The 115,343-nt window shown below is 63.3% G+C and carries 100 protein-coding genes and 1 pseudogene (1 of these 101 only partly in view); 63 read left to right on the top strand and 38 right to left on the bottom strand.

The window, feature by feature from the left end:
• The first annotated feature begins 15 nt into the window (after positions 1-15).
• From V1293_RS34745 to V1293_RS34780, 8 genes are all read left to right on the top strand, one after another.
• Positions 16-1,221: a CaiB/BaiF CoA transferase family protein gene (locus V1293_RS34745; RefSeq protein WP_334516165.1), complete on the top strand. Its 1,206-nt coding sequence runs from the start codon at positions 16-18 to the stop codon at positions 1,219-1,221.
• Between the two features lie 148 nt (positions 1,222-1,369).
• Positions 1,370-2,911: an ABC transporter substrate-binding protein gene (locus tag V1293_RS34750; protein ID WP_334516167.1), complete on the top strand. Its 1,542-nt coding sequence runs from the start codon at positions 1,370-1,372 to the stop codon at positions 2,909-2,911.
• Positions 2,912-2,917: 6 nt separating this feature from the next.
• Positions 2,918-3,868, top strand: coding sequence for an ABC transporter permease (locus tag V1293_RS34755; protein WP_334516169.1), 951 nt, complete (start codon positions 2,918-2,920; stop codon positions 3,866-3,868).
• Positions 3,855-4,727 (top strand): ABC transporter permease, encoded by an 873-nt coding sequence (locus V1293_RS34760; protein ID WP_334516171.1) that lies wholly within the window; start codon positions 3,855-3,857, stop codon positions 4,725-4,727. The genes V1293_RS34755 and V1293_RS34760 overlap by 14 nt, the downstream gene beginning before the upstream one ends.
• Complete coding sequence (locus V1293_RS34765; RefSeq protein WP_334516172.1) at positions 4,724-5,719, top strand: ABC transporter ATP-binding protein; 996 nt, start codon at positions 4,724-4,726, stop codon at positions 5,717-5,719. The genes V1293_RS34760 and V1293_RS34765 overlap by 4 nt, the downstream gene beginning before the upstream one ends.
• Positions 5,716-6,696 carry an ABC transporter ATP-binding protein gene (locus V1293_RS34770; RefSeq protein ID WP_334516173.1) on the top strand — a complete coding sequence of 327 codons (981 nt, stop codon included), beginning with the start codon at positions 5,716-5,718 and terminating at the stop codon, positions 6,694-6,696. The genes V1293_RS34765 and V1293_RS34770 overlap by 4 nt, the downstream gene beginning before the upstream one ends.
• Before the next feature lie 133 nt (positions 6,697-6,829).
• Positions 6,830-7,900: an alcohol dehydrogenase gene (locus V1293_RS34775; RefSeq protein ID WP_334516175.1), complete on the top strand. Its 1,071-nt coding sequence runs from the start codon at positions 6,830-6,832 to the stop codon at positions 7,898-7,900.
• A gap of 129 nt (positions 7,901-8,029) precedes the next feature.
• Positions 8,030-9,112, top strand: a complete 1,083-nt coding sequence (locus tag V1293_RS34780) for an isocitrate/isopropylmalate dehydrogenase family protein (RefSeq protein WP_334516177.1) — start codon at positions 8,030-8,032, stop codon at positions 9,110-9,112.
• A 386-nt stretch (positions 9,113-9,498) separates the two neighbouring features.
• Here V1293_RS34780 and V1293_RS34785 read toward each other — a convergent pair whose 3' ends face one another.
• The 4 genes from V1293_RS34785 to galE all read right to left on the bottom strand — a co-directional run bounded on the left by V1293_RS34785 (position 9,499) and on the right by galE (position 14,313).
• Positions 9,499-9,813 carry an EthD family reductase gene (locus V1293_RS34785; protein WP_108513257.1) on the bottom strand — a complete coding sequence of 105 codons (315 nt, stop codon included), beginning with the start codon at positions 9,811-9,813 and terminating at the stop codon, positions 9,499-9,501.
• Positions 9,814-10,629: 816 nt separating this feature from the next.
• Positions 10,630-11,331: a fumarylacetoacetate hydrolase family protein gene (locus V1293_RS34790; RefSeq protein ID WP_334516179.1), complete on the bottom strand. Its 702-nt coding sequence runs from the start codon at positions 11,329-11,331 to the stop codon at positions 10,630-10,632.
• 44 nt (positions 11,332-11,375) lie between these two features.
• Positions 11,376-13,196, bottom strand: coding sequence for an ABC transporter ATP-binding protein (locus tag V1293_RS34795; protein WP_334516180.1), 1,821 nt, complete (start codon positions 13,194-13,196; stop codon positions 11,376-11,378).
• A 103-nt stretch (positions 13,197-13,299) separates the two neighbouring features.
• A complete protein-coding gene (gene galE, locus V1293_RS34800; protein ID WP_334516182.1) occupies positions 13,300-14,313 on the bottom strand; it encodes a UDP-glucose 4-epimerase GalE in 1,014 nt (337 codons plus the stop codon).
• A gap of 172 nt (positions 14,314-14,485) precedes the next feature.
• On the opposite strand from galE, the gene V1293_RS34805 reads away from it, so the two are divergent.
• Entirely contained in the window at positions 14,486-15,544 is a 1,059-nt protein-coding gene (locus tag V1293_RS34805; RefSeq protein ID WP_334516183.1) for a glycosyltransferase family 4 protein, read from the top strand.
• Here V1293_RS34805 and waaF read toward each other — a convergent pair.
• Positions 15,526-16,593, bottom strand: a complete 1,068-nt coding sequence (gene waaF / locus V1293_RS34810) for a lipopolysaccharide heptosyltransferase II (RefSeq protein WP_334516185.1) — start codon at positions 16,591-16,593, stop codon at positions 15,526-15,528. The genes V1293_RS34805 and waaF overlap by 19 nt on opposite strands.
• A 162-nt stretch (positions 16,594-16,755) precedes the next feature.
• Here waaF and rfaD point away from each other — a divergent pair, with 162 nt between their 5' ends.
• The 6 genes from rfaD (at position 16,756) to V1293_RS34840 (ending at position 25,084) form a co-directional block, all read left to right on the top strand.
• Positions 16,756-17,736, top strand: coding sequence for an ADP-glyceromanno-heptose 6-epimerase (gene rfaD / locus V1293_RS34815; protein ID WP_334516187.1), 981 nt, complete (start codon positions 16,756-16,758; stop codon positions 17,734-17,736).
• A gap of 18 nt (positions 17,737-17,754) precedes the next feature.
• Complete coding sequence (gene rfaE1 / locus V1293_RS34820) at positions 17,755-19,227, top strand: D-glycero-beta-D-manno-heptose-7-phosphate kinase (protein ID WP_334516188.1); 1,473 nt, start codon at positions 17,755-17,757, stop codon at positions 19,225-19,227.
• 23 nt (positions 19,228-19,250) lie between these two features.
• Complete coding sequence (locus V1293_RS34825) at positions 19,251-20,516, top strand: O-antigen ligase family protein (RefSeq protein ID WP_334517045.1); 1,266 nt, start codon at positions 19,251-19,253, stop codon at positions 20,514-20,516.
• Positions 20,517-20,560: 44 nt separating this feature from the next.
• Complete coding sequence (locus V1293_RS34830; RefSeq protein ID WP_334517048.1) at positions 20,561-21,829, top strand: O-antigen ligase family protein; 1,269 nt, start codon at positions 20,561-20,563, stop codon at positions 21,827-21,829.
• Positions 21,830-21,917: 88 nt separating this feature from the next.
• Positions 21,918-23,834, top strand: coding sequence for an SDR family NAD(P)-dependent oxidoreductase (locus tag V1293_RS34835; RefSeq protein ID WP_334516190.1), 1,917 nt, complete (start codon positions 21,918-21,920; stop codon positions 23,832-23,834).
• 23 nt (positions 23,835-23,857) lie between these two features.
• Complete coding sequence (locus tag V1293_RS34840; RefSeq protein WP_334516191.1) at positions 23,858-25,084, top strand: glycosyltransferase family 4 protein; 1,227 nt, start codon at positions 23,858-23,860, stop codon at positions 25,082-25,084.
• Here the strand turns inward: V1293_RS34840 and V1293_RS34845 are convergent.
• The 8 genes from V1293_RS34845 to V1293_RS34880 form a co-directional block, all read right to left on the bottom strand.
• On the bottom strand, positions 25,081-26,103 hold the full coding sequence (locus V1293_RS34845; protein WP_334516193.1) for a glycosyl transferase: 1,023 nt from the start codon (positions 26,101-26,103) through the stop codon (positions 25,081-25,083). The two genes, V1293_RS34840 and V1293_RS34845, sit on opposite strands and share 4 nt — an antisense overlap.
• Before the next feature lie 29 nt (positions 26,104-26,132).
• Positions 26,133-27,092, bottom strand: coding sequence for a lysylphosphatidylglycerol synthase transmembrane domain-containing protein (locus V1293_RS34850; RefSeq protein WP_334516194.1), 960 nt, complete (start codon positions 27,090-27,092; stop codon positions 26,133-26,135).
• A 212-nt stretch (positions 27,093-27,304) separates the two neighbouring features.
• Positions 27,305-27,703 carry a hypothetical protein gene (locus V1293_RS34855; RefSeq protein WP_334516198.1) on the bottom strand — a complete coding sequence of 133 codons (399 nt, stop codon included), beginning with the start codon at positions 27,701-27,703 and terminating at the stop codon, positions 27,305-27,307.
• Positions 27,704-27,707: 4 nt separating this feature from the next.
• Positions 27,708-28,772, bottom strand: coding sequence for a hypothetical protein (locus V1293_RS34860; RefSeq protein WP_334516200.1), 1,065 nt, complete (start codon positions 28,770-28,772; stop codon positions 27,708-27,710).
• 62 nt (positions 28,773-28,834) lie between these two features.
• Positions 28,835-29,653, bottom strand: coding sequence for a class I SAM-dependent methyltransferase (locus V1293_RS34865; protein ID WP_334516202.1), 819 nt, complete (start codon positions 29,651-29,653; stop codon positions 28,835-28,837).
• Positions 29,654-29,678: 25 nt separating this feature from the next.
• On the bottom strand, positions 29,679-31,622 hold the full coding sequence (asnB, locus tag V1293_RS34870) for an asparagine synthase (glutamine-hydrolyzing) (RefSeq protein ID WP_334516203.1): 1,944 nt from the start codon (positions 31,620-31,622) through the stop codon (positions 29,679-29,681).
• A 9-nt stretch (positions 31,623-31,631) separates the two neighbouring features.
• Complete coding sequence (locus V1293_RS34875) at positions 31,632-32,576, bottom strand: glycosyltransferase family 2 protein (protein WP_334516205.1); 945 nt, start codon at positions 32,574-32,576, stop codon at positions 31,632-31,634.
• Positions 32,573-33,307, bottom strand: coding sequence for a class I SAM-dependent methyltransferase (locus tag V1293_RS34880; protein WP_334516206.1), 735 nt, complete (start codon positions 33,305-33,307; stop codon positions 32,573-32,575). The genes V1293_RS34875 and V1293_RS34880 overlap by 4 nt, the downstream gene beginning before the upstream one ends.
• A 321-nt stretch (positions 33,308-33,628) precedes the next feature.
• Here V1293_RS34880 and V1293_RS34885 point away from each other — a divergent pair, with 321 nt between their 5' ends.
• From V1293_RS34885 to V1293_RS34925, 9 genes are all read left to right on the top strand, one after another.
• Positions 33,629-35,407 carry an acyltransferase family protein gene (locus V1293_RS34885; RefSeq protein ID WP_334516208.1) on the top strand — a complete coding sequence of 593 codons (1,779 nt, stop codon included), beginning with the start codon at positions 33,629-33,631 and terminating at the stop codon, positions 35,405-35,407.
• Between the two features lie 141 nt (positions 35,408-35,548).
• The gene (locus V1293_RS34890) at positions 35,549-36,538 is read left to right on the top strand and encodes an SDR family NAD(P)-dependent oxidoreductase (RefSeq protein WP_334516210.1); all 990 of its coding nucleotides are present in this window, start codon (positions 35,549-35,551) and stop codon (positions 36,536-36,538) included.
• Between the two features lie 7 nt (positions 36,539-36,545).
• Positions 36,546-37,958 (top strand): mannose-1-phosphate guanylyltransferase/mannose-6-phosphate isomerase, encoded by a 1,413-nt coding sequence (locus tag V1293_RS34895; protein WP_334516212.1) that lies wholly within the window; start codon positions 36,546-36,548, stop codon positions 37,956-37,958.
• A 153-nt stretch (positions 37,959-38,111) separates the two neighbouring features.
• Positions 38,112-39,128 carry a Gfo/Idh/MocA family oxidoreductase gene (locus tag V1293_RS34900; RefSeq protein ID WP_334516213.1) on the top strand — a complete coding sequence of 339 codons (1,017 nt, stop codon included), beginning with the start codon at positions 38,112-38,114 and terminating at the stop codon, positions 39,126-39,128.
• A 30-nt stretch (positions 39,129-39,158) separates the two neighbouring features.
• Entirely contained in the window at positions 39,159-40,310 is a 1,152-nt protein-coding gene (locus V1293_RS34905) for a DegT/DnrJ/EryC1/StrS family aminotransferase (RefSeq protein ID WP_334516215.1), read from the top strand.
• Positions 40,311-40,346: 36 nt separating this feature from the next.
• Positions 40,347-41,891 carry a murein biosynthesis integral membrane protein MurJ gene (gene murJ, locus V1293_RS34910; protein WP_334516217.1) on the top strand — a complete coding sequence of 515 codons (1,545 nt, stop codon included), beginning with the start codon at positions 40,347-40,349 and terminating at the stop codon, positions 41,889-41,891.
• A gap of 170 nt (positions 41,892-42,061) precedes the next feature.
• Complete coding sequence (locus V1293_RS34915) at positions 42,062-42,934, top strand: outer membrane protein (RefSeq protein ID WP_334516218.1); 873 nt, start codon at positions 42,062-42,064, stop codon at positions 42,932-42,934.
• Between the two features lie 287 nt (positions 42,935-43,221).
• A complete protein-coding gene (locus tag V1293_RS34920; RefSeq protein WP_334516220.1) occupies positions 43,222-45,531 on the top strand; it encodes a xanthine dehydrogenase family protein molybdopterin-binding subunit in 2,310 nt (769 codons plus the stop codon).
• 106 nt (positions 45,532-45,637) lie between these two features.
• Positions 45,638-46,084 carry a c-type cytochrome gene (locus tag V1293_RS34925; RefSeq protein ID WP_334516222.1) on the top strand — a complete coding sequence of 149 codons (447 nt, stop codon included), beginning with the start codon at positions 45,638-45,640 and terminating at the stop codon, positions 46,082-46,084.
• A gap of 212 nt (positions 46,085-46,296) precedes the next feature.
• Here V1293_RS34925 and V1293_RS34930 read toward each other — a convergent pair whose 3' ends face one another.
• Positions 46,297-46,719 carry a CHRD domain-containing protein gene (locus tag V1293_RS34930; RefSeq protein ID WP_334516224.1) on the bottom strand — a complete coding sequence of 141 codons (423 nt, stop codon included), beginning with the start codon at positions 46,717-46,719 and terminating at the stop codon, positions 46,297-46,299.
• A gap of 166 nt (positions 46,720-46,885) precedes the next feature.
• Here V1293_RS34930 and V1293_RS34935 point away from each other — a divergent pair, with 166 nt between their 5' ends.
• Entirely contained in the window at positions 46,886-47,821 is a 936-nt protein-coding gene (locus V1293_RS34935; protein WP_334516226.1) for a c-type cytochrome, read from the top strand.
• A 20-nt stretch (positions 47,822-47,841) separates the two neighbouring features.
• Here the strand turns inward: V1293_RS34935 and V1293_RS34940 are convergent, their stop codons facing one another.
• Positions 47,842-48,666 (bottom strand): J domain-containing protein, encoded by an 825-nt coding sequence (locus tag V1293_RS34940; RefSeq protein WP_334516228.1) that lies wholly within the window; start codon positions 48,664-48,666, stop codon positions 47,842-47,844.
• 505 nt (positions 48,667-49,171) lie between these two features.
• On the opposite strand from V1293_RS34940, the gene V1293_RS34945 reads away from it, so the two are divergent.
• Both V1293_RS34945 and V1293_RS34950 read left to right on the top strand, forming a co-directional pair.
• On the top strand, positions 49,172-50,365 hold the full coding sequence (locus tag V1293_RS34945) for a lanthionine synthetase C family protein (protein ID WP_334516229.1): 1,194 nt from the start codon (positions 49,172-49,174) through the stop codon (positions 50,363-50,365).
• Positions 50,366-50,475: 110 nt separating this feature from the next.
• A complete protein-coding gene (locus tag V1293_RS34950) occupies positions 50,476-50,844 on the top strand; it encodes a DUF6665 family protein (RefSeq protein WP_334516231.1) in 369 nt (122 codons plus the stop codon).
• 105 nt (positions 50,845-50,949) lie between these two features.
• Here V1293_RS34950 and V1293_RS34955 read toward each other — a convergent pair whose 3' ends face one another.
• Complete coding sequence (locus V1293_RS34955) at positions 50,950-52,026, bottom strand: Ldh family oxidoreductase (RefSeq protein WP_334516233.1); 1,077 nt, start codon at positions 52,024-52,026, stop codon at positions 50,950-50,952.
• 67 nt (positions 52,027-52,093) lie between these two features.
• Positions 52,094-52,339, bottom strand: coding sequence for an Lrp/AsnC ligand binding domain-containing protein (locus V1293_RS34960; RefSeq protein WP_029583462.1), 246 nt, complete (start codon positions 52,337-52,339; stop codon positions 52,094-52,096).
• 160 nt (positions 52,340-52,499) lie between these two features.
• On the opposite strand from V1293_RS34960, the gene thiD reads away from it, so the two are divergent.
• The 5 genes from thiD to V1293_RS34985 all read left to right on the top strand — a co-directional run bounded on the left by thiD (position 52,500) and on the right by V1293_RS34985 (position 57,012).
• Positions 52,500-53,300 (top strand): bifunctional hydroxymethylpyrimidine kinase/phosphomethylpyrimidine kinase, encoded by an 801-nt coding sequence (gene thiD, locus V1293_RS34965; RefSeq protein ID WP_334516235.1) that lies wholly within the window; start codon positions 52,500-52,502, stop codon positions 53,298-53,300.
• Positions 53,301-53,559: 259 nt separating this feature from the next.
• Complete coding sequence (locus tag V1293_RS34970; protein WP_334516237.1) at positions 53,560-54,372, top strand: UDP-2,3-diacylglucosamine diphosphatase; 813 nt, start codon at positions 53,560-53,562, stop codon at positions 54,370-54,372.
• A gap of 66 nt (positions 54,373-54,438) precedes the next feature.
• Positions 54,439-54,564, top strand: coding sequence for a hypothetical protein (locus V1293_RS34975; RefSeq protein ID WP_334516239.1), 126 nt, complete (start codon positions 54,439-54,441; stop codon positions 54,562-54,564).
• A 53-nt stretch (positions 54,565-54,617) separates the two neighbouring features.
• Positions 54,618-55,607, top strand: a complete 990-nt coding sequence (locus V1293_RS34980) for a threonine ammonia-lyase (protein ID WP_334516240.1) — start codon at positions 54,618-54,620, stop codon at positions 55,605-55,607.
• Positions 55,608-55,785: 178 nt separating this feature from the next.
• On the top strand, positions 55,786-57,012 hold the full coding sequence (locus V1293_RS34985; protein ID WP_334516242.1) for a Vgb family protein: 1,227 nt from the start codon (positions 55,786-55,788) through the stop codon (positions 57,010-57,012).
• A gap of 65 nt (positions 57,013-57,077) precedes the next feature.
• Here V1293_RS34985 and V1293_RS34990 read toward each other — a convergent pair whose 3' ends face one another.
• Positions 57,078-58,679 (bottom strand): caspase family protein, encoded by a 1,602-nt coding sequence (locus V1293_RS34990; RefSeq protein WP_334516244.1) that lies wholly within the window; start codon positions 58,677-58,679, stop codon positions 57,078-57,080.
• Between the two features lie 101 nt (positions 58,680-58,780).
• Between V1293_RS34990 and V1293_RS34995 the strand changes: the two genes are divergently transcribed.
• The 3 genes from V1293_RS34995 to V1293_RS35005 all read left to right on the top strand — a co-directional run bounded on the left by V1293_RS34995 (position 58,781) and on the right by V1293_RS35005 (position 62,048).
• Positions 58,781-59,026 (top strand): hypothetical protein, encoded by a 246-nt coding sequence (locus V1293_RS34995; protein WP_334516246.1) that lies wholly within the window; start codon positions 58,781-58,783, stop codon positions 59,024-59,026.
• 295 nt (positions 59,027-59,321) lie between these two features.
• Positions 59,322-60,320 carry a glutaminase A gene (gene glsA / locus V1293_RS35000; protein WP_334516248.1) on the top strand — a complete coding sequence of 333 codons (999 nt, stop codon included), beginning with the start codon at positions 59,322-59,324 and terminating at the stop codon, positions 60,318-60,320.
• A gap of 75 nt (positions 60,321-60,395) precedes the next feature.
• Positions 60,396-62,048, top strand: a complete 1,653-nt coding sequence (locus V1293_RS35005; protein WP_334516250.1) for an MFS transporter — start codon at positions 60,396-60,398, stop codon at positions 62,046-62,048.
• A 235-nt stretch (positions 62,049-62,283) separates the two neighbouring features.
• Here V1293_RS35005 and V1293_RS35010 read toward each other — a convergent pair whose 3' ends face one another.
• Together V1293_RS35010 and V1293_RS35015 are read right to left on the bottom strand one after the other, a co-directional pair.
• Positions 62,284-63,219 carry a diacylglycerol/lipid kinase family protein gene (locus V1293_RS35010; RefSeq protein WP_334516252.1) on the bottom strand — a complete coding sequence of 312 codons (936 nt, stop codon included), beginning with the start codon at positions 63,217-63,219 and terminating at the stop codon, positions 62,284-62,286.
• Between the two features lie 146 nt (positions 63,220-63,365).
• Positions 63,366-64,637: a hypothetical protein gene (locus V1293_RS35015; protein WP_334516254.1), complete on the bottom strand. Its 1,272-nt coding sequence runs from the start codon at positions 64,635-64,637 to the stop codon at positions 63,366-63,368.
• Positions 64,638-64,713: 76 nt separating this feature from the next.
• Here V1293_RS35015 and V1293_RS35020 point away from each other — a divergent pair, with 76 nt between their 5' ends.
• The gene (locus V1293_RS35020) at positions 64,714-65,913 is read left to right on the top strand and encodes an MFS transporter (protein WP_334516256.1); all 1,200 of its coding nucleotides are present in this window, start codon (positions 64,714-64,716) and stop codon (positions 65,911-65,913) included.
• Here the strand turns inward: V1293_RS35020 and dgcA are convergent.
• Positions 65,883-66,878, bottom strand: coding sequence for an N-acetyl-D-Glu racemase DgcA (gene dgcA, locus V1293_RS35025; RefSeq protein ID WP_334516258.1), 996 nt, complete (start codon positions 66,876-66,878; stop codon positions 65,883-65,885). The genes V1293_RS35020 and dgcA overlap by 31 nt on opposite strands.
• A gap of 232 nt (positions 66,879-67,110) precedes the next feature.
• Between dgcA and V1293_RS35030 the strand changes: the two are divergent.
• From V1293_RS35030 to V1293_RS35040, 3 genes and pseudogenes are all read left to right on the top strand, one after another.
• Positions 67,111-68,245, top strand: a pseudogene (locus V1293_RS35030) (ABC transporter permease).
• Positions 68,246-68,247: 2 nt separating this feature from the next.
• On the top strand, positions 68,248-69,018 hold the full coding sequence (locus tag V1293_RS35035) for an ABC transporter ATP-binding protein (RefSeq protein ID WP_334516260.1): 771 nt from the start codon (positions 68,248-68,250) through the stop codon (positions 69,016-69,018).
• Positions 69,019-69,134: 116 nt separating this feature from the next.
• Positions 69,135-70,037, top strand: a complete 903-nt coding sequence (locus V1293_RS35040) for an MlaD family protein (RefSeq protein WP_334516262.1) — start codon at positions 69,135-69,137, stop codon at positions 70,035-70,037.
• 179 nt (positions 70,038-70,216) lie between these two features.
• Here the strand turns inward: V1293_RS35040 and V1293_RS35045 are convergent, their stop codons facing one another.
• The gene (locus tag V1293_RS35045) at positions 70,217-70,510 is read right to left on the bottom strand and encodes a hypothetical protein (RefSeq protein WP_334516263.1); all 294 of its coding nucleotides are present in this window, start codon (positions 70,508-70,510) and stop codon (positions 70,217-70,219) included.
• Between the two features lie 74 nt (positions 70,511-70,584).
• A complete protein-coding gene (locus V1293_RS35050) occupies positions 70,585-75,915 on the bottom strand; it encodes a negative regulator of septation ring formation (protein ID WP_334516265.1) in 5,331 nt (1,776 codons plus the stop codon).
• A 392-nt stretch (positions 75,916-76,307) separates the two neighbouring features.
• On the opposite strand from V1293_RS35050, the gene V1293_RS35055 reads away from it, so the two are divergent.
• Positions 76,308-76,685 carry an Hpt domain-containing protein gene (locus V1293_RS35055; protein WP_334516267.1) on the top strand — a complete coding sequence of 126 codons (378 nt, stop codon included), beginning with the start codon at positions 76,308-76,310 and terminating at the stop codon, positions 76,683-76,685.
• 139 nt (positions 76,686-76,824) lie between these two features.
• Entirely contained in the window at positions 76,825-77,145 is a 321-nt protein-coding gene (locus V1293_RS35060) for a 2Fe-2S iron-sulfur cluster-binding protein (RefSeq protein ID WP_247516240.1), read from the top strand.
• Positions 77,146-77,251: 106 nt separating this feature from the next.
• On the opposite strand, the gene V1293_RS35065 is transcribed toward V1293_RS35060, so the two are convergent.
• Positions 77,252-77,707 carry an acyl-CoA thioesterase gene (locus V1293_RS35065; protein ID WP_334516269.1) on the bottom strand — a complete coding sequence of 152 codons (456 nt, stop codon included), beginning with the start codon at positions 77,705-77,707 and terminating at the stop codon, positions 77,252-77,254.
• Positions 77,708-77,866: 159 nt separating this feature from the next.
• Between V1293_RS35065 and V1293_RS35070 the strand changes: the two genes are divergently transcribed.
• Entirely contained in the window at positions 77,867-78,895 is a 1,029-nt protein-coding gene (locus tag V1293_RS35070; RefSeq protein ID WP_334516271.1) for an NAD(P)/FAD-dependent oxidoreductase, read from the top strand.
• Between the two features lie 121 nt (positions 78,896-79,016).
• Entirely contained in the window at positions 79,017-79,625 is a 609-nt protein-coding gene (locus V1293_RS35075) for a DUF2147 domain-containing protein (RefSeq protein WP_334516273.1), read from the top strand.
• Between the two features lie 143 nt (positions 79,626-79,768).
• Here V1293_RS35075 and V1293_RS35080 read toward each other — a convergent pair whose 3' ends face one another.
• A complete protein-coding gene (locus V1293_RS35080; RefSeq protein ID WP_334516275.1) occupies positions 79,769-81,751 on the bottom strand; it encodes a hypothetical protein in 1,983 nt (660 codons plus the stop codon).
• Positions 81,752-81,848: 97 nt separating this feature from the next.
• Positions 81,849-82,904 (bottom strand): lysylphosphatidylglycerol synthase transmembrane domain-containing protein, encoded by a 1,056-nt coding sequence (locus V1293_RS35085; RefSeq protein ID WP_334516277.1) that lies wholly within the window; start codon positions 82,902-82,904, stop codon positions 81,849-81,851.
• Between the two features lie 379 nt (positions 82,905-83,283).
• Here V1293_RS35085 and V1293_RS35090 point away from each other — a divergent pair, with 379 nt between their 5' ends.
• The 4 genes from V1293_RS35090 to V1293_RS35105 all read left to right on the top strand — a co-directional run bounded on the left by V1293_RS35090 (position 83,284) and on the right by V1293_RS35105 (position 90,006).
• Positions 83,284-83,790: a YciE/YciF ferroxidase family protein gene (locus V1293_RS35090; protein ID WP_334516279.1), complete on the top strand. Its 507-nt coding sequence runs from the start codon at positions 83,284-83,286 to the stop codon at positions 83,788-83,790.
• Positions 83,791-83,953: 163 nt separating this feature from the next.
• Positions 83,954-85,393, top strand: coding sequence for an MFS transporter (locus tag V1293_RS35095; protein WP_334516281.1), 1,440 nt, complete (start codon positions 83,954-83,956; stop codon positions 85,391-85,393).
• A gap of 87 nt (positions 85,394-85,480) precedes the next feature.
• Positions 85,481-87,493, top strand: coding sequence for a S9 family peptidase (locus V1293_RS35100; protein WP_334516283.1), 2,013 nt, complete (start codon positions 85,481-85,483; stop codon positions 87,491-87,493).
• 110 nt (positions 87,494-87,603) lie between these two features.
• Positions 87,604-90,006 carry an EAL domain-containing protein gene (locus V1293_RS35105; protein ID WP_334516285.1) on the top strand — a complete coding sequence of 801 codons (2,403 nt, stop codon included), beginning with the start codon at positions 87,604-87,606 and terminating at the stop codon, positions 90,004-90,006.
• Positions 90,007-90,054: 48 nt separating this feature from the next.
• On the opposite strand, the gene V1293_RS35110 is transcribed toward V1293_RS35105, so the two are convergent.
• The gene (locus V1293_RS35110; protein ID WP_334516287.1) at positions 90,055-90,489 is read right to left on the bottom strand and encodes a hypothetical protein; all 435 of its coding nucleotides are present in this window, start codon (positions 90,487-90,489) and stop codon (positions 90,055-90,057) included.
• A gap of 70 nt (positions 90,490-90,559) precedes the next feature.
• On the opposite strand from V1293_RS35110, the gene V1293_RS35115 reads away from it, so the two are divergent.
• On the top strand, positions 90,560-91,165 hold the full coding sequence (locus V1293_RS35115; RefSeq protein ID WP_334516289.1) for a hypothetical protein: 606 nt from the start codon (positions 90,560-90,562) through the stop codon (positions 91,163-91,165).
• A gap of 109 nt (positions 91,166-91,274) precedes the next feature.
• Positions 91,275-91,868, top strand: a complete 594-nt coding sequence (locus tag V1293_RS35120) for a YdcF family protein (RefSeq protein WP_334517049.1) — start codon at positions 91,275-91,277, stop codon at positions 91,866-91,868.
• Positions 91,869-91,870: 2 nt separating this feature from the next.
• Here the strand turns inward: V1293_RS35120 and V1293_RS35125 are convergent, their stop codons facing one another.
• Positions 91,871-93,211 (bottom strand): aminotransferase-like domain-containing protein, encoded by a 1,341-nt coding sequence (locus V1293_RS35125; protein ID WP_334516291.1) that lies wholly within the window; start codon positions 93,209-93,211, stop codon positions 91,871-91,873.
• Between the two features lie 179 nt (positions 93,212-93,390).
• Between V1293_RS35125 and V1293_RS35130 the strand changes: the two genes are divergently transcribed.
• Positions 93,391-93,627, top strand: a complete 237-nt coding sequence (locus V1293_RS35130; RefSeq protein ID WP_334516293.1) for a DUF1127 domain-containing protein — start codon at positions 93,391-93,393, stop codon at positions 93,625-93,627.
• A 36-nt stretch (positions 93,628-93,663) separates the two neighbouring features.
• Here V1293_RS35130 and V1293_RS35135 read toward each other — a convergent pair whose 3' ends face one another.
• Together V1293_RS35135 and V1293_RS35140 are read right to left on the bottom strand one after the other, a co-directional pair.
• Positions 93,664-94,089: a universal stress protein gene (locus V1293_RS35135; protein ID WP_334516294.1), complete on the bottom strand. Its 426-nt coding sequence runs from the start codon at positions 94,087-94,089 to the stop codon at positions 93,664-93,666.
• Positions 94,090-94,249: 160 nt separating this feature from the next.
• Positions 94,250-94,804, bottom strand: coding sequence for a SixA phosphatase family protein (locus V1293_RS35140; RefSeq protein ID WP_334516296.1), 555 nt, complete (start codon positions 94,802-94,804; stop codon positions 94,250-94,252).
• Between the two features lie 94 nt (positions 94,805-94,898).
• Here V1293_RS35140 and V1293_RS35145 point away from each other — a divergent pair, with 94 nt between their 5' ends.
• The 5 genes from V1293_RS35145 (at position 94,899) to V1293_RS35165 (ending at position 102,760) form a co-directional block, all read left to right on the top strand.
• Positions 94,899-96,386 (top strand): NAD(P)/FAD-dependent oxidoreductase, encoded by a 1,488-nt coding sequence (locus tag V1293_RS35145; protein ID WP_334516298.1) that lies wholly within the window; start codon positions 94,899-94,901, stop codon positions 96,384-96,386.
• Positions 96,387-96,449: 63 nt separating this feature from the next.
• Positions 96,450-96,950: a peptide-methionine (R)-S-oxide reductase MsrB gene (gene msrB, locus V1293_RS35150; RefSeq protein WP_334516300.1), complete on the top strand. Its 501-nt coding sequence runs from the start codon at positions 96,450-96,452 to the stop codon at positions 96,948-96,950.
• Positions 96,951-97,138: 188 nt separating this feature from the next.
• Positions 97,139-98,947 (top strand): flagellar hook-basal body complex protein, encoded by a 1,809-nt coding sequence (locus tag V1293_RS35155; RefSeq protein WP_334516302.1) that lies wholly within the window; start codon positions 97,139-97,141, stop codon positions 98,945-98,947.
• A gap of 47 nt (positions 98,948-98,994) precedes the next feature.
• On the top strand, positions 98,995-100,875 hold the full coding sequence (gene flgK, locus V1293_RS35160; protein ID WP_334516304.1) for a flagellar hook-associated protein FlgK: 1,881 nt from the start codon (positions 98,995-98,997) through the stop codon (positions 100,873-100,875).
• Between the two features lie 7 nt (positions 100,876-100,882).
• Positions 100,883-102,760, top strand: coding sequence for a flagellar protein (locus tag V1293_RS35165; protein ID WP_334516305.1), 1,878 nt, complete (start codon positions 100,883-100,885; stop codon positions 102,758-102,760).
• Positions 102,761-102,833: 73 nt separating this feature from the next.
• On the opposite strand, the gene flbT is transcribed toward V1293_RS35165, so the two are convergent.
• Complete coding sequence (gene flbT / locus V1293_RS35170) at positions 102,834-103,262, bottom strand: flagellar biosynthesis repressor FlbT (protein WP_334516306.1); 429 nt, start codon at positions 103,260-103,262, stop codon at positions 102,834-102,836.
• A gap of 311 nt (positions 103,263-103,573) precedes the next feature.
• Here flbT and V1293_RS35175 point away from each other — a divergent pair, with 311 nt between their 5' ends.
• From V1293_RS35175 to V1293_RS35185, 3 genes are all read left to right on the top strand, one after another.
• Entirely contained in the window at positions 103,574-105,823 is a 2,250-nt protein-coding gene (locus V1293_RS35175) for a DUF1522 domain-containing protein (protein WP_334516308.1), read from the top strand.
• A gap of 316 nt (positions 105,824-106,139) precedes the next feature.
• Positions 106,140-106,505, top strand: coding sequence for a flagellar biosynthesis regulator FlaF (flaF, locus tag V1293_RS35180; protein ID WP_334516309.1), 366 nt, complete (start codon positions 106,140-106,142; stop codon positions 106,503-106,505).
• 23 nt (positions 106,506-106,528) lie between these two features.
• Positions 106,529-106,894, top strand: a complete 366-nt coding sequence (locus V1293_RS35185) for a hypothetical protein (RefSeq protein WP_334516311.1) — start codon at positions 106,529-106,531, stop codon at positions 106,892-106,894.
• A 13-nt stretch (positions 106,895-106,907) separates the two neighbouring features.
• Here V1293_RS35185 and V1293_RS35190 read toward each other — a convergent pair whose 3' ends face one another.
• The 4 genes from V1293_RS35190 to V1293_RS35205 form a co-directional block, all read right to left on the bottom strand.
• Positions 106,908-107,288 carry a hypothetical protein gene (locus tag V1293_RS35190; RefSeq protein ID WP_334516313.1) on the bottom strand — a complete coding sequence of 127 codons (381 nt, stop codon included), beginning with the start codon at positions 107,286-107,288 and terminating at the stop codon, positions 106,908-106,910.
• Positions 107,289-107,446: 158 nt separating this feature from the next.
• Positions 107,447-107,950 (bottom strand): hypothetical protein, encoded by a 504-nt coding sequence (locus tag V1293_RS35195; RefSeq protein ID WP_334516315.1) that lies wholly within the window; start codon positions 107,948-107,950, stop codon positions 107,447-107,449.
• A gap of 19 nt (positions 107,951-107,969) precedes the next feature.
• Entirely contained in the window at positions 107,970-108,326 is a 357-nt protein-coding gene (gene flgJ / locus V1293_RS35200) for a flagellar assembly peptidoglycan hydrolase FlgJ (protein WP_334516317.1), read from the bottom strand.
• Positions 108,326-109,450 (bottom strand): flagellar basal body P-ring protein FlgI, encoded by a 1,125-nt coding sequence (locus tag V1293_RS35205; RefSeq protein WP_334516319.1) that lies wholly within the window; start codon positions 109,448-109,450, stop codon positions 108,326-108,328. Before V1293_RS35205 ends, flgJ begins: the two co-directional genes overlap by 1 nt.
• Before the next feature lie 265 nt (positions 109,451-109,715).
• Here V1293_RS35205 and V1293_RS35210 point away from each other — a divergent pair, with 265 nt between their 5' ends.
• Entirely contained in the window at positions 109,716-110,129 is a 414-nt protein-coding gene (locus V1293_RS35210; RefSeq protein ID WP_334516320.1) for a flagellar assembly protein FliX, read from the top strand.
• Between the two features lie 124 nt (positions 110,130-110,253).
• Here V1293_RS35210 and V1293_RS35215 read toward each other — a convergent pair whose 3' ends face one another.
• The gene (locus V1293_RS35215) at positions 110,254-110,643 is read right to left on the bottom strand and encodes a winged helix-turn-helix transcriptional regulator (RefSeq protein ID WP_334516322.1); all 390 of its coding nucleotides are present in this window, start codon (positions 110,641-110,643) and stop codon (positions 110,254-110,256) included.
• A gap of 114 nt (positions 110,644-110,757) precedes the next feature.
• On the opposite strand from V1293_RS35215, the gene V1293_RS35220 reads away from it, so the two are divergent.
• The 4 genes from V1293_RS35220 to V1293_RS35235 all read left to right on the top strand — a co-directional run bounded on the left by V1293_RS35220 (position 110,758) and on the right by V1293_RS35235 (position 113,753).
• Positions 110,758-111,369 (top strand): NAD(P)-dependent oxidoreductase, encoded by a 612-nt coding sequence (locus V1293_RS35220; protein ID WP_334516324.1) that lies wholly within the window; start codon positions 110,758-110,760, stop codon positions 111,367-111,369.
• Between the two features lie 199 nt (positions 111,370-111,568).
• Positions 111,569-111,934, top strand: a complete 366-nt coding sequence (gene dksA, locus V1293_RS35225) for an RNA polymerase-binding protein DksA (protein ID WP_092509290.1) — start codon at positions 111,569-111,571, stop codon at positions 111,932-111,934.
• Positions 111,935-112,006: 72 nt separating this feature from the next.
• Complete coding sequence (locus tag V1293_RS35230) at positions 112,007-112,792, top strand: 2-keto-4-pentenoate hydratase (protein ID WP_334516326.1); 786 nt, start codon at positions 112,007-112,009, stop codon at positions 112,790-112,792.
• A gap of 148 nt (positions 112,793-112,940) precedes the next feature.
• Positions 112,941-113,753, top strand: coding sequence for a hypothetical protein (locus tag V1293_RS35235; RefSeq protein ID WP_334516328.1), 813 nt, complete (start codon positions 112,941-112,943; stop codon positions 113,751-113,753).
• A gap of 4 nt (positions 113,754-113,757) precedes the next feature.
• On the opposite strand, the gene V1293_RS35240 is transcribed toward V1293_RS35235, so the two are convergent.
• A complete protein-coding gene (locus V1293_RS35240) occupies positions 113,758-114,183 on the bottom strand; it encodes a ClpXP protease specificity-enhancing factor SspB (protein WP_334517051.1) in 426 nt (141 codons plus the stop codon).
• 842 nt (positions 114,184-115,025) lie between these two features.
• Positions 115,026-115,343 carry the 3' portion of a PRC-barrel domain-containing protein gene (locus V1293_RS35245; RefSeq protein WP_334516330.1) on the bottom strand. 42 nt of this gene lie beyond the right edge of the window, so the window shows 318 of its 360 coding nt (coding positions 43-360); its start codon lies beyond the right edge, outside the window; the stop codon is at positions 115,026-115,028.

The following is a 115,343-nucleotide window of genomic DNA, read 5'->3' on the forward strand; positions in this document are numbered from 1 at the left end:
AAGGAGCTTCACGCAATGACCATAGCCGGCAATGATCAGAGGAATTTAACAGGCAGCTTCGCAGGCCTGCGGGTCCTCGATTTCTCCACCACGATCGCCGGCCCCCACTGTACACGAATGCTCGCCGATATGGGAGCGGAGGTTATCAAGATCGAGACCGAGGAAGGCGAGACGATGCGGACCCGCCCGCCGGTGCGGAATAATTGCTCGACCGCGTTCGGCCAGCTCAATGTCGGCAAGAACAGTCTGGTTCTGGATTTGAAGTCGCCGAAGGGATCGGAGGCCGTTCGCCGGCTAGTCGCGACCGCGGATGTGCTGGTGGAAAATTTCCGCCCCGGCGTGATGCGGCGATTGAAGCTCGATCATGCCTCGCTGCATGAGCTCAACCCGAAACTGGTCTATTGCTCGATCTCGGGATACGGCCAGACCGGGCCGTCGGCGGAGCTGCCGGCCTATGCGCCGGTGATTCACGCAGCCTCCGGTTATGAGATGGCGCATCTGGCCTACCAGCCGGGGCGCAGCCGGCCGGACTATTGCGGCATCTACCACGCCGACGTGCTCACCGGCGTCTACGCGTTCGGCGCCATCTCGGCGGCGCTGTATCAGCGCACAGCAACCGGGCAGGGCCAGCACATCGACGTCTCGATGCTGGAATCGATGCTGAGCCTGACGCTGAACGAACTGCAATGGTCGCAATTCGAAGTGAGGCCGACGCAGCGGCCGATGTTCGGCCCGATCGAGACGACAGACGGCTACGTGATGATGGCGATCGCCAGCGAGAAAACGTTTCAGAGCCTGATGCAGGTGATCGGTCATCCCGAGTGGGTGAGCGATCCGCGCTTTGCCAAATATTCCGATCGGCGGGAAAACTGGACGAGCCTGATCGAAGGCGTGGAGACGTGGTCGCGCACAGTCACGACCGGGCAGTGCCTCGCAGCGCTTAACAAGCACGGCGTTCCCTCATCGGCCTATCGCACCGCCGCCGAAGCGCTGCGCGATCCGCAGATCGCCCATCGCGGCGCATTGGCGGAGGTCGAGGACGGCGGCGGCACCTTCAAGGTGCTCAACCTGCCGTTCCGCATGTCCGGCGCCAAAGTGTCGGCGGCCAGGCGCATGTCGACGCTCGGCGAGCACACGCGTGCCTACCTGAAGGAGGCCGGCCTGTCGGAGGATGAAATCGCATCCCTCGGCGGCAAGGCGCAGGCGGCTGCGCGCGTCTGACAGCGCGGTCCGCATAGCGAAACATGAACCTGCGGCGTTTCATCCGCGGGTTGCGAACGGCCTTGCCCGCGCCGGCGATTCCAGACAATCTTACCGCAGCGATCACGATCCGGAATACCGGACGGATGACACATCGGAGGGAACATCCATGAAGGCGGCGATCCGTTCGAGCGCGCTTGCGCGAATATTTCTTGTGGCGGGATTTGGTGTGGTGCTGTCTGCAATGCCCGCCAACGCGCAGAAAGCGGGCGGCAACATCACCGTCGGTCTCGAACTCGATATCCCCGGCTTCGATGTGCTGAAGGTCGGCGTTTACGACGCCGCGGCGCTCACCGCGTCATCGGCGCTCTTCGATACGCTCACTTATCTCGATGCCAACGGCAAGCCGCAGCCGAAGCTAGCACTGTCCTGGGAGCCCTCCGAGGACTTCAAGATGTGGACCTTCAAGCTGCGTCCGGGCGTCAAGTTCCACGATGGTACGCCGTTCAACGCCGCAGCTTTCAAAGCGAATTTCGACCGGCAGAAAGATCCCGCCAACAAGTGCCGCTTCGCCTTCTATATCTCCAACGTCAACAATGTTCAGGCGCCGGACGAACTGACGTTGGTCTATAACCTCAATGACCCGTCGGTAAACTTCCCATCGTTGGTGTCCTACGCGAGCCAGACCAATGCGATACATTCCCCGACCGCGTGGAAGACCAAGGGCGACGATTACAACCGCAATCCCGTCGGCACCGGTCCCTACATTCTGAAAACCTGGACGGCCGGCGATCGCATGATCCTGGAGAAGAACCCTGATTATTGGGACAAAGACAAGGTCTATTTCGACCGCATCACGCTGAAGCCGCTGCCCGATGCGCAATCGCGCTTCGCCAGCCTGCAATCGGGCGAGGTCGACCTGATCTGGGATGACGAATACAGCGCCGACAATATCCAGAAGGCGCAAAAAGATTCCAAGCTGACGGTGCACACATACGAGGGGTCCGGTGCGCAGGTCTACGCCTTCAACACCAAGGTCGCGCCATTCGACGACCTGCGCGTGCGCCAGGCACTGGTAATGGCGCTTGACCGCAAGAAGATGTCGCAGGCGATCACCAACGGTCTGTCCCGTCCTGCCAGCAATCCCTATGGCGACGGCTCCTGGGTCAAATGCAAGGATGACGGTGCTCTTCCCGAAGACCTTGAGAAGGCCAAGGCGCTGATCAAGGACTACGGCAAGCCTGTCGATTTCAAGATGCTCGTTACGGCGACGCCACGCGGGCGCATGGTTGGCCAAGTGCTGCAGCAGTTCTGGAAGCGGGCCGGCGCCAACATGGAGATTGAGCAGGTCGACCAGGCCACCATCCCGCCGCGCGCCTTCATGCGCCAGTTCCAGTTGACGCCGTGGCGAATTGTCGATCTGGCCGATCCTGACATACAGATGTATTCCAACTTCAAGACCGGAAGTCCGGTGGCGCTTGCCAACTACTCCAATCCGGAACTCGACAAGTTGCTCGATCACGCCCGTGTCACGGCAGATACCAATAAGCGCATCGACGACTATTGCGCGATCAGCCGGCTGATCAACAAGGAGGCGATCTGGTTCTGGACGTTCCAGAACACCTATTACGCGATTTCGAGTGCCAAGCTGAAAGGCTTGCCCAAGATGTATAGTGGGATGATCGACGTATCGCGCGCCTGGAAGGAATAGCCGCCTATGGCGTTCTTCGTCGCACGCCGGCTCCTTTATCTGTTGCCGGTGCTGATTGCGGTTTCGCTGCTCACCTTCTCGATCGCGTCGCTGCTGCCGGGCGATCTTGCGTATACCATCCTCGGTGACCAGGCGACGCCGGAGAACGTGGCGGCGTTGCGGCGTGACATGGGGTTGGACCAGCCGATCTGGTGGCGCTATCTGAGCTGGCTCGGCAATGTGATGCAGGGCGATTTTGGCCGCTCGTTCCGCACCGGCCAGACGGTGCTTCAGACGGTTGCCGAGCGGCTGCCGGTATCCATTGAGCTGATGCTGCTGGCGCAGTTCGGCGCTCTGGCGATCGGCGTTCCCCTGGCGATCGTCTGCGCGGCGCGCAGCGGCGGACCGTTCGATCGCTTCATGACCGGCACTGCCTTTGGCATGCTGTCGGTGCCGACCTTTCTCTCGGCGATCCTGCTGATCTATTTGTTCGCGGTCGAACTGCGCTGGTTGCCGGCGACCGGTTATGTTCCGTTTACGGAAGATCCGCTCGCCAACCTGCGGTTCTTTGTGCTGCCGTCGCTGACGCTGGCGCTGGCGGAATGGCCGGGCATCATGCGTGTGCTGCGTTCCGACATGATTGCGACCTTGCAGGAAGACTATATCGCGCTCGCCAAGGCAAAGGGCCTGACGCCGGCGCGCATCCTGTTCGTACATGCGCTGAAGCCGTCGTCACTGACGCTGGTGACGATTACCGGCATCAATATCGGCCGGTTGATCGGCGGCGCCGTCATCGTCGAGACGGTTTTTGCTCTCCCGGGCATCGGCCGGCTGCTGATCGGCGCGATCCTCACGCGCGACCTCATCATCCTGCAGGGAGTCGTGCTGCTGGTCGGTGCGGGCTTCGTCATCATGAACTTCGTCGTCGACCTGCTCTACGCAGTTCTCGATCCCAGGATTCGCCATGGCCACGCTTGAACTCGAAGTTGCAGGGGAGGCTGTAACCCAACCTGCGCGCAAGGGCAGGCGGCTTGGAACGCTGTTCTGGCTGGCGATTGGCTGGATGATTTTCATGTTCGCGGTCGCGGTCTTTGCCCCCGTGCTGCCGCTGCCGAGCCCGACCGACATGGACATGCTGGAGAAGCGCGCACCGTTCTCCGCGGAGCATTGGCTCGGGACCGACGGCCTCGGCCGTGACGAACTGTCTCGCCTCATTTACGGTGCGCGAATCTCGCTCGTGGTCGGGCTTTGCGCACCGGTCATCGGGCTCACCATCGGCGGCGCGCTCGGCATGCTCGCGGGTTATTTCCGCGGCCGGTTCGAGTCGATCGTGGTCGGCAGCATGGACGTGCTGCTCGCGTTTCCGCCCCTGATCCTGGCGCTGGCGGTGACCGCCTATCTCGGGCAGTCCATTTTCAATCTCACCTGCATCCTCGGCGTGCTCGGCATTCCCGCCTTCATGCGGGTGGCGCGGGCAGCGACGCTGACGCTGGCGCGGCGCGAATTCGTCATCGCCGCGCAGGCGCTGGGCGCCACGCATGCGCGCATCCTGCTGCGCGAGCTGCTGCCGAACGTGATCCTCCCGCTGTTTGCCTTTTTCCTGCTCGGCGTTGCTGTCACCATCGTGGTCGAAGGCGCATTGTCCTTCCTCGGCCTCGGCGTGCCGCCACCGATCTCGAGTTGGGGCAGCATGATCGGGGAGGGACGCCAGAGTCTTGAGATGGCGCCGCGGCTGGCCTTCATTCCGGCGATCGCGATGTTCCTCACCGTGCTCTCCTTCAATCTCATCGGCGACACGCTGCGAGCGCTCACCGATCCACGTCAGGGCGCGCTGTGACCGATCGTACGCTGCTTTCCGTTGAGGATGTTTCCGTCGATCTGCCAACCCCGCGCGGCAATCTGCGCGCGGTGGATCGTGTCGATCTCACCGTCGGCGGCGGCCAGACGCTCGGCATCGTCGGCGAATCCGGCTGCGGCAAGACCATGCTATCGCGGGCGATCCTGCAATTGCTGCCGAAGAAGGCAAAGCTCTCCGGCCGCGTGATGTTCGACGGGCAGGACCTGCTGCAGCTCTCGCCGGAGAAACTGCGCAAGCTGCGCGGCCGGTCGCTGGCGGTGGTGTTCCAGGATCCGATGACCTCGCTCAACCCGGTGCTCACGATCGGCACCCAGCTGATCGAGACGCTGCAGGAGCATCTCGAACTTGACGATGCCACAGCCACCAGGCGCAGCGTCGAATTGCTCGCAGCGGTCGGAATCCCCGCGCCCGAGCAGCGGCTGGCGCAGTATCCCCACCAGCTCTCGGGTGGGATGCGGCAGCGGGTGGCGATCGCGATCGCGCTGTCGTGCGAACCGAAACTACTGATAGCCGACGAGCCGACCACGGCGCTCGACGTGACGATCCAGGCGCAGATCCTCGATCTGCTGGCGCGCGAGCAGCGCCGCCGGCACATGGCGATGATCATTATCACCCACGACCTCGGCGTCGTTGCCGGCCGCACCGATGAAGTCGCCGTCATGTATGCCGGGCGCGTGGTCGAGCGCGCGCCGACGCCGGCTTTGTTCAAGAAGATGCGGATGCCCTATACCGAGGCGCTGCTGGCGGCGCTTCCCAAGCTCGACGCCGCGCCCCATACGCCGCTTCCGGCAATCTCGGGGCGTCCGCCCGACCCGACCCGGCCGCTGCAGGGGTGCTCGTTCTCGCCGCGCTGCCGCTATGCGGTGGCCCGTTGTCAGAACGAGAAACCCGCGCTCGAAGCGGCCGAGACGAGCGCACATCAATACGCCTGCTTCCACCCGATCGAAGTTCATGCGGAGGCCGGAGCATGATGCTGCAAGCCGTGCCATCCGCTTCCGGCGAACCGCTGCTCGCCGTCGACGATCTGGTCGTGGAGTATCCCGTCGGCTCCAAGATCGTTCATGCCGTGTCCGGCGTGTCCTTGCAGATCGCCCGCGGCGAGACGCTGGGTCTGGTCGGCGAATCCGGCTGCGGAAAATCGACGCTGGGCCGGGCGGTGCTGCAGTTGCGCCGGCCGACCGCGGGGCGGGTTCTGTTCGACGGCCACGACCTCACGACGATGCAGGGCGACGCCTTGCGGCTGATGCGCCGGCGCGTGCAATTGATCTTCCAGGATCCGATCGCCTCGCTCAACCCGCGCCGCAAGATCGGAGACATCGTCGCCGAGCCGCTGGTGATCGCAGGCGTCAAGGATCCGGAGGAGCGCGAGCGGCTCGTCCACGAGGTGCTGAGCGCGGTCGGTCTTGACCCGACCCTGGTGGTGGGACGGCTGCCGCATGAATTCTCCGGCGGACAATGCCAGCGCATCTGCATCGCGCGCGCGCTCATTCTCAATCCGGAGTTCATCGTCTGCGACGAGCCGGTTTCCGCGCTCGACGTTTCTATCCGCGCCCAGATACTCAATCTGCTGGAGGAGATGAAGGGCCGGTTCGGCCTGACGCTGCTGTTCATCGCACACGACCTCGCGGTGGTGAAGGCGGTGAGCGACCGCGTGGCGGTGATGTATCTCGGCCGGCTCTGCGAGGTGGGTCCGTCCGAACAGCTCTTTGCCCGGCCGGCGCATCCCTATACCGCGCTCTTGATCGAGGCGATCCCGGTGCCCGATCCGGACGTCCGCCCCACCGAGACCGTGCCCGTGGGCGAGCCGCCGTCGCCGATCGCGCCGCCGTCTGGCTGCCGGTTCCGCACCCGCTGCCCCCGCGCGGACCAGCGATGCAGCGCGGAGGTGCCCGAGCTTCGCGCCGTCGCGCCGGGCCAGTTCGCGGCTTGCCATCACCCGCTGATCTGAATACCGGGAGCGCGTCGCCCGCGTTTGTCTCGATGGGACGGACGTGGCAATGTCCGTCCTCAACAAGTGTCCGCACCCACAAATTCGCGGCCAATAACCCACGCCCAAGAACAAGAATGACGGGAGAGAAGCGATGAAGAGTTTTCAGGTCGCCGAGTTCAACGCCCCCCTGAAAGAGGTGGATCAGGAGACGCCGCAGCCCACGGGTACGCAGGTGCTGATCAGAGTGAAGGCGGCCGGCGTCTGTCACAGCGACCTCCACATCTGGGAAGGCGGCTATGATCTCGGCCACGGCCGCAAGCCGCTGTCGCTGAAGGACCGTGGCGTGTCGCTGCCGCGCACCATGGGGCACGAGACGGTCGGCGAGGTGGTGGCGTTCGGGCCGGACGCGACGGCCGCCGACAAGGGCGATCTCAAGGTCGGTGACACGGCGCTGGTCTATCCCTGGCTCGGCTGCGGCAAATGCGCGACGTGTGTCGGCGGCGATGAGAACATGTGCGTCGTCAAGCCGAACTCGCTCGGCGTCTATTGCGACGGCGGCTATGCTGACCACATGACGGTGCCGAATCCGAAGTATCTCCTGAACCTGAAGGGACTCGATCCCGTCACGGCGGCGCCCTATGCCTGTTCCGGCGTCACAACTTATAGCGCCCTGAAGAAGGTCGAGTTCGCCTTCAACTCGCCGATCGTCATCTTTGGCGCGGGCGGGCTCGGCCTGATGGCGCTGTCGCTGCTGAAGGCGATGGGCGGCAAGGGCGCGATCGTCGTCGATATCGATGCGCGCAAGCGCGAAGCCGCCGAAGCGGCCGGCGCGCTCGCTACCGTCGACGGCAAGGCGCCGGATGCGCTGGAGCAACTGGCGAAGGCAGCCGGCGGACCCATTCGTGCCGTGATCGATCTTGTCGGCAATGCGCAGACCACGCAGCTCGGCTTCGACTGCCTGACCAAGGGCGGCAAGCTCGTCATCGTCGGCCTGTTCGGCGGCGGCGCCACCTGGGCCTTGCCGCTGATCCCGATCAAGGCGATCACGATCCAGGGCAGCTATGTCGGCAATTTGCGCGAGACCGAGGAACTGCTCGATCTCGTTCGCAACAAGATGATCGCGCCGATTCCGGTGACGACAATGCCGCTCGCGAAGGCGAATGAAGCATTGATCGATTTGCAGAAGGGCAAATTGGTCGGTCGCGCGGTGCTGACGCCATAGCTTTCTGTCATTCCGGGATGGTGCGTCAGCACCATACCCGGAATCTCGAGATTCTCCGATGCGCAATTGCGCATCGTAGTTCGATGCTTCGCATCGCCCCGGAATGACCTGCTCGTGTAAGGAATCCCCATGTCCGCAAATAACGCCCTCCACATCGCCGTGCTCGGCGGCGATGGCATCGGCCCTGAAGTGATGGCGCCGGCGATCGAAGTCCTGCGCAAGATCGAGGCGACCAGCGACCTGAAGTTTCGCTTCACCGATGCCCCGGCCGGCGCCAACAATTATCTCGCGACCGGAAAATCGATGCCGGACTCGACGATCCAGTTATGCGAGGAAGCGGATGCCATCCTGCTTGGCGCCTGCGGCCTGCCGTCGGTGCGCTACCCTGATAATACCGAGATCGCCCCGCAGATCGAGCTGCGCTTCCATTTCGACCTCTATGCCGGCGTGCGCCCGGCGCGGCTCGTTCCGGGCGTGCCGAGTCCGATCGTCGGCGCCGACCAGCGCGGCATCGACCTCGTGCTGATCCGGGAATCGACCGAAGGCCTGTTCGCCTCGATGGGCAAGGGCGTGGTGACGGACACCGAGGCGCGCGAGACGCTGGTCATCACCCGCAAAACCTCCGAGCGACTGTTCGAGTTTTCGTTCCGCCTCGCCGAACGGCGCAAGGCGCGCGGCAAGACGAATGGCGGCCTGACCTGTGTCGACAAGGCAAACGTGTTCAGGGCGTTCGCGTTCTTTCGCGAGATGTTCGATGAAGCCGCAAAACGCCATCCCGGCGTCAAGGCCGATCGGCTCTATGTCGATGCCTGTTCGCTGATGCTGGTGAAGCGCCCGTGGGACTTCGACGTCATGGTGACGGAGAACATGTTCGGCGATATTCTCTCCGACCTCGCCGCCGGCCTGATCGGAGGCCTCGGCATGGCCCCCTCAGCCGATATCGGCGACCGCTACGCCGTGTTCCAGCCCTGCCACGGCACCGCGCCTGACATCATGGGGCAGGGCAAGGCCAATCCCACCGCCATGATCCTGTCGGCGGCGATGATGCTGGACTGGCTCGCCGACAAGCACGGCCTCGAAAGCGCGGCAGAGGCCGGCGAGCGCATCGAACGCGCGGTGGACAAGGCCTATGCGGACGGCATCAAGCCGATGGAATTCGGCGGCGGCAACGGCACCGCGGATATTGCGAAGGCGGTGCTCGCGGCGCTGTAGGCCAGGCATGACCAAGGAGCGCGTGTTGATCGTCGCCTTGGGATCTCAGCTTGGGATCTCAGTAAGCCACCGTCGTCATACCCCGCGAAGGCGGGGGATGCATCTCGGGCTGCATATTTTGCAGCAATGTCTTCAGTTTGCGTTCGCCGGACATGGCGTCTGTCTTTCAAGAGAGTTCCGGCGAACCGTAGTCGCTCGCTGACCAACGGGGCGCGCGTATGCGCGCCCGATGACAGGCTCCGCGATATGTGGGACGAGGCGCAAACCGATTTCCCGGATGTCGCATCGCTTATGCGGGCACAGGTGCTGACGGCCAGCAGGCGCGCGCCTTCGAAAAACGGCGGATTACGCTGCGCCAATCCGCCCTTCGAACCCGCGCGGCTCCATCAGCCGACGACGACTTCGCTGATCTGGATGACGGGGGACTGGTCGGTATAGTTCGGGATATCTGCCATGATCTCCTTGGCGTGAGGCCCGAAGCCGGCCTGGAAGGCTTCGACCGAGTCGCAGAAGATGTGACACATGCCGACATAGGTGGCGGGAGCGCCGGGCGCTCCGCCGGCCATCCCCTTGTCGACGGTGTAGGACTTGCACGCATCGCCCATGCGGGCTTTCACGAGCGGCATATGCTTGTCGCGATAGTAATCGTGGTCGAAGCGCCCGCCGGGCGTATTGGGATACATTACGCTTACCTTGATCATCGACGTGTCCTCCGATCTGACGTTTCGCCGTTAGTTTCCGGCAATATTCGGAGTCTGTGTCAGTTTTGCGGATCTTGCAACCGGAGGGCAGGGGTGTCCTGTGATCGAATACGGTGCTCTTGTTGCGATGCACGAGCTTGAAGATGGCACGAAGCAACTTGACGAGCGGATCGACAAAAGCTGTTGAGGGACTTGCGACAACAGATGGGCGCGCCTTCGGATCTACCCCTGGTCGGGAATGGACATTCCTTATTGCCCAGCTTGAATCAGCCTCCGGGCAGCCCAGGCAATCAGACTAATGAACCCCCAACTAATCCAGCCCAGGGCAAACGGGCCGAAGAGGAAAATCACCAAGTAGCCAGGGCCAGCGATTGCGCGCGGGTCTTCCTTCAACAACATAAAGCAAAGAGCGGAGGCTAGAATCGCAACGCCGACAAAAACGTATACTTTCTGAATGCCTGAGAATTGCCGCATCACGAATCGGTAGATGGGCGTCATAACCAGCGTCGAAATTCCGATCAAGAAGAGCCAACCCATCGCATCACCGCCTGCAAGGCCGCCTCAACTGGCGGACGTGTTCGCCCGAAGGTAGCATTAATTACTAACACCTCCCTGCTGAGCTTCAGGTTGGCCTGCTGGCCCCTGTGAGCTCGCTCCCGAACGTCTTCCACCACGTTGCGCGTCCTCTTCAGCTTGCCGCCGCCGCGCGCTCATGGAGGTCACGCGGGATCGGCGGATTGCGCTTCGCTCATCCGCTACGAATTAGCCCCGGACCTGGTCCGGGGGCTTTGCGCTCGTAACGATTTGTGCCGGTCGCTACTCCGGCTTGCCGATCGCGACCTTCAGCGTGCCGACGCCGTCGACGCCGCACTCGATCTTGTCGCCGGGGTTGAGCTGGGAAACGCCGGCCGGCGTGCCCGTCATGATGATGTCGCCGGCGGCGAGCTTTACCTGCTGCGAGAGCTGCCAGATGATCTCGGGCACGCTCCAGATCAGTTCGGTCAGATCACCCTTCTGGGTTTCCTTGCCGTTGACCGTCAGCCAGATCTTGCCCTTGGCGGGGTGGCCGATCTTGGAAGCGGGCTGGATCGCGGAGCAGGGCGCGGAATAGTCGAAGGATTTTCCGACTTCCCACGGCCGCTCCTTCTTGCGCGAGGCGAGCTGCAGGTCGCGGCGGGTGAGGTCGATGCCGACGGCGTAGCCGTAGACATGGTCGAGCGCCTTGTCGGCGGGAATGTTCAGCCCGCCGCTCTTCATCGCGACGATCAGTTCGACCTCGTGATGCAGATCCTTGGTCAGCGGCGGGTAGGGGATGGTGGCGCCGTCTTGCACCAGCATGTCGGCATGCTTGGCAAAGAAGAACGGCGGCGCGCGCTCGTCATTGCCCATCTCGCGGATGTGTTCGAGATAGTTGCGCCCGACGCACCAGATGCGGCGGACCGGATAGGCGCCTGTCTCGCCGACGACCGGAAGCGTGGGCTGCGGGGCTGCTGATATGACGTAGGAGGCTGCGTTCATGAAAAGGTCTCAACGGGTTACGGGTGGAAATTCGGGAATAGCCTTTACGCGGTTGCGCTGACCGGCGCCAGACTGGGATGACCTGCATCGCGCTGCTGCAGGCGGAAGAACGAGGCGTAGCGGCCGCCGTGCCGCAGCAAATCGTCGTGCATGCCGCGCTCGACGATCTCGCCGCCCTCGACCACCAGAATGGCGTCGGCGTGCATGATGGTGTGCAGGCGGTGGGCGATCACGATGGTGGTGCGGTTCTGGCAGAGATGGTCGATCGCCTCCTGCACGGCCTTCTCGGATTCCGAATCCAGCGCGGCGGTGGCTTCATCGAGCAGGATGATCGGCGCGTTCTTGATCAGCGCCCGCGCCACCGCGATTCGCTGGCGCTGGCCGCCGGATAGCTGCGTGCCGTGCTCGCCGACCGGCGTGTCGTAGCCGAGCGGGAAGCCCATGATGAAATCGTGCGCGCAGGCGGCCTTCGCAGCCGCCACGATCTCGCCCTCGGTGGCGTCCGCCTTGCCGAAGGCGATGTTGGCGCCGATCGAGTCGCGGAACAGATAGACGTCTTGCCCGACGTAGCCGGTCTGGGTGCGCAGCGAATGCCGCGATACGCCGGATATGTTCTGGCCGTCGATCAGGATCTCGCCCTGCTTCACCTCATAGAGCCGCAGCAACAGCGCCAGCACGGTGGATTTGCCGCCGCCGGAGGGGCCGACCAAAGCGGTGGTCTTGCCGGGCTCGGCGATGAAGCTCATCGCCTTCAGTACCGGTTCGTCCGTCCGATAGGAGAAATTGACATCGCGGAACTCGACCCGCGCGTTCGAGAGTTTTAGCGCCGGCTTGTCGTCGTCGGCGGGCTCGCTCGCCGGGCTGTCGACGATCTCGAGCAGCATCCGCGCACCGACCAACTGGCTGTTGAGGTCGATGTTGAGCCGCGCCAGGCGCTTGGCCGGCTCGGTCGCCAGCAGGAACGCGGTCATGAAGGAGAAAAACTGGCCGGGCGTGGCGCCGAGCGCGACCACGCTGTAGCCGCCATAGAGCAGGCAGCCGGCGACCGCAAAGCCGCCGAGCATTTCCATCAGCGGGTTGGAGCGGTTGGAGACCCGCGCCATCTTGTTGGCGTTCTTCTCGACGATCGCGATATTTTCGTCGATGCGCCGCTGCATGGTCGCTTCCAGCGTGAACGCCTTCACCGTGCGGATGCCCTGCAGCGATTCCTGCATGGTCTCCATGATGTCGGCGCTGCCGGTGAACTGATTGTGGGCGAGGCCCTTGATGCGCTTCACCAGCTTGCGCAGGATCAGCATCGCCGGCGGCACCACCACGAGGCCGATAAACGACAGCACCGGATCCTGCGTCACCATCACGAATATCAGGCTGACCAGCAGCAGTACGTCGCGCCCGACCGCATTGATCAACAGCGTCAGGACGTCGGTGATGGATTTTGCGCCCGATGTCAGCCGCGCCAGGAATTCGGACGAATGCCGCTCGGAATAGAATCCGATGCTTTCGCTCATCAGCTTGGCAAACAGCCGCCGCTGGTTGTTGGCGAGAATCGCGTTGCTGATCTTGGACAGGATCACGGTGTGGCCGTAGGTCGCCAGACCTTTGATGAACAGCAGCACCACCGTGACGCCGGAGAGAATGGCGATGCCAACGACGTTCTTGTCGATATAGGCCTGGTTGATGACCTGGCCCAAAATATAGGCGGAGCCCGCGGTGGCGCCGGCGGACACGCCCATCAGCGCGAACGCGGTCACATAGCGCCGCCAATAGACAAAGCCCTGTTCCATGACGAGGCGGCGAATCAGGATCGCTGCGCCGTAGGGATCGTCGGTGATTTTTCTGGTCGGTTTGCTTGGAAGTTCGGTCATCCGCGTTCCATTGACGGCGCCTCGTAGCCGGCGCGTCAGGGCTGCTGCGGATTAGTCCTTGCCTCTTTGGCGGGGCTTTTTCAAGCCCAATAAGCGCTTGATTTCAGGCCGATTCCGCATGCTGCGGAAGGCCGCCGCGGTCGCGGAACAGCTTCTCCTCCCAGGCCAGCGCATGGGTGGCGATGGTTTCGAGATTGTCGTATTGCGGCGTCCAGTCCAGCGTCGCATGGATGCGGCTGGTATCGGCGACCATGGTCATGATGTCGCCAGGACGGCGCGGCGCATATGAAACCGCGAAATTGCGCCCGGAGACGCGGCGGACGGCTTCGATGGTTTCGAGCACCGAATAGCCGCGGCCGTAGCCGCAGTTCAGCGTGATCGAGCTTTTGCCGCCACGCAGATAGGCCAGCGCGGCGCGATGGGCCTGCACGAGATCGCTGACATGGATGAAGTCGCGGATGCAGCTTCCATCCGGCGTCGGATAGTCAGTGCCGTACACGTCGATCTTGGCGCGCTGGCCGGTGGCGGCTTCGACCGCGATCTTGAGCAGATGCGTAGCGCCTACGGTGGCAAGGCCGCAGCGGCCTTTCGGATCGGCGCCGGCGACGTTGAAGTAGCGCAGCACGACATAGTTCATGCCGTGGGCGGCGGCGACATCGTGCAGCATGATTTCCGTCATCAGCTTCGATGAGCCATATGGCGAGGCCGGCCGCGTCGGCGCATGTTCGGGCACCGGCACCTGGTCCGGATTGCCGTAGACGGCGGCCGTCGACGAAAAGATGAAGCGGTTGACGCCGCCCTTGACAGCGGCATTCAAGAGGCTGCGGGTCGTCATGGTGTTGTTGCGGTAATAGCCGAGCGGATCGCGCACCGAATCCGGCACCACGATCGAGCCGGCGAAATGGACGATGCTTTCGATGCCGTGCTGGTCGATCACGCCTGCGACGAGGTTTTCATCGCCGGCGTCGCCGATGAACAGCGGCACGCCTTCCGGCAGGAAGACGGAGAATCCGGTGGACAGATTGTCGATCACGACGACGGTTTCGCCGGCTTCCACCAGCGCATGAACCATGTGACTTCCGATATAGCCGGCGCCACCGGTGACGAGCACGGTCATGGGCCACCTCTCGCTCTTGAATTTGGAGCGCGCCCGGATGCAAAACCGGTTTCCACTTTATGCTGGTCGCGCTCTATTGACGGCGATGCTAGCGGGGCTGCGGTGAAGAGTGGGTTTCGGCACAGGCCGAACTGGCCACTATGCTTAATGTTGCGTATAGGAACTGGCCGAAATGGAGCCGGACGTGCCGATCGAGAACAATTTGGCCAGTGATCTGCAACTGATCGTGCCGAATCTGCACAGGCGCTATTCGGGCGTCACGGCGACCAACCGGATGGTGGCGCCGAAGCTTGCCACAATGTACCGCGCGGCCTGGCTCGGGCCGCACGCGCCCGACGGCATCGCGCGGATGGGGTTTGCGGATCTGTTGAAACTCTGGCGCCGCCGCAACGCCCTGATCTGGCACGCGCGCCGCAACGACGAGATGATCGCAGGGCTATTGCTGCGCGCGCTCGGCTGGCCGTTAAAACTCGTCTTCACCTCGGCGGCACAGCGGCATCACAAGCGGCTGACGCGCTGGCTGATCCGGCAGGTGGATGCGGTGATCGCCACGTCCGAACTGTCGGCGTCGTTTCTCCAGCGCGAGGCGACGGTGGTGATGCATGGCGTCGATACCGAGCGCTATGCGCCGCCGGCCGATCGCGCGGCGGCGTTTGCCGAAGCCAAATTGCCGGGACGTTACGCGATCGGCTGCTTCGGCCGGGTGCGCGCGCAAAAGGGCACGGACGTCTTCGTCGAGGCGATGTGCCGGCTGCTGCCGCGTTATCCCGATTTCACCGCCATCATCGTCGGCGCGGTGGTGCCGGAGCAGCAGGGCTTTGCCAACGGTTTGAAACAACAGATCGAAGCGGCCGGACTGCAATCGCGCATCGTCATCACCGGCGAGCTCGCGATCGAGGAGGTGCAGCGCTGGTATCAACGGCTGACGATCTACGCCTTCACCTCGCGCAATGAAGGCTTTGGCCTGACGCTGATCGAGGCGATGTCCTCAGGAGCGGCACTGGTGGCCTCGCGCGCGGGCGCCGCCGAATTCGTGGTTGAGGACGGCGTGACCGGCGTGCTGACGCCGCCGGGGGATACCGAGGCGCTGGTCGCCGCACTGGAGCCGCTGATGCGCGATCCGGTCTCGGCGCATGCGATGGGCGAACGCGCGCGTGCACGTGTGCTGCAAAAGTTCAGCCTCGATGCGGAAGCGACCGCGATCGCCGCGGTCTATCGTTCGCTCGGCTGAGTGACCAGCAGGCGGTGCGCGACATCGGCCACGTAAGAGGGGTCGATGTCGCGCATGCAGCGGTGGTCGTTCATGGTGCAGACGGTGCGCTGGCAGGGCTGGCACGGCAGCACAGCCTTGGTCTGGAGAACCGTCGCGGCAAGACCGTTCAGCGGTGCCCACAGGTAGGGACTGGTGGGGCCGAAAATGCCCATGGTTGGCGTGCCGATGGCGGCGGCGATATGCATCAGGCCGGAATCGTTCGAGATGGCGACGCCGGCCGCCGCCATCGCCAGGATGCCGTTGCGCAGATCTGACCCGGTGAGGTCGCGGACCTTGCCGCGGCCGGCGGCAACGATCTCCTGCGCCAGCGCCTTCTCGCCGGGGCCGCCGACCACCCAGACGTCGAGCCCGCGCTCGACCAGGAGCCGTGCAGCCCCAGGGTAATAGGTCCAGCGCTTGGAGGCGCCGACCGAGCCAGGCGCCAGCGCCACCGCCGGGCCCGTGCCGAGGTCGTTGGCCTGCCGCCAGCGCGCGGTTTCCTCACGCGGCACGGCGAGCTGCGGCACCGGCCATTCGCCCGGCAGCGGCGCGCCTGCAGGCAGCGCCAGCGCGGCGTTCTTGTCGATGAAGCGGGGCAGGGTCTTCTCGCCCCAGCGCATCCGGTTGATCAGCCCGAACCGGGCCTCGCCTAAAAAGCCCACCCGTTCCGGGATGCCGGCGAGCGCAGGGGCGATCGCTGCCTTCCAGGTGCGGGGCAGGATGAGGGCGGTTCCATAACCCCGGGCGCGCAGTTCCGATGCGAGACCCCGTTGCCTCGCCACCGCCAGCCGGCCGCGGGGCAGATCCCAGACGATCCCGGCGCGGACGCCCGGCATGTAATCGACCAGGGGCGCGCACAGCGACGTCACCAGCAGATCGACCGGCCGGTTCGGCCAGCGCTGCTTGAGGACACGCACGACCGTGTGGCCGCGGACGAAATCGCCGATCCACATATAGGGCACGATCAGGATCGGCCGCGTGTCGGCGGCATCCTCGATCTCGATCCCATTAAGTGAATTCATATTCATATCTTATATTCGAGCCCAAGGGCAATTCGGGCTCCGGAGGTAACCGCTCTGCAAGGGCAGGTAAAGTCGAGCGATCCACCATCCACTGCCCCGCAGAAGGCAAGTTGCCTGCCGCGCGGGACTGGGGCAAAGCTTTGCCGAACAATCTTGGCAGGGGATGGCATGTTGCTGGTGACCGGGGGTGCCGGTTTTATCGGATCGAACGTCGTGGCCGCGTTGAATGACGCCGGCCGGAGCGATGTCGTGGTCTGCGACATACTCGGGCAGGGCGGCAAATGGCGCAATCTCGCCAAGCGCCAGCTCGCGGACTTCGTGCCGCCGTCGCAACTCCTCGACTGGCTGCAGGGCCGGCGGCTTGAAGCAATGATCCATCTCGGCGCGATTTCCGAAACCACGGCGATCGACGGCGATCTCGTCATGGAAGCCAATTTCCGGATGCCGCTCAAGCTGCTCGATTGGTGCACCGCGACCGGAACCCCGTTTATCTATGCGTCCTCAGCGGCGACCTACGGCAATGGCGAGCAGGGTTTTGACGATGATGGATCGGTCGAGGCGCTGAAGCGGCTGCGGCCGATGAACCTGTACGGCTGGAGCAAGAACCTGTTCGATATGGCACTGGCCGAGCGCGCCGCACGCGGCGAGAAACTGCCGCCGCAATGGGTCGGATTGAAGTTCTTCAACGTATTCGGCCCCAACGAATATCACAAGGGCACGATGATGAGCGTGCTGGCACGGCGCTTCGACGACATCAAGGCCGGACGCCCGGTGCAACTGTTCAAGTCCCATCGGGAAGGCATTGCCGACGGCGACCAGCGGCGCGATTTCATCTATGTCGACGACGTCGTGCGCGTGACGATGTGGCTGTTGGCGACGCCTCATGTTAGCGGGCTCTTCAACGTCGGCACCGGCACCGCGCGCAGCTTTCGCGACCTGATGCTGGCGGCCTATGCCGCGCTCGGCACAAAACCGAACATCCAGTATATCGACATGCCCGAAACGATTCGCGACAGCTATCAATACTTCACCCGGAGCGAAGTCGATCGGCTGCTGCGCGCCGGATATAATGGCGGCTTCACCGCGCTGGAAGACGCGGTCGAGCGTTACGTGAAGGGCTTTCTCGATCGCACCGATCGCTTTCGCTGATGGGCACCAGGTAGACAGATGTTCGATTTTGAAGCCCTGAGCCAGGCGATCCCGCGTCAGACCGTGCTCTGCGTCGGCGACCTCATGCTCGACGAATTCGTCTATGGCGAGGTGTCGCGCGTTTCGCCGGAAGCGCCGGCGCCCGTCATCGCGGTCCAGCGCAGCGAGACCAATATCGGCGGCGCCGGCAATGTCGCCCGCAACATCGCCGCTCTCGGCGCGCGCTGCATCTTTGCAGGCCTGGTCGGCGAGGACGAGGCGGGCGCGAAACTGAAGGCCGATCTGGCGCGGGAGAGGCTGATCGAGGCCGTGCTGGTCTCCGATTCCTCCCGCCCGACGACGCGCAAGGTGCGCTTCGTCTCCGAGCATTTTTCCACCCACATGCTGCGCGCCGATTGGGAGCAGGTCGTTCCGGCCTCGGCGGCTGTCGAGCAAAAGCTGATCGACGCGATCCTGCCGCAACTCGCCCGCGCCGATATCGTGCTGCTGTCCGACTACGCCAAGGGCGTGCTGACGGCGCGCGTCATCCGCAACATCATCGACGCCGCCAGGAATCTCGGCAAGCGCGTGATCGTCGATCCCAAGAGCGCCAATTTCGCGATCTATCGCGGCGCCACGCTGTTGACGCCCAACCGCAAGGAATTTGCGGAAGCCACCCGCAGCCGCGCCGATTCCGACCAGAACATTGCCGGGGCGGCGCAGGACGCGATGGTTCTCGCCGATTGCGAGGCGATGCTGGTGACGCAGAGCGAACACGGCATGACGCTGGTGGCGCGCGGCGGCGAGGCGATCCACGTGCCGGCGCTGCCGGTCAAGGTGCGCGACGTTTCAGGCGCGGGCGACACGGTCGCCGCCGTGCTGGCGCTTTCGCTTGCGGCCGGGGCCGACTGGGAGGCGGCGCTGCGGATGGCGAATGCGGCAGCCGCCGTTGCGGTCGGCAAGAAGGGCACCGCGACCGTGACGCCGGCGGAGCTGCGGCGAAAGATCCTGCCGCATGCGTCGCTGGCGGCCGAGGAAAAGATCGTGGCGGCAGGCGGCGATCTCGATGCGCATCTCTCGGACTGGCGCCGGCAGGGACTGCGCATCGGCTTTACCAATGGCTGCTTCGACATCCTGCATCCCGGCCACGTCAAGGTGCTGACGGCCGCGCGCCGCGCCTGCGACCGGCTGATCGTCGGTCTCAACAGCGACGCCTCGGTGAGGCGGTTGAAGGGCGAGGGACGCCCGGTCCAGGACGAAAGCGCGCGCGCCGAAGTGCTGGCGGCGCTGGAGGCGGTCGATCTCGTCGCGATCTTCGAGGAGGACACGCCGATCGACCTGATCGCGAAAGTGAGGCCGAGCGTGCTGGTCAAGGGCGGCGACTACACCCGCGAACAGGTCGTCGGTTACGAGATCGTCGAGGCTACCGGCGGCGAGGTCGTGCTCGTCGACATTCTGCCGGGCCACAGCACGACGTCGCTGGTCGACCGCGCGCGGGGGGGCAAGGCGTGAGCGTAAGCGCTACGGCTCCACTGATGTCGCCGGTGCGGCGATACTGGCGCGATCGGGCGCTGTGGACGACGATTGCGGATGTCTTTGCGATTCTGGCCGCGTTCTCGCTGCCCTGGTCGACGACGCTGCCGGCGATCTTCGTGCCCCTCTGGCTCGGCGCCGTGGCATGGGTGATGGACTGGCGGGCCTACGGCGCCTTGCTGAAGCAGCCGATCTGCTACTTGCCGCTTGCGCTGGTCGGCCTGGCTCTCGTCGGCACGGTCTGGTCGGACGCGGTGTGGGGCGCGCGGCTTTACGCCGTCAGTCCCACCCTCAAGCTGCTGGTGTTGCCCGGACTGTTCTATCATTTCGAACGGTCGTCGCGCGGGATGTGGGTCTTCGTCGCATTCCTGGTGTCTTGCGCGCTGCTGATGGTGGTGTCGTGGCTGGTCGCGATGGATCCCAGCTTTACGCTGAAGTCCTCGAGCGAGCCGGGGGGGCGCGGCATCTTCGTCAAGAACTATATCGACCAGAGCCAGGAGTTCGCACTGTGCGCGGTGGCGCTGGCCTATCCGATCATCCGTCTGCTGCAGACGAACAGGGTGTGGCAGGCGCTGGTGCTTGTTGCGATTTCGCTCGGCTTCATCGTCAACATGGCGTTTGTCATCGTGTCACGGACGGCGATGGTGACGATCCCGATCATGCTGGCGGTATTCGCGCTGCTTCACCTGAAATGGCGCACCAGTGTGATGATTTTCGGCGTCTTGGCCGTTATGGCGGGATTGGCTTGGGGCACATCGCCGCAATTGCAAACGACGCTGGACACCTTCTCCCGGGACTATCGGCTCTACAAGACGGAAAATGTTCCAACATCGATCGGAATAAGGCTCGAGTTTTGGAAGAAATCGCTCCAATTCTTTGCCGGGGCACCGGTGATCGGACACGGAACGGGTTCTACCCGCGGATTGTTCGAGCGGGCCGCCACTGGCGATACTTACAGCGCCACCAGCCAGGTCATCGGCAATCCGCATAACCAGACATTGAACGTTGCGGTTCAATGGGGCGGCACCGGGATCGTTCTGTTGTACGGGATGTGGCTGGTGCATCTCTTGCTGTTCCGCGGCGACGGACTGGTTGCCTGGATTGGATTATTGGTCGTCGTGCAGAACATCTTCACCTCGCTGTTCAATTCCCACATCTTCGATTTCCACGAAGGATGGATGTATGTGCTCGGCGTCGGAGTTGCGGGCGGCATGACGCTCGCGGCCAGGCAACGCAACGCGCGCGCGGAACGGGCAGGGTCGTCATGATGGGGGTGGAATATCAGCGCAGGGAGATAAATTCGATCGGCGCGATGTTGTCGGTCATGGCCTCGGCCCGGCACGACCCGTTCGCGCGCATGCTCAACGTCGACCTCATCGCTGTCCTGGTGGCGGGGTTGCTGCCGTGGTCGACCAGCGGCGTGGGCATCGGCATGCTGGTCTGGCTTGCGGCTCTGGCCGCGACACTCGAACTGCGCCCGTTCCTGCGTTCGCTGCAGCGTCCGATCTGCGCGCTGCCGATCGCGCTCGTTGCGCTCGTCGCCTTGGGAACATTGTGGTCGGACGCGTCATGGGGCGCGCGCCTCTATGCGCTGAGCCCCGCGACGAAGCTGCTCGTGCTGCCGTTTCTGCTCTATCATTTCGAGCGCTCGACGCGCGGCATGTGGGTATTCATCGCGTTCCTTGCGTCCTGCACGCTGCTGACGGTTGCATCCTGGATAGTCGTGATTGATCCCAGCCTTTCGCTAAAGGCTCCCGGCGAGCCGACAGGGCACGGTATTTTCGTCAAGAACTATATCGACCAGAGCCAGGAATTCGTGTTGTGCGCGGTCGTGCTTGCTTTCCCCATCATCACGCTGCTGCGAGACGGGAAAATCCGGCAAGCGCTGTTGCTGACGCTCGTCGCCGCGAACTTTGTCGTCAACATGGTATTTGTCGTCGTGTCGCGCACGGCACTGGTGACGCTGCCGGTGATGCTCGCCGTGTTCGCGATGGCGCACCTGAAATGGCGCACCAACGTGCTGCTGTTTGTTGCCGCCGTCATATTCGGTGCGCTGGCCTGGACGGTGTCGCCTCAACTGCAGGCGACGACGGACAAGTTCACGCGGGATTACCGGATCTACAAGGAGTTCAACCAGCCGACATCGATCGGGCTGCGGCTCGAATTCTGGGAGAAGTCGTTGCGGTTCTTTGCCGAGGCGCCGGTCATCGGCCACGGCACCGGATCGACGCGGGGGCTGTTCGAGGCGGCCGCGACCGGGCCTGCGGTGCTGGCGCAGGGGCAGGTGATCGGGAACCCGCATAACCAGACCCTCAACGTCGCGGTCCAGTGGGGCACGGTCGGGGTCGTGATCCTGTACGCGATGTGGCTTTCGCATTTCTCCCTGTTTCGCGGCGAGGGGCTGGCGGCCTGGATCGGGCTGATGGTGGTGCTGCAGAACATGTTCAGTTCGCTGTTCAACTCGCATCTGTTCGATTTTCACGAGGGATGGATGTATGTGCTGTGCGTCGGTATCGCCGGAGGCATGGTGCTGCGCGCCAGGTCGGAGGCTGAGGAATCTTCCGGAACAGCCCGGCCATGATCGCTGGCATGCGCGCCGCAGATAAGCTATCAGCGGACCTGGGATGCGCCTCGCGAATCCCCCTCGCTTTCCGCAGCCGGCCATTGGAATGACGCCTGTTTCGCAACTGACCCGTCGCAATTACCTGATCGCAGCGCATGATGGGCTGGCGACCGCGTTTGCGCTGCTCGCAAGCTTCTATCTGCGCTTCGAGGGCGGCGAGGCCTTCTATGCCCGCCTGCCGCTATTGCTGCGCATTCTGCCGCTGTTCGTCGTCTTCAGCGTCGTGATTTGCTACGTCTTCAACCTGACGACGACGAAATGGCGTTTCATTTCGCTCCCCGATGCGCTGAACATCCTGCGAGTGGCGAGTGTTCTGACAGTAGCGCTCATCGTGCTGGACTATGCCTTCATTTTCGCGGCATCGAGTGCCAAGGCGCCGGTGCTGTTCGGCCGCATCACCATCGTGCTCTACTGGTTTCTCCAGGTGTTCGCGCTGAGCGCGCTCCGTTTCGCCTATCGCTATTTCCGCTATTCGCGCGTTCGCCGCCATGCCAAGACCGAGGGGGCGTCGTCGACCCTGTTGATCGGCCGCGCCGCCGACGCCGAGGTGTTGTTGCGCGCGATCGAGAGCGGCGCCGTCAAGCAGCTTTGGCCGGTCGGCGTGCTGTCGCCGTCGGCCGCGGACCGCGGCCAATCGATCCGCAACGTGCCGGTGCTCGGCGGGATCGATGATGTCGAGGACGTGGTCCGCGACTATGCCGGGCGGGGAAAGCCGATTTCGCGGGTCGTCATGACGCCGTCGGCGTTCGAGCCCGAGGCGCATCCCGAGGCGGTTCTGATGCGGGCCAAGCGGCTCGGCCTGTTCGTCAGCCGCCTGCCGTCGCTCGAAAGCGGCGACGTGCCGCGGCTGACCAATGTCGCCGTCGAAGATCTGCTGCTGCGGCCGAGCGAGAAGATCGACTACGCGCGGCTCGAATCGCTGGTGAAAGGCAAGGCGGTGATCGTCACCGGCGGCGGCGGCTCGATCGGTTCGGAGATTTGCGACCGCGTCGCGACCTTCGGCGCCGCGCGGCTATTGGTGATCGAGCATTCCGAACCGGCGCTTTACGCGGTGACGGAGGCGCTGACGGCGCGCGCGGCCAATGCCGTGATCGAGGGCCGAATCGCCGATATCCGCGATCGTGACCGGATCATGAACCTGATGCGGGAATTCAAGCCCGATATCGTGTTCCATGCCGCCGCCCTGAAGCACGTGCCGATCCTCGAGCGCGACTGGAGCGAGGGCGTCAAGACCAACATCTTCGGCTCCGTCAACGTCGCCGACGCCGCGCTGGCGGCGGGCGCGGCCGCCATGGTGATGATCTCGACCGACAAGGCGATCGAGCCGGTGTCGATGCTGGGCCTGACCAAGCGTTTTGCCGAAATGTATTGCCAGGCGCTCGACCATGACCTGATGACGCAATCGGACGGCAAGCCGCACATGCGGTTGATCTCGGTGCGGTTCGGCAACGTGCTGGCCTCCAACGGATCGGTCGTGCCGAAATTCAAGGCGCAGATCGAGGCCGGCGGCCCGGTCACGGTGACGCATCCGGACATGGTCCGCTACTTCATGACGATCCGCGAAGCCTGCGATCTGGTGCTGACCGCGTCGACGCACGCGCTGACGCCGGCGCGGCCCGACGTCTCCGTCTACGTCCTCAACATGGGACAGCCGGTCAAGATCGTGGAAATGGCCGAGCGGATGATCCGCCTGTCCGGCCTCGAACCCGGCATCGATATCGAGGTGGTGTTCACCGGCATGCGGCCGGGCGAGCGGCTGAACGAGATCCTGTTCGCCAGCGAGGAGCCGCCGGTGGAGATCGGAGTCGCCGGCATCATGGCAGCCAAGCCGAACGAGCCGCCGATGCAGACGCTGCGCAAATGGCTCGCCGCGCTGGAGGAGGCGATTGCGCGGGATGACCGTTCCACCATTCGGGCGGTGCTCAAGGATGCCGTGCCCGAGTTCGGCTCGAACGCCGCCTGATCTTTTTTAGGTGTCCGCCTGCCGTGCGGGCCGTTTCGAAAGCCATGATGCAGAAGTCCGGAAAAGTCGTCGTCGTCAGCCAGCATTATCCGCCAGATCCGAGCACGACGGCCGCGATCATGGCGGCGATTTCGGAACGCGTGGCGCGGGAAGCCGAAGTTTTGGTGCTGTCGGGAACGGCAGGCTCCGCCGCCAAAGCGGTAACCGGCATGCCCGCGGTCGTCGAGATCAGGAATTGGATGCCGGGCAAGGCCGCATTGCTCAAGCGCGCCCTGGCCGAACTGCTGTTCACGATCCGGATGTTCGCAGCGCTGTTGGTGAGACTGCGCCGCGGCGACGTCGCGCTCACCGTTCCCGCACCCTTCATGCTGCCCTACGCCTTTGCGGCCGCCGCCAAATTGAAAGGCGCGAGGTCGGTGCTGATCATGCACGATCTCTATCCCGACGTTCTCATCATGGCGGGCCTCCTCAAGCCGCATTCGTTACCGGCGAAGGCGATGCGCGGCCTCAACGCGCTGATGTTTCGCGCGCTCGATGCCGTCGTCATCATCGGCCGCGACACCGAAAAGCTGCTGCTGCGCTATGGCGGAATGACGAGCGACAAGATCCGCTTTATTCCGAACTGGGCGACGCTTGCGCGCGGCGTTCGCGCGGTCGATCCTGATAATCCCTATCGCCGTCCGCTTTCCGCCCGCTTCGTCGTCGGGCTTTCAGGCAATCTCGGCTTTACCCACGACCCCGTCATCGTATTCGAGGCCGCGCGCCTGCTGCGCGACGACAAGGATATCCACTTCCTGCTGTCGGGCTGGGGGGTGGGCTTTGATCAGTTGCGCGAGATGCAGTCCGAGGCAAAGCTTCCGAACGTCACGCTGGTCGATCGCGTCGAGGACGATCAACTGGAGGCGTTTCTTTCCGCCGCTGATGTCTGGATCATTCCCTACCGCAGGAACGTCGCCGGTGTATCGGTGCCCAGCCGGTTCTACAATCTGCTGGCGATCGGCCGCCCGGTGATCCTGGTTTCCGAGCCCGATGCCGAGGCGGCGCTGACGGTGATCGAACACGATGTCGGCTGGGTCGTCGAACCCGGCAGAGCCGATGAGCTCGCGAAAGCGATCCGTCGCGCCGCCGGCGCCAGGGATCCGCAGCGTGCCGAGCGCGCGGCCGAAATCGCAGGACGATTCGACCTTGAGACCGCCATGACCGGGTATTGCGGCCTGATCCGCGAGCTTTTGCAGAGGAAGCCGGATTAGCCCAACGATGATTGCCGCCGCGAGAAGCGGTGCATCAGAAGCGCCGTGGCGATGCCGCCGACGATGAAAAACAGGATTGCTGTGGCCGTCGACGAAGTCATGGCCGAGCCGATCGCCAAAGCGGCAAGCAGGATGTTGAGCGCAAATACTTCGCTCACCACACGCGATACGGAAATCCCGTTGTCGGTAGCGCGTTGGTAGAAATGGGTGCGATGCGCCGCCCAGAACGGCTCGCGCCGCGCGACGCGCCGAAGCAGCGTGACGGTGGCGTCGGCGAGATAGTAGAGCGGCAACAGCAGCGCCGCCGCAATGTGCTGATGCCAGGCGAGCTGCAGCAGACACCAGCCGGCGAGCAGGCCGATCGGCAGGCTGCCGACGTCGCCGAGAAAGATTTTCGCTACCGGCCGGTTGAAAGGCGCAAAGCCGAGCATCGCCCCGAACAGCGCCGCGGCGGCGATCGTCGCGGGCGCGGGAAGTTCGGCGAGCCAGCCGAGCAGAACGAGCGCGCCGGTGACGGGCACGATCTCGGCGACCGTCATCAGATCCAACCCGTCCATGAAGTTGACGAGGTTCACGAACCACAGGCCTGCGAGCAACAACAGGCCGCGCTCGAGCCAGAGCGGGCAGGCCGGAACGATTCTCAGGTTTTCGGGCGCGGCAAGGAGCACCGCGGCGACGGCTAATCCCTGCAGCAATAGCCGCGGCACTACGGGGATGGATTTGACATCATCGGCAAAGCCTACCGCCGCGATGAACAGCATCGCGCCGAATATCGCGGCAGGAATTTTCATTTCGGCCGCGCCGGCAAAGGCGATGACCGCAACGGCCGTGACCAGTGTGGCCGCGATCACCGCGATGCCCGCGCCCTGCGGCGTCGGAATGCGATGGGACGAGCGCGCATTCGGCCTTGCCAGCGCTATTCGCACCAGCAGCGGCCGGATCGCCCATGTCAGGACGCCCGACAACAGCGCCGCCGGCACTGCGGCGGCCAACGACAGCAGTAGTTGCGAACTGGCCATTCTATCCGCGTGGAAAGTTGCTCGAAAGATTATTTGGGAACTTCGATGGCCACCGTGCCCTGCGCGGCCTTCTCGGCGCTCAATATCCAGACCAGTCCGCCGACCGCGCCGACGATGAAGGATACCGCGCCGTAGAGCAGGGAGATGTTGACGCCCTCGTTGGCCATCAGGCCGGCATAGCCGAACGCCAGCCCCATGGTGGCCTCGCGGACGCCCCAGCCGGCAATCGAGATCGGCAGCATGGTGATCAGCATGACCGGCGGAACGAGCTGGAAGATCTGGCCGAACAGCACGGGGGCTGCGATCGACTGCACCACGCACCAGGCGATGACGACGGCGAGCACATGCACCAGCAACGACAGCACCGCGACTTTCGGGCCGTGAACGCGGCCGAACAGCACGCGATTGGCGATCACGGAACAGGCGTGGATGTGGTGGGTGCCCCACCAGTGCTTCAGCCACGGCCACGGCAGCCGGCCGAGCAGAAGAAACCCGAGGCCGCCGGCAAGGGCTGCGAAATCGACGAAAAGCAAGGCCGACCTGCCGTGCGGATCGGTGATCAGGCGATAGCTCCAGGGCAGGCTCGCGACGATGACAACCGCGAGCGCGATCAGGCCGATGGCGCGGTCGACGAAGATGGAATAGGTCGCAGCCCGCCAGCCGGCGCCGCTGCGGGCCACCAGCCACAGCCGTACCGCGTCACCGCCGATCGAGGAGGGCAGCGTCTGGTTGAAGAAAGTTCCGATCACATTGAAGCGCATCGCCTGCCGGGTCGGCAGCGGCGCGCCGCACTCCGCGCTGATCTCGCGCCATCGCAGCACGCCGATGAATATCTGCAGGAACGTCACGGCAATCGCCACGCCGATCCAGCCCAGGCTGGAAACGTCGATGCGGGCGACCAACTCGGCAAGGTCGACCTTGCGCAGCGAGAAATACAGCAGCGCCGCCGAGACCAGTATCTTCAACGTCGAAAGCAGGATACGGCGCATCTCGCCCGTGCCAAGTTTGAGAGAAGTATTAGCGCAAATTCGGCGCCAATTTCGCCGCCTTGGTATGGTTTTCGGGCCGGTCTGGCAATAGCTCACCCAAAGGTATTCAGAGATGGAAACTATAGAGACACGGACGCGTTGCAATTATCGAAGCTGATGAGATCAGCCGGAGGAGCGCGCCCGGCTTGTCGCGGAAATCTTCGCAAGCGCGGCTAGGTCGAACATTTCGGCAATTGATTGGTATCCGCCAGCTGTTTCGCGCGCCATTCAATGCCCCAGCTTTTTGACGCGCGCTCCAGATCCGCGTGCGTGACCTCGGGATGGTGCTGGCAGATCTCGTTGACCGCCTCATGATACTTCGCTTCGACGGAACTCGTAACCGCCAGGGTTTGCTTGATCAGAAATCCGGTACTCTTCAGGTAGGGAAGGATCACCCGCGAACTAACAACAGCCAACAATATGGCGGGGGCAACATTCAAGGCGAGCAGAAAATAGGCACGGGTGCCCTGATGGCGTGTTGGTATCCAGCGTTGCTTAAGATGAAGCAATGCTCTCCCGGCGGAATTGATCGTTTCTCCGGCAATCAAGCCAGCGATCGGACAGATCGCCATGAAACTATACTGGCCGGTGAAATGGGTGGATATGCGTGTGCTGAAACATGACGTAGTACCAGGAAAGTCCGCCAGCCAGCAGGATTAGCGCTGAGATCACTGAGCTTCTCTTGTGAAACCACAGCACAACGAGCACACAGGCCGCGGCCCATGCAAACAGTTGAAAATCGAAATTGTAGGCCCACTCTAGCCGGTATTTGACCAGCGACGGATAGTTCAACCAGTCGGCTGCAGACATGAATCTCTGGTTTGGGTACCAGACGCCGCCGGGGACGCGGGCGTCGAACGTTCGCGCGACGAAGATATCGAGCAGCCGAAATCCTCCGCTCCTTACTCCTCCGAAGAGCGACATCACCATGATGATGGTAGCGGAAGCTGCTGCAACAGGGGGTGCGGATATCATGGCGACGTCCCTGATGCGGGGCCTGCCGCGGTACTGCCACCACAGCCCGATCATGATGATCCACGACGACATGTAATAGAACCAGTAATTCATGCAGGTGAGGAACATCGCGACCAGCGCGCCGGCGAGATAGGCCGGCCTGTTGTTCTTCAGGTATAGGACGAAGAGCAGCGGTGTCGCATTGAAGAAGACGAATTCGAACGGCATCGTATGCGTGACGCCGGGAAAGAACAGAAAGAATTGGGACAGTGCGAGAAATGCCGTCGCAAATGCCGCGACAAGCAAGTCACTGAATAGAAGATAGACCCAGAAGAAGAAGCAAAGCGCGCCGATATTGAACAGAACGATCGACAGAATCTCCAACGGAAGGGGAGTTGTTGCCCCGGCGCGCACAAACAATTCCGCAACCAGCAAGAAAAGGCCGGGATTCTGAATATCGTATATCGGCAGATACGCATCAACGGCGCCGGGGCCGGCCCTGGCCATGGCGCGCTGGTGTATATTGACGAGATGGCTTTCGTAGTCGGGCTTGTCGGCGATCCATGCGATTGCTGACACTTCGGGCTTCAATCGAAGCCAACCGATATAGTTGGCAACCGCTAGCGAGATCAACAGAAGCGCCGCGGCAAGCAGAATGCGGGCGCCCCTGATTCCGTCAAATTGCATTCGTTAAACCTGTTGGAGGGTGACGATGTCAGCGATGGTTTTAGTGCTCGCGGAATGGATGTTTATTTCGATCCACAGACCGTCCACGAATATCCGTGCCGATGGTGCAACCGCACATTGCTGAAACCTGCGTCGCAAAGCAAGGCTTCGGCTTCATCGCGTGAATAATATTTCGCCCAACGGGGGTTGATCTGGTCTAGAATCACGAGGCGGCGCTCGGCAGGCGGAAAGCGCATATAGACGTTCGAGAGATAGTTTGAGAGAGGCAATGCCGGGATCAGCCGCGTGAGGGCCGCGTACACCAGAACCACCGGGTAAAGCATCCACGACAGAACTTCGTTCACGATAACCGGCAGGTTTCGCGTGATCGTGCGCACGGGAACGAAGATGCTCTGATAGGCGCGGCTGCCTTCGCGGCCGTACAGCCAAACAAGCATCTGGCCGCCCGGCCGTAGTGCCTCATAGGCTGCCTGCACAACGGGCCCCGGTTCCGGAATGTGATGAAGCACGCCGATCGACAGCACGATGTCGAAATCATCCCTTGGAATGGCTTCGCCTGTCACATTGAAACAACGTACCCGCTCGCCGGCATGGGCGGTGTTGCGGACCAGCACGTCGTAAGCCCGGCTCGGTTCGACGGCGGCCACCGACGCTGCGCCGGCGGCGAGCATCATCAGGACGATCCGCCCGGTACCCGAGCCGATGTCGGCGCATTTGCGGTCCTTGATATCTTCGAGTGTCAGAAACGGCGCGATGATATCTGCAAATAGTTCGACGCTGCCGTAGTAATCCGGATTCTCCGTATGGCGCGTCCATTGTTCCCCGAAGTCGCTGATCGTCTGATCGCGAGCGCTGTCTCTTGTCCCCGGATCCAGCTGCATTATTCTGGTACGTCCCTTTTTGTCCTCACGTCCCGACGTCGAGCATCTTCAGGTCAGCGTGGGCGGCCGGGGTGGATACCACATGGCGCGACCATGTCCTGGAGATCCCGAAATGCAGGATGGGCCAGATCGCATAGGAATGGTCCCGTCGACCCTCGGCGTGTTCCCGCCAAAGCAGCCGCGCCTCGTCCGCTACGATGAAGGGGGCGAGGGCATCTGCTTCGCGTTCGAAAATTCGCTCGGCGGTCGGCCGCAGCTCGTGGCGCAGCAGTCCGGCCAGCGGTGCATTGAAGCCACGCTTGGCCCCTTCGGTAACGGCTTCGGGAGCTTTCAGCCGCCGGGCGAGCCGCCGCAACAGGGCCTTCTTTTCTCCCTGCCGCGCAAGCAGCAGATCGGCATGGCATCGACCTGCGAAGTCCATGATCCGCCGGTCGAGAAGCGGGACACGCAGCTCGAGTGATTGGGCCATGCTCATGGCGTCAGACTTCAGCAGAAGTCCGCCCGGCAGGTGCCAGCGCTGATCGGCGAGCAGACAACGATCGATGAGATCGCCTTCCGCGTTTGCAATTTCGGCCTTGTAGCCGCGGAACGGATCCTCGTCGAGGAGAGGGCGCAGCGCGCTGCCGTAGAGTTTGGAAAGCATGAACTGCGGGACGTAGCGCCGCCAGCAGGCATGCGCCTCGAGAGGACCGCTAGCCATGCCGAAGGCAAAGCGGAATGCGATGGCCGATAACGGAAGCCGTTTTTGTCCTGCCGCTCCGAAGCGGTAGAACAACTGGCCGACCTCGTTCCAGGCGCCTGACGGCAAAAGCGGGCCGAGACGGGCCGCCCACTTCGATGCGGCATATGTCGGGTAGCCTGCAAAGAACTCGTCGCCGCCGTCGCCCGTGAGCGCCACCGTCACGTTCTTCCGCACTTCCTGCGAAAGCAGGAGCAGCGCCAGCGAAGCCTCGTCACAGGACTGACCATCATAGTGATGGACAACCGTCGCCAGCAGTTCGCCAAGATCGGAGCGCATCTCGATAGGAACGGAATGAAGTTTGGCGCCAATCGCGTCCGCCACCCTGCGGGCGAGCGGCGTCTCGTCGAATGACTGGTTGGCGAAGCTCGCGGTGAACATCGGCAGCTTGCCGTCTGACCGGTCGGCGCCGAGAGCGACGAGCGTGCTATCGATGCCGCCGCTGAGCAGAACGCCGACGGGGACATCGCTCACCAGCTGATCGGAAACAACCCTGGTCCATAGTTGTTCAAGCTCGACCGTCGCGTCGTCGATGCTGGTGATCTCAGCCGTTCGGGTCGGTCGCCAGAATTGCCGCTCGGTTCGCTTGCCTTCGCGGTAGGTGACAACGGTTCCCGGCGCGATCTGGTGCACGCCCTCGTACGTGGTGTCGCGAGGGCCGACGTAACCCATCGCGAAGAAGGCATGAAGTCCCTGCGCCGAGATCTGGCGGGATTGAGCCGGATCGGCGAAAATGCCCTTGATCTCGCTCGCGAAGCGAACGACGCCGCTGTCTTCGGCATAATAGAGCGGCTTGATGCCGACGCCGTCCCGCGCGAGCACCAGACACCGCTCATCGCGATCCCAGAGCGCGACCGCGAACATGCCTTCCAAGCGATCGAATATCCGATCACCCCACGCGAGGTAACCCAACGGAATGACCTCGGTGTCGCAGCTGGTTCGGAATGTGAATCCGAAGTCGCGCGCCAGTTCAGCCCGGATCTCCCGGTCGTTGTAGATCTCTCCGTTATAGCTGACGATCACGCGGCCCGAGGGATCGGTGAAGGGCTGCCGCCCGTCGGGACTTAGATCCCTGATCGCGAGCCTGGCGTGGCCAAGCGCTATCCCCGGCGCGATCAGGATGCCGCTGTCGTCCGGGCCGCGATGGTGCAGGGCCGCGACCATGGCGCGCACCGTTTCCTCGCGGGCAAGGCGGCGATCGCCAGAATAGATCCCCACAACGCCGCACATGGTTGCACCTCAAATCCGCGTAATGCGATTTTCGCGCAGCGGGCGCGCTTCGTCGTGATCGCCGGCCTCGCGGTTGTCTCGTTCCAGACGCGACGACTTGACCATGATCTGGCGCAACAATACGGCCAGCAATCCCAGCGAGAAGATGAGGACTGACGAGATGATGCCGCCGACGCCGACATAGAAGAATACGTTCAGCTTGGCTATCAGCGCGAGCGTGAAACTGAGGAAGGATGATGCGAGCACGATGCCCGCCATCAACACGAACATTTTCAACGGGTTGTAGTAGATCGCCGCTTCCACGATGTACTGCAGCGTCTTCATCGAGTCGCGCAGCAGCTTTACCTTCGATTTTCCCACTCGCTTGTTGTACTCGATCGGAACATAGGCCACGAATTTTCCGGTCATCATATAGGCCAGTGTCATCGACGTGGTGAAGCTGAACGTGTCGCAAAGGTGGTCGAAATATTCCAGCGCGGCGGAGCGCCGGAACACGCGAAGGCCGGAATTGATGTCCGGGATGGAACGGCCGGCGGTGAACTCCACGATAAATCGCAGCACCCGGCGCAGCGGCATCTTGATCAGCGATTCCTGGTAGTGCTTGCCGCTGCGCGCGCCCACGACCATGTCGAAGCCCTGATTGTAGCTGGCAAGCAGATCCGGAATGGCTTCGATGGGATAGGTGCCGTCGGCATCGTTGATAATAATCGTATCGTAGCGGGCGGCGCGGATACCGTCTTTCAGCGAGCGGCCATAACCGACATTGTGTGGATGCCGCAGCACCCGCGCTCCGGCTGCTTCCGCCCGAGCCGCGGTCTCGTCGCGCGAGCCGTCGTCCACGACGACGACCTCGTAAGCGCCGCTTCCGCTACTGGACAATACCTCTCGCAGGCGGGTGATGGTCCTGCCAATCTCATCCTGCTCGTCGAGCGCAGGTATGACGATTGAGATCATCGCTTGCGGCCTACCGCGATGACCGACTGGCCGAAGACCTTCCGCGTTGCAGGATCAGCAAGACGCGAAAGCGGAACCAGCCATTTGTCGAACAAGGATATCTGTGAGTTCACGGCATTGTCGTTGAGAGAGCTGTGACGAAGGGCGCGATTTGCCAGCCAGCCAAGGCCGCCTATCGAATTGAAGTAGTCGCAGCGAACGATCTCGAGCCTGGCCTCGGCAAGTCGCGACCGCATTTGGGCCCGGCTATAGCGGCGGTGATGGCCCGCCAGACGGTCGAGATCGTTGAAAAGAAGTTCCAGCGCCGGAACGATCACAAGGAGATGGCCGCCAGGCTGAAGAGCCCGGGCGAGGTTCGTGACCGCCCTGCTGTCGTCCTCGATGTGCTCGATCACGTTCAGGCAGACAATCGTTCTCACCTTGCGTTCATTGGCAAGCGCCACAAACTCCGGGCTTGTAATATCGGAAACGCGCAGATCGAGACCGGGAAACCGCTGGCGTCCCTCTTCCACCGAAGCGGGGTCGATATCGACACCGATATAGTCGCCATAGCCGCGCAGCACGCTGGCATAGCTGCCGTGTCCAACACCGATTTCGAGCACCGGCGCGGCAAGGTAATCCGAGAACGAGGCCAGAATCCACGAGATGTAATTCTTCGCGTCGGCCATCGCGGACGAATATGTCTCCGCACCCTTAAGAGCGGGTACGGACGCTAACCGGGCTTCACCCATCCGCGTATCCTGAGCGTGATTGTAGCGCTTCCTTAGCGCATACCACCGATAGTGCCAAGCCCGTCGCGCTTAGCCACTGACTTTAGATCAAGCCCCATCTCGCGACCGGCACGGCCCCTGTCGGGAAGCCGGTTGTGGCGAGGCCAGAGCAGGGCAATTGGCTTGACGGAACTGGCGAAGATCCGCACAAAGCGAACGAGTCCTGATGGCGGGGGGCGCCTCCGCTTATGCATTAATTCCCCTTGCGGATCCGATTGTGACATATCGTTCGGACATCGACGGATTGCGAGCGCTTTCGGTTCTCGCCGTCATGCATTTCATTTGAACGGTTTCGTTCCCGGCGGCTATGTTGGTGTCGACGTATTCTTCGTTATTTCCGGCTTCCTCATCGGCGGCATTGTCTTTCACGAAATTGATTCCGGAACATTCTCATTCGCTGATTTCTACAAGCGACGAGTTAGACGTATCGCCCCTGCATTGATTTTGACGCTGCTGGGTTCTTATGCGGCTTCTCTTGTTTTGATGTGGCCCGCGGAGACGATTGCTTTCGCAAAGTCTTCGCTGGCCGCCCTGTTCTCTTTCGCAAACGTCTATTTTTATGCGACGAGCGGGTACTTTGGGCCCCGCGCGATTGACCTGCCGCTGCTTCATCTGTGGTCGCTCGGGATCGAAGAGCAGTTTTATTTCGTCTTTCCGCTGATCGCTGTTCTACTGTCCAGATATTTTCCGCGCGTATTGCTGCCCGTGCTCGTCATGCTGGGTCTGTTGTCGTTGCTGTGGTCACAGTGGCAACTGTCGCTTCATCCGGAAGCGTCGTTCTATTTGCTGCAGAGCAGGGCGTTTGAACTCACTATTGGCGTATTGCTCGCGCGGTTGAACTGGAAGCTGGAGTCGCAAGCGGCGCAACTGCTGTCGGCTGTTGGCGCCGCATTGCTGATTGTTGCTATATTCTTCTATAGCGACCGGACGCGGTTCCCTGGCCTGGCCGCACTCGTTCCATGTCTCGGCACCGCATTGATCATTTGGTCGGGGCAGGCGGGAACGGTCTTGAGCCGGATATTGGGCCTTCCGCCTCTGGTCTATGTCGGCAAGATCTCGTATCCGCTGTATCTGGCACATTGGCCGCTGATCGTTTTCGGCAAGATCGCCATGCCGGAAACACCGGAATTGCATTTTTCTCTGTTTGTCGTCGCTGCGTCGTTTGTAGCCGCCATGGCAACCTATCATGCGGTCGAGAGGCCGATCAGAACCGGTCGCTTCACGCTGGCAAAGGCCTCCTTCCTGGGGAGCGCGGCCTCCCTTTCGGCGGTAGGCGCTGTCGTTGCGCTCCTGGCGGGCGGCTTCGAGGGGCGTTCGGGACCGCGAGCGCAGCAGCTCACCAATTTCGATCCCCCGAATCTGAAGGAGCTGTTTCTTCAGGGTACGTGTTTTCTCGATCCAGATCAGGACACTTCACGTTTTGCGCTTGAGACGTGTTTTCCGGACAAGCGGCCTGTAGCGATCCTGTGGGGCGACAGCCACGCGGCCCATCACTACAATGGTCTGAAGCATGAGTTGGGCGCAGCCGGATATTCGCTTGGAATGTTCACCGCGTCCGCATGTACGCCCATCATCGGTCGAGTGGTCGACGGACGGCCCCACTGCAAGGACATAAACGATTTTGTGCTGTCGTTGATCAATTCGCGCAAGCCTGAGGTCGTCATTCTTGCGGCCTTTTGGAAGCCGTTCGTGATGGACGGACTCGAGAAGACGTTGGGCCTACTCGCGCAGAATGATATTTCGGTTGCGGTGTTGGGCAATACGCCGATTTTTCAGGAGAGTGTCCCGGTCTATCTGTCCCGTGCTGCCGACAAGGACATCAAGGTGTCGGATCGTTCTGCGGCGGAGGCTGCCATGCGTGCGATGCTGCAGACCAAAAAGATCGGAAATGTGAGGTACATTTCCTTGCAGCAGGCTGCTTGTCCGGCAGGGCGATGTGCCCTCGCTGACAAGTCCGGACGTCCCTATTATTTCGACGAGGGCCATTTGACCCAGGAAGGCTCGCGATGGATCGCGGGAAAAATAGTGTCGGATATCCTGGCCACGCGCCCGCGCAGTTAAAGATGGCACGGACCCGCGCTCGCCAAACGCGCAGTCCCGCAGCCAAGTGACCAGCATTGGAAGGTATTGCAGCCCCCTCGACACGGCAGGTAAAGAGGCCCAAACCGGAAGGGGCGAACCGGTGCCGGGTTTAGGAAAATGATGTCGGATCAGGCAATATTGGTAACGGGCGCGGCGGGTTTCATCGGCTTCCACGTCGCTCGCCGGCTGCTCGCCGAAGGCCGCGCCGTGGTCGGTCTCGATAATCTCAACGATTACTACGATCCGGCGCTGAAGGCGGCGCGGCTCGACCTCCTGCGCGCGGAGCGGGGCTTTGCGTTCGAGCAGATCGATCTCGCCGATCGCGCATCAATGGAACGGCTGTTCGCCAAACACCGCTTTGCCAAGGTGGTGCATCTCGCGGCGCAGGCCGGCGTGCGTCATTCGATCGATCATCCGCACGCCTATGTCGACGCCAATCTCGAAGGCTTCGTCAATGTGCTGGAAGGGTGCCGGCATCATGGATGCGGCCACCTGGTCTATGCATCCTCGTCGTCGGTCTATGGCGCCAATACGAAACTGCCGTTTTCGGTGGACGACAAAACCGATCGTCCGGTCAGCCTCTACGCCGCCACCAAGAAGGCCAATGAGCTGATCGCGCATTCCTACAGCCATCTCTACCGGCTGCCGGTGACGGGCTTGCGGTTCTTTACCATCTACGGGCCGTGGGGACGGCCCGATATGGCGATTTTCCTGTTTACCAAAGCGATCATGGAAGGGACTCCGATCCGGCTCTTTAACCATGGCAGGATGCGGCGTGACTTTACCCATATCGACGATGTGACGCGCGTCGTATTGCAACTGGTCGACCAGGCCCCGCGCGACGGCGGCGAGGGCGCCGGGGCGCCGGCAAGGATTTACAATGTCGGCAACAATCACCCGGAAGAATTAACCCATGTGGTATCGGTTCTGGAGCAGGAATTGGGCCGCGCGGCGGTCAGGGAGATGCTACCAATGCAGCCCGGAGACGTGACCGAGACGTTTGCCGATGTCACCGAATTGATGCGCGACACCGGCTTCAGGCCGCAGACCTCGATCGAGGACGGGCTTGCCGACTTTGTCGCCTGGTATCGCGACTTTTACAGGATTTGAGGCGCCGATGAACCGACGAATTATCCCCCTGATCATGTGCGGCGGCGCGGGAACGCGGCTGTGGCCGGCCTCGCGCGAGGTTCACCCCAAGCAGTTCCTGTCCCTGTTCGGCGCGCGCTCGACGTTCCAGGATACGCTGTTGCGGGTTTCCGATGCTGATCTGTTCGAACGGCCCGTCATCATCACCAACAACGCCTATCGCTTCATGGTGCTCGAGCAACTGGCGGAGATCGGGCTGGAGGCCGACGTGCTGCTCGAGCCGATGCGGCGCGATTCCGGGCCGGCGATCGCGGCCGGCGCCGCGTTTGCGCAAGCCCGCGACAAGGATGCGATCGTGCTGGCGCTCGCCGCCGATCATGTGGTGTCCGACACGCCCGCTTTCCTCGCCGCCTGCCGCGAGGGACTGGCTGCGGCGGAAGCCGGGCACATCGTGACCTTCGGCGTGCAGCCCGAACGCGCCGCCACCGAATATGGCTACATCAATCCCGGCGAGGTCATTTCCGGCAAGGTCCGCGCGGTCGCGAAGTTCGTCGAAAAGCCGGACCCGGCAACGGCGGCGCGTTATGTCGAGGCCGGCTATCTCTGGAACAGCGGCAACTTCATGTTCCGCGCCGCCGTATTGTCGGATGAATATCGCAAGGTCGATGCGGACAGCATTCAGGCCGTCGCTGATGCGGTGGCGAAGGCGGGCACCGATCTCGGCTTCGTCAAGCTCGACGAGACCGCGTTCGGAGCGGCGAAGTCGATCTCGATCGATTATGCGGTGATGGAAAAGACCGCGCGCACCGCCGTCGTGCCGGTCGCGTGCGGCTGGTCCGACGTCGGCTCCTGGCATGCGGTGTGGGAATTGTCCGGCAAGGACGGCGAGGGCAACGCGGCGCGCGGCGTTGCCGTGTTCGAGGACTCCCGCAATTGCAACGTATCGACCGATGGCGCGCTGGTGGCGCTGGAGGGCGTCGATGATCTCGTCGTGGTCGCAACCCAGGACGCGGTGCTGGTAAGCCGGCAAAAGGACGCCAACGGGCTGAAGCGGCTGGTGGCGAAACTGAAGACGGTGGCGCCGCAGGTGACCGAGGACCACATCAGGGTGCATCGTCCCTGGGGATCCTATCAGTCGGTCGACAATGGCGATCGCCACCAGGTCAAGCGCATCATCGTCAAGCCGGGCGGCCGGCTCTCGTTGCAGAAGCATCATCATCGCTCCGAGCACTGGATCGTGGTGCGCGGGACGGCGCAGGTAACGGTCAACGAACTGGTCAAGACCGTGCACGAGAACGAATCGGTCTACATCCCGATCGGCGCGGTCCACCGGCTGGAAAATCCCGGCAAGATCCAGCTCGAACTGATCGAGGTGCAGACCGGCAGCTATCTCGGCGAGGACGACATCATCCGCATCGAGGACGACTACAAGCGCAGTTGAGCGGTGACCGTAATTCTACCGGTCCGGCGGTTGTAACTGTTTGAATCAAAACGTGTCCGAAAACCGCCAATCGCGTTCGCCACGTCTGTGACGGCGTGCTAGAGAACCGCCGGGGAAAGTTCCAGCGCCGAATCTGCTTGGGGTCTACAAATCATGAGTTCCAAAGGGTCCGCATTCGACGCGAAGACCGATGCAAAACGCGCGCTACGTGTAGGCGTGGTCGGCGCGGGCGTGATGGGCAGCAACCATGCCCGCGTGCTGGCCGGTCTGCCTGATGTGACGCTGGTCGGTATCGTCGATCCGTTGCCGGAACACCGCGCGCGCGCCACCGCGCTCGCCGGTTGCCGCGCGTTCGCCGATCTTGAGGAGCTGTTCGACGAAGGCGTCGACGCCATCACGATCGCGGCGCCGACCCACCTCCATCACGAGATTGCGCTGGCCTGCATCACGCGCAACATCCACCTCCTGGTCGAGAAGCCGGTCGCCTCGACGGTGGAGGAGGGGCAGGACATCGTCAACGCGGCGCGCAGTGCCGGCGTGACGCTGATGGTCGGCCACGTCGAGCGCTTCAATCCAGCGGTCGCCGCGATCAAGCAGGCGATCTCGGGCGAGGATATTCTTTCGATCGGCATCACCCGCGTCGGGCCGTTTCCACCGCGGATGTCCAATGTCGGCGTCGTCATCGATCTGGCCGTGCACGATATCGATCTGATCCGCTGGTTCACCGAATCCGATATCGTCGAGGTGCAGCCGCAGCTTTCCAGCGCGGTCGCCGAGCGCGAGGATATCGCGCTGCTGCAGTTCCGCACCGCCTCGGGCGTGCTCGCCCACATCAACACCAACTGGCTGACGCCGTTCAAGGCGCGCAGCGTCACGGTTGCGACCCGCGGCAAATATGTGATGGGCGATCTGTTGACGCGTCAGGTCACCGAGTGCTTCGGCTTCAAGCCCGACGGCAGCTATTCGATGCGGCATCTGCCGGTCGGCCATGACGAACCGCTGCGCGCTGAACTGATCGCGTTCCTCGATGCCGTCCGCACCGGCAATGTGCCGGCGGTTTCCGGCGACGAGGGCGTCGCCAGTCTCGAAATCGCAATCCGCTGCCTCGAGCAGCCCGCCAAGCCCGCGGCCTCCGCCGCGCGCAAGGGACCGCGCCGCATCGCCGGCTGAACCTCTTAATTCTGATCCAGGCAAGGCCACATGAACCAGCACATGCGTCCAGAACCCGTTCCCTTTTATGACCTCGCCTCGCAGCGCCGGCGGCTCGGTACTTCGATTGATGAGGCGATCGCGGGTGTGACGAGCCATTGTCTCTTCATCAATGGTCCGGAAGTGGCCGTGCTGGAGAAGGCGTTGGCGGATTTCTGCGGCGCCAGGCATGTCGTGAGCTGCGCGAGCGGCACCGACGCGCTTCTGATGGTGTTGATGGCCAGGGAAGTCGGCCCGGGGGATGCCGTCCTGTGTCCTTCGTTCACGTTCTGCGCGACCGGCGAAGCCGTGGCGCTGACCGGCGCGACGCCGGTATTCGTCGATGTCGATGCCGCAACCTTCAACATGGATGCCGCTTCGCTCAAACGTGGCATTGCGACGGCGAAGCAGCGCGGCCTGAAGCCCCGGGCCGTGATCCCGGTCGATCTGTTCGGCCAAAGCGCCGACCACGATGCGATCGCCGAAGTCGCAGCGGCCGAGGGCCTGTTCGTGCTCGATGACGCGGCCCAGGGCTTTGGCGCGAGCTACAAGGGCCGCCGGATCGGCTCTTTGGGACTTGCGACGGCGACCAGCTTCTTCCCGACAAAACCGCTCGGCTGCTTCGGCGATGGTGGCGCCATCTTTACCGATGATGACAAACTTGCCGAGACGCTGCGCAGCATCCGCGTTCACGGCCAGGGCTCCGACAAATACGACAATGTGCGCCTTGGTTTGACAGGACGCCTCGACACGATGCAGGCGGCGGTCCTGATCGAGAAGTTGAAGATTTTCGAGGACGAGATCGCGGCTCGCAATCGCGTTGCGGAACGCTATTCGCGCAGTCTCGGTAACCTCGTGACGGTGCCGCGTTTGGCTTCCGGATGCACCTCGATCTGGGCGCAGTACACCATCCGCCTGCCAGAGGGCACCGATCGCGACGGTTTCGCCGCAACGCTCAGGGCGCAGGGCATTCCGACGATGGTCTATTATACGAAATCGATGCATCAGCAGACCGCGTACAAGGGTTTCCCGGTGGCGGATGGCGGGCTGCCGGTGAGCGAAAAGCTCTCGGACGATGTCATCAGCCTGCCGATTCACGCCTATCTCGACGAGCCGGCGCAAGATCGCGTGATCGAGGCGGTGCGCGGCGCGCTTTCTTCCTGATTTCCCCGTCTCGCCAATATGCGCTAGAAGCGGCGCATGCTCGGACGCATCTTCACCGTCGGCGGTTACACGCTGCTCTCGCGGCTGACCGGCTTCGCGCGCGACATCATGCTCGCCGCGATTCTCGGCGCCGGGCCCGTCGCGGATGCGTTTTTCGTGGCGCTGCGGCTGCCCAATCATTTTCGCGCGATCTTCGCCGAGGGCGCCTTCAACGCCGCCTTCGTGCCGGCCTATGCGCATCTGCACGGCAAGGGCGAAGCGTCGGCAAAACTGTTCGCCGACCGCATCTTCACGCTGTTGTTTGCCGCCCAGGTGATCCTGCTCGCCGTCGCCTGGGTGTTCATGCCGGAGGTGATCGCCATCCTCGCGCCGGGCTTCAAGGATGACCCGGCGCGCGGCGAACTCGCGATTTCGCTGACGCGGATCACGTTTCCGTATTTGCTGCTGATCACGCTGGTGACGCTGTATGGCGGCATGCTCAACGTGATGCATCGCTTCGCAAGTGCTGCCGCCGCGCCGATCTTTCTCAATTTGTCGATGATGGCGACGCTGGCGCTGGCCGCGTTCTTTCCGGGCGCGGGTTACGCCGCCGCATGGGGCGTATTGATCGCCGGCATCCTCGAATTCATGCTGCTGGCCGGTGACGCGGCAAAAACCGGCATCCTGCCCAAATTCGCGGTGTTCAAGCTCGACGAAGACGTGCGCGCGTTCTTTCGGGCGCTGGGTCCCGCGACCATCGGCTCGATGGGAACGCAGATCGCGTTGTTCGCCGACACCATCATCGCGACCTTTCTGCCGGCAGGCGCGCTTTCGGCGCTGTATTACGCCGACCGTCTCAACCAGTTGCCGATCGGCGTGATCGGGATCGCGATCGGAACCGTGCTGTTGCCGGAAATGTCGCGGCGCCTCACCGCGAACGATGTCACTGGTGCGTCGGCCGCGCAGCGGCGGGCGTTCGAATTCTCGCTGCTGTTTTCGGTGCCGTTCGTCGCCGCCTTCCTGACCGTGCCTGACGTCATCATGCGGGCGATGTTTGCGCGCGGCGCATTCTCGAAGGCGGATGCGGTGGCCGCGGGCGCCACGCTGGCCGCTTACGCAATCGGCCTCATTCCGTTCGTGACCATCCGCAGCGCGGTCGCGACCTTCTATGCCCGCCACGACACCGCGACGCCGGTCAAGGCGGCGCTGACCGGCGTTGCCGTCAACGTGGCGCTGAAGGTCGCGTTGATGGGCGCGCTGGCGCAAATCGGCCTGGCGCTCGCCACCGCCATCGGGGCCTGGGTCAATCTTTTGCTGGTGCTGTTCTTCGCGGTGCGGGCAGGTTACCTCGAACTCGACCGCGCCTGGATGATGTCGCTCGCCAAGTTCGCCGCGGCCGGTGTGCTGCTCGCCGCCGCACTTTGGGCCACCGCGCGATTCGCCAGCTTCTATTTCGCGCAGATGCACGCCTTCCGGGACGAGACCGCGTTGCTGCTGCTGATTGTGGCGGGTGCCTTCGTGTACGGGGTCTTGATCCTGCTGCTGTTCGGCAGGGGATGGATATTCGCGCTGCTGCGTGACCGGAAATCTGGCCGTAATTGATTGTAAATAAAAGAAAATTTTCTGATGAGGCCGGTTTGTGATTGCATTCGGGCATTTTTGCAACAACTGCCAAAAAACGCCATTTGCGGCCGATCCGCGCATGATTGGTGCGCGACTCCGCGTTAGGTTGATCCCAGATTTAATTAACGGTTTTTCAGAGAGGGGCTCCCATGCGCGTTTCGGCTTTCAAGGCAATCGCGGCTTCGGCACTGGCAATTGTGGCTGCGACTTCGATAGCATCTGCAGCGGACATGGCTCCGCGCTACACCAAGGCGCCGCCGGCCATGGTCGAGGTCTGGAACTGGACGGGCTTCTATATCGGCGGCAACGCCGGCTACAGCTGGGGACGTGGGAGCACGGACGTTTCCTATTTCAACACGCTGACCGGGGTGCCGATCGTGCCGCCCGCCGGCTCGATCCTCGGTGCCGGCTACGATATGAACGGCGCCATTGCCGGCGGTCAGATCGGTTACAACTGGCAGAGCAGCAACTGGGTGTTCGGTCTGGAGGCTGACGCGCAGTGGTCGGATGAGAAGGGACGCGGGGTCTTTAGCTGCGCCGCGACGGCCATCGGCGGCCCGTGCCTTCCCGGCCTGACGTTCTTGCCCGCGGGCGTGACGGGCACCAGCCTTGCCGTCGACTCGCACCTCGAATGGTTCGGCACCGTGCGCGGCCGCGTCGGTATTCTCGCAACCCCCAGGGTCCTGTTCTACGGCACCGGCGGTCTGGCCTACGGCTCGATCAAGACCACCGGCGCGTTGGCTGGTGTTACGCCCGCCGGCGTTGCGGTCACTTCGGTCGGCTCCAACAGCGACGTGCGCATTGGCTGGACGATTGGCGCCGGTGTCGAAGGCAAGATCACCAACAACTGGAGCGCCAAGCTCGAATATCTCTACATGGATTTCGACAGCTTCCGGGCCGGCACCTTCACGCTCGCGCCGGACAGCCTGATCAGCGCGAATGTGGACACGCGCTTCCGCGACCACGTCCTGCGTGTCGGCCTGAACTACACCTTCGGTGGCCCGGTGATCGCGAAGTATTGATTTCGGCGTCATCTTCCTCCCGCAGAATCAAAGCCCCGGCGTCGTCCGGGGCTTTTTTGTTGTGCATGCGCGAAAAGGATTGCGGCGATTCCGTTGCGTCGGTGCTGTGGCCAGCCGGACGAAAGCGGTTTGCGCTGACGCGCGAACCGCTGCAATATGGAACGCTTCTAGAGCATGACCCGGAAAAGCGGGTACCGGTTTTCCGAAAGGGCCATGCTCAAACAAAAAGATGGGGCGGATGACGGTTCGAAGAGGCGTCATCGTGCTCCAGGACAATTGGAGATACGATGGCAGCTCCCATCAAATTTGGCGTCGGTCAAAGCGTTCTTCGCAAGGAAGACGACGCGCTGATTCGCGGCAAGGGCCGCTATACCGACGACCATTCGCCACAGCCTGCGTTGCACGCGCTGATGCTGCGCTCGCCGCATGCGCACGCGAAATTCACCCTCAACGTCACCAAGGCCCGCGGGATGCCGGGCGTGTCGTTGATTCTGACCGCGGCCGAGGTCGGCGATCTCGGCGATCTGCCGTGCCTGTTCAACCTGGAAACCGATCCGTTCACAGGCCCGCCATACCCGATCCTCGCCAAGGACGAAGTGCGCCATGTCGGCGACGCCGTGGCCTTCGTAGTCGCCGATACCATCGACCAGGCCCGCGACGCGATCGAGGCGATCGACGTCAAATGGACGCCGCTGCCTTCGGTGGTCGGCGTCGTCAACGCCGTCAAGCAGGGCGCGCCGCAGGTCTGGCCAGACAAGCCCGGCAACGTGCTGTTCGACGTGCCGGTCGGCGACAAGAAGGCGGCTGAGGCCGCCTTTGCGAAAGCGTACGCGGTCGCCGAAGTAACGATCGTCAACCCGCGCGTCATCACCAACTTCATGGAAACGCGCGCAGCGGTTGCCGAATACGACGCCAAGCGGGATCACCTGACGCTGACCATCGGCAGCCAGGGCAGCCATCGCCTGCGCGAAATCCTGTGCGGCATGGTGCTGAAGATGCCGATGGAGAAGATGCGGGTGATCTGCCCCGACGTTGGCGGCGGCTTCGGCACAAAACTGTTCCCGTACCGCGAATACGCCCTGATTTCAGTTGCCGCCAAAAAGCTGCGCAAGACCGTCAAATGGACCGCCGACCGCTCCGATCACTTCATCGGCGACGCGCAGGGCCGCGACAACGTCACGACCGCGAAGATGGCACTCGCCGAGGACGGCAAGTTCTTGGGCATGGACGTCGACCTGATGGGCGACATGGGCGCCTATCTCTCGACCTTCGGGCCATACATTCCGCACGGCGGCGCCGGCATGCTGCCCGGGCTCTACGACATCCAGGCCTTCCATTGCCGCGTCCGCACCGTGTTCACCAATACCGTGCCGGTCGATGCCTATCGCGGCGCCGGGCGGCCTGAGGCGGCGTATGTGGTCGAACGGCTGGTCGATGCGGCGGCACGTAAGCTCGGCATGACGCCGGATGCGATCCGGCGCAAGAACTTCATTCCGCCAAAGGCGATGCCCTACAAGACCGCGACCGGAAAGGTCTACGATTCCGGCGACTTTACCGCGCATATGAAGCGCGCAATGGAAGTCGCCAACTGGAAAGAGTTTCCCAAGCGCGCCAAGGTAGCGAAGAAGGCTGGCCTGGTGCGCGGCATCGGCATGGCCTGCTATGTCGAGGTCTGCGGCACCATGGGCGAGGAGACCGCCAATGTCGCGCTCGATCCCAATGGCGACATCAACATCCTGATCGGCACGCAGTCGAGCGGGCAGGGTCACCAGACCGCTTATGCACAGATCGTCGCCGAGCAGTTCGGGGTGCCGCCGGAGCGCGTCCATGTCCTGCAGGGCGACACTGACAAGATCGCCACCGGTCTCGGCACCGGCGGCTCGTCTTCGATCCCGACCGGCGGCGTCAGCGTCGAGCGCGCGACGCGTGATCTCGGCGGCAAGCTGAAGGAGATCGCGGCCGAAGCGCTGGAGACCAGCGCCGGCGACCTCGAGATCAGCAATGGCGTCGTGCGCATCGCCGGCACCGACCGCTCGATCAGCTTTGCTGACCTGGCAAAACGCCCGGGCGTCGATCCCTCGAAACTGAATGCGAGTGCGACCTTCGCGCAGGCCGACGGCACCTATCCGAACGGCACGCATCTCGCCGAAGTCGAGATCGATCCGGCCACCGGCATCATCAAAATCGTCAATTATGTCATCGTCGACGATTTCGGCGTGACGCTCAATCCGCTGCTGCTCGCTGGCCAAGTGCATGGCGGGGCGATGCAGGGGATCGGCCAGGCCTTGATGGAGCAGGCGGTCTACAGCGCAACCGACGGCCAGCTCGTCACCGGCACTTTCATGGATTATGCGGTGCCGCGCGCGTCCGACGGCCCGGCATTCCATTTCGAAACCCACAACGTGCCGTGCACGACCAATCCGCTCGGCGTCAAGGGCGCGGGCGAGGCGGGCGCGATCGGCTCCTGTCCCGCGGTGGTCAATGCGATCATCGAGGGGTTGTGGCGCGAGTACAAGATCGATCACATCGACATGCCGGCCACGGCCGAACGGGTCTGGATCGCGATCCGCGAGGCACAGAAGCTGCATAATCTCTGATATTTTGTCGCATGCGGAATGATGCGCTGCATGCGGTGTTTACAAACAGCCGGTCCGCACCACCTTTGGGGCCGGTACAAACCCGAATTGAAGGGGGATTTAGCCAATGAAGCGGATCGTCGTCGTCGCAGCTGTGCTTGCATTCAGTGCCGGTGCGGTCGTTGCACAGCAGGATCAGGTCAAGCGGACCCAGGCCATGATGAAGGACAATGGCAAGAACGCCGGCGCGTTGTCGGCGATGGTCAAGGGCGACAAGCCCTACGACCAGTCGACTGTCAATGCCGCGCTGGCCCAGTTCGAAGACACCGCCAAGAACCTTCCGACGCTGTTCCCCGAGAGCATGAAAGGTCTTAAGCTGGAGGGTGATTACGATCCCTCGCCGAAAATCTGGGAAGACAAGGCCGGCTTCGAGTCCCAAATTAAGAGCTTCGGCAAGGTCGTCGCCGATGCCAAAGGCAAGGTCAAGAATCTCGACACGCTAAAGGCGGAACTGCCTGTCATCGGCAAGCAGTGCGGTGGCTGCCACGAGACATTCCGGATCAAGAAGGGCTGATCGCATTCTAACTTTGAGCATGATCTCCGCGCAAACGCGTTCCGCGTTTGTCGCGAGGGAAAACCGCTACACATTTTTCCGGATCATGCTCTGGCCTCAAAAAAGGGCGGACGCCGCGAAGCGTCCGCCCTTTTGTGTTAGCCTTTTCTTGTTTTTGCTTACTCGTGTTCGAACTTACCTACTTCGTCACCAAATTTACTTGGTGACTTGATTTATTTGGTTACCTGGCCGCGGATTTCGCCGCCCGGATTGGCTGCGGTGTGAATGTTGATGTAGTACTTGCCGGCCACAAGGTCCGCGGCCTGCGCATCGGTCAACGTCGCGCTGCCCTCGACCGGGCTCGACGTCGCATTAGGGATCGCGACCGCGACGCCGGCATTCTTGCCAGCTTCGGCAGGACCATGGAAGTGCGCGGCGGTGGCAGGGCCGGACAGGCCGGAATAGTTCAGCTTCCAGCTCAGCTTCTTGCTGGCGGGATCGTAATCAAGGTCGGCGGTCCCCTTGGCCGCGCTGGTGTTGGGCGGCACCTGGGCCTTGCCGTCGAGCGTCGCCTTCATCTTGTCGGCAAGAGCGGGTCCGGCAAAAGCAATCGCTGCCCCCAGCGCAAACGTGACTAGCATGGTCTTGTTCGACATGGTGTTTCTCCCTGTTGACATCAAACGGCCGTGTCAGCCTCAAAACAACGACTTCACGAATTTATTCCCGAAACGCCGACAACGTCCGAAAATTTCGTGGAAGCGTATGGCGCAAAGTGCGTTCATACTGATTGTTGAAGTGCGAAGCTTGATGACGGATCGGTGAATGCTTCGACGAATTCTCCCTGGCTTGATCTTGGCTGGCGCCGCCGGCGCCGGCATCTTCTGGTGGCTGACGGTCCCGGCGGTCGTTGCCCCGGCCTCGCTTGCTCCCCGCACGCCGAACCTCGCCAATGGCCTCACAACGTTCAATGCCGGCGGCTGTTCCTCCTGCCATGCCGTTCCCAACCAGCCCGATCGGCTGAAGCTCGGCGGCGGGCTTGCAATGCCGTCGCCGTTCGGGACGTTTTACGTTCCCAACATCTCGTCCGATCCTACTTACGGCATCGGCCGGTGGAGCGAAGCGGATTTTGTGACGGCGGTGCTCAAGGGGACGTCGCCGGATGGCGCGCATTATTTTCCGGCCTTTCCATATGCGTCCTACCAGCATGCGACGGTCGACGACGTCCGCGACCTCTTTGCCTACCTGAAGACGCTTGCGCCGGTTGCCGGCAAGCCGCGCGACCACGACGTGCCATTTCCATTCAATATCCGCCGCAATGTCGGCGTCTGGAAATGGCTGTTCATGGACGGCAAGCCTTACACGGCGGACGCCTCGCATTCGGCGTCACGGAATCGCGGCGCCTACCTCGTCAACGGCCTCGGCCATTGCGCCGAGTGCCACAGCCCGCGCAACTTCCTCGGCGGTATCGTCGAGGCGCAACGCTTCGCCGGCGGACCCAATCCCGAAGGCGAGGGCTGGGTGCCCAACATCACCCAGAAGCGATTGGACGAGTGGAGCGCAAAGGACATCGCCTACTTCCTCGAAACCGGGCAAACACCTGACGGTGACACCGCCGGCGGATCGATGGCGCGTGTCGTCAGGAACACGTCGCAATTGGCGCCGGAGGATCGCGCCGCCATAGCGGAATATCTGAAGTCGCTGCCGCCGGTCGAGGGGCCGCCGCGGCCCAAGAAGTCCAAGGACGCCGAGAAGTCATGACCGGCACGTTGTGCCTGCGCTCAGGGCGTCAAGGCTGCGGTGATCGGTATTCGCCTCTCTGGCGGCGCAGGGGGCGCTGGAGGCAGGATCGCCAGTGGCTTGCGCGTCGCAGGCCTGGCGATCGCAGGCGTGGCGATCTTTGTCCGCCTCGAGTCTGTAGTCGGTTTGGGTGTAGCGAGAGCGGCGAACGGGTCGAAATCGCCGACGCGATACAGAACGATGCCTCGGTCGAAATTGGCGGTTGCGAAGCGCGGATAATATTGAATCGCCAGATTGTATGAGACGAACCCTGGGACTGGTTCGAAACGGCCGATGGCCGTGGCGTTTGCCTCCTTCGCCGCGGGTGCAACCGCCGATGTCACGATGGCGCCGACGGTCGATACGTCCTCCTCGCGCTGGATGCGCGGTTCATCCGAAGCGGCGACGTCAGGATGCAGCGCTGCGACGACTTGCGCTTCGCCGACGATCCTGTCGGTCGTCATTTCCGCTGCGCCAGGTGGTTTTGAAAACACGCCGAACAGGACGTAGCCGCCGACCAGCACCGCCGAAATGACCGTTGCCGCCATCGTGTTGGAAGCGACCTTGCGCACGGTTTCGTAGGTACGCACGGCCTTCGTGGCCGGCGGCTGGAGCGCAATGGCGAGCAGTTGATCGTAGGTCTCGCGCTGCTCGGCATCGGTCAGGATGTCATAGGCGCGCACCAGCTCCCTGAACCGCAGCGCAGCATCGGGGTTCTCGGGATTGATATCGGGATGGGTAGCCTTCGCGGCCTTGCGGAACGCCGTCCGCAGCCCCTCGGCGTCATCACTCGGAAGCGCTCCGAGCAAATCGTATAACGTCCCCATGGTGGTACCCGCGACTATTTCCCCCTCGGAACGTCCCCCGCCGCGGAGCCCTCCGATTGACGACGCCTTAGGTAATCAAAAATATCAAGGCGGTAGAATGATGCTCTTATGGCAAAAGCATGCAAATCCTAAGGGATGGTTAACGCATACCGGCCGTAAGGCGCTTTGACTGGCGGCAGCAAGCGGACGCGGCGGCCGCCAGCCCCCGTCACAGCCGGTCGACAGCCTTGGAGGCGCCGTCCTTCCGAATGACGGTGAGGAAGACCTGGGGGCGCATCTTGCATTTTCGATCAGACGGTGATGACGCTCCCGCCGATATCGAACCGGCCAACCTCGTTGACAGCCCGCAACAGGCCGGCACGGGTCATGTGCCAATTCCTGCCGATGCCGAATGGTGCCGTTGGTTGTCGCGCGCAGCGCCTTTGGATACGTTGCATTTGATCGTGCGATCCTTGCTTCCCTCGTCTGGAGAACAAGATGGATCGCGCTCAGGAGGCCCTCAGGCATGATTGTCCTCGGTCGTCATCGCGCGCTTGCACAGGACGCCTGGGATGAATTGGCTGTCCGCGCGGTGATCGAAGAAATTGCGACCGATGCAATCACCCATTTCGATCCCGACAGGTTATGGCCGGGTCATCCGAGTGGCGAGAGGGAGGAAGACGGCGACCCCAGTTTCTACAAGGGCGCGGCTGGTGTCATTTGGGCGCTGGATTATCTACATCGCGTCGGTGCGACCCGCGTCGCCGAAGACTTTCGCCCGGCGATGCCTAAGCTTATGGAGCGGACGATCGCCGACTTCGAAATCAGCTTCCCGACCGATTACGAGAAACATGGCTCGCTGCTCCGTGGCGACATGGGTGCGGCGCTTCTCGCCATGCGCCTTGAGCCCACATCGAGCCTCGCTGATCTGGTGCACGGCCGCGCAGAAGCAAATAATGATCTGCCGATCCGGGAGCTGATGTGGGGCATGCCCGGGTCCATGCTCGCCGCCATCCACATGGCCGAAATGACCCAGGAAACGCGGTGGCGCATCCTGTTCGAAATGCAGGCGGCCCGGCTGCTGGCCGAGCTGGAGGACACGCCGCAAGGTCCACTATGGACACAGGATCTCTACGGCGAACGCGACCGTTGGCTCGGGCCCGTCCACGGTTTCGCCGGCAATGTCATTCCGTTGTTGCGCGGGTGGGATTGGTTGACGCCGACGCAGCAAGCGCAGGTGGCTGAGTTTGTACCGAAGACGCTTGCAGCGAATGCGTGGCGGTCAGAAGTTGGGACCACGTGGGGCGCGAGAAGCAAGCGCGAGACGCCGCCAAAGATGTGTCAGCACTGTCACGGTGCGCCCGGCATGGTGACGACATTTGCGGACGCGCCCTTCGCTACCCCTGAATTTGACGCACTTCTTGTGGATGCCGGTCGCTTCAGCTGGGCCGCCGGACCGCTTACCAAGGGCTCGAATCTTTGCCACGGCACGGGCGGGAATGGCTACGCATTCCTAAAACTCTACCGTCGCACGAACGATCCGGTTTGGCTCGACCGCGCGCGCCAATTCGCCATGACGGCCATCGTCCAGTATCGCGGCTCTCAGATAGCCGTTGGCCGCGGACGGTATTCGCTTTGGACCGGCGACGTCGGCCTTGCCATTTACCTTTGGGACTGCATCACCGGGGAGCCTCGTTTTCCCACGATCGACGTGTTCTGACCCGAACATCGCGACACGCCGGAATCAGCAAATACGCGGCGCTTTATCTTGAATGGCCTCCTGCCGAACAATAAGATTGTTGGCAGGCCACGTTTCGGAGCGCGCCCAATATGGCGTGGAATTTACTTTATTCTGGATACGCAACTCTCCAATACGAGATCGCCGAGGAGAGGGCGTCGGCGCTCGGGCGGCTTGGACGGCGGCTTGAGGCCGCGCTGACGGCACTAGCCGCATGCCCACGGACGACCAATTCCGATCGAAGAATCCGCGATGGTCTCGTCGAACAGGCGGGATACGCGCTCTGGCTCTTCGTCGTGCAGCGCGAGGCCTGCGGTCTCAACAAGATCGACCACGTGATACGGGTCTACGTCTACGGGGTGCCGAACGAGGTGGTTGCCCGCATGGGGCCATTGGCCATCCCGAGCATCCATCCGGCGAAGACCATAGGGGTTAAGGTCGTGCTGCCGCCCATGTTCTGAAACCCGCCTTTCGCGGCGGGGCGCCGCTAAACTCGCCGCCAACTATCTGGCGTTCGTCAAACTCGCTTCCATCCGAATTTGGCTGCGCGCTGACGAGTCCGCGCTCTAATTGACGAGTCTCGGTATTCCCAGATCGTCGGCGACCTGGTCCAGCCCGCGCAGCAGCGCGGGCGCTACGGGAATGCCAAGGCTGGTCCGCTTGAGGCGCGTTTCATGGCTGCGTTCGCCGGGCACCCAGATGCGATCCACGCCGGGGATGCGCCGGCTGTTGCGGAAGTCGCGCACCAGCGCATCGACGCTTCGCTTGAAGATGGCAATGTCGCCGAAGGCTGCGATGTTGATCGCGGCGATCGCCTGTCCGGTGTTGGTGACGCTGTCGTCGTCGTGATTGAAGTCGATCACGTCGCGGCCCATCGCGGCGCCGCCGAGCGTGCCTGCAAGGAGGCCGATGATCATCGCAAGGCCGTAGCCCTTGTAACCGGCCTCCATGCCGCCGAGCGGTAGCAGCATGCCTTCGTCGGCGCGTTTCGGGTCGGTCAGCGGCTTGCCTTCGCGGTCGATCATCCAGCCCTCCGGCATGGTCTCGCCGCGCAGCGCCTTGGTCTTCACTTTCCCGTAAGCTGCGACCGTCGTCGCCATGTCGAGCACGATCGGGTTTTCGTCGCCGGCCGGAATCGCCGCCGCGATCGGATTGGTCGACAGCAGCATGTCGAGGCCGCCCCAGGGTGGAAGGTGATTGGCGTTGCCGACCGCGAAGTAGAGCCCGATCATGTCGTGGGCCAGCGGCATCGTGGCGTAGAGCGAGGCGGGGCCGGCATGGTTGCTGAACTGCGAGTTGACCCAGCCTATTCCGGTGCTGCGCGCCTTTTCGATCGCCATCCCGGCCGCGCGTTTCATGACGAGGTGGCCCATGCCGTTGTCGCCGTTCAGGACGGCGGTGCCGGCGTGCTCGTGCACGACATGGATGTTGGGCCGGACGTTGAAGCCGCCGGCCCTGATCCGCTTGACATATTGCGGCAACCGGCTGACGCCGTGCCCGTCCGACCCCTGCAGGTCGGCCGCCGCCATCAGGGCCGCGACCGTTGCGGCGTCGGCGTCCGGCAAGCCCACCGCGGTGAGCGCTTGCTCAATGAAGGCCTTCAACCGGCCAAAAGTAACTGATGTATCGGACAGGACGGGCACTCCCAGAGGCCCGCGGGCGTGGCCGCGCGCCGGGCGAAGTCGACGGCGGGCAGGCGGGCCGCCGCTGCTAGCCCGTGCCGAACGCCTTGAAGGTGATGATGGTGTGGGTGTCCTGGATGCCCGGAATCACCTGCACCTTCTCGTTGACGAAATGGCCGATGTCGGTGTCGTTATCGACGTAGAATTTGACCAGCAGATCGTAATCGCCGGCGGTCGAATAGATCTCCGAGGCGATCTCGGCCTCCGCGAGCGCATTGGCGACGGCGTAGGACTGGCCGAGCTTGCATTTGAACTGGACGAAGAAGGGAACCATCGCTGTCGTCTCCAAAAATGTTGGCCCCAATAGGCCAAAAAGCGCTGACAATGGCAAGCCAGCTTGCCGCCAATGGCGGGGCGCGCTAGGACAAGCCACTTAGGACAAGACACTTAGGACAAGACATGGCCCTGAAGCCCGCATTTTGACGAGACTTCTGATGACGACGCCGATCGCGCTCACCATCGCCGGCTCCGATTCCTCTGGCGGTGCCGGCATCCAGGCCGACCTGAAGACGTTCGCCGCGCTCGGCGTCTACGGCGCTTCCGTAATCACCGCGCTGACCGCGCAGAACACCACAGGCGTCAGCGGCATCCATCAGGTGCCGGCGGAGTTCGTGACCGCGCAGATCGATGCGGTGTTTGCCGATCTCGACGTCGGTGCGGTCAAGATCGGCATGGTGGCGCATCCGCCGGTCATCGATGCCATCGTCGCTGGGCTCAATCGCTGGTCGCCGAAACACGTCGTGCTCGATCCGGTCATGGTCGCAACCTCCGGCGATCGTCTGCTCGCAACCGAAGCCGTCGACGCGCTGCGGACCAAGCTCATCCCGTTGGCGTCGGTGATCACGCCCAATCTGCCGGAAGCCGCAGCCTTGCTCGACGAAGGCGTGGCGGCCGACGAAGCCGCCGTCGAGAAACAAGGCAGGCGATTGCTGGCCCTGGGTTGCAAGGCGGTGCTGATCAAGGGCGGCCACGGGGAGGGCGCCGAGAGTATCGACTATCTGATCGATTCCTCTGACGTCACCGCACTCGCCGCGCCGCGCATCGCCACTAAAAATACCCATGGCACCGGCTGCTCGCTCTCCTCGGCGATTGCCGCGGGACTGGCGAAGGGCGATGGCATGGAGGCGGCCGTACGCAACGCCAAGGCCTGGGTCAGCGCCGCGATTGCCGCCGCAGACCGCTTCAGCGTCGGGCATGGCCACGGCCCGATCCATCATTTTCAGAAGTTTTATTGACCTATCTTCGTCATCCCTGCGAACGCAGGGACCCATAACCACCTGCGTTGGTTGTTGCGCGAGGTGTCGACCAGATTGCCCAATTGATGAGCCGCGGCTATGGGCAGGGACGACAGCGAGATGCTTTTTCTTCCAATGTCGCCTGCCTGTCGCATCGCGCTGCTATCCGCAAGTTGTGGGGCGCGGCATTGATTCCCGTGGGGTTATCGCGGCGTGAACAGTCATCGCCCTGTCACAAAAATCTGTCAGGTGAGCAGGTATGGGCAGTGACTCCTTGAGTGAAGAGAGCCCGGAACGGCGCTTTCGTACCTTGTTTATCTCCGACGTCCATCTCGGAGCCCGCGGCTCGCAAGCCGATCGATTGCTGGACTTCCTCAAGAGCCACGACGCCGACACCATCTATCTCGTCGGCGATATCGTCGACGGCTGGGCGCTGAGGTCGAACTGGTACTGGCCGCAATCGCACAACGACTTCGTGCAGAAGATGCTGCGCAAGGCGCGCAAGGGCGCCAAGGTCATCTACGTGCCGGGCAATCACGACGAATTCCTGCGCAGTTATTACGGCACGCATTTCGGCGGTATCGATGTGGTTGAAAACACCATCCACGAGGGCGCCGACGGCAAGCGCTACCTCGTCATCCACGGCGACATCTTCGATCTCGTGGTGCAGAACGCACGCTGGCTCGCCCATCTCGGCGACAAGGCCTATGACTTCGCCATTCAGATGAATCGCCTCGTCAATTTCTTCCGGCGCATGTTCGGCGTGCCTTATTGGTCGCTGTCGCAATGGGCGAAGCTGAAGGTCAAGAACGCCGTGAACTATATCGGCGCGTTCGAAAAGACCCTGGCCGGCGAAGCGCGGCGGCACGGCGCCGACGGCGTCATCTGCGGCCACATCCACTACGCCACCATCCGCGACGAGCACGGCATCCGCTACATGAATTGCGGCGACTGGGTCGAAAGCTGCACCGCGCTTGCCGAGCACGAGGACGGCCGGTTTGAGATCATCACCTGGACCGATCCGCAGCGAAGGGCAGCGCCCGTTCCCCGCGTCGCGGCGCGCGCCGCATGACGCATATCCTGGTCGCGACCGATGCGTGGCATCCCCAGGGTCAACGGGGTGGTTCGGACGCTAACCATGATGGCAGAGGCGGTCTTTGTCGAACATGCCCTGAATGTCCGCTCTGAGCCGGCGGAAGGCGAACTGGCCGAATTTGGCGCGAAAGACCCCGCATTTCGCCGCCTGAGTTCACGTAACGCGTGAATTCACGCTAAATCGTCTTGCCGGCCCGTCTGCGACCGCGATACAAATTGCGGATGTCAGAATCTATCCAAAATCCACCCATTGGCGCGGCCGATATCGAGGCCGCCGCCAAGGTGGTTGCGCCCTTTGCGGTGCGGACCCCGCTGTTGTCGTTCCCCGTTCTCAATGAACGCGTCGGGACCAAGGTCTTTCTGAAGCCGGAAATGCTGCAGCGGACCGGATCGTTCAAGTTCCGCGGCGCCTTCAACAAGCTGGCCTCGATCCCGCAGGCCAGACGCGGCGGCGGGGTGGTCGCGTTCTCTTCCGGCAACCACGCCCAGGGCGTGGCGGCGGCGGCGCAGATCCTCAGCATGCAGGCCACCATCGTGATGCCTGCGGATTCGCCCGTTACCAAGCGCGAGCGCACCAAGGGCTACGGCGCCGAGGTGGTGCTCTACGACCGCGACAAGGAAGACCGCGAAGCCATCGCCAACGGCATCGCGGCGAAGCGCGGCGCGACGCTGGTGCGCCCCTATGACGATCCCTTTGTGATCGCCGGACAGGGCACCGCGGGCCGCGAGATCGCCGAGGACATGGCGGCGCTGGGATTAGCGCCCGACATCGTGGTAGCGCCGGCGTCGGGCGGCGGGCTGATCGCCGGCGTTGCGACGGCCGTGAAGGCAAAATTTCCGCAAGCGCAGGTGATCGTCGCCGAGCCCAAGGACTATGACGATCACGGCCTGTCGCTGCGCGCCGGCCACCGCGAGGCCCATCACGCCGCCGGCCGCACCATCTGCGATGCGCTGATGGCGGCGATGCCGGGCGAACTCACCTTCTCGATCAACAGCAAGCTGCTCGCCAATGGCGTGACCGCCTCCGACGAGGAAGTCGGCGCCGCGGTCGCCTATGCCTATCGGGAATTGAAGCTGGTGGTCGAGCCGGGCGGCGCCGTCGGTCTCGCCGCACTGTTGGCCGGCCGCATCGACGTCAGGGGCAAGAACGTCGTCATCGTGCTCTCCGGCGGCAATGTCGACGCGGACCTGTTCGCCAAGCTGGTCGCCTGACCAGGGCGCAGGCGTCCACACAATTTTAAGCATCGCCGCGAGCGGCCTCCCCCGCGCGTCCCGTTCAATAACGATTGAACGGGACAACCTTGACGGATGCGACAACGATAGCGAGGCTGAGCGCAACGAAGTTTCTTGAAAAGATCTGGATCGAACCAGGTCTCCCGGGAGGATGGCAATGCGGGCCGCGCTGACTGTTTTGTCTCTCACGATCGTGTTCGGTGCGCCCGCTGCTCACGCCCAGTACACTGCGAAGGAATGGCCGGAAGGGCCGAGCAAGGCAAGGTTCGCTGCGACCTGCGATGGCTGCCACGACATCAACCGCATCCGTGTCGGCTATACGGCAGAGGGCTGGCTCTCGGTCGTGCGCATGATGCAGAACGTCAACGCGCCCGTGCCCGCTGAAGAGTGGGGCGCCATGACCGACTATCTCATCAAGAATTTTCCGGAACGGTCGCGGCCGCCGGCGGCGATCATCGATGGCCCGGTGAAGGCCGACATCAGGATGTGGGATGTTCCAACGCTGGGCTCGCGCCCGCACGACCCGCTTGCCGCGCGCGACGGTTCAATCTGGTGGACCGGACAGCTCGCCAACAAGCTCGGCCGGCTCGACCCGAAGACCGGCGCTATCCGGGAATACACGCTCAAGTCGGCATTGACAGGACCGCATGGGCTGGCCGAGGACAAGACTGGCAATATCTGGTTCACCGGCAACAGCGCCGCGCTGATCGGCAAGCTCGATCCGTCCACCGGCCTCGTCACCGAATACCCGCTGCCGGACGCGAGCGCAAAGGATCCTCACACGCTCAATTTCGACCAGAGCGGAATGCTGTGGTTCACCGTCCAGCAGGCGAACATGATCGGACGACTCGATCCCGCAACCGGCGCGGTCAAGCTCGTGACCTCTCCGACGCCGAAGTCGCGGCCCTATGGTCTCAAGATCAACGCCCAGGCCGTGCCTGTTGTCGTCGAATTCGGTACCAACAAGATTGCAACCGTCGACCCCCAGACAATGGCGATCAAGGAATATGCGCTGCCGAACCCGGCCGCCCGACCGCGGCGGCTTGCGATCGATTCCGACGGCATGGTCTGGTATGCCGATTTTTCGCGCGGCTATCTCGGGCGGCTTGATCTGGCGACGGGCGATGTGAGGGAGTGGCCGTCGCCGAGCGGCGCGAGGTCGGAACCTTATGGCATCGTCTTCACGCACAAGGCGGTGTGGTACAGCGAGTCCGCCGCCAAGCCGAACACGATCGTGCGGTTCGATCCGGTAACTGAAAAATTCCAGAGCTGGGCGATTCCCGGCGGTGGCGATATCGTGCGCAACATGGATGTCGCGCCCGACGGCAATCCGGTCATCGCCGACAGCCTGACGAACCAGGTCGGGCTGGTCGCCATGAAGTAGCGTGTTAAACGGAAGCGGGCAGAGCGTGTGCTCTGCCCGGATTCGCATCGTATCAAGCTCTCTGATCAGCGCCGCCTGAAGCCGCCGCCGCCTCCGAACGAACGGCCGCCGAACGAACTGCGGGCGAATGAACTGCGGGACGGGCCTGCGGCGAAGCGGTGGCTGAAGCCTCCGCCGCCCATGCCACTGTTGAAACGACGCGGCGCGATGTTGACCATGTGTCTGTTGGTGAGCCGTGCCGGATTGTTGTTGAACCTGCCGGGCAATCTCGCGACCTTGCCGGTGTTGACGGGATTGGCGTTGGTCTTGCCGGGCAGGGTCGTGACCTTGCCTGTGTTGCCGTTGTTCTTGCCGAGGTTGGTCGGGTTGATCCCACCCTTGGCGGGCAGCGTAACGATCTTGGACGGCGAGGGCATATGGGCCTGAGCGCCAAGGTTACCCTTGGAGATGCCCAGCGTCGGGTTGTTGCCGAAGTTCCCCGGCTTGAACGACGGCGACTGCTTCGCCAGATGCGTGAACTGCATCAGCGGCACGGCCTTCGGCGTCCCCTGCAGCTTCAGCGCAGACTTGGCATAAGGGCTGTTGGAAAAACTGTCGTGGAACGTCTTGTAGGCGAAGGGCGAGTTCGCAAGCACCGCCTTGTGCCACGCCTTTGCCACCTGCAGGTTGCCGAGCAGCAGGCGGATGTGGTCGCACAGCGGGTCATGCGGGTAGAGCCGGATGAACTCCTCATAATACTCGGGCGAGCCTTCGGACAGTACGTAGTCGTAGGCCTGGCGCACCGAACGCGAGGGCAGGTTCGCCGCGGTTTGCATGATCGGGCTGCGATCCGGTGCACGGCCTGCGGCGACCGCGGTATCGCCGAAGAAGTAGAAGTCGGAGGTCAGCGACGAGCTTTCCCACGGCGTCTGCCGGCCCGAGGTCGCATTGTTCACCTGGAGCCGCACGCGCTTGAACAATTGCTCGATCGGCAGGTTCGGTTCGCGCGCGACATTCAGGAAGGCCGAGGTATAGGGGCTGTGGTTGCCGTCGCCGTCCTGCGCTTCCATGCCCGGCGCGGTGGAGTAACCGACGATCGAGCCTCTCGGCGCATCGACGATGGCAAGGCCCCGCCCGGTGTCATTGACCTCGGGGAACGGATTGTTGCGGCAGGCGTCGAGCACGACGATGCGCATCCGGCTCTGGATCGATTCCAGCGTACCCATCAGGTCGACCAGCCGCAGCGAATTGCCGTCGAGATCGGACGGCGTGGAGATCTTGGCATCGACCGGCAGCAGATAGTTCTCGCCCGCCACCTGCACGCCGTGACCGGCATAGTAGATCATGGCGACGGTGCCGGGTCCGCGCTCGGCTACCCTGTTGGAGAAGTCCTGCACGACCCTGACCATGTCGCTGCGCGTCAGGTCGGTCGCCTGGGTGACCTCGAAGCCGGCCGAGTTCAGAAGCTGCGACATCGATTGCGCGTCGTTGCCGGGATTGGCGAGCCTTGGCGCGATCTGGTAATTCGAATTGCCGATGACAAGCGCAATGCGCTGGTCCGTCGGCGGCGGCGTCTGCATGCCGTTGCGGATGTCGGCATTGGGGGCTTCGGCAAAGGCAGCGCCGGCGAAGCCCAACAGGCCTGCCAGCAGGCTGGCAGATAGCAGTAGCGACTTGAAACGGGACATGGCGGTGCTCCTTCTCCCTGGAGATTGGGAAGCACGCTATGTTCACGCGGGGGTCATTGTACGTGACTCCGATCACGTTGTTGCGGGAGGCCCCATCGCTCTTGCCGCCGTTCGGCGCAACTGACAATCTCCGGTTGCTGGAAGATCGAAGGGACCCAAATGGGGTGAGCTTCGGGCTAAAGGTCACGACAGGAATCATCGCGGCGGTGCTGGTCATCGCGGCGCTGGCGCAGGCGAGCAGGGTATTCACGCCGCTTGCCGCGGCCGTTTTCATCATCGCCATCGTGTCGCGCGGCTCCAGATTACGGTATCACAACCTGCGGGCGAACGGATCACGGCATCGCTGATCGCGCTCGTCAAACGGTGAGAGCGCTCGGTCAAATTGGTTTCTAATTCGCCGAGCTTTGTCGATGCATCGTCGGCGCGTCGGTGATTTGTCACAAAGTTTTGTAGCTAAACACACTCGCCGCAAACCGACTCCAAGGTTGTATGATTGACTAGGTACACCTTCGAGAACTACGTTCACTACCGGTCACAAGAAGCTGAAGCGGTCGTCGAAGATCGTTCTCGGCGTGCAACTCGTGTGTGTTGAGCGGCCGGACAATCTCCAAGGGAGCTTGTCCAGCCGCCGGGAGGGGTCCAATGGACTTTCCTTCGATCGCAGAACAATCAGAACGGCCATACATCTCGACGGGACATCTGCCCGGGCCCGAAATGGTGCAGAAGCTGGTGTTAGATGCGCACCGGCGTTTCAGGTTGAACGGCGACGGACATAATTCACAGGTCTATCCCGCGCTCGCGCGGGTTCCCAGAGAACTGTTCGGGATCTGTGTAGTCGGAACCAGCGGGCGCATCTACGAAGCCGGCGACACCGAGTACAAGTTTTCGATCATGAGCGTGTCGAAGCCGTTCGTGTTCGCGCTGGTTTGCGAGACGGTCGGCCCCGAGGAGGCGCGCGCCAGACTTGGGGCGAACGCCACCGGGTTGCCGTTCAACTCGCTTGCTGCCATCGAGCAGGGCGCCGGCCGCACCAATCCGATGGTCAATGCGGGCGCGATCGCGACCACGAGCCTCGTGCCCGGGCTGACGGCGGAAGGCCAATGGCAATTCATTCACGACGGGCTGTCGCGGTTTGCGGGGCGCAAGCTCACGCTCAATGAAGAGGTATACGCCTCGGCGTCGCAAACCAATTACCGCAACCGCAGTATCGCCCGGCTGCTGCAGAGCTACGACCGCATCTACTGCGACGTCAAGCAGGCAACCGATCTCTACACCAGGCAGTGCTCGCTGAACGTGAGCGCCAGGGATCTGGCGGTGATGGGCGCGACGCTGGCGGACGGCGGCGTCAATCCCGTTACGCGGCAGCGCGTGGTCGACGCCGCGGTCTGCCATTATGCGCTCACCGTGATGATAACAGCCGGATTGTACGAGACCTCGGGCGACTGGCTCTACGACATCGGCCTGCCTGGCAAGAGCGGGATTGGCGGCGGCATCGTCGCGGTTTCTCCGGGCAAGGGCGGCTTCGGCACCTTCGCGCCGCCGCTCGATGCGGCCGGCAACAGCGTGAAGGGACAGCTTGCGGCAAAATTCCTGTCGCAGCGGCTGGGAATGGATCTGTTCGTTTCTCAACCGGAAGTGTGAGGCGATGCACCGAGCGGCGTGAACGCGCTGCCAGCGGCCGGCCGATCCGCAAACCGGGGAACTCGGGAGGATACCATGGCGACGCACTCGATATTGATCGGAGCAATCCGGGAACAAGCGCGGGAGTCGTGGGTGCCGATGATCGCGATCGCGCTCGGCCAGATGATCATGTCCTTCAACGTCGCCTCGCTGCCGGTCGCGCTCGGCGGGATGGTGAAGAGTTTTGGCGTGCCGCCGACGACGGTCGCCACCGGGATCGTGGCTTATTCAATGCTGGTGGCCGGCTTCGTCATGCTCGGCGCCAAGCTCGCGCAGCGGTTTGGCGCGTTGCAGGTGTTCCGCTTCGCCGTGGTCCTGTTCTGTGCATCGCAGATATTGATGACCTTCAGCCCGACGGCAACATTGATGATCGTGGCGCAGGCGCTTTGCGGCGCGGCGGGCGCGGTCATCGTGCCGTCGCTGGTGGCGCTGATCGCCGAGAACTACACGGGGCGGCAGCAGGCGACGGCCGTCGGCGCGCTCGGCTCGGCGCGGGCGGCGGCTGGCGTGCTGGCGTTCATCATCGGCGGCGTGCTCGGCACCTATATCGGCTGGCGCCCGGCGTTCGGAATCCTGATCGCGGTTTCCGCCATCGTCTTTCTCCTGAGCTTCCGCCTCAAGCGCGACTACGGCCGCCCGGACGTGCAGTTCGATATCTTCGGTGTCGTTCTGGCCGCCTCGGCCATCATCCTCATCAGCTTCGGCTTCAACAACCTGAACGGCTGGGGGCTTGCGCTGGCGACCGCCAACGCGCCGTTCGATCTGCTCGGTCTTTCACCGGCGCCGGTGATGATCATTCTCGGTGTCGTGCTCGGGCAGGCATTCCTGATGTGGACGCACCGGCGGCAGGCGGCGGGGAAGACGCCGCTACTGGCGCTCGGGGTGATCGACTCGCCGGAGGAGCGCTGCGCGGTTTACGCGCTGTTTGCCGTGGTCGCGCTGGAGGCGGCGCTGAATTTCTCGGTGCCGCTGTATATCCAGATCGTCCAGGGCCGCTCGCCGCTCGCGACCGCCGTTGCGATGATGCCGTTCAACCTGACGGTATTTTTTACGGCGATGCTGATCGTCAATCTGTATGACCGGCTGACGCCGCGGCAGATCGGCCGCTACGGCTTCATTCTGTGCACCATAGGGCTGGTGTGGCTCGCCTTTGTCGTGCGTAACGACTGGAGCGAGGTCCCGGTGCTGCTCGGGCTGATTCTGTTCGGCATCGGCCAGGGGTCGCTGGTGACGTTGCTGTTCAACGTGCTGGTCACGGCCTCGCCCAAGGAGCTTGCCGGCGACGTCGGTTCACTGCGCGGCACCACGCAAAATCTTGCCGCGGCGGTCGGAACGGCGCTGGCGGGTGCGCTTCTCGTCGGCCTGTTGAGTTCGATCGCGCTGACCAGCATCGCGGCGAATCCCGTGCTGCCAAAAGAAATCCAGAGCCAGGTCGATCTCGATAACATTACCTTCGTCAGCAATGACCGGCTGCGCAGTGTGATGGAAGGCACGACCGCCTCGCCGCAGCAGGTCGAGGAAGCCGTGCGCGTAAACGCCGAGGCGCGGCTGCGCGCCCTGAAGATAGGGCTCCTGATTATGGCCGGCCTTGCGCTGCTGGCGATTATTCCGGCTGGCTGGCTTCCGAACTATCTGCCGGGCGAGATTCCGAGCGATGCGCCGACGGGCAGCCGATTGAGAACGAGCTGACTGAATACGAAGAGGCGAGGTGAGGGACATCCCGGCAAGGAGAACAACAATGGATGTAATCGATCGCCGCAGCGCGCTGCGGAGCCTTCTCTGCGGTGTTGTAGCCACAAGGAATGGGTGTGGCCTTGCTACCAGCCGGCAGCACGTAGCAGGCCTTCGGATTCCGGAGGGTTGGTCGTTGCGGGCGGCAGGCAAAACCGGGTGACATTCCAAACGAACGTCCCGGCGCGGGCCGCTATCGGTGGACTGCCACCTTGAGGCGGAACGGCAGCACCGTGACCGACATCGGCAATTGTCCGATGCTTTCGCCGTCGACGTCGGCGCGGACCATGCGATCGCTTTCGATAGTGATCCGCGTCGCGTGGCGCCGTGACACCTTCGGGTGCGCGAGATAACTGCCGTCGCCGAGGTTGGGGACGATCTTTGTCAGGGTCTCCCAATGTCCGATATCGCCGACCATGATCAGGTCGAGCTTGCGATCGCCGGGGTCGGCGCCGGGCGCGAGCATCAGGCCTTCGCCCGCGCCGTCGAAGCTGCACAGCATCAGCGACCACATCGGCAGGCTCTGTTCGGCCTCGTCGTCGATCCGGATGCGGTAGTTGCGCGGGTTGTAGGTCAGCGACGTGAACGCCGTCATCAGGACGTAGCTGATCGGGCCGAGCCGCTTCAGGAGCGGCACGCGCTGCGCGCGCCAGGAAATCGTGGCGGCGGCGCCGACGATGGCGAGCACGAAGCCGTAGCGCGTCACCTGGCCGCCCGCATAGCCCCTGGCGTCGGCGCGGAATACGTCGATGTCGCGCGTGTGGCCCATGGCGATGGCCTTGCTGGCCTCGCCGAGCGCGAGCTGGCCGAACGAGCGGGAAAGTTCGTTCGACGTGCCGCCCGGCAGTTGCGCCAGTACGAGGTCGGGCGCGATCGGCCGGTCGTCCGAGATCACGCCATTCATCATCTCGCTGAAGGTGCCGTCGCCGCCGACCGAGATCAGGCGCTGGCAACCGGCGCCGACGGCTTCCTGCGCCAGCTTAGTCGCGTGATTGGGCGCGCGGGTCATCGTGATGTCGTCGTCATCGATCGGGCCGAGATGCTTTTCGAGTTCGGCGCGAATTTGCGGCCAGCGCTTGCCGCAACTGCCCTTGTTCGCCATCGGGTTGACGATGATGCTGGTTTTCACGGCGATCTCCGCTGGCACGACAATCGCGCCAGCTTGACGTCGGCGCGGAAGCGAATCAACCGGAAAGCGAACTATTCGCAGGTGCAACAAATGCTGCGGACGCGTTGTGGAAGCCGGAGCGCTTCGAGCAGCGACGCAGAGGCGTTTTACGAAAAGAACGCGATCTTCTCGACCTGGCTCATGCGCCGGATCGGCGCCAGCGGGTCGTTGGCCGCCGTGACCGGCTTTCGCAACATGCCGCTCGCGATGAGGGTCGAGCCGAGCGACACTTCCACGGCCGGCACAGGCGCCGGTGGCACAGGCGCGGCGGCGGGCGGCGGGGGTGGCTGAACCACCTGTTGAACCGGCGGCGGCGACGGCGCGGCGACCGGTTCGGGCGCCTTTGCGACGATCACGGGAGCGGTCGGCGCAGGCTCCGCCAGACGGGCTTGCTCGGCTGCCGCTTCGGCGATCTCGTCGTCGCTGATCGGATCAGGCGCGCCCATCTCCATCGCGATCATGTCAAGGACCGCCTCGTCCTGGTCGTCGGCCTCCTGGGTGGCGTTGTGGACAGCCGTTTCCTGGACAGCGGCTTCCTGGGCGGCGGCGACTTCGGCGGCCGGTGGCGATTTCGTCTGCGTCAGCACGGTTTCCGCCGCCGCACGCGCGGCCTCGGCAGTCATGACTGGCGAAGCGGACGGTGCCTCGGCAACTTCCTCTGTCAAAACTGTTTCGGCTGTCTGCGCCGCCGGGGCCGTTTCCGGCGCGGCCGGGGAGGGCGCCGCCGCTTCGGTCTCGGTTGCCAGCGCTGCCGAACCGTCGTCGTCGCCGAATTCCATAAGCCGGCCTTGCAGGGCCGCAAAGGCCGCACGCAGCGCTACGCGCGCCTCCTCGGAGGAGAACTGGTCGGTGCCCCTCTCGATGACGGTGACCTGCGAATCGATCAGGTCGCAGATCCGCCCGTCATTGCCGATTTCCCGCAAACGCCAGGCGATTTCCCGCAACACCCGCGCGCCCTTGCGGACCGGGGCCAGCCGCTGCTCCAGCGCGAGGCTGTCGAGCGCCTCCACCGCCGATTCCTCGGCCGCTTCGACCGAATTGCGGATGGCGGCGAGCGCCTCGGTCAGGCGCTCCTGCGCCGCGGCGGCCGCGGCGACGGCCTCTGCGGCCTGCTGCGCCGAAAGGCCTTCCTCCCGCTGGAGGCTTTCCTGCCGCTGAAGGTCTTCTTCCCGCTGGGCGGCGAGGCTTTGCTCGATCCTCACTACCGCGTCCAGCACCATGCGGGTGTCGGCATTGCGGTTGCGCTTGGCGTATTCGGTCAGGAACCAGCGGCCCCGCGAAGTCTCCATGAAGGCTTCGGCGATCGCAGCATAGTCCTCCTCGCGCGGCAGCGCGGCGCGTGCTGAGATCGGCGAAAGGGCGAATGCTTCGTCGGCCATGTCAAACTCTTCGCGCAAATCAGCGCGCATTGCGATAACGAGACAACACGATATTGCCCGAATCGCAATTGAATTGATGCAGAGCGAATCACAAATCCCCACAGCTTCTCAAGATGCATCCAGGCATTTCGCGACGCGGGTGGCGCTGTTTTACGGCACGCTGTTCGGCATGACCGGCACCCACCTGCCGTTTTTCACGGTCTGGTTGAAGGCGGTCGGGATTGATGCATTTTGGATAGGGCTGATTACGGCCGTTCCCCCGGTGACGCGGTTTACGGTGCTACCGCTGGTGACGGGCCTTGCGGAACGGCGCCAGGCCTTGCGCGGGGCCATCATCGTGACCGCCCTTGCCACCGCCTTGGGCTTTTTCATTCTGGGAACCCAGCATCTGCCGGTGCTGGTGTTCCTGATCTACGCCCTGACCTGCTGCCTGTGGACGCCCATGGTGCCGCTGACGGATGCCTATGCGCTACGGGGGGTGAAGCGCTATGGCCTCAATTACGGACCGTTGCGGCTGTGGGGCTCGGCCGCCTTCGTCCTCGGGGCGCTGGTCTGCGGGGTGCTGTTCGACCTCATCGCCGCCCGACATCTGATCTGGATCATCGCCGGCTCGGCCGCGATCGGGGCGCTGGCCAGCCTCGCGCTGCAGCCGCTGGACGACAGCAGGACGGCCCGCCCGGGCACCGGTGGCGCGGGCGCGTTGCTGCGCGACGGCGGCTTCATCGCTGTTATCGTGGCGTCGGCGCTGATCCAGGGCAGCCATGCCGCCTATTACATTTTCGCGTCGATTGCCTGGCAACAAGCGGGGTTCGACGGGCTGACGATTGCAGTTCTGTGGGTCCTGGGCGTGATTGCCGAGATCGTGCTGTTCGCGCTGTCGCCGCGATTCACCCTGCAGCCGTCGACGCTGGTGGTGATCGCGGCGGTCAGCGCCGCCGCGCGCTGGGCGATAACGGCACAGGACCCGCCGCTGGCTGTTCTCGCGATCGTGCAACTCGCGCATGCGCTGAGCTTCGGGCTGACGCAGGTCGGTGTCATGGGACTGATGCTGCACCACGTGCCCGGCCACGTGATGGCGCGCGCGCAGGGTTATCTGACCGCCTGCGGCGGCATCGTCGCCGGCCTCGCGTCGATCGCGTCAGGCACGATCTACGAGACCTGGGGGCAGGGCATCTATTACGTGATGGTTGTGATGGCCGCCTTGGGCGGGCTGGTCGTCTGGCTGGCGCGGGACCGGCTCTCGCGTCAGCCCCACAAGGCGGCTTCCGGCGGATAGACCAGGCTGCCGTCGTAGCGCAGCCCGCCATCGCGGTCGTGCGCCAGCAGCAGCGGACCGTCGAGATCCACGAATCGGGCCTGTTGCGCCAGCAGCATGGCCGGCGCCATCGCCAGCGAGGTCGCGACCATGCAGCCGATCATGATTTCAAAGCCGAGCGCCTGCGCGGCATCGGCCATGGCGAGCGCCTCCGTCAGCCCGCCGGTCTTGTCGAGCTTGATGTTGACGGCGTCGTAGCGCGCGCGAAGGCCGTCGAGCGAGGCGCGGTCATGCACGCTTTCGTCGGCGCAGACCGCGATCGGGCGCTTGATGCGCGCCAGCGCCTCGTCTCGCCCGGCCGGCAGCGGCTGCTCGACCAGCGTGACGCCGGCATTGGCGCAGGCGGCCAGATTGTATTCGAGATCGTCCGGCGTCCAGGCTTCGTTGGCATCCACGATCAGTTCGGATTCCGGGGCTGCCTTGCGGACTGCTGATATCCGCGCGTCATCACCGTCGCTGCCGAGCTTGATCTTCAAGAGCGGCCGGTGCGCGGCCTTGGCGGTAGCTGCGGCCATGGCTTCCGGCGTGCCGAGCGAGATCGTAAAGGCGGTGGTGCAGGAGCGCGGCGCCGGCCGGCCGAGCAGGGTCCAGACCCGCTGGCCGCTGCTTTTGGCCTCGAGGTCCAACAGCGCGCAATCGAGCGCGTTCCGGGCGGCGCCCGCGGGCATCGCCGCCTGCAGGGCCGTTCGGTCCAGTCCCCTCGCAAGCGGTTCCTGCATCGCGTTAAGTGCTTCCAGCGTCGCTTCAGGTGTTTCGCCATAACGGGGGTAGGGTACACATTCGCCGCGGCCGCTCTCGCCGTCATGGCTGACGGTGGCGACGACAGTGACGGCCTCGGTCTTGGCGCCCCGGCTGATAGTGAAGGCGCCTGCGATCGGCCAGCGTTCGATGCTGGCGGCAAGCTTTCGGGAAAGGCGGGAAGTCATTTTAAAATCTGGCAATTTTCTGAACCGTAAGCTTGCTCGCTGCAACCAACTATGGCTGGTTAGAGCATGATCCGGAAAAGTGGGCACCGGTTTTCCGACCAGATCATGCTCGATTAAAAGGGATTAGATCATGATTCATCGGATCATGATCTAGAACAGATTCTACAAGGCAAGCGGCGTGCGGAACCTGACGTTTTTCAGGGGCGCATATCGGCCTTAAGGGGTGGGTATCGTGAGCGGCGACCCGACATTGGAGCGGATAGCCAGGGGCAACGCGCTGGCGCTGTGCGCGACTGGCGCGTGGACGGCCCGCTTTGCGCCGGTACTGGAACGAATGGTCGCCGACGCCGAGAAGCTCGGCGGCACCCGGCCCAACATTTTCATCGACGTCTCGCAGGTGTCAAAGCTCGACACGTTCGGCGCCTGGCTGATCGAGCGACTACGGCGAAGCCTGACCCAGGGCGGCATCGAGGCCCAGATCGCCGGGCTCTCGGCCAATTATTCGAGCCTGGTCGACGAGGTGCGCCGTGTGAAGGCCGAGCCGGTCGTCGAAACCGACGGGGTGACGATTACGGGCATGCTGGAGCAGATCGGCCGCAGCGTGGCCGGTGTCGGCGGCACCTTGATCGGGCTGATCGACATGCTGGGCGCGGTGCTCGCCGCGGCCGGCCACGTCCTGATTCGCCCGCGCGGCTTCCGCCTGACCTCGACCATCCATCATCTGGAGCAGGTGTGCTGGCGCGCGGTGCCGATTGTGGTGCTGATCACGTTTTTGATCGGCTGCATCATTTCGCAGCAGGGCATCTTCCATTTCCGCAAGTTCGGCGCCGACATTTTTGTGGTCGATATGCTGGGGCGTGCTGGTGCTGCGCGAGATCGGCGTGCTGCTGGTGGCGATCATGGTGGCGGGCCGCTCGGGCTCGGCCTACACCGCCGAACTCGGCTCGATGAAGATGCGCGAGGAGATCGATGCGCTGCGCACCATGGGTTTTGACCCGATCGAAGTCCTGATCCTGCCGCGGATGCTCGCGCTGGTGCTGGCGCTGCCGATCCTGGCGTTTCTGGGCGCGATGGCGGCGCTTTACGGCGGCGGGCTGGTGGCGTGGCTCTACGGCGGCGTCGATCCCGAAGCCTTCCTGCTGCGGCTGCGCGACGCCATCTCGATCGACCACTTCATCGTCGGTATCATCAAGGCGCCCGTGATGGCGGCGGTGATCGGCATCGTCGCCTGCGTCGAGGGACTGGCCGTGCAGGGCAGCGCCGAGTCGCTCGGCCAGCACACGACGTCCTCGGTGGTGAAGGGAATCTTCTTCGTCATCGTGATGGACGGCGTGTTCGCCATCTTCTTCGCATCGATCGGAATGTAATCATGGCGGGCGAAATTTCCGACGCCATCATCCGGGTTCGCGACATCACCGTGCAGTTCGGCAAGACGCGGGTGCTCGATGGACTCAACCTCGACGTCAAGCGCGGCGAGATTTTGGGATTTGTCGGTCCGTCGGGCGCCGGAAAATCGGTGCTGACGCGGACCATCATCGGCCTGGTGCCGAAGGTCGCCGGACGTATCGAGGTGTTCGGCGTCGATCTCGATGCCGCGAGTGCCACCGAGCGCCGCGGCGTCGAGCGCCGCTGGGGCATCCTGTTTCAGCAGGGTGCGCTGTTCTCCTCGCTCACGGTGCGCCAGAACATCCAGTTTCCGGTACGCGAATATCTCAAGGTCTCGCAGCGGCTGCTCGACGAGATCATGGTGGCCAAGCTCGGCATGGTGGGCCTGCGCCCCGAGGTCGCCGACCGCTATCCGTCCGAGTTGTCGGGCGGCATGATCAAGCGCGTGGCGCTGGCGCGCGCGCTCGCGCTCGATCCCGAACTGGTGTTCCTGGATGAGCCCACCTCCGGCCTCGATCCGATCGGCGCCGGGGACTTCGACGAGCTGGTACGCACCCTGCAGCGTACTTTGGGCCTGACGGTTTTCATGGTAACCCATGATCTCGATAGCCTTTATACGGCCTGCGACCGCATCGCGGTTTTAGGGAACGGTAAGATCATAGCAGCAGGATCGATTGCCGACATGCAGGCCTCGCAGCATCCCTGGCTGAGGCAATATTTTCACGGCAAGCGTGCCCGCGCGGTCATGGGCTAGAGAGCATGATCACGGAGTGCGCACCGGTTTTTGATGAGATCATGCTCAAACAAGCGATAAACGACGGGTCTGATCGGCGAAGCTGAACAGACCCAGATTCCGGAGTACCTTGAGTTATGGAAACGCGGGCGAATTACGTCCTGATCGGGGCCTTCACGCTGGCGGTGATCGCCGCCGCATTCGGCTTCGTGCTGTGGTTTCAGAGCCTGCACACCACCAAGCAGCGCAGCCCGATCCGCATCGTGTTCGAAGGTCCGGCGTCCGGCCTGCGCAATGGCGGCAGTGTCAACTTCAATGGTATCAGGATAGGGGAGGTTGTCTCGGTCAAACTCGACAACCCGCGGCGCGTGGTCGCACTGGCGATGGTCGAGAACAACGCCCCGATCCGCAAGGACACGCTCGTCGGCCTCGAATTCCAGGGGCTGACCGGCGTTGCGGCGATCTCGCTGAAGGGCGGCGAGGAAAATGCGGCTGCCGTGCCGCTCGACGAGGACGGCGTTCCGATGCTGACCGCCGACCCGAGCGCGCTGCAGGACGTGACGGAGTCCATCCGCGCCACGCTGCAGAACGTCAACCGGATCGTCGCCGACAACCAGGAATCCGTGAAGAACTCGCTGCGGAATCTCGAAACCTTCACGGCCGCGCTCGCGCGCAATTCCGAGAAGATCGACAACGTCATGCTCAGGGTCGACGGCGTGATGGGCAAGGCCGACAGCCTCATGCTCGGGCTGAACACGGTCGCGGGCGGCGCCGCCGGCGGCGAACTGAATCTAATGGTGAAGTCGATCCGCGACCTCGCCGAGGACTTCGACAAGCGATCCGGCGCGCTGATAGCCGATGGCCGCCGCACGCTCTCCGACATCAGCCGCGCGGTGAACAATTTCGACCGCAACCCGACCCGCGTGATCTTCGGCGGCGGCAACAACGCCGCGCCGGCGGAGGCTGCGGCTGCCCCGGCGAGGCCGGCACCGACGACCGCAGCAGCTCCGAAGCCGCCGAACGGGCAGAAGCGGCAGTAGGGTCGCGAATGGCGAGAGAGCCGTCATTGCGAGCCAACGGGTCGCGCGAATGCGCGCCCGATGACAGGCTCCGCGAAGCAATCCATCGCGGTTGCGTAGAAAAGAGTGGATTGCTTCTTCGCTTGGCTCCTCGCAATGACGACATCGGCAAGGGCTGTTCGACCTCACCTTGCAGCATCCTATTTGAAGCGAATTTTTTTCATCTGTGCGTTCGAGAAATAGTCAACCTTCATTTCAGGCAGCGGTGATTGCGCCTGGCGCGCGATTTCGATGCCTTCCTGATCTAATCTTTGATTTTCGGCTTCATCGTTGAACTGACGGTAGTGGGCAGTTTCGTAGTCGATGACCCACTTTTCGATTCTTCCGACGAGTTCAGGAGAAAGTCCGACTTCATTGGGATCGAGATGTTTCCCAATGAGGGAATCCCGGATTCCTGTTCCCGAGAGCATTCCATCGACTGTCAGATAGCGCATTCAAGCCACAGGGATTCAAGCCAGAAACGGGGCCGCGAGGCCTCCGTTTTCTATTCGGCACTCGCTATTCGCGCTTAACCCAGCCGCCCGGCCGCGTGCGCGAGCAACGTGTAGACCAGCCCGGTCTCCGAGGTGAGGTGGCCGCGCAGCGCCTGCGGCCCGCGATCCTCGCGCGCGACCTCGTCGAGCAGCCGTTCGAACTCGGCGATATAGCGGTCGACCGTCTGCTTGAAGCCGCGGTCAGCGCGATATTTGCGGGCGACTTCGTCGAACGCCTTTTGGCCGGCCGGCGTGTAGAGCCGCTTGCTGAACGCCTTGCTCTCGCCGCGCTGGTAGCGGTCCCACATTTCGGAGGCGAGGTTGCGGTCCATCAGCCGGCCGATGTCGAGCGACAGCGACTCCAGCGGATTGGCGGCGGTCTGCGGCGGGCGGCCACGGGGAGCCTGTCCCGCACCTGCGTCGGTGCGGTGGAGCAGGTCAGACAGCCATCCGTCGCCGCGTCCAGCGTCCTGGCCTGCCGGCGAGACCGGCGGGGCTTCGGCGCGGCGAGGGGCGGGCACGCCGAGGTCCGGCGGCGGCAGCGTCGATGCGCTGCCGGCGTCGCGCATGCGCACCTCGTTGCGGCCGCCGGCGGCGGCTGTCATCACGGGCTCTTCCTGGCGCTGCACGCTGGCGCGACCGGAGGTCACGACGTCGAGGCCGCGGCCATGATGGGCGACGATCCGGTTGAGTTCGGCGAGCGCCTCGATCTGGTCGACGATTACCTTGCGCATCTGCGCGGTGTTGTCGGCGGCCTCCTGCGGCATCTCGAGCACGCCGCGGCGCAACTCGTTGCGGGTTGCCTCGAGCTCGTTATGCATCTCGGCCGCCATCTGCTTCATGGACTGCACCATCGCACCGAACTTCTCGGTCGACTCCTTGAACATCGCATCCGTCTCATGGTTGCTCTGCTGGTACAGATCGTTCATCGCATTGAGGGTCTGCTGCCGCTCGTTTTCGGCCGCAGCGCGCACCGCTTCGAACTGGCGGCTGATCGCGGCAGAGCCTGCGCCCGCGGTTTCCGCCACCACGCGCGCGATATCGCGGGCGCGCTCTTCGGCCGCGGCGAGCGATTCGTCGAGCAGGCCGGTGAAGCGCGACAGTCGCTGGTCGAGGTCGGTGGTGCGCAGGTCGATGGTGGTCACCAGCGATTCAAGCTGCGACTTGCGGTCGGCGACCGAGGTCGAGGTGGAACGGTTGGCCTGTTCGACCACGCCGGCGGCCTCGACCAGCTCCTTGCCGTGCTTCTCGAACTCGCTCGACAGTGCGCCGAGATCCTCCAGCGCCTTCGAGGTCTTGCCGTTGAAGACGGTGAGCTGGTCTTCCAGGGTCTGCGTGGCGATCCCGTTGCGGGCGGTGACGTCGTTCATGGCGGAGACGAAGTCGGCCACGCGGGTCACCAGCGCGCGCTCCAGCGAGTTGAGATTGTCGTGGGCGCCGGTCAGCACTTCCTGCAGCAGGATGTTGCCTTCGCGCAGCCGTTCGAACAGCGCCACCGTGTCGGTGCGCAGGATCTTGCTGGTCTCCTGCATTTCGGTGACGGCGGCGATCGACACCTGACGCGACTGGTCGATGGCCGAGCGCGACGACTGCTCGAGATCCTTCAGCGACTTTGCCACCGCGCCGGTGGCCATGTCGCCCGCGGACGTGATCGTGCGCGCGACCTCCGAGCCGTGGGTCGACATCGATTGCGAGAAGGCCTGGCCGCGGGTCTCGATCGATTTCAAGGCGTCGGCGGTGACGCGGTCGATGTCGGTCGTCAGTTGCGTGGTCCTGGTGCTGAGCGCCTCGACCAGCGAACCGCGGCGGCTGTCGACGATCTGCGCCAGACGGTCGGTCTGCTGCTGAACGTAGGTGACGATTTCGTCGGTCTTGCCGGTCATCGTCGAGCCGAAATTGCTGCTCGCGGCGAGCACCGAGCGCTCGATATCGGCCGAGGTCGATTTGACCTTGGTAGTGACCTCGTTGGTGGCGGCGATCAGGGCGCTCTGCGCGTTCTGCGCTGATGTCTGGATGGTGTCGGTCGTGCTGGCGGTGACGACGCCGAGCGAACGCTCCATGTCGGCGGCGATCGCCTTGATCTGGTTGGCGGCGTCGGCGGAGGTCGCGGAAAACGAGCTCTGGGCTTCGCGCGCGGTGCTCAGGATGGAGGAGGCGGTATTGGCGCCGACCGCGGTCAGCGTGCGTTCGACATCGACCGCCAGCGACTTGACGTGGTTGGCGGCTTCGGTCGACGCCGTGATCAGCGTGTTCTGCGCTTCGCGCGCGCCCGTCGTGATCGACTCGGCAGTGGCATTGCCGGCCATCGAGAGCGAATGCTCCACGTCGGCAGCGAGCGACTTGACCTGGCTCGATGCGTCGGAGGACGCGCTCATGAGGGTGTTCTGGGCCTCGCGGGCGCCTGCTGTGATCGCCTCGGCGGTCGCCGTTCCGGCGATCGACAGCGAACGCTGAACGTCGGCGGCGAGCGACTTGACCTGGGTGGCGGCGTCGGTAGAGGCGGCGACCAGCGTGCTCTGCGCTTCGCGGGCGCCGGCGGTGACGGCCTCGGCGGTTGCAGTTCCTGCGAGCGACAGCGAACGCTCGACGTCGGCGGCAAGCGACTTGACGTGGTTTGCCGCGTCTGCGGATGCGGTCACCAGCGTGGTCTGCGCCTCGCGCGCGCCTGACAGAACCGACGCGGCCGTGGCGTCGCCGGCGGCCGAGAGGGTGCGCTCGACGTCGGCGGCGAGCGATTTGATCTGCGAGGCTGCCTCGGAGGAGGCCGCCACCAGCGTGGTCTGGGCATCCTGGGCGCTGGTGAGGATCGAGTTCGCCGCGCCTGTCCCGACGGCGGTGAGGCTGGCTTCGACCTCGGCCGAGGTCAGCTTGAGTTGTGCGCCGACATCGGAGGAAACCGTCAGCAGCGCCTGCTGCGCGGTGCGCGCGCCGGTCTGGATGGTCTCTGCGGTGTTGACGACGAGATTGGTCAGCGAACGCTCGGCGTCCTCGACATGCGACTTGATGCCGGAGGACAGCATTTCGGCGCGCGACATCAGATCTTCGCTGGCCTGGCGGCCGCTGCTTTCGATCCGGCCGGCCACGGCCTCGATGCGCGAACCGAGCAGGTCCTCGAACTGCGCCACGCGGGTGTCGATGTCGCCGGCGATGGCGCCGACCCGCGTCTCCATGCCGCTGGCGAGGTCGCCGACCCGGGTTTCGATGCCGCTGGCGATGCCGCCGACCCGCGTCTCGAGTCCACTGGCGATGTCGCCGACCCGCGTCTCAATGCCCTGATGGATTTCCTGGAACCGCGCCTGGATGGTGTCGGTCAGATAGGCGCTGCGGCCGTCGAGGGTTTCGGTGACGTTGGCAATACGATGGTCGACCGCTGCAATCGCTTGCGCGGTGCCCTCGGTCAGCGAGGAGGTGAGCAGGCTGAGCCGCTGGTCGATCGACTGGATCGCCTGCGCTGCGCCGTCGGTCAGCGAGCCCGTCAGGGTGCTGAGGCGGTTGTCGATGGTCTCGGTGACGGACTTGGCGCGGGTGTCGAACGTCGTCTCCAGCGATTTCAGGCGCCCGTCGACGGTCTCATCGAACCATTTGATCTTGTTGTCGAGCGAAGTGTCGAGGTTGCTGACGCGGGTGCCGAGCGTGGTTTCGAACTGCAGCAGGCGCTGATCGAGCGAAGCGGTGATCTCGCCGCTGTTCGAGACCATGCGGGTGTCGAAGGTGTCGACGTAGTTCTTCAGGCTGTCGCTGATCTCCTGGGTGCGCGCGCCCATGCGCTCGACGATCTCGCCGCCGAAGGTTTTGACGGTGCGATCGAACTCGGAGATATGGCGCGTGATCAGCGCGCCGAGCGTGCCGCTGTCGCGGGCGAATTTTTCCGCAAGTTCGCCGCCCTGGTTCTTCACCAGTTCGTCGTACGCGCTCATCTGCAGCGCGAGGCTGTCGTGCGCGTTTTCGGTCTGGCTGATCACCTTGGCGACCAGCGTGTTGACGGTCACGTCGAGCGCGTCGCTGGCCTTGTCGCCGGAGGTGAGGATGCGGCTCGCCAGGCGGTTGCCGGCATCGTCGATCTTGCTGACGAGATCGCCCGAGCGCAGTTCGAGTTCGAGCAAGAGCGAGTCGGAGGAATTCTTCAGGGAGTCGTGGACCTGCTCGGTGCGGTCGGAGATGCCGTCGACGATGGTCGAGGAGCGCTGCTCGAATTCGCCGGTGATGCGGTCGATGCGCTCGTTCAGCATCTCGTGGACGCGATCGGCGAGATCGACGAACTCGTCGTGGACGTGGCCGGTCTTGAAGTTGAGGCTGGTGGTCAGCCGCTCGGAGGCGTCGAGCACGGCGCGCGTGGTCTCGGCGCTGGCTTCTTCCAGGCGGTCGAGCAGGTCGCCGCCGCGCTCGCCGAGCGCGAGGATCATGTTGTCGCCGGCATGACTGAGGGCGCTCGTGATGTGCTGGCCGCGCTCTTCCAGCGCGCCGGTGATGCTTTTCGCGACCTCGTCGACGCGCGAGGCGATGGCGTCCGAGATCAGCGCGATGTCGTGGCGCAGATCGATCTGGACGCCGGAAATGGCGCTGCGAACCTGTTCGGCCTGGCCGACCAGATTGTCGCGCTGATGGGCGATATCCTGCAGCAGCGCGCGAATCCGCACCTCGTTGTCGGAATAGGCGCGCTCGAGCGCTGCGACTTCATTGGCGACGAGCGTTTCCAGTTCGCCGGCGCGCGCGATCGCGCGCTCGACGCCGTCGCCCATCGCGGCGACTTCGCGGCGAATCGCTTGCCCTACGGTCACCATCGAATCGGCGGCGGCTCCCTCGGGCTCGGAGAAGCGGATCGCGACTTGCGCCATCGACTGCGCGATCATCCGCATTTCCTGGCCGCGCCAGGCAAGGCTCGCGAGGAAATAGAACAACAGCACCGGCGCAAAGAACAACGCGGCAAGGCCGGCGAGCACCAGCACGCCGCCGCTCTGTCCGATCGCCGCCTGCAGCGCGGGCAGGAAGCTGATGGTCAGCAGGCCGCAACCGATCACCCAGACGCCGCCAAACACGGAGGCAAGCGTGTAGACGCTGCGGGCAGGGCTGCCCTTCTGGATCGCCTGCAGAATCTGTCCGATGGTTTCGCGATCATCGTTGGCGGCGCGACGGGGGCTGCGCGGCTCCTCGATCGGATCGAACACCGGCCGCTCGGCGCTTCCGCGCGTGTCAAAAGACATATCGGAATAGGGCGGCGGGGCCGACGGACTGGTCTGAGCGGCGAGTTCGTTGCCAAGCGAATTTCGATTGGGGTCGACGGTCGTATCGCTGATGTTGAGCGCTTCCTGAATGGCGGAGAGCGCGACTTCAGTGGGATCTTTGACCTTCTTGGGATTGTTCGCCATGTTCAGTCTGAGCCCTCTAAACTTTTACGCACCCAGCCGTTCTTGCAAAAGCCCCCGCAAGCTCGAAGCTGGATTCATAAACCCCCGCGGACCGCAAGCACGCCCGCCGGCAGCTTGTCCGCACACATCCGCAAACATCCTATTGGTTGAGCGATACGAATGAAATGGCCGCGATTAAGACATTCTTAATCATCGTTAACAGCTTTGTTCCTTAAGGCCTTACGGATACACAGATTTCTGGAACCCCATTGCCGATCGAGGCAGATTATCGGCAAAAACAAGGCGAAGTTGCGACGGATTCCGGGAACGTTCCGTTAACCGCTGCCGTGGTTGGCTGGCGAAAATGCCCCTCCCGAGAATCAGTGCGGCGGGGGCGATCCGGACTCTGGGCCATGCCGCTTCATCTCGAACGGATAGAATGGATGCCATCGCCACCGCTGGCTCCTGGCGACGGGCCGATCGATTTCGACCATCTGCAACGCATGACGCTCGGCGATGCCGCGATCGAGCAGGAGGTGTTGACGATGTTCTTGGCCCAATCGGCAACACTCGTGTACACGCTCGCCGCCATACCTGCGGATGCCAGCGCGCTGGCGCACACGCTCAAGGGGTCGGCTCGCGCGATCGGCGCTTTTGCCGTCGCCAGTGCCGCGGCCCGGCTGGAGGCGGCCATCGCCAGAGGCTTCGATCCGTCCGCTGCACTCGCCGAGCTTGGCGAGGCGGTTGCTGAGGCGCGGGCAGCCATCGAGGCGGTTCTGCGCCGTCCCTGAGCTAAAAGCGGGCCGTATCGGCCAAAATCCCGGTGAAGTCCGGCCTTAAGGTTTTCGTCCCGACCGCTGGCGCTGTGCGGATCGACCCGTTATACGACTGCCGGGACCTTCCTTACCTATTCCGGCAGCACGAGCGATCATGGCCAAAATCCACTTTGTCGACCATACCGGCGAAAAACGAACCATTGAAGTCGAGAACGGCGCGACCGTGATGGAAGCCGCGATCCGCAACGCCATTCCAGGCATCGAAGCCGAATGCGGCGGCGCCTGCGCCTGCGCGACCTGCCATGTCTATGTCGAAGAGCCGTGGCGCGAGAAGGTCGGCGCTCCGACGCCGATGGAAGAGGACATGCTGGATTTCGGTTTCGACGTGCGGCCGAACTCGCGCCTGTCGTGCCAGATCAAGGTGAGCGACGACCTCGACGGCCTCGTGGTGTCGACGCCGGAACGGCAGGCCTGAGGTCCCGAAAGCATTCAGCGCGATCCTGCCTTGGCGTGCCGGCAGGCTGCAACAGCATCGCGTCCACACGGGCCGACGATCAGCGCCGCCAACATCGCCGCGCCTATCATGCCGGCTTTGCCCCGCGACAAATCCAGCGCTGAAAATTCGCCAGGATTTCCGGCGTCAACGGCGTCGGCTTGCGCGTGGCTTCGTCGAGCAGCACCGAAACCGATTGCGCTGAAGCTACGCATTTGCCTTCGGAGAACACCACCTGATCGAAGGTGACGGAAGTCCGGCCGAACTTGACGACGCCAAGTCCCATTTCGATCGTGCCGGGCCAGCGCAACTCGGCGCGGAAATGGATGTCGAGGCGGACCATGATCCAGGTGACCCCGTCCGGCATCAGCCCGTAGCTGCGGTCCTTCATGAGCGTGACGCGGCCGGTTTCGAAATAGGTGGCGTAAACCGCGTTGTTGACGTGCTGGTTGGGATCGAGGTCGGCAAACCTGACATTGTCCGACAAGCGATAGGGAAAATCCTCCAGGCGCGGGGTCGCGTCGGGACGCAAGGGGGCGTTCACGGGGCCATCTCCGAAAATCTCGTTCCCTTACAGCCCACTTGTCGAATGGCGGCAAGGGGTTGCCGCGGCCGGGAACGCGATATTATGGCTTTCCTGTTGGCCCCGCCTTGGCTAGACAGATGCGGCCTTCTCGCCAGGTTCAACCGAAAAGAAGCTGATATGAGCGAAGCGATCAAAACCGATGTGCTGATTATTGGCGCGGGTCCGTGCGGCCTGTTCGCGGTCTTCGAACTGGGCCTGTTGGACATGAAGACGCATCTGGTCGACATCCTCGACAAGATCGGCGGCCAGTGCGCCGAACTCTATCCGGAAAAGCCGATCTACGACATTCCCGGCATTCCCTTCGTCACCGGCCAGGGCCTGACGGACGCGCTGCTCGAGCAGATCAAGCCGTTTCATCCGACCTTCCATCTCAACGAAATGGTGGAGACGATCGAGAAGATCGATAACCCCGGCTTTCGGGTGACGACCGATGCCGGCCAGGTGTTCGAATGCAAGGTGGTGGTGATTTCGGCGGGCGGCGGCTCGTTCCAGCCGAAGCGTCCGCCGGTGCCGGGTATCGAGGCCTATGAAGGAACTTCGGTATTCTACGCCGTGCGCAAGATGGAGCAGTTCCGCGACAAGAACATCGTGATCGTCGGCGGCGGCGATTCCGCGCTCGACTGGACGCTCAATCTGCATCCGATCGCCAAACGCGTGACGCTTCTGCACCGGCGCGACGATTTCCGCGCCGCGCCCCACAGCGTCGAGCAGATGCGCGCGCTGGTGGCCGGCGGAAAAATGGATCTGAAGATCGGTCAGGTCACCTCGCTGGAGGGCGAGAGCGGCAAGCTTTCCGCGGCCGTGATGAAGGGCAACGACAACGCGATCTCGAAGATCGAGTGCGATACGATGTTGCCGTTCTTCGGACTGACAATGAAACTCGGCCCGGTGGCGAACTGGGGCGTCGCGCTCGAGAACAATCTGGTGCCGGTCGACACCGCGGCGTTCGAGACCAATGTTCCCGGCATCTTCGCGATCGGCGACATCAACACCTATCCCGGCAAGCTCAAGTTGATCCTGTCCGGATTCCACGAAGGTGCGTTGATGGCGCAAAAGGCGCACCGCTACGTGTATCCGGACAAGCGGCTGGTGTTCCAGTACACCACCTCGTCATCGAGCCTGCAGAAGAAGCTCGGCGTCAACTGATTCGCGAAAAGCGCAGTCGGGCTCGCGGAGCCTTGTCGGGAGCGACGATCCTCACTGGAACCGTCCGCGAAATGGCCTTAGTCTGCGCCCATTCATTTAGTGGATTGATCAGGTGATGACGATGCGCAAGCTGGCCGGATTTCAACTGATACTCCCGATCGTGATCGGGCTCACGTTTGCCGGTGAACTCGCCGCGCAGCCGGCGGAACTTTCTGCGGCCGGGCTGTGGCAAAAAGTCGAGAAGGGCAAGCCGGTCGGATGGTTCCTGGTGGTCGATCGCAACGGCTTTTTTGAAGGCGTGTTCGCCAAGCTTTTTCTCGAGCCGGGTGATCCTCCCAATCCGGTCTGTTCGAAATGCACCGACGATCGGAAGGATGCGCCGTGGCTCGGGCTCGCCTTCATCCGCGACATGAAGCGCGACGGATTGAAATACGAGAACGGCAACGTGCTCGATCCGCGCGACGGCAAGATCTACAAGGCCAAGATGACGCTGAGCCCCGATGGCCAGACGCTGACGATGCGCGGCTATCTCGGCATTTCGCTGCTGGGCAAGGATGAGGTCTGGACCCGTCTGCCGGACACGGAGTTGGCGCAGGTCGATCCCGCCATTATCGCAAAATATCTGCCGGCGCAGGCCGCAGCGATGAAGCCGCCGGCCGGTCCGGCAAAGGCCCCCGCGGCGCACAAGAAGACCACTGCGCCAGCACCCGTTCCTGCACCTGCGCGCTAGGGAAGGGTCGGAGTCCAAGGCCCAGATACAAAATCGCGAAAACAACCCCATGCAAAGTAGAATGGGCTTCGGGCTCGTAACACTTGCGCCGCTTGCGTCCGGGCACGAGATGGTCCGTCGTCACGGCCCAGCTTGATCCTGCGCTAGTTCAATCCGGTTCTGCCCGGTGGCCGCGGCGCATCCGGTATTGGCTGCACCGGCTGTGACGTGACTTCAGGCATCGCCGCATCGAGCTGCAGCACGGCGGCGGCGGCTGGCGCGGCGGCATCGGCCATCGCGGCATGCCCTTCGGCGCTCGGATGTACCGCGCCGCCATAAACCGCCGACAAGACGCCCCAGGTCGCATCATGGATGTCGGACGGCTGCTGCGATGCCGGCAGGCCTTGCGGGTAGGTCATCGCCGCGAAGTAGCTGTCATTGGCATCGCGGATCCAGCGCGCGCGGGGCAGATAAGCGCGGTACTCGCCGGCGCTGCGGCCGCACAGCATCGGCTGGTTGGCGGCCGTGACGATATCGGGATCGAAGCTGTCGCCGGTCGCCGAGAAGCACTGCCGGTCGAATTCGGGATCGCTCTCGGCGCGCGCGCAGAAGCCGTGGCTGGCAAAGCTGGTCTGATGGCCATCGACGAAGGTCATGCGGTCGGCGCCCGGATTGCGGCACAGGATGCCGCCCTCGCAGAGCGCGAGCGCCCTCAACTGCGGCAGGAATTCGCTTTCGACGAAGTTCGAAACGGCGGCCAGCCGCTGCGGCTGCGCGTTGAAGGAGGGATGAATGTCGAAGCCGCCGCGTCCGCCGGGGCAGGGCGCGCCGCCATTCGCCAGTGTCGGATTGGCGTAGGAGGTGTAGACCACCCGCGACAGGTCGCCGCCGACCAGCGGCTTCAACGCCTCGCGCAGTTTTGCAAATCCCTGCGGCAGGTCGCGTGTCATCGCCGAGCGTGCGTCGTCCACCGAAGCCATCACGCCGCTGCGCCGAAACAGGGCACGTTCGGTCGCGGTGTCCACGATCACGTCGGCGACGAGGCCGGAGAAATAGATGTCATTGGCGCCGACCGACAGCAGCACCAGGTCGAGCTTGCGATCCGGCTGGCGGCGTTTCGCGGCGGTGAGGGCGTCGCGCAGCTCAATCAGTTGTCCGTTGACGGTGCCCTGGCACGCACCACTACCTGATTTCGACGGCAGGCAGTCGCGGGCGCGTTGCGAGCCGAGCAGCCCGTCGGCAATGGTGGCGCCGGTGCAGGCCAGCGGCAGATAGGTCACCGCGATGTGCGGATATCGCACGGCGAGCGCCAGTGCGGTGCGGGTCTGATAGCTGTAGAGCGACCGGTGGCAGGCAGGATTGAACCAGAGCGCGCTCTGGCGCTGCCAGACCGACAGAAAGTCCGGCGCCTCGCAGGCGCGTCCGCCTTTGTAGCCCGCGCGGCTCGGACGGTAATATTGCGCGGCTGCCGTTCCGAGATAGGAGCGGAAGCAAAAGCCTTCGTCGGACAGCGCAACCGGCCGGTCCGGATTTCCCTCGCCGGAAGCGACACTGTCGCCGAGGCCGGCGATGAAGATGTCGCGCACCGCGATCTCGGTGAAAACGCGCTGACTGCCATCCGAGCTGGACACGTCGGCGGTCACCACCGTGGTGCGGCCGTAGCGGACCCGGAGATTGACCGGTTCGGCGCAGTCGAAGGTGGAAGTTTGCGGGCCGTCGCCATCGTCGACCGTCCAGGCGCAGGTGGCGCCGACCGGCACCGGGCCGGTCAGGCGGATCACGACCGGATGATCGATCGGGGTGAGATAGCTTTCCTTGACGTTGTCGCGGGTGCAGGGCTCGCTGACGCGGCCGGCCAGGTCGATGCAGAGCCGGTTCACCGTGTTGCGCGCCCAGCCGCGGCCGTCGCTCTGGATCGCCAGCACCTGCTCTGTGGCCAGCACGCTGCGGCCGCGTGCGGCTTCGGCGTGCAGCAGGAAATCCCGCTCCTCGCGGAACAGGCGGAAGCGGTTGCGCACCTCCCAGGAGATCTGCAGCGGCCCATAGCCGCCGGCGGTCTGGGCTTGCGCAGCGGATGTGGATATGCCGGCCAGCGCGCCGGCAACCAGCGCGACCGACAGCATTGAACGTAGCAGGATTCCAGCCATGGCGTCGTTTGACGTTAGCGGTAAGGCAGAAATAAGAGAATGAGGCAGCTCCGCGTCAAAAGACCAGACGGCGCAGATAACGACGCCGTTACCAGCCTCAGGATTGCCGGCCCTTGATCGGTGGCCGCACCCGGGCCTTGGCCGTACAGGCTTCGCCGAGCCGACGCCGTCCCAGCCAGGGTTGCACCACGCTGAGCCAGAGTTCGCGTGTACCCATGATCCAAATCGAGATGCCGAACGGGATCATGAAGTAGAGGATACGGAACACCACCAGCGTCGCCAGCAATTGCTCCTTGCTGAACTGCGGCAGCGCCACCAGCATCGCGGCGTCGAACACGCCGATGCTGCCGGGCGCATGACTGGCAAAGCCGAGCAGCGTCGCCAGGATGAACACCACCGCCAGCGAAACGAAATCGATATGCGGCTCGGTCGGCATCAACAGATACATCGCCAGCGCGCAGAAGCCGAGATCGACCACGCCGATCAGAACCTGCAGCAGCGTCAGCCGCGCTGACGGCAACACCACCTTCCAGCCGTTCTGCCCGAGCTCGCGGCGGGCCTCGCCCGTCAACAGCCAGACGAAATAGGCGGCGATGCCGGCAAGGCAGCCGATCGCGATCAGCCGGTTCATCGCCGGCGGCAGCAGGTCCATCGTCGATGCCGCCTCGGGATGCCAGGCCATGCCGCAGCCGAGCACGAACAGATTGCCGAGCCAGAAAGTGAGGCCCGAGAGGAAGCAGATTTTTGCGACGTCGATCGCGGTCAGGCCGTAATCGGAATAGATCCGGAACCTGATCGCGCCGCCGGTAAAGACGGTGGCGCCGATGTTGTGGCCGATGGTGTAGCTGGTGAAGCTCGACATCGCGGCGATGCGATAGGGAACGTGCGTCTTGCCAATGGTTCGCAATGCGAAGAAATCATAGAAGGTCAGCGTGCAAAACGCGCCCACCACGCACAGCGCGGCCAACGCGATCCGATGTGGGGCGATGTCGGTAAGCGCAGTCAGAATAACCCCGGTGTCGACCCCCTTGAGGGTGTGAACCAGATGGCTAATCGCAAGACCGATGATGAGAAGACTCGCAGCGATCCCTAGCCGTTTCCAGCCGATCTTCTTCTTGAAGCCACGCCCGAGCGCGGTCAGCAGCCGATGCATTCATCCTCCCGGCGGGGCGGCAATAACTAAAGGTGGGCCTGTCACGACGGGTGACAGTCGACGGTCAGAGGCACCGTGCGCGCAACCCATAAGCCAAAACCGGGCCGTTGTGCAGCCCTTGACAAGCCTGCCTTTTGGCCACGTTGGCCGTTGTCATACGTCCTACATATGTCCCCGCGTTAACGATTTTGAGTCGCAACGAGGTCCGTTCTGCGGGCTCTTTTTGCTGCATCGTGCCGTCCGTTCCATCGCGGCGTTTTCGAGGCCATCAGGAACATCCCTTTCGCGAGCCGGTTAGCTCCGATCAGCATCGAACATGAAGCGTAGGTCCGGCCTGGAAAAGGCCCGCGCGTGCATGTTCCAATGAAGGAGGATCGCGATGGGACTGTTCACCAAAGACATCAAGACCATGAACGACCTGTTCGTGCATCAATTGCAGGACATCTATTACGCCGAGAAACAACTCGTGAAGGCCCTGCCGAAGATGGCGGAAAAAGCGACCGACAAACAGCTTAAACAGGGCTTTTTGACCCATCTTGGCGAAACCAGGACGCATGTGCAGCGCCTCGAGGAGGTGTTCCGCATGCACGGGACCGAGGTGAAGGCGGTCGATTGCCCGGCGATCGACGGCATCATCGAGGAAGCCGACGACGTCGCGGGCGAGATCGCCGACAAGGCGGTGCTGGACGCAGCCCTGATCAACGCCGCGCAGGCCGCCGAGCACTATGAGATTACCCGCTACGGCAGCCTGATTGCGTGGGCGCGGCAGCTTGGACGCAATGATTGCGCCAGCATCCTCCAGCAGACGCTGGATGAGGAAAAGAAAACTGACACCAAGCTGACCTCGCTGGCGGAAGGCAAGGTCAACCTGCGGGCCGCAAGCTGATCTCGTCGTCCAGTTGAGGCAAAACGCCGCGCCGGGAGCAATTCTCGCGCGGCGCTTTCGCGAGCGGAGACCGGCACCGCAACCATACTTCGATCATTAGCGAAACGTTTGATTGAAACGGACGCATTTGCGCCGCGTTGGCCCTCAAAGCATCAGGTGAGCCATGCGGAGCGCTTCTCTCAATTTCGAGCCGGTTCCGAAGATCGATATTTCCGCGAGCCCGCAAGCCGGGCCGGGGCCTTCCGGGCTTGCCGCCTCGCTGACGCTCGCGGGGATGAGTCTCGGCTACGGCGTCGTTCAGCTTGATCTCACCATCGTCAACACCGCGCTTAACGCCATCGGATCGTCGCTCGGCGGCGGGGTTTCCAAACTGCAATGGGTGGTGAGTGCCTACACGATCGCCTTTGCGGCTTTCATTCTGACGGCGGGTGCGCTCGGCGATCGAATCGGCGCCAAGCGGATATTCATGGCGGGCTTTGCCATCTTCACGGCAGCCTCTGTCGCCTGCGCGCTGGCGCCCAATGCCGCTTTTCTGATCTCGGCACGCTGTGTTCAAGGATTGGCCGCGGCCATTTTGGTGCCGAACTCGCTGGCGCTGCTCAGCCATGCCTATCCCGACGAAAAGGCCCGCGGTCGTGCGGTCGGTATCTGGGCTGCTGGCGCGAGCCTTGCGCTGACGGCCGGTCCGTTCGTCGGCGGCGGCCTGATCATGCTGGTCGGCTGGCGCTCGATCTTCCTGGTCAATTTGCCGATCGGCCTGGTCGGCCTTTGGCTGGCCTGGCGCTTTGCCGGCGAGACGACGCGATCGCCCGGTCGCGAGATCGACCTGCCCGGTCAGATCGCCGCGATCGCTGCGCTCGGTTTTCTCGCCGGCGCGATCATCGAGGGCGGTTCGCTCGGTTGGCACAATCCGTTCGTGATCGCGGGCTTCGCAGCCTTTGCGATATCGGCGGCGCTGTTCCTGTGGCGGGAGGCGCACGCCCCGCAACCGATGTTGCCGCTTTCGCTGTTTCGGCATCGGATGTTCGCATTGACGTCGCTGATCGGCCTGCTCGTCAATGTCGCGATCTACGGCTTGATCTTCGTGCTCAGCCTGTATTTCCAGCAGGTCAATGGATTGTCGCCGTTTGCGACCGGGCTCGCCTTTGTGCCGATGATGGGCGCGGTCTTGCCGGTGAACCTGATTGCGCCCCGCATCGCCGAGCGCATCGGCGCGCCTGCCACGATAGCGGCCGGCGCGGTGCTCTCCGCGGTTGGATGCCTTGCGGCACTCGGCGTCGATGCCAACACAAGTTACTGGGCAATCTGCATGCAATTGATCGCGATGAGCACCGGCCTCGGATTGCTGGTGCCGCCGCTGACATCGACCTTGCTCGGAAGCGTGGAGAAGTCACGTTCGGGTATCGCCGCAGGCGTGCTCAATGCGACCCGGCAAACCGGCAGCGTGCTGGGCGTCGCCTTGTTCGGTTCGTTGGTCGGCCAGTCCAGTGCTTTCATGACGGGGCTGCATGCGTCACTGACCATTTCGGCCGGCGTGCTGCTCGCAGCCGCCGCGGCAATCTGGTGGGGGTCGTCGATCGACATGGCCGGTCACGAGCAATGATGAACCGGTTGTAATTTGTGCTAACGTCGCGCGGCGTTTAAGCTGACGGAACAGCAACCGTGCGTTGCCGCCAGGGGGAGCTCCGCAATGCCCACCGCGCCGATCGATCGCCGTGATTTCCTGCGCCATGGGGCCTTGATCGGCACTGCGGTGCCGATCGCCGGACTTGTGCTGCAAGCGCGCGCAGAGCCGGCCGCGCTGGTCGCGCGCCGGGTCTTTTTCGACAATCCCGATTGCACCAATGTGCGGGTGAGTCCCGACGGTCAGAACGCCGCCTATATCGCGCCGCTCAACGGCGTGAACAATCTGTGGGTGGCGCCACTGAACGATCCGGCCGCGGCGCGGCCCGTGACCCGTGTGACCGATCGCAACATCGGAAGCTATTACCGCTGGGCGTATACCAGTCGTCACCTGGTATTCTTCAGGGAACGCGACGGCGACGAGAACTGGCGCGCTGCGAGCGTCAATATCACGAACGGGGCGGTCGTTCCGCTGACGCCGGAGCAGGGCGTGAAGTCGTTCCTGCAGGAGATCGATCGCAAATTTCCGGACGAGATGCTGATCCGGCACAATGCACGCGACAAGAGCCGCTTCGATCTGTTCCGGATCAACATCGTGACCGGCGCCAGCGAACTGAAGTTCGAGAACACCGAATATGCCGACCTGTTCACGGACAGCGACTTTCAATTGCGGATGGCGACGCGCCTCGCCCCCGACGGCACCGCTGAAATTTTCGAGCGCAAGCCGGATGGCACATGGACGCCATTCATCCAGGTGCCGATCGGCGATATCGATACCTTCAGACTCATCGATATGGGCGCCGACGGCAACACGCTCTACTTTCTTGACTCACGTGAACGCGACAGGGCTGCGTTGTTTTCCATGGATATGACGACGCGCGAGACAAGATTGCTCGCCGCCGATGACGAAGCCGATATCGTGGAGGCCACGCTCGACGAGCAGCGCCGCCCGGTCGCCGCCCGGGCGAACCGGGACCGCTCCCGCTGGTACGCTGTTAACCCCATCGCCAAACAGGATCTTGCGGATCTCGCCCGGCACGGATCCGGCGACGTTTACTTTCTCAGCGACAGCGCCGACCGGCGGAAGGCAAGCGTGTTCTTCGAGCGCGACAGCGAGAGCGGCGAATTTGCACTGCTCGACCGTGAGCGGCGCGAGGTGCGCAAAATGCTGGTCCAGCGCAAGGCGCTGGCCGACGTACCGCTGCGCAAAATGCAGCCGGTGATCATTCCCTCCCGCGACGGCTTGCGTCTCAACGGCTATTTGACATTACCTGCACCGGAAGCCGGCGGCGGCCGGATGCCGCTCGTGCTGGTGATCCACGGCGGTCCCTATTTGCGTGACGTCTGGGGCTTCAATTCGACCCACCAATGGCTCGCCAACCGCGGCTATGCGGTGTTGAGCGTCAACTATCGAGGCTCGACTGGTTTCGGCAAGGCGTTCATCAAGGCCGCCGACCGCGAATGGGGCGGGCGGATGCATGACGACCTGATCGACGCGGTCGATTGGGCGGTGGCGCAGGGCATTGCCGATCCGAAACGGGTCGGCTTCTTCGGTGCGAGCTATGGCGGTTATTCCGCCTTGATGGCGGCGACCAAGACGCCGGAAGTGTTCGCCTGCATCGTCGATGTCTTCGGAATTTCCAATCTCATCACCTTCATGGCGACCATTCCGCCCTATTGGGGACCGTGGTTCAGCATCTGGAAAAACCGCCTCGGCGATCCCGCCACCGAGGCCGGGCGCGCCTTTCTTGCCGAGCGCTCGCCGATTAACCATCTCGATCGTGCGACCAAGCCCATTCTGATCGCACAAGGGATGCGGGACGTCAGGGTGGTGGCCGCGGAATCCGAGCAGATGGTGGCCGCGCTCAAGCAACGCGGCGTGCCCGTCACTTACATCACGTTTCCCGACGAGGGACATGGATTCGTGCGGCCGGAGAACCGGCTCGCCTTCTACGGGGTGACCGAGGCGTTCCTCGCCAAACATCTCGGCGGCCGCTCGCAGCCGATCGGAAACGATTTCGCCGGCTCCTCGCTCAAGGTCGAGACCGGCGGCGAGCTGGTTCCCGGCATTTCCGGATAGCGCAACAAGACGCCGGCAAAGCGTTTGTTCACCATCCGCGCAACTGATCTGGGGTGGTTACCCCAAATACACCAATGGAACCGCAGTTACAGGCCACTGAGAGGTCTGTAATGTACCAAGTCCTGAATTGCCTCGTCACTGAGCATGACTGGCGACTGGTTGTGCTGGCAGGCGCCATTTGCTCGTTCGCCAGCGCGGTCGCCATCAGCCTGTTTCATCGCGCTAGGGCCTCGCATGGCCGAACGCGCGCGACCTGGGTTTGCCTCGACGCGGCTGTCGGCGGCTGCGGAATCTGGGCTACCCATTTCGTCGCGATGCTGGCTTACGATCCCGGCGCGGGCGCCGGATACAGCATCCCCGTCACGCTTTTGTCCCTGCTTTTCGCGGTATGCATTGTCGCCATCGGCCTCTGCGTTGCACTGTCCAGTGCGCGCCTGCCGGTCGTTGCGATCGGCGGTGCGATCGTTGGCGGCGGTGTCGCGGCGATGCACTATACCGGCATGGCGGCGCTTGAGCTTCCGGCCTACATTGTCTGGGCACCCGGTACCGTTTTGGCCTCGATCGTTTTCGGAAGCGTATTCGCGGCCCTTGCAATGCTCGTCGCCGTGCGCCGCGACGATTCTGCTCATACCCTGGCCGCGGCCGGCCTGCTCACAGTCGCGATCGTTTCACATCATTTCACGGCGATGGGCGCCGTCACGCTCGTTCCCGATCCGACGCTCGGCTCCGACTCGCTGACGGTTTCTCCGGCCGCGCTTTCGTTTCTGACTTCTGTCGGCGCCTTTGCCATTCTCGGAATATCGATGCTGGCGGCCATGTTCGATCGCCGCGCAAAGGGCGAACTCCATGACCAAAAGATCCTGCTCGATTCAGCAATCACAAATATGTCGCAGGGACTTTGCATGTTCGATGCGGACGGCCGCATCCTCTTGTTCAACCAGCGCTACGTCGAACTGATGGACAGGTCTGGCATGCCGCTTCAGGGCCGCCTGCTGATTGACGTCCTGCGCGAGGTGAAAGCGGTCGGCGAATGGGACGGCGATCCCGATGAGTTCTTCAATGCGGTAGTGGCGGACGCCAAAGCCGGCCGGACCGTGACCAAGACAATGGGCCGCAACGGACGTTCGCTCCGCGTGGTCGATCAGCCCATGAAGGGCGGCGGATGGGTCGCTACCTTCGAAGACATCACCGAATGGCAGGCGGCCCAGGAACAGATCTCGCATATGGCGCGCCATGATGCGCTGACCAATCTGCCAAACCGGACGCTGTTCCGCGAACAGCTCGAAAAGGCCTTGCGGCTCGTCAGGCGCAGCGATCAGCTTGGGGTGCTGTGTCTCGACCTCGATCACTTCAAGGACATCAACGATTCGCTTGGCCATCCGGTCGGCGACGCGCTGCTCAAGGAGGTCGCACGGCGTCTCGGCGAATGCGTGACAGAGCACGACACGGTGGCGCGGCTCGGCGGCGACGAATTCGCGATCGTGCAGTTCTGCAGCGATTGCGAGCCGTCCGCCGTCGCCATGCTCGCCAGCCACGTGGTCGAGCAGGTTTCCGCGCCCTACGAGATCGCCGGTCACCAGCTGGTCATCGGCGTCAGCATCGGCATTTCGCTGGCGCCCGAGGACGGCAAGAACCCCGACGAACTGCTGAAGAAGGCCGATCTTGCGCTCTATCGCGCCAAGGAGGACGGCCGCGGCACTTACCGGTTCTTCGAGGCCGGAATGGACGCGCGTGCGCAGGCGCGGCGGCTGCTGGAACTCGATTTGCGTGCGGCGCTCAAGCGCGGGGAGTTCGAGGTCTATTACCAGCCGATCCGCGACGTTGCCAAAGACGTGGTGGTTGCCTTCGAAGCCCTGGTGCGCTGGAATCATTCGCTGCGCGGCCTGATCTCTCCGGTCAATTTCATTCCGCTGGCCGAAGAAACCGGCCTGATCGTGCCGCTCGGCGATTGGGTGTTGCGTCAGGCCTGCATGGACGCGGCCGGCTGGTCGCAGAATGTCGGCGTCGCCGTCAATCTTTCGCCGGTGCAGTTCAAGAATCCGAGCCTGGTATCGGCCGTGAAGGAGGCGCTGAGGGCCTCCGGCCTTCCGGCGCACCGGCTCGAACTGGAGATAACGGAATCGGTGCTGCTGCAGAACAGCGAAGCAACGCTGGCGGTTCTGCACGAGCTTCGCGGCTTTGGCGTCAGGATCTCGCTCGACGACTTCGGAACGGGATATTCGTCGCTGAGCTACCTGCGCAGCTTCCCGTTCGACAAGATCAAGATCGACCGCTCATTCGTGAGCGAACTGGCGACGCGTGACGATTCGATGGCGATCGTCCGGGCGGTGACCGGCCTCGGCAAGAGCCTTGGCATCGTCACCACGGCTGAAGGTGTCGAGACCGATGCGCAATTCGATCTGTTGCGCCAGGAGGGGTGCACGCAGGCGCAAGGCTATCTGTTCAGCCGCCCGCGTCCCGCCGCCGACGTGGAGAACATGCTGACACAGCCGCGGCAGCGCCTGACCGCCTAGAGCATTGTCGGTTCTGGGGGCGGGCCGTCGCTCGAAAACGCTATTCGCTCAGGCCTTGCGCAACGCGAAATGCGCGCCGCAGAACGCCATTGCCGCACCGAGGCATAAGGCCGCAAGGCCCGCCAGCACGCCCGATATGGTCGGGACCGGGCTCGGCGCCGAGGCGGCCTGTCCGGCGCCGGCGAGGATCAACACGCCGACCACGATCAGGAACTGGCGCATCCGCTGTGGGATTTGGCCTGAGGCCGCACTGTGCATCAGATTGGCGGTGAAATAGCCGCCGGAGAAGCCGACGGTCGCGATCAGCCACCATGCGATCGCCGCGCCGGCCGGCATGAATTCGCTGGTATCGGACCGCCACAGGCCGCCGAGATCGAGCCTGTAACGTGCGCCCAGCATGTGGACGGCCAGCGCCAGCAGCACTCCGGAAACTATCGCGCCGGCCAGAATCAGGCGGCGCGGAAAATAAGTCGTCTCGGCCATGGCCCGCTTGTAAGGTAAAGCCGGCTCGCCGCGCAAGCAGGCGGCCTCAAACGATACGGGATATTTTGAATTGCCGACATCACTGCCGAACCGGGCGACGGAAGGCGAGGGGGCGCGCACGATCAGCTACGCCTACAAGGCGTCGCTGATTTCGTCGGCGTATCAATTCGAACTGACGGATTCCGGATTGTCGTGGCAGATGGGCCGCCGGTCCGGCGTGTGGCCCTATGCCGACATCGCTTCGATCCGCCTGTCGTACCGACCGATGTCGATGCAATCCCGTCGCTTTCGCGCCGACATTGAAAGGGCCGGTGGCGAACGGATCGCCGTCCTTTCGACGACCTGGCAGACCATCTCGTTGATGACGCCGCAGGACCAGGACTATCGCACCTTCATCACCGAACTGCACCGAAGGATGAAGGCGGCGGGCAGCACGGCTTCCCTGATTGGCGGCATCGGGACGGTGACCTATGCCATGGCGGTTGCGATGCTGGTGTTGCTGGCAATCGCGATGATCGGACTTCTCGTCCGGGCGCTTGCGACTTCCGAATTCACCGGCGCGTTGTTTCTGGTCGGTATCGCGGTCTGGTTTGCCTGGACCATCGGCGGCTTCATCAAGCGCAATCGTCCGCGCAGATACTCGTTCGACGACCTTCCCGAGACGCTGCTGCCGTAGCCTGATTCGCAATCAAGCGACACGAAATGTGATTTCGCGATGCGCCGTCGGGCGCGGCACTCTGTGCGCCGTTCCTGACAATAGGCGAGTTGCCGTGACAACCCCAACGATGCGATCGCCGACGGAAGCCGAGATTGAAGCAATCAATGCGCGGCATCTGATCGAGACGCCGTTGCGGCCGGCCGATCTCCTGTTCGTGTTCGGCACGCGCGAGGATGTCGACGAGCGCGTCGATGAAGCCTGCAGGCTGTGGTGCGCGGGATATTTTCGCTGGGCGGTCGTGAGCGGCGGCGCGACGCCGGGATCCGATCTGTCGGAATGCGAGATCATCGCCGGCGCAATGGCCGCGCGCGGTGTTCCTGCCGACATCATCCTGAGAGAGGATCGCGCAATGAACACCGGCGAGAACGTGATCTTCTCGCTGCCGATCATCGAAGCAGCGCTCGGGCTCGCCAACATCCGCAGCGTGATCTGTCTCGGCAATACCTGGACGGCGCGCCGCTATCCGATGACGCTGCACCGGCACTGGCCGGAAGTGGAGAAGATGCTGGTCATGGTCGACAGCTTCAAGACGCCGCGGGCGCTTTGGCACACCGACGCCGAATTCTCGCGTCGCATGCTCAATGAATGGGACAAGATCGAGCCGTACAAGGCGAAGGGCTTTATCGCGGAGTGGCCGGCGTGCGAAATGCGCGACCGGTAGCGCTATTCAGTCGTATCGACGTCTTCTTTCGCCGTCAGCATTCCCGAGAGCGTGCGCAGCGCCAGATCGAGCTGTTCGGTGCTGGGGGCGCCGAGCGCCAGGCGGACGGCGTTGGGGGCATGGCCGGGAATCACGGCGAAGGTGGTCGAAGGGGTCAGCGCGATGTCGCGCCGGGCCGCGGCCGCGACGAATGTCTGCGAGCGCCAATGCTGGGGCAAAGTGAGCCAGAGATGGTAGGATTTGACGTTGGCCTGGATTTCGAAGCCGGCGAGATATCTGGCCGCCATCTGCTGCCGCCGTGCCGCGTCGATCCGTTTCAGGCGTGACAGCTCGGCCACCGTGCCATCAGCCATCAGCCGTTGTCCGGCGGCAAAGGCAAATCCGGAAGCCGTCCATCCGCCCGAGCGAACCGCGGCCATGATGCGCTCGCGCAGGCGCGGCGGCGAAACGATGAAGCCGAGCGCAAGGCCGGGCGCCACCTTCTTCGACAGGCTGTCGAGCGTGATGCAGCTATCGGGTGCGAGCGCGGCCATCGGCGTTTCCTCGTCGAGAAAGCCATAGACGGTGTCCTCAATGACGGTGAGGCCGAGCTTTTCGACGACGCGAAGCAGGTCGGCCCGGCGCGCCGGCGGCATGGTCATGCCGAGCGGATTTTGTATCGTCGGCTGAACGTACAGCGCCGACAGATGCGCTTCGCGGTGCGCCTTCGCCACCGCGTCCGGGCGAACGCCGTGCTCATCCATCGCAAGCGGCACCAGCGTGACGCCGAGCCTGGCGGCGATGTCCTTGATGAAGGGATAGGTCAGCGCCTCGACGCCGCAACGGCCGCCGCTCGGCACCATCGCCGCCAGCGCCGCGGCAATGCATTGCCTGCCGTTCGCGGTGAAGACGAGTTGATCGGCGGCCGGGGTCCAGTCCTCGCGGGAGAGAAACTCGGCGGAAATGGTCCGGGCCGCCTGTGTGCCCGTCGTGGTCGAGTGCCGTAGCGCGAGATCGAGCACCTCGGGGCGCTCCAGCCCGGCAAGGCTTCTTGCGATCATCACCGATTGCGTCGGCAGGATCGGATAGTTCACTTCCAGATCGATGCGCGCGCCGCGCGGCTCAGTCGGCATGGCGACACCGCGCCGCGTCTCGCCCGAAACGAACGTGCCGCGTCCGACTTCGCCGACCACGAGGCCGCGGCGCAACAGCTCGGTGTAGACGCGGCTCGCGGTGGAGACGGCGATCTTGCGCTCATAGGCAAAGCTGCGCTGCGGCGGCAGGCGGTCGCCCGGCTTGAGCGCGCCATTGGCGATCTCGGCGGCGACGGTATCGGCAAGCTTCAGGTACTCGAACTTTGACATTATTGCACCGAGAGCAATGTTTTTCTTGCACCGAGAAGTGTATCGGATCATTTTGGAACCATCAAGCCAGAGATTGCACTGAGAGGGGTGCAAACAATCAGTCCATTAAGGTGCAGGCGCTCTCGCAAGCGTTTGCGCCGGCGGCAGCGGCTTGCCGCGTGAAAGCAAGGAGAAGTGCGATGACCACGATCTATTCGACGGCAGGCCAACCTGCGCCCCGGAGTTCGGTGAGCGGATTTTTCCGCCTGCTCGGAAGCTGGGTAAACGGCATCGTCACCTACTTTGCGCGCCGCCAGGCCATCCAGACGCTGAGCGAACTGGACGATCGCGCGCTCCGCGATATCGGCATCGAGCGCAGCCGGATTGAATCGGCCGTGCGCGGCACAGTCGATCCGGACTTCGGGCGCATCATGTGAGTGTCCGGCGTCGCGACTCAGCGGCGCCGTTACGTCTCAGTGCCGCACCACCAGCACCGAGCATCTGGCGTAGCGCACGACGTGCCCGGCGTTGGAGCCGAGGAAGTAGGTCCGCATCGCCGGCCGGTGCGAGGTCATCACGATCAGGTCGGCCTTCATCGCCGCCGCCTCCTCGAGAATCTCGTGATAGATGCCGCCCTGCCGCACTGCGATAGAAATGCGTGAAGCCTCAATGCCGGATTCCTTCGCCACGATGGAGAGCGCTTCTTCCGAGGTCGCGCGCTGCTGGGCGTCGAAATCGGCCGGTACATATTCCGCCAGCATCACCGGCGTCATCGGTAGCACGTTGAGCAGGCGCACCGAGCCGTTCCAGGTCTGCGACAGCGTCGCGGCGGTCGCGATCGCAGGCTTGGCCAGATCGGTATCGGCGAGGTCGATCGGCACGAGAATCGACTTGAACATCTGCGCCTCCTGGCTTGAGCCGGTTCGGTCCTGACTTATCAGGATCGGGCTCTAGCCTTTTGTTTTGACGTGTTTTCTTTTACGCGAACTTGTTCTCAATTCGCTCGAAATCTGCGTCGTGGGGGAGCTTAGCATGGCGGGGCGGGGATGTCCGCCAGCCTCAATCGTCCAGCGCCTGCTTCAGCAATTTCGGGCTGGTGAAGCGCACGAGTTTGCCGCGGCGGAATGCCACTTCGCTCCAGTCGTCGATCGCAAAATCCAGGATGGCCAGGCCAGCGGTTGGCAGATTGTCTTCGAGTGATTTCTTCGCCGCCGCGTCGCCGCTGCCGGCGAGCATCAGCGCCAGCTCATGCACGCCGGGATTGTGCCCGATCAGCATCAAGCGCGCGGGATCGATGACCTCGGCCATACGGATGATCCGCAGGAGCTGCGCGGGCTCGGCACCGTAAATCTCGTCGAGCAGTTCGACCTGTGGCTGCGGAAGCCGTTCCCGCACCGCATCCTTCATCGCATCGCGCGCGATCTCCCAGGTCTGGCGTGCCCGCACCGCGGTCGAAACCAGAACGGCGTCGGGAAAGGGTGGATGCCGGCCGATCCAGGTTCCGATGGCGGCGGCATCCAGCCGGCCGCGCTCGTCGAGACGGCGATCCTGGTCATGGCCCGAAGGCGCGTCGTGTTCGGTCTTGGCGTGACGCAGCAGCATCAAACGGCGCATGGGCGCGATCTCGATTCGGTCTTAGTCTCGACTAATCTACAGGCTCATGTCCCGGACAAGGTGACAAGCGCTGCAGCGGTCCGTAAGAAACGCCATGCCCGAGACTTTCACAAGTGCGGCCAACGGCCCCGACGACGACGCGCCTTTTCGCTCGCGTCTGTCATTCGACCTGGATGTTGACATTTGCGTGGTCGGAGCCGGACTTGCCGGCCTCACGGTGGCGTTGGAGGCCGCGCGCCTCGGCGCCAGCGTGGCCGTGCTCGAGGGCCGGCATGTCGGCTGGAACGCGTCCGGCCATCAACTCGGCACGGTCATGCCGGGCTACAGTCTTCCGATCGGCGACCTGATCGAGCGCGTCGGCCTGGAAGACGCGCGCGAGCTGTGGGCGATGTCGAAGGCGGGCGCCGATTATGTTCGCGCCGCCGCCACCGAAGAAGCGATGCCGGGAATTACGCTGACCGAGGGCGCGCTGGAGGTCTCCAATGTCGACGCCGGCGAAACGCTGATCAGCCGGCTGCAGACGCTGAGCGAGGATTTCGAGACCGAGGTCGAGGGATGGCAGGTCGATCGCGTTCGCGATCAGCTCGGGACCGCGCGCTATTTCCACGGCATCTATTATCCGCGCGCGTTCCAGATCGACGGCCGCAAATATATCCATGGCCTGGCCGCGCAGGCGAGGCGGGCGGGCGCGCGCATCTTCGAGGATACGCCCGTCGTCAGCATCGATCCGTCGGGAATTCGCAAGCGCATCGTGACGCCGTCGGCACGGCTGCGCGCCTCGCACATCGTGCTGGCCGGCAACGTTCACCTCGGCGCCCCGTTGCGCCGTCTGTCGGAGACGCTGCTGCCGGTCTGGCGCTATGCGGCGGTAACGGAGCCGCTCGGCGGGCGGCTGGGCGAGGTGATCGCCTTCAAGGGGTCGGTGGCCGACAGTGACGGCATCGACCATTTCCGGATCGTCGACGGCGACCGGCTGATGTGGGCGAGCCCGGAAACCACCTGGGAGGCGCGGCCGCGCCGCTTTGGACCCGTCATCCAGCGCCGTATTGCCACTATCTTCCCCCAACTCGGCAAGGTGCCGATATCAGACGTGTTCGGTGGCGCGGTCGGCGTGACCGTGCACGGCATGCCGCAGATCGGCCAGCTGCGCAAAGGATTGTGGGTTGCGAGCGGCTTCGGCCGCCATGGGCTGAACACGTCGGCGATGGCGGGGCAGGTGATTGCGCGCAGCATCCTGTGGGGCGAGGAACGCTGGAAACTGTTCTCGCCGTTCGAACTGGTGTGGGCGGGCGGCGCCACCGGCCGCGCCGCCGGCCATCTGATCGGCTTGTGGGGGCGGGGCCATTCCGCCGCGGCCGGCGCGCTGGCCCGTTACCGCGAAGGCGCCCGCGCCCGGGAACGCGTGCGCGAGGCGCGGTTGGCGGAGGCCAACCGGCAGGCCGGAACCAGGCCGCCGCGGCATCCGCCGGCTGGGCCGCGTCCGGTGCGCCCGCAGCCTCCGCAGCCGGCAGGAGCGCAGGACGGCCGGATATTGCCCGCTCCCTCGCAGGAAAGTGAGAAAATCCGGGACGGATCCGTGTAACGTCGGCGCCCGTGGGCCGTACTTGATGGCGAACCGTTACGCCCGCCTCGCACGGAGATTTCCATGATCGACCGCCGTATCCTGCTCGCATCCCTGGCCGGCCTGTTTGGCCTCGCCGCATTCCGCTGGCTGCGCACCACGCCGGCGCAAGCCGCCGAGAAATTCGAGGTGGAAAAGACCGACGCCGAATGGCGCGCACAGCTCACGCCGCAGCAGTATGAAATCCTGCGCAAGCACGGCACCGAGCGGCCGGGTTCGAGCCCGCTCCTGAAAGAAAAACGCAAGGGTGTCTTTGCCTGCGCCGGTTGCGATCTGCCGCTGTTCTCCTCGGACACCAAATATGAGAGCGGCACCGGCTGGCCGAGCTTCTGGCAGCCGCTCGAGAATGCCCTTGGCGAAACCAAGGACACGACGTTCGGGATGACGCGCACGGAAGTCCACTGCCGCCGCTGCGGTGGACATATGGGTCACGTCTTCGACGACGGGCCGAAACCGACCGGATTGCGCTATTGCATCGACGGGTTTGGGCTAGTGTTTCATCCGGCAGGGCCACAGGCTTCATAGCGGCTTGCGCTCGGCAATTGTTGCCCGCCCGGCAAATGTGCCCCGGTCTTCGGACCGGGGCTTTTTTATTAAGCCTTTGATTTCTATTGAGTTTATAGTTTGGCACAACGCTTGCGACATGTTCTCCCGACGCGGCCTCGGTTTCCCTGGAACGGCGAGCCGCCCGGATCGAATTTGGAGAACATGTCATGGGTATCTTCGGCGCACTCACCACCGCGGTCGGCGGCCTTCGCGCCAACTCCTACGCGCTGGAAAACGTCTCGGGTAACATCGCCAACTCGCAGACCACGGCGTTCAAGCGCGTCGACACCTCCTTCCTCGATCTGATTCCGCAGACCTCAGCGACCGCGCAACTCGCGGGCGGCGTCACCACGCAATCGCGCTCCACCAACTCGGTGCAGGGCGACGTGCAGACGGCCTCGGTTGCGACCTTCATGGCGATCAACGGCAACGGCTTTTTTGCGGTGCAGAAGCCCGGCAACTTCACCGACGGCACGCCGGTGTTCGATGGCGTCGACCGCTATACCCGCCGCGGTGACTTCCAGCTCGACAAGAGCGGCTATCTGGTCAACGGCGCCGGCTATTACCTGCAGGGCGTGCCGATCGACCCGACCACAGGCAACCCTTCCGGCAGTTCGCCGCAGGTCCTCCGATTCCAGAACGACTTTTTGCCGGCGCAGCAAACCACCAGGATCGACTACCGCGCCAACCTCGCCAGCTATCCGCTGACCACCAAGCATGACGTTTCCGTGCCCGGATCGGAATTGATCGTGCCCGGATCGTACAGCGCCGGACATAATCCGCTGGCGCTCGGCACGCCTGCGGCGCCCTATACCGACTCCACCAGGAGCGGCACCACGCAGAACAACAAAGCGACGCCATCGGTGGCGAACACAGCCGCGACCCTGCTCAACGGCGCCGCCGGTACCGACTCGATCTCTTCCAATTTCATCGCGGGCGACACCATTACGGTCAACGGCCAAACCATCACCTTCATGGCGTCAGGCGCCGCCGGCAACAACCAGATCAACATCACAGACAACATCGGAACCTTGCTGGGCAAGATCGACGCGCTCCAGGGAACGTCAGTCGCGTCCACGATCGCCTCCGGCTCGATCACGCTGCACTCCGGCACCGCCAACAACCTCACGATCTCAAGTTCGAACAACGCAGCTTGGGCTGCCCTCGGCTTTACCGGCACCGTGACGGCGACGCGCGGCGGCGGCGGCGGCGTCGGCACCGGTCAGGTCGTCGGCAACGACAACTCGACGTTCCTCGCCGAGTCGATAGCGGGTGGTGCGGTCACGACCTACGACGTCTCGGGCGCTCCGGTGAACCTGCAGTTCCGCTGGGCCAAGGTCGACAGCGCCTCGCTTGGTGCGGGTCACACCGACACCTGGAACCTGTTCTACCAGGTCAATCCCAACGCAACCGGCACCCAGGTCGCGTGGCAGAACGTCAACACCAACTTCACTTTCTCGGCCTCCGGCCAGATGACGCCGGCGGTACCGAACATCGAGCTCACCAATGCCGTCGTCAACGGCGTCTCGTTGGGCAGTCCCGTCATCAACTTCGGCACCGGCGGTGTCACCCAGTTCGCGGACGCCAACGGCAACGTGCAGGTCAACCAGATCCAGCAGGACGGCTTCCCGGCCGGCCAGTTGCAGTCCGTCGGCGTCGGCACCAACGGCCGAATCGTCGGCAACTATTCCAACGGCCGCAACCTCGACCTCGCCGAAATCTCGGTCGCGACCTTCAACGGCACCAACTTCCTCAAGCGCGTCAATGGCGGCGCGTTCGAAGTCACCGACGCATCCGGACAGGCGCTGTTCGGCAAGGCCGGAACCATCGTCGGCTCGTCGCTGGAAGGATCCAACACCGATATCGCCGACGAGTTCACCAAGCTGATCGTCACCCAGCAGGCTTACTCGGCCAACACCAAGGTGATCACCACTTCCAACACGATGGTGCAGGACCTCCTGAACGTGCTGCGCTGATTGCGCGGCGGGCCGTTCGCGATGCGTCTTGAGATGGGCAATTAGTCATGGGTTTGAGTCAAGCTCTCTCCACCGCAATGTCCGGCCTGCGCGCGACGCAAGCCGCGATCGCGCTGGTCGGATCGAACGTCGCCAACGCGGAAACGCCCGGTTACGTCAGGAAGTCGATCATCCAGTCCGCCGGCGTGACCGGCGATTACGGCTCGAGCGTTCTGCTCCACGGCGTCGACCGGCAGCTCGATCAGTATCTGCAGACGCAACTGCGGACTGAAACCTCCGGCGCGGCCTATGCCGATATCCGCTCGACCTTCCTGCAAAATTTGCAGAACGTCTACGGAAATCCGGCCGAGACCGGCACCATCGAGGACTCGTTCAACAAGCTGTTGACCGCCTTTCAGGGCCTGTCGACCAGCCCGGACTCGCAGTCGGCGCGGATCGGCGCCGTCAGCGCCGCGCAGACCATGGCGCAGACGCTCAATGCGGCGACGCAGGGGATTCAGAGCCTTCGCGCCAATGCCGAGATGGGCATCAACGATTCCATCGTTACGGCGAACAACGCGATGGCCCAGATCGCGTTCATCAACAACCAGCTCCAGAACAACGGCACGACCGATGCGGCGACGGCGTCGTTGTTGGATCAGCGCGACCAGTACATCACTCAACTGTCGAGTCTGATGGACATCAGAACGGTCGTCAACGACCTCAACCAGGTGACCGTCTTCACGAATTCCGGCGTGCAACTGGTCGGGACCGAGGCTGCGCAGCTAAGCTTCAATCCGCAGGGCACGATGACGCCCAACACGCTGTACAACACCGATCCGACCAAGAGCAACGTCGGCACCATCGCGATCAATTTCCCGCACGGCGGCAGCTACGATCTGGTCTCGACCAACTCGATTCGGTCGGGCAAGATCGCGGCCTATCTCGAATTGCGCGACAACACGCTGGTGAAGGCGCAGGCGCAGATCGACCAGTTCGCCGCGTCGATGGCGAGCGCATTGTCGGACAAGACGACGGCCGGCACCGCTTCGCCCGCTTCCGTGCTGCCGCAGGCCGGCTATGATCTCGATCTCACGGGATTGCAGTCCGGCAACGTCATTCACGTCAGTTACAAGGACAACACCACCGGCGTTACGCATAACCTGTCGATCGTGCGGGTCGACGATCCGACTGTTCTGCCGCTGAGCAATACCGCGACCCTCGATCCCAACGATGAAGTGCTGGGCGTCAATTTTTCCGGCGGTATGGCCTCGGTGGTTTCCCAGCTCAACGCCGCGCTCGGGTCGGCCGATCTGCAGTTTTCGAATCCGTCCGGCTCCACGCTGCGCGTTCTGGATGACGGCGCGTCGAATCGTTCGGATGTACTGGCGGCGTCGGTCACCACGACGATGTCCTCGCTCACCAGCGGCAACCCGCAGCTCCCGCTGTTCACGGACAATGGCGGCCTGTTTTCCGGTGCGCTCACCGCCAACGGTTCGCAGCAGACGGGTCTCGCGGGCCGCATCAGCGTCAATCTCGGGCTGCTCGGCGATCCTTCGCGTACCATCGTGTTTTCCACCAGCCCGCTGACGCCTTCGGGCGACACCACGCGTTCCGACTTCATTCTCACGCAGCTGCAGTCGGGCAACTACCGCTATTCGCCGCAGACCGGCATCGGGACCACCGGCGCGCCGTTCACCGGCACGCTGGTCAACTTCGCCAAGCAGTTCATCAGCCAGCAGGGCGAAGCCGCAACCGCCGCCAAGCAGCTTTCCGACGGTCAGTCTGTGGTGCTGAACACCCTGCAGAAGAAGGTGACGGATACCTCGGGCGTCAATATCGACGACGAGATGGCGCATCTGCTCGCGCTGCAGAATGCCTATTCCGCCAATGCGCGCGTCATGTCGTCCATCAAGCAGATGTATGACACGCTGATCCAGGCCATGTGAGGGTTTCATGTCTATTGACGGCGTTAACGGCAGGACATCCTATATCGGGACCTCGATCCTCAATATCCGCGCGCAACTCGATAATCTGACGCAGCAACTCGCCAGCGGCCGGGTCTCGACGACCTATGCGGGGCAGGGCGCCAATCGCGGCTTTGCGCTTAGCTTGCGCGCCCAGGTCAGCGGTCTCGATTCCTATGCGGACACCGCGAAGAACGTCAATATCAGGCTCAACGTCGTCAACCTTGCGCTGCAGGGCTTGGCCGACATCGGCACGTCGGTGAAGAGCGCGGCCAGTACGTCGACCATCGTGCTCAACAACAACGGTCAAACCTCCGGCCAGATCACGGCGCAGGCGGCGTTCTCGAATGCGGTGTCGCTGCTCAACAGCCAGACCGGCGACCGCTATCTGTTTTCCGGACGCACCACCGACACATCAGCGACAGTGCCGGCCGACGTCATGCTCGACGGCATAGGAACCCAGGCCGGGTTGAAGCAACTGATCAACGAACGGCGTCAGGCCGATCAGGGCGTCAGCAACATGGGGCATCTGACGGTCTCGTCGCCGCCGTTGACGACCACCGTGACCAGCCTCGCCGAAGACGGTTCATCGTTCGGCTTGAAGCTTGGCTCGATCAGTTCGTCGCTGACGGGAGCGACCGTGACACAGCCGGCCGGTGTGCCGCCGGCCGTCACCGTCGATCTCGGCGCCGTCAATCCGAACGATGGCGACAAGGTCACGTTCAACTTCAACCTGCCCGACGGCACCACCGAGTCGATCGCGCTGACCGCGACGACCAAGAATCCGCCGCCGACAGGCTCGTTTCTGATCGGCGTCGACACGGTTGCGACCACCGCGAACCTGCAGGCCACATTGACGTCTTCGATCCAGACGCTGGGCGACACGTCGCTGGTGGCGGCATCCGCGATCGCGGCATCAGACAATTTCTTCAATCCGTCCGCCACCGTCACGGGGGCTGCGGTCAACAATCAGGCCGCGGTGCCGGCGCCGATCACCGGCGCTACGTTGCTTTCGGGCCTTGCGGGAACGGATTCGCTGGCCGCGAGCTTTGCGGCGGGCGATACCATTACGGTGAACGGCACGCCGATCACCTTCGTCGCATCGGGTGCGACCGGCAACCAGCTCAACATCACCGACAGCGTGCAGACCCTGCTGGCAAAGATCGATTCGATCAGCGGAACCGGTACGCCGTCGACCGTCACCGGCGGCGTGATCGCGCTGCACGGCGGTGACGGCGCCAGCCTGACGGTTTCCAGTTCGAACACGGCCGCGTTCGCGGCACTGGGCTTCAGCGCTCCGGCGAGTGCAAATCCGGCGCCGTTGCGTGTCAACGGTCCGCCGTTTGCCACCGCCACCAATCTGATCGGCGGCACGTCCGCCAACACCGTCTCGTGGTACACCGGCGAAGTCGGTACCGATCCGCCGCGGGGCACCGCGATCGCACGCATCGACCAGTCGATCACGGTGCAATATGGCGCGCGCGCCAACGAGCAGGCGTTGCGCTATCAGTTGCAGAACATCGCGGTGTATTCCGCGGTCACGACCAATGCCAATAATCCGAACTCGAAGGCGCAGGTGAACGCGCTGCAGCAGCGGATTTCGGCAAACCTGGCGCCGCAGACCGGCCAGCAATCGATTCAGGACATGCAGGCGGAGTTCGCCGGCGCACAGAACGCCATCAAGGCCTCGACCGACCGCCAGACCCAACTCAAGGGAATGGCGCAGACCATGCTTGACCAGATCGAGGGCATTAACCAGGACGAGGTCGCGACCAAGATCCTGGCGCTGCAGACGAGCCTGCAGGCCTCGTATCAAACCACGTCGATGCTCTACCAGACCACGCTGACCAAGTTCCTGCCGGTCTGACGAACGCTTGTCTGCTCAGAAATGAAAAGGCCTCCTTGCGGAGGCCTTTTTCGTTCAGGCGAGGTGGTGGTGGTTATGCAGACTTTCGGTCGGGCTCATTGGACGCCTGAAGCTTTCGGGCGCTCTCGAGAATCTGCTCCTCATGGCCGATCAATTTCTTCGATTCCTTCAGCGCGTGATAGAGATCGCCGTTCAGAATGTAGTTGTTGATCCCTTCGATGAAGGGCCATGCGCTCGGCATCGCGGTCAGGATGTCGCGCACGAGGCTGAAATAGGTCGGATGGTGCGCCATCGGATCCGGTGACAGGTACATGAGCTGCACGGCGAGATAGACCAGCTTGGCCGGCGTGTCGGCGCTCTCGGGTGTGAGGATATCCTTCTCACGCAGGATCGGAATCCTGTCACCGTCGATCAGCAGTCTGGCGCGTTGATCGGTATTGGTGACCACGCAGGCGCCGATAATGATTCGCTCGTGCGGTTTGAGCTCGACTTTCAAGGCCATGCCTGTTCTCCGTTTGACGCTTTTCGCGTTGTCGATTGCCCGCCGGCAGATTCGGCATCCTTCCCGATGATGGTTAACCAATGGTGAACATGCGATTAGTGCCCGTCTGGCGGAGCTTTTTCGCTGGCGATCCGTAGGAATACGGAGTGGATTCGGACGCGTCGAATTAATTTCAAATTCATCGTCTTTGCGAGCGACTTGCCCGACCAAATTCATTTTTTCTTAGAGACTTGCTTTCAGAGTGAGCCGTCGCCTGATCGAGAGGTCGGGAAAGTGGCTCGTTTTAATTTCACACCAGAAAGGTATGAAAGATGTCCGGTATTGTTCTTTCGGCTTCGGTTCGCCAGAACCTTCTCTCGCTGCAGTCGACCGCCGATCTGCTCGCCACCACGCAGAACCGCCTTGCCACCGGCAAGAAGGTCAACACGGCCCTCGATAACCCGACCAACTACTTCACCGCGCAGTCGCTCGACGCGCGCGCCGGTGACATCAACAATTTGCTCGACGGCATCGGCAACGGCGTGCAGGTGCTGCAGCAGGCCAACAACGGCATCACCTCGCTGCAGAAGCTGGTCGACACCGCGAAGTCGATCGCCAACCAGGCGCTGCAGAGCGCGGTCGGCTACTCCACCAAGTCGAACGTCTCCACCACGATCACCGGTGCGACGGCTGCCGACCTGCGCGGCACCACGAGCTACACCAGCGCGACCGCGAGCAGCAACGTGCTCTACACCGGTGCGGCCGGCGGCGCGACGGCGGCTGCAAGCACCACCAAGCTCGGCGGCGTTTCTGGCGCTGCCACCGGCACGGCGGTGAACGACAACGCGGCGGCTGCCATCACGACCGGCACGCTGATCTATGGCGCTACCGCTGCGTTGACCACGCAGGCCGCCACCAAGTTCGTTGACGGTGACGTGCTCACCGTGAACGGCAAGACCATCACCTTCACGTCAGCCGCGACCCCAGCCGCTGCGGCGGTTCCGGCCGGTTCGGGCGTGAGCGGCAACGTCGTCAACGACGGCAGCGGCAACTCGAAGGTCTACCTGAACGCGGCCACCACGGTGGGCGACGTGCTTCAGGCGATCGATCTTGCCAGCGGCGTCCGGTCCGCCGTGAACGCCAGCGGCGCCGCGACGGTCACCAGCCCTGCCTCGGGCCAGACGGCTTCGTCGATCACTGCCGGTGCGGTCAAGCTGCAGAGTTCGACCGGTGCCGATCTCTCGGTCAGCGGCAAGGCTGACATTCTCAACGCGCTCGGCCTCACGCCGGCGACCGGCTCGGGCACGGCCACCATCGAGGCGACCCGCACGACCGACACCAACACGCTCGGCTCGCTGCTGCAGACCGGTTCGTCGCTCTATGTCAATGGCCACACCATCAACTTCGCCGCCGGCGCTACCCCGGCTGCGGCGAATGTCCCGACTGGCTCGGGCGTGAGCGGCAACGTCGTCACCGACGGCAACGGAAACTCGACCGTTTACATCCAGTCCGCCACGATTGCCGACCTGCTCAAGGCCGTCGACCTGGCGACCGGCGTGCAGACCGCCACGAACGCGAGCGGCGCGGCCACTGTGGCCACCGCTTCCGGTCAGGTCGCCTCGTCGATCGCCAGCAACGGCACGCTGAAGATCTCGACCGGCACCAGCCAGGATCTGGCGATCACCGGCACCGGCAACGCGCTGAGCGCGCTTGGTCTTGGCGGCAACACCGGCACCGACAATGCGTTCACGGCGGCCCGCACTTCCGCCGCCGGCGGCATCAACGGCAAGACCTTGACCTTCTCCTCCTTCAATAGCGGCACGGCGGTCAACGTCACCTTCGGCGACGGCACCAACGGCACGGTCAAGACCCTCGATCAGTTGAACAAGGCGCTGCAGGCCAACAACCTGATCGCCACGCTCGACTCTGCGGGCAAGCTCACGATCTCGGCGGCTAACGACTATGCGTCGTCGACGCTCGGGTCATCGGTCTCCGGTGGCGCGATCGGCGGTACGGTGACGGCTGTGCTGTCCTTCACCAACGCGGTGGCTCCTGTCGCCGATGCGCAGGCCCAGAACACCCGCGCCACTTTGGTGAACCAGTTCAACGGCATCCTGGCCCAGATCACCACCACCGCGCAGGACGCGTCGTTCAACGGCATCAACCTGCTCAGCGGCGATCAGCTCAAGCTGACGTTCAACGAAACCGGCAAGTCGACCCTGAACATCACCGGCGTCAACTTTGATGCCGCCGGTCTCGGCCTGGCGAACCTGACCAGCGGCGTCGACTTCATCGACAACGCCGCCACCAACAGGGTTTTTGCCGACCTGAGCAGCGCCTCGACCCAGCTGCGCACGCAGGCTTCTACCCTCGGTTCGAACCTGTCGATCGTGCAGATCCGTCAGGACTTCTCGAAGAACCTGATCAACGTGCTGCAGACCGGCTCGTCGAACCTGACGCTGGCCGACACCAACGAGGAAGCGGCGAACAGCCAGGCGCTGTCGACCCGCCAGTCGATCGCGGTGTCCGCGCTGGCGCTGGCCAACCAGAGCCAGCAGAGCGTGCTGCAGCTCCTGCGCTAAGCGGGACGCTAACGTCAACGATCAAGGCGGCGGGGGAAACCCCGCCGTTTTCTTTTCGGGCAAAAATTTCTTCCAGCTCGAGGAGGAAAAACGTCGGCATGAAGAAAAGCACCGAAGCGAAGAATTTGGGTTTCGATCTTAATTCCATCAGAACGTGATGGGCGGCATGCTGACGCAAATATGGATTTTTTTGCCGGACTGCCGACACAATCGGTAACGCTTGCTAACCATATTTAAAGGCGCAACCTGTATGAAAGTTAGGCAGTTTTCCTGAAGTCCCGCGGTCCTGCAAAACCGCTCCCATCGAGGTTCGTGAATGTCTAATGCAGCCCAGGCCTACGCGCGTACATCTCAAACGACGACGTCTCCCCGTGAAATCGAAGCGCAGGCGCTGCTGAAGGCCGCACGGCAACTGCAGGAAGTCCAGTCCAACTGGAACGGTCCCGACACAGCGATGCACAATGCGTTGCTCTTCAATCGCCGGCTCTGGTCGATCTTCATGAGCGCCGTGGAGACGAATGAAAATCCTCAACCGATGGAAGTCCGGCAGAACATTGCCAACATCGGCGTGTTCGTGATGAAACAAACCGTCGACATGCAGTTGAATCCGGATCCGGCCAAGCTGAAGTCGCTGATCGACATCAATTGCAATCTCGCCGCCGGCCTTTCGGGTCGCGGCTAACCTGTTCGACCGAGTGTGCCGAGATGGCTGACCTCTGGAGCATCATATCGGCCAACTACAAGACGGTGGGATTGACCGTTCCGTCCAAGACCCCGTACGTCGCGGTCGATCCCAAGCTCTATGAAGGCACCTGGACCGGGAAATATCCCGACAACAAGACGTTCAAGTTCACGATCTCGAACGTCACAGGCTTTCGCGCCAAGGTGCAGTACCAGAGCGGCGGCACCAACAAATTCCAGGAAGTTCTGATCAAGGACCTTTCGTTCCGGATCGGCGACACCAAGTTCACGCTATCCGCCCTTGGGAAAGCGGAGATCAAGAACGTCGTCACCGATCCGTCGAGCGGCCAGACCTATCTCGACCAGGCCTACGCAACACGCTCCAGCTAATTCTGCCCGCTTATTAAGCCTTGCGATCGGTGGCGCGAAGCCGCGTGGGGGCGTCCTTGGTCAAATCGAGCGTGTGGAAATAAGCCCGCCGGCGCAGCACGGCTTCCTCGGGAAACTGCTTCACCACCTGGCTCGTCCTGGTATCGATGACCTGATAGACGACGGCGCGGGCGTCGCGGTCGATCACCACCTGGTTTGACGTCGAGGCATTCGAAATGGAGACGCGGACCGCCGCGGAATCGGTGCTGGCGCGCGCGCTCGAGTCCACCGCCGCGACGCTCTGGCTCGCCGGCAGTTCGGTCGCGACCGCATGTTGTGCCGCCTCGCTCACGTGCTGAACGATCGGCGCGGCAACCGGTGCCCCCACCGGTTTAATGTTGAAATCTGTACTCATGGCAGCCTCCAGGCTTGCTGCGAGTCAAATCCCAACCCCTCGTGGAAACAATATAGCTCTACACCTCTCAACGCGGTGTTAGGGAATACGCTCAATTCCGCGCTGATGCGGGCGTGCAAATTTAGTGAAAATTGTAGAGATCCGAAGACCGCGGTTGCTTACAACGAGCGGCTGACCGAGAGCGGGGTGATGTTGCGCGGTCCCGGCACGGCGCGTTGTCCCGAAGCCGTGTAGGTGTTCGGAATGTTCTTGCGCTGGATCTCGGCGTTGACGCCGCGGACGATGCCTTCGGACACCGCGTGCGCCGTCGCAAGGACGGTGAGGTTGATCTGCAGCATCGCGCGGAAGGTGTCGTGATGGCGGCGCAGCGTAGTCAGCAATTCCGGCGACACCTGCGCCAGGTATTTTTGGGCATTCTTCAGGTTCTCGACTGCGACCATGTAGCGGCGCGACAGCTCGCCCTTCTGGTTTTCCAGCCGCATCGCCTCGCGCACATTGCCGGCGCGAACCAGTTCGGTTTCACGTTCGATGATGCCGAGCAGGGCGCTCATCACGTCCATCAGATCTTCCGCGAGCTTGCGTGCTTCCGCCGGCGTGGAGATCGCTCTTGCTGGTGCGGATGTTGGTGAGGGGACGGGGCTGCCCTGAGGACGCTGATTCATGTCGGGTTTTCCTTTTGGATCAGCCGGCGCGGTTGGCTTGCTGCAGGATCAAGGTGCGGAAGACGTCGTTGGAAATGCCGATGCCGCCGGACTTGGCGAAGGATTTCGAATATTCGTCCGTCAGCATCGAGCGCCAGACGCCGGTGCCGGTCGTGTCGCCGAACGGCCCATCGCCTTTGACGCCGGTGGTCATCTGCGAAAACATCGAGTTGAGGAACATCGCCTCGAACTCCTGGGCCTTGGCGCGGGTCTTTTTCTGCGCCTCGGGTGAAATCTTTTTCATCGCATCGGCAAGCTGCGGATCGTTGCGGCCGTTGATCAGCGAAATCTTCTTCTTCGAGTATGCGCCAATGCCGTTGATAAGGCTCGTGTCCATCACATCACCTCGATGTCGGCCTGGATCGCACCGGCGGCCTTGATCGCCTGCAGTATGCCGATCAGGTCGCGCGGGCCGATGCCGAGACCGTTGAGGCCGTCGACGAGCTGCTGCAGCGAGACGCCGTCCTTCACGACCGCGAATTTCTTGCCGTCTTCGGAAACGCTGACCCCCGTGCGCGGCGTCACCACGGTGCGGCCGCGCGACAGCGGATTGGGCTGGCTCACTTGCGGGCTTTCCGAAATCGTCACGGTGAGATTGCCCTGCGCCACCGCCACGGTCGCCACGCGAACGTCGCGGCCCATCACGATGATGCCCGAGCGCTCATCGATCACGATCTTGGCGGCAAGATCCGGGTCGACCTGCAATTGCTCGATCTCGGTCAGGAAGGCCACCACGTTGCCCTTGAATTCGGCGGGGATCGCGAGCTGCACCGTGGAGGGATCGATCGGCTCGGCCGTCTTGACACCGAGGAAATCGTTGACGGCCGCCGCGATCCGCTTGGCGGTCGTGAAATCGGCGTTGCGCAGCGCCAGCCGGACATTGGGCAGGCGATTGAGCGCGAATTCGATCTCGCGCTCGATGATGGCGCCGTTGGCGATGCGGCCGACGGTCGGCACGCCGCGGGTGATCTTGGCGGCCTCGCCTTCGGCCTGGAAGCCGGAGATCGCCAGCGAGCCCTGGGCGACCGCATAGACGTTGCCGTCGGCGCCGAGCAGGGGAGTGACGAGCAGGGTGCCGCCCTGCAGGTTCTTGGCGTCGCCGAGCGCGGATACCGTGACGTCCATCCGCGTGCCCTGGGTACCGAAGGCCGGCAAATTGCCGGTGACCATGACGGCGGCGACGTTGCCGGTGCGGATGGTGGCGCCGCGGATGTTGACGCCCATGCGTTCCAGCATCGCCTGCAGCGATTGCTTGGTGAAGGGGATGTTGTTCAGCGTGTCGCCGGTGCCGTTGAGGCCGACCACGAGGCCGTAGCCGATCAACTGGTTCTGCCGCACGCCTTCGATGTTGGCGAGATCCTTGATCCGCGACGTCGCGCCCGCGGGCGACGACGCTAACGCCAGCGCCAGCAGCGCGGCGCAGGCCATCCAAATCAGTCCTGCCGAACGGATGCCGGGCATCCTGTGCTCCCCTCGAGGTCTTCCACCGGACCGCTTGCGCCACTCCCATGACGGCGGTCCGGCATTAACTATGCGAGGGTCATGCCACGTCGCGCTTCTGATGCAATGCCTTGATATTTCTGGATGTTCGCCGGGGCATGGTGCGGCGGCGGCTTCACCACGATGGGCGAAACTGCCGTACGTCGGCAGATTTTGCCGGGCTATTTACGCATCATTAACCATAAGGAGGCGAAGGTCCCTCTATTCTCACGCCGAGATCACCACGATGCGCATCTACGGACCGAACGGCACCACGCTTGGATCGCCAGCGAGTAACACGCGGCGAACCAGTTCGACCGGCTTCTCGCTGCCGGAAGCACCGTCGGCTCCCGAGGAGCCGCGCTCGGCCGCAGCGCCCAGGGCCGCCGGCAACATCGATGCGCTGCTGGCGCTGCAGGGCGTCGAGGATCCGACCGAGCGCCGCAAGCGTTCGGTGGCACGGGGCAGGGGCGCGCTCGACGTGCTCGACGAACTCAAGATCGGACTGCTCTCCGGCAATCTCGATGCTTCCACCGTGAACCGGCTGCGCGATGCCGCTGCCAATCTGAAGTCCTCCTCCGGCGATCCAGGCCTCGACGCGGTATTGTCCGAGATCGAGCTGCGGGTTGAAGTCGAGTTGGCAAAGGCCGGACAGTTCTAGATTCGGGGTGTCGTTGCCCGGCTTGACCGGGCGCCCCAGTTTTCCAGAGGCGCTCGCGTTCGGCCGAGAGGCCGCGGCGTACTGGATGCCCCGCTTGAAGCGGGGCATGACAGCGGTGGTTGACTCACGCCGCGATATCCTTCCGCGCCGCGTCGTAACGGCGCTGCGCGTTCAACACCTCCTTGAGGTTCGCCTCCGCCCATTCCCGCAACGGATCGACGGCGCCGGCGAGCGTCGCGCCGAGCGGCGTGATCGAATACTCCACCGTGACCGGCACAGTCGCGATCGCGCACCGCCGGATCAGTCCGTCGCGTTCGAGCGATTTGAGAACCTGGCTGAGCATCTTCTGCGAGATGCCTTCAATGGTGCGCCGTAACGCATTGAAACGCATCGGCTCGTCGCGCACGAGAAGCAGGATTAACACCGCCCATTTGTCGCCGACGCGATCGAGAATCTGGCGCGTCGGGCAATCGGCCGAATAGGCGTTCGGGGTTTTCGAATTGGCGGCTTTCACGGCGGTTACTCCGGCGTAATCAGGTGACCCAAAAGTGCTCTCTTCACACTTACATCCTTTTCGCTATCTAGTCACCATTGGATACCATATTCGCGTATCGAAAGGGAGACTTCCATGAAAATCGCCGTCATCGGCGCGTCCGGCAACGCCGGTTCGCGCATCACCGCCGAACTCGCCCGCCGCGGCCACAGCGTGACCGCCATCGCCCGCCATCCCGAGAAGGTTGCTGCCCAAGCCAACGTGACACCGACCAGGGGCGACGTGACGGACCAGGCCGGCCTTGCCCGGCTGCTGGCCGGCCACGACGCCGCGATCAGCTCGGTTCATTTTCTTGACAGCGATCCGGTCAAGCTGATCGGGGCCGCCAGGGAATCGAAGGTCGGCCGCTACCTCGTCGTCGGCGGCGCCGGCAGCCTCGAAGTGGCCCCGGGGGTCCGCCTGGTGACCACCCCGGGCTTTCCCGTGGCATACAAGGCAGAAGCCGAGAAGGGCGCCGCCTTCCTCGACCTGCTCAAAGCCGAAAGGGAACTCAACTGGACCTTCCTGTCGCCCTCGGCCCTGTTTGTGGCCGGCGAGCGAACCGGCAAGTTCCGCCTCGGGACCGACCAGCTTTTGACCGCTGCCGACGGCAAAAGCTCGATTTCCTTCGAGGACTTCGCAGTTGCACTCGCCGACGAGATCGAACGCCCGGCCCATATACGCCAGCGCTTCACGGTCGGCTACTAAAGGACAGGCCGCCCCGATAGTTTTGCCTGTGCAAGGCCTTGGGGCGGTACTTCCACGGGGACGGACGATATTGTCTGTGACAACCCGCCGCTATATAAGGCCGGCGCGGACGGACAATTTTCCGCCCCGCCTTGTACGTGAAGATGGGCTGGCCTTGGAAAAGTTGAAGAATTATCGACCCTCCGAAAAAGAGCCTTTCATGAACGACCGCCAGCGCGATTATTTTCGCGCTAAGCTGCTGGCGTGGAAGGACGAGATCCTGAGGGAATCAAAGATTACCCTGCAGACCCTCCAGGAAGAGAACGTCAATCATCCCGATCTGGCTGATCGCGCCTCTTCCGAAACCGATCGCGCCATCGAACTGCGCGCCCGCGACCGCCAGCGCAAATTGATCTCCAAGATCGACGCCGCGCTGCAACGTATCGAGGACAACACCTACGGCTATTGCGAGGAGACCGGCGAGCCGATTTCGCTGAAGCGGCTGGAAGCCCGTCCGATCGCGACGCTGTCGGTGGAAGCGCAGGAACGCCACGAGAAGCGCGAGAAGGTTTACCGGGACGAGTAGGGCATTGAGGGGTGGCGACTGACCGTCCTGTGCGGTCAACGCTACGCGTTGCAAACAAGAAAGCCGCCGCCGATGGACAAAATTCTCGCGGCCGCACAGATCATCGCCACCGCGCGCCGCAATCGCACGCCGCTGGCCGCGCTTCCGCCTGATCTTGTGCCAGGCGACGAGGCGGCAGGTTATCAGATACAGCGCGCGGTCCACGATCTGCTGCTGCCGCAGACAGGCAGCCTGGTCGGTTACAAGATCGGCTGCACCAGCGCGGTGATGCAGCAATATCTCGACATCCCCCATCCCTGCGGCGGCGGTGTATTCGCCAAGGGCGTTCACGACAGCGGCGCCAAGCTACGATTCGGCGATTACGTTCGCGTCGGCGTCGAATGCGAGATCGCGGTGCGGCTCGCGCGCAATGTCGTGCCGACCGAAGCGCCGTTCACTGCGGAATGGGTGATGGAGGCGATCGAGGCCTACCACCCCGCGATCGAGATCGTCGACGACCGCTACGTCAAATGGGAGACGATGGGCGCGCCGACGCTTGTTGCCGATGATTTCTTCGCCGCCGGCTGCGTGCTCGGCAAGGCGGTGGCGCGCACCAGGGCGCCGGACCTGCTCACGGTCAAGGGCCGCGCCATCGTCAACGGCAAGGAGGCCGGGCGCGGCACCGGCGCCGACGTGCTCGGCCATCCCCACAACGCGCTGGCCTGGCTCGCCAATCATCTCGCCGAAGAGGGCAAGGGGCTGCATGCCGGACAGATCGTGCTCACAGGCAGTCTCGTGAAAACCGTCTGGCTCGATGCGGGCGACAGCGTGAAGATGGAGCTCGACGGATTGGGGACGGTGGAAGCGAAGTTCGGGTAGGCTCCGTAGGATGGGCAAAGCGACTTGTCCGCCGTAGCTCAACGAGCGAAGGCGGAAGCGCGCCCACCATTCAGCACAATGATTTTGAAAGATGGTGGGCACGGCGCAAAGCCGCGCCTTTGCCTACCCTACGATCGGTGATTGCGTGATGGCAGAAAGCGTTCCGTCGGTTCTTGAATCCGAAGCACGAGGTGAAATCGCCGACATCTATGCCGACATTCGAAAAGTTCTCGGCACCAGCGTGGTCAACCTGATCTGGCGCAACCTCGCGACCATGCCGGGCGCGCTGGAATGGACGTGGTCCACCGTCCGTCCGCTCTATCTCGGCGATGGCCCATTGCATGCCGAAGCCGTCAGGCAAGCGATCGCGTTGCCGGACTGGCCCGGCTTCTCCACCGACACCTTAGCTGCTGCGGGCGTGGACGCGGCCGAACGCGCGCTCATTCGTGATGTGCTCGACAGCTATCAATACACCAACGCGCTGGCGCTCGTCGCGCTCTCGGCGCTGCTGGCGCGTTACGAGCCGCGCCCGGCCGATACCGTGATGGCTGCCGATACCGCGCCAAAACCGCCGGGCGCCAAGATCCCGGAATTGCCGCCGATGGATGCGCTCGATCCCGAAGTGGCGGCGCTGGTCGGCGAATTGAATTCCTTCGGCGAAGACACCGAGCCGCAGCTGATCGCGAGCATGTACCGGCATCTCGCTTACTGGCCGGCCTACCTGGCGCTGGTGCGAACCATGCTGGCGCCGCTGCAGCGAGAAGGGCGGCTAAACGCGCTGACGCTTTCGACTCGCGCGCTTGGGTATGCTCATGGCGCTGTTCTCGCGTCACAACTGAAACCTGCCACGCCGCCGGATACGCTGAAGGGCGCGCTCGCTTCCTGCCGCCTGTTCGTCGAACATCCGATCGCGCGCATGACGGGACTCTGCGCCCTGATCCGGCGCGCGACGCCGGAGTGACGCATCAACCGTCGGAGCACTTCAGATCGGATTTATCCCAGAATGCCTTGATCGCTGCGAAGGGCACCGAGAGTCGTTCCCGATTCCCCATGAGTCGCAGCAAGACCTCGAAGCGGTCGTCCTTTATGTTCAACTGCTCGAAGTCATTCTGCAGGATGATGGTCATATCGTCGGGGTATTTCGACTTGAGGCCGATCGACAGCTTCACGCCGTCGGCGTGGGTGCGGAACGTGATATTGACCGGCCGCTGCTCCGAGGCGAGCTTGAGCGTCTCGGCAATCTTGGAGCGTGCTGTCGGCTTGCTGCACGACTCGGCGAACGCGGGCGAGGCCGGGATGAGGATCGCGAGGATGAGAAGTATTGCTGCATAAGAGATGGCCACACCCCGCACTTGCGGGGTATCCAGTACGCCGCGACCTGTCGTGTCCATCACTGCTGTCTCTGGAATACTCGATCGCCTGCCTGCGAGGACGAACGACAACTGGCTGTGTGTTTGCGTTGCCGCAGCGCGCCTTCACCCAGGTTCATGCTAACCGGTTCCCTCAAAAAAGAAAGAGGGCGCAGGGAATGCCGGGCCGCCGGCCACCCGCAGCCCGCGCCCATTGGTAGCAGGCACACGCTTGTCACCGCAGGTATTCGCGATCACCCGACGCTTCCTGTGCAGGGTTTTTTGACGACTTAACTCGTGTTCTCGCCGACGACGAGTTCGTCCTGGCAACGTCGCCGGGACATTAATGGTTAATCGAAAACCTGGTCGGGCTCGAAGAAGGTTCGCCTCGCGTGGCGCGAATAATGGATGCCAGGACCAGCCGATCCCGCCGCCCGCAGCTTCGTTAACCAATCTTATCGGTGGGCATGGTTGCCGATCGAAGTCCTGGCGGAGGCGTTCGAGCGCCGCTTGTTTGCGCGCCGTTGCGCACTCGGGGAATGCTGCCCCTGCGACAAACCTGCACACCCAGCCTTTGGCGCAAATCGTCCCCCCGAGAAGCGCTGGAGCCTGCCCTTTTTGACGAACCCGGCAAGAAGACGCTGCAGCGCCATTTCATCGCGCGGCGCATTGCCGTCACAGGCTGATGACATACGCGCTCATCACCAGCAAAATGGCGACGCTTATAGCGATAATGATCAAGAAGAATTTTCCCATTGCTCTACCTCTTTAGGTCCCCAACGCAAAGCAGCAGGAATAGTTCTCGGCTGGCGGGCAAACGCACCTGCGTTCGCAGAAGGCCCGCCATCGAGGCGGGCCCTCCGGAGGTCGAGGCGTGACCACGATCAGATCGCGACGCCGTAATAGTCGTTGACGGCGCGGGTCCTGGTCGGGTCGCTCCAGTTCCAGGTATTGTCATTGCGGTAATGCGGTGCGCCCTTGAGCTGAGCTTCCGTCACGCCGGTGACGTAGCCGCCGAGCGAGGTGTCGTATTTCAGCGATTGCCATGGCAGCGGGTAGTGGTCGTCGCCGATGCCGAGAAAACCTCCGAGGGACAGCATGGCGTAAGATACCTTGCCGCTCTTCTTGTCGATCATGACGCGCTCGATCGAGCCGATCTTGTTTTGATCGGCGCCATAGACCGCAGTTCCCCCGACCTTGTC

This window comes from Bradyrhizobium sp. AZCC 1693, assembly GCF_036924745.1.
In the GTDB taxonomy this organism is placed as follows: Bacteria; Pseudomonadota; Alphaproteobacteria; order Rhizobiales; family Xanthobacteraceae; genus Bradyrhizobium.

Bases quoted from the DNA above. Each gene is read 5' to 3' on its own strand.
- V1293_RS34745 (WP_334516165.1), top strand. From the start codon at position 16: ATGACCATAGCCGGCAATGATCAGAGGAATTTAACAGGCAGCTTCGCA.
- V1293_RS34750 (WP_334516167.1), top strand. From the start codon at position 1,370: ATGAAGGCGGCGATCCGTTCGAGCGCGCTTGCGCGAATATTTCTTGTG.
- V1293_RS34755 (WP_334516169.1), top strand. From the start codon at position 2,918: ATGGCGTTCTTCGTCGCACGCCGGCTCCTTTATCTGTTGCCGGTGCTG.
- V1293_RS34760 (WP_334516171.1), top strand. From the start codon at position 3,855: ATGGCCACGCTTGAACTCGAAGTTGCAGGGGAGGCTGTAACCCAACCT.
- V1293_RS34770 (WP_334516173.1), top strand. From the start codon at position 5,716: ATGATGCTGCAAGCCGTGCCATCCGCTTCCGGCGAACCGCTGCTCGCC.
- V1293_RS34775 (WP_334516175.1), top strand. From the start codon at position 6,830: ATGAAGAGTTTTCAGGTCGCCGAGTTCAACGCCCCCCTGAAAGAGGTG.
- V1293_RS34780 (WP_334516177.1), top strand. From the start codon at position 8,030: ATGTCCGCAAATAACGCCCTCCACATCGCCGTGCTCGGCGGCGATGGC.
- V1293_RS34785 (WP_108513257.1), bottom strand. From the start codon at position 9,813: ATGATCAAGGTAAGCGTAATGTATCCCAATACGCCCGGCGGGCGCTTC.
- V1293_RS34790 (WP_334516179.1), bottom strand. From the start codon at position 11,331: ATGAACGCAGCCTCCTACGTCATATCAGCAGCCCCGCAGCCCACGCTT.
- V1293_RS34795 (WP_334516180.1), bottom strand. From the start codon at position 13,196: ATGACCGAACTTCCAAGCAAACCGACCAGAAAAATCACCGACGATCCC.
- galE (WP_334516182.1), bottom strand. From the start codon at position 14,313: ATGACCGTGCTCGTCACCGGTGGCGCCGGCTATATCGGAAGTCACATG.
- V1293_RS34805 (WP_334516183.1), top strand. From the start codon at position 14,486: ATGGAGCCGGACGTGCCGATCGAGAACAATTTGGCCAGTGATCTGCAA.
- waaF (WP_334516185.1), bottom strand. From the start codon at position 16,593: ATGAATATGAATTCACTTAATGGGATCGAGATCGAGGATGCCGCCGAC.
- rfaD (WP_334516187.1), top strand. From the start codon at position 16,756: ATGTTGCTGGTGACCGGGGGTGCCGGTTTTATCGGATCGAACGTCGTG.
- rfaE1 (WP_334516188.1), top strand. From the start codon at position 17,755: ATGTTCGATTTTGAAGCCCTGAGCCAGGCGATCCCGCGTCAGACCGTG.
- V1293_RS34825 (WP_334517045.1), top strand. From the start codon at position 19,251: ATGTCGCCGGTGCGGCGATACTGGCGCGATCGGGCGCTGTGGACGACG.
- V1293_RS34830 (WP_334517048.1), top strand. From the start codon at position 20,561: ATGTTGTCGGTCATGGCCTCGGCCCGGCACGACCCGTTCGCGCGCATG.
- V1293_RS34835 (WP_334516190.1), top strand. From the start codon at position 21,918: ATGACGCCTGTTTCGCAACTGACCCGTCGCAATTACCTGATCGCAGCG.
- V1293_RS34845 (WP_334516193.1), bottom strand. From the start codon at position 26,103: ATGGCCAGTTCGCAACTACTGCTGTCGTTGGCCGCCGCAGTGCCGGCG.
- V1293_RS34850 (WP_334516194.1), bottom strand. From the start codon at position 27,092: ATGCGCCGTATCCTGCTTTCGACGTTGAAGATACTGGTCTCGGCGGCG.
- V1293_RS34855 (WP_334516198.1), bottom strand. From the start codon at position 27,703: ATGGCGATCTGTCCGATCGCTGGCTTGATTGCCGGAGAAACGATCAAT.
- V1293_RS34860 (WP_334516200.1), bottom strand. From the start codon at position 28,772: ATGCAATTTGACGGAATCAGGGGCGCCCGCATTCTGCTTGCCGCGGCG.
- V1293_RS34865 (WP_334516202.1), bottom strand. From the start codon at position 29,653: ATGCAGCTGGATCCGGGGACAAGAGACAGCGCTCGCGATCAGACGATC.
- asnB (WP_334516203.1), bottom strand. From the start codon at position 31,622: ATGTGCGGCGTTGTGGGGATCTATTCTGGCGATCGCCGCCTTGCCCGC.
- V1293_RS34875 (WP_334516205.1), bottom strand. From the start codon at position 32,576: ATGATCTCAATCGTCATACCTGCGCTCGACGAGCAGGATGAGATTGGC.
- V1293_RS34880 (WP_334516206.1), bottom strand. From the start codon at position 33,307: ATGGGTGAAGCCCGGTTAGCGTCCGTACCCGCTCTTAAGGGTGCGGAG.
- V1293_RS34890 (WP_334516210.1), top strand. From the start codon at position 35,549: ATGTCGGATCAGGCAATATTGGTAACGGGCGCGGCGGGTTTCATCGGC.
- V1293_RS34895 (WP_334516212.1), top strand. From the start codon at position 36,546: ATGAACCGACGAATTATCCCCCTGATCATGTGCGGCGGCGCGGGAACG.
- V1293_RS34900 (WP_334516213.1), top strand. From the start codon at position 38,112: ATGAGTTCCAAAGGGTCCGCATTCGACGCGAAGACCGATGCAAAACGC.
- V1293_RS34905 (WP_334516215.1), top strand. From the start codon at position 39,159: ATGAACCAGCACATGCGTCCAGAACCCGTTCCCTTTTATGACCTCGCC.
- murJ (WP_334516217.1), top strand. From the start codon at position 40,347: ATGCTCGGACGCATCTTCACCGTCGGCGGTTACACGCTGCTCTCGCGG.
- V1293_RS34915 (WP_334516218.1), top strand. From the start codon at position 42,062: ATGCGCGTTTCGGCTTTCAAGGCAATCGCGGCTTCGGCACTGGCAATT.
- V1293_RS34920 (WP_334516220.1), top strand. From the start codon at position 43,222: ATGGCAGCTCCCATCAAATTTGGCGTCGGTCAAAGCGTTCTTCGCAAG.
- V1293_RS34925 (WP_334516222.1), top strand. From the start codon at position 45,638: ATGAAGCGGATCGTCGTCGTCGCAGCTGTGCTTGCATTCAGTGCCGGT.
- V1293_RS34930 (WP_334516224.1), bottom strand. From the start codon at position 46,719: ATGTCGAACAAGACCATGCTAGTCACGTTTGCGCTGGGGGCAGCGATT.
- V1293_RS34935 (WP_334516226.1), top strand. From the start codon at position 46,886: ATGCTTCGACGAATTCTCCCTGGCTTGATCTTGGCTGGCGCCGCCGGC.
- V1293_RS34940 (WP_334516228.1), bottom strand. From the start codon at position 48,666: ATGGGGACGTTATACGATTTGCTCGGAGCGCTTCCGAGTGATGACGCC.
- V1293_RS34945 (WP_334516229.1), top strand. From the start codon at position 49,172: ATGATTGTCCTCGGTCGTCATCGCGCGCTTGCACAGGACGCCTGGGAT.
- V1293_RS34950 (WP_334516231.1), top strand. From the start codon at position 50,476: ATGGCGTGGAATTTACTTTATTCTGGATACGCAACTCTCCAATACGAG.
- V1293_RS34960 (WP_029583462.1), bottom strand. From the start codon at position 52,339: ATGGTTCCCTTCTTCGTCCAGTTCAAATGCAAGCTCGGCCAGTCCTAC.
- thiD (WP_334516235.1), top strand. From the start codon at position 52,500: ATGACGACGCCGATCGCGCTCACCATCGCCGGCTCCGATTCCTCTGGC.
- V1293_RS34970 (WP_334516237.1), top strand. From the start codon at position 53,560: ATGGGCAGTGACTCCTTGAGTGAAGAGAGCCCGGAACGGCGCTTTCGT.
- V1293_RS34975 (WP_334516239.1), top strand. From the start codon at position 54,439: ATGATGGCAGAGGCGGTCTTTGTCGAACATGCCCTGAATGTCCGCTCT.
- V1293_RS34980 (WP_334516240.1), top strand. From the start codon at position 54,618: ATGTCAGAATCTATCCAAAATCCACCCATTGGCGCGGCCGATATCGAG.
- V1293_RS34985 (WP_334516242.1), top strand. From the start codon at position 55,786: ATGCGGGCCGCGCTGACTGTTTTGTCTCTCACGATCGTGTTCGGTGCG.
- V1293_RS34990 (WP_334516244.1), bottom strand. From the start codon at position 58,679: ATGTCCCGTTTCAAGTCGCTACTGCTATCTGCCAGCCTGCTGGCAGGC.
- glsA (WP_334516248.1), top strand. From the start codon at position 59,322: ATGGACTTTCCTTCGATCGCAGAACAATCAGAACGGCCATACATCTCG.
- V1293_RS35005 (WP_334516250.1), top strand. From the start codon at position 60,396: ATGGCGACGCACTCGATATTGATCGGAGCAATCCGGGAACAAGCGCGG.
- V1293_RS35015 (WP_334516254.1), bottom strand. From the start codon at position 64,637: ATGGCCGACGAAGCATTCGCCCTTTCGCCGATCTCAGCACGCGCCGCG.
- V1293_RS35020 (WP_334516256.1), top strand. From the start codon at position 64,714: ATGCAGAGCGAATCACAAATCCCCACAGCTTCTCAAGATGCATCCAGG.
- dgcA (WP_334516258.1), bottom strand. From the start codon at position 66,878: ATGACTTCCCGCCTTTCCCGAAAGCTTGCCGCCAGCATCGAACGCTGG.
- V1293_RS35035 (WP_334516260.1), top strand. From the start codon at position 68,248: ATGGCGGGCGAAATTTCCGACGCCATCATCCGGGTTCGCGACATCACC.
- V1293_RS35040 (WP_334516262.1), top strand. From the start codon at position 69,135: ATGGAAACGCGGGCGAATTACGTCCTGATCGGGGCCTTCACGCTGGCG.
- V1293_RS35045 (WP_334516263.1), bottom strand. From the start codon at position 70,510: ATGCGCTATCTGACAGTCGATGGAATGCTCTCGGGAACAGGAATCCGG.
- V1293_RS35050 (WP_334516265.1), bottom strand. From the start codon at position 75,915: ATGGCGAACAATCCCAAGAAGGTCAAAGATCCCACTGAAGTCGCGCTC.
- V1293_RS35055 (WP_334516267.1), top strand. From the start codon at position 76,308: ATGCCGCTTCATCTCGAACGGATAGAATGGATGCCATCGCCACCGCTG.
- V1293_RS35060 (WP_247516240.1), top strand. From the start codon at position 76,825: ATGGCCAAAATCCACTTTGTCGACCATACCGGCGAAAAACGAACCATT.
- V1293_RS35070 (WP_334516271.1), top strand. From the start codon at position 77,867: ATGAGCGAAGCGATCAAAACCGATGTGCTGATTATTGGCGCGGGTCCG.
- V1293_RS35075 (WP_334516273.1), top strand. From the start codon at position 79,017: ATGCGCAAGCTGGCCGGATTTCAACTGATACTCCCGATCGTGATCGGG.
- V1293_RS35080 (WP_334516275.1), bottom strand. From the start codon at position 81,751: ATGGCTGGAATCCTGCTACGTTCAATGCTGTCGGTCGCGCTGGTTGCC.
- V1293_RS35085 (WP_334516277.1), bottom strand. From the start codon at position 82,904: ATGCATCGGCTGCTGACCGCGCTCGGGCGTGGCTTCAAGAAGAAGATC.
- V1293_RS35090 (WP_334516279.1), top strand. From the start codon at position 83,284: ATGGGACTGTTCACCAAAGACATCAAGACCATGAACGACCTGTTCGTG.
- V1293_RS35095 (WP_334516281.1), top strand. From the start codon at position 83,954: ATGCGGAGCGCTTCTCTCAATTTCGAGCCGGTTCCGAAGATCGATATT.
- V1293_RS35100 (WP_334516283.1), top strand. From the start codon at position 85,481: ATGCCCACCGCGCCGATCGATCGCCGTGATTTCCTGCGCCATGGGGCC.
- V1293_RS35105 (WP_334516285.1), top strand. From the start codon at position 87,604: ATGTACCAAGTCCTGAATTGCCTCGTCACTGAGCATGACTGGCGACTG.
- V1293_RS35110 (WP_334516287.1), bottom strand. From the start codon at position 90,489: ATGGCCGAGACGACTTATTTTCCGCGCCGCCTGATTCTGGCCGGCGCG.
- V1293_RS35120 (WP_334517049.1), top strand. From the start codon at position 91,275: ATGCGATCGCCGACGGAAGCCGAGATTGAAGCAATCAATGCGCGGCAT.
- V1293_RS35125 (WP_334516291.1), bottom strand. From the start codon at position 93,211: ATGTCAAAGTTCGAGTACCTGAAGCTTGCCGATACCGTCGCCGCCGAG.
- V1293_RS35130 (WP_334516293.1), top strand. From the start codon at position 93,391: ATGACCACGATCTATTCGACGGCAGGCCAACCTGCGCCCCGGAGTTCG.
- V1293_RS35135 (WP_334516294.1), bottom strand. From the start codon at position 94,089: ATGTTCAAGTCGATTCTCGTGCCGATCGACCTCGCCGATACCGATCTG.
- V1293_RS35140 (WP_334516296.1), bottom strand. From the start codon at position 94,804: ATGCGCCGTTTGATGCTGCTGCGTCACGCCAAGACCGAACACGACGCG.
- V1293_RS35145 (WP_334516298.1), top strand. From the start codon at position 94,899: ATGCCCGAGACTTTCACAAGTGCGGCCAACGGCCCCGACGACGACGCG.
- msrB (WP_334516300.1), top strand. From the start codon at position 96,450: ATGATCGACCGCCGTATCCTGCTCGCATCCCTGGCCGGCCTGTTTGGC.
- V1293_RS35155 (WP_334516302.1), top strand. From the start codon at position 97,139: ATGGGTATCTTCGGCGCACTCACCACCGCGGTCGGCGGCCTTCGCGCC.
- flgK (WP_334516304.1), top strand. From the start codon at position 98,995: ATGGGTTTGAGTCAAGCTCTCTCCACCGCAATGTCCGGCCTGCGCGCG.
- V1293_RS35165 (WP_334516305.1), top strand. From the start codon at position 100,883: ATGTCTATTGACGGCGTTAACGGCAGGACATCCTATATCGGGACCTCG.
- flbT (WP_334516306.1), bottom strand. From the start codon at position 103,262: ATGGCCTTGAAAGTCGAGCTCAAACCGCACGAGCGAATCATTATCGGC.
- V1293_RS35175 (WP_334516308.1), top strand. From the start codon at position 103,574: ATGTCCGGTATTGTTCTTTCGGCTTCGGTTCGCCAGAACCTTCTCTCG.
- flaF (WP_334516309.1), top strand. From the start codon at position 106,140: ATGTCTAATGCAGCCCAGGCCTACGCGCGTACATCTCAAACGACGACG.
- V1293_RS35185 (WP_334516311.1), top strand. From the start codon at position 106,529: ATGGCTGACCTCTGGAGCATCATATCGGCCAACTACAAGACGGTGGGA.
- V1293_RS35190 (WP_334516313.1), bottom strand. From the start codon at position 107,288: ATGAGTACAGATTTCAACATTAAACCGGTGGGGGCACCGGTTGCCGCG.
- V1293_RS35195 (WP_334516315.1), bottom strand. From the start codon at position 107,950: ATGAATCAGCGTCCTCAGGGCAGCCCCGTCCCCTCACCAACATCCGCA.
- flgJ (WP_334516317.1), bottom strand. From the start codon at position 108,326: ATGGACACGAGCCTTATCAACGGCATTGGCGCATACTCGAAGAAGAAG.
- V1293_RS35205 (WP_334516319.1), bottom strand. From the start codon at position 109,450: ATGCCCGGCATCCGTTCGGCAGGACTGATTTGGATGGCCTGCGCCGCG.
- V1293_RS35210 (WP_334516320.1), top strand. From the start codon at position 109,716: ATGCGCATCTACGGACCGAACGGCACCACGCTTGGATCGCCAGCGAGT.
- V1293_RS35220 (WP_334516324.1), top strand. From the start codon at position 110,758: ATGAAAATCGCCGTCATCGGCGCGTCCGGCAACGCCGGTTCGCGCATC.
- dksA (WP_092509290.1), top strand. From the start codon at position 111,569: ATGAACGACCGCCAGCGCGATTATTTTCGCGCTAAGCTGCTGGCGTGG.
- V1293_RS35230 (WP_334516326.1), top strand. From the start codon at position 112,007: ATGGACAAAATTCTCGCGGCCGCACAGATCATCGCCACCGCGCGCCGC.
- V1293_RS35235 (WP_334516328.1), top strand. From the start codon at position 112,941: ATGGCAGAAAGCGTTCCGTCGGTTCTTGAATCCGAAGCACGAGGTGAA.
- V1293_RS35240 (WP_334517051.1), bottom strand. From the start codon at position 114,183: ATGGACACGACAGGTCGCGGCGTACTGGATACCCCGCAAGTGCGGGGT.